This window comes from Saccharibacillus kuerlensis DSM 22868 (genome assembly GCF_000378145.1).
Classification (GTDB): domain Bacteria; phylum Bacillota; class Bacilli; order Paenibacillales; family Paenibacillaceae; genus Saccharibacillus; species Saccharibacillus kuerlensis.
In genome coordinates, this window is sequence record NZ_KB899280.1 from 1 (window position 1) to 115,343 (window position 115,343).

Annotated in this window: 105 protein-coding genes, 2 pseudogenes and 1 riboswitch (1 of these 108 running past the window's edge); of the genes and pseudogenes, 93 read left to right on the forward strand and 14 right to left on the reverse strand. The window is 49.5% G+C overall.

Going from position 1 to position 115,343, the window contains the following annotated elements; genetic code table 11:
* Positions 1–484 precede the first annotated feature (484 nt).
* The 9 genes and pseudogenes from F456_RS25070 to F456_RS0106125 all read left to right on the forward strand — a co-directional run.
* A pseudogene (locus F456_RS25070) lies at positions 485–727 on the forward strand (hypothetical protein); the annotation flags it as partial.
* Positions 728–835: 108 nt separating this feature from the next.
* The gene (locus tag F456_RS24730) at positions 836–1,003 is read left to right on the forward strand and encodes a hypothetical protein (protein ID WP_018976117.1); all 168 of its coding nucleotides are present in this window, start codon (positions 836–838) and stop codon (positions 1,001–1,003) included.
* A gap of 126 nt (positions 1,004–1,129) precedes the next feature.
* A complete protein-coding gene (locus F456_RS0106095) occupies positions 1,130–1,630 on the forward strand; it encodes a GNAT family N-acetyltransferase (protein ID WP_018976118.1) in 501 nt (166 codons plus the stop codon).
* A 29-nt stretch (positions 1,631–1,659) separates the two neighbouring features.
* A complete protein-coding gene (locus F456_RS0106100) occupies positions 1,660–2,286 on the forward strand; it encodes a Type 1 glutamine amidotransferase-like domain-containing protein (protein WP_018976119.1) in 627 nt (208 codons plus the stop codon).
* Positions 2,287–2,516: 230 nt separating this feature from the next.
* On the forward strand, positions 2,517–3,287 hold the full coding sequence (locus F456_RS0106105; protein ID WP_018976120.1) for a hypothetical protein: 771 nt from the start codon (positions 2,517–2,519) through the stop codon (positions 3,285–3,287).
* A 189-nt stretch (positions 3,288–3,476) separates the two neighbouring features.
* Positions 3,477–3,851 carry a hypothetical protein gene (locus F456_RS0106110; protein WP_018976121.1) on the forward strand — a complete coding sequence of 125 codons (375 nt, stop codon included), beginning with the start codon at positions 3,477–3,479 and terminating at the stop codon, positions 3,849–3,851.
* Between the two features lie 228 nt (positions 3,852–4,079).
* Positions 4,080–5,030 carry an ABC transporter ATP-binding protein gene (locus F456_RS0106115; protein ID WP_018976122.1) on the forward strand — a complete coding sequence of 317 codons (951 nt, stop codon included), beginning with the start codon at positions 4,080–4,082 and terminating at the stop codon, positions 5,028–5,030.
* 1 nt (position 5,031) lies between these two features.
* On the forward strand, positions 5,032–5,769 hold the full coding sequence (locus F456_RS0106120) for an ABC transporter permease (RefSeq protein WP_018976123.1): 738 nt from the start codon (positions 5,032–5,034) through the stop codon (positions 5,767–5,769).
* A gap of 165 nt (positions 5,770–5,934) precedes the next feature.
* Positions 5,935–6,285: a VOC family protein gene (locus F456_RS0106125; RefSeq protein WP_018976124.1), complete on the forward strand. Its 351-nt coding sequence runs from the start codon at positions 5,935–5,937 to the stop codon at positions 6,283–6,285.
* Positions 6,286–6,373: 88 nt separating this feature from the next.
* Here the strand turns inward: F456_RS0106125 and F456_RS0106130 are convergent, their stop codons facing one another.
* Positions 6,374–6,604 (reverse strand): hypothetical protein, encoded by a 231-nt coding sequence (locus F456_RS0106130; RefSeq protein ID WP_018976125.1) that lies wholly within the window; start codon positions 6,602–6,604, stop codon positions 6,374–6,376.
* A gap of 151 nt (positions 6,605–6,755) precedes the next feature.
* Between F456_RS0106130 and F456_RS21890 the strand changes: the two genes are divergently transcribed.
* The 4 genes from F456_RS21890 to F456_RS0106150 all read left to right on the forward strand — a co-directional run bounded on the left by F456_RS21890 (position 6,756) and on the right by F456_RS0106150 (position 9,349).
* Positions 6,756–7,160, forward strand: a complete 405-nt coding sequence (locus F456_RS21890) for a YxiJ family protein (RefSeq protein WP_018976126.1) — start codon at positions 6,756–6,758, stop codon at positions 7,158–7,160.
* Positions 7,161–7,229: 69 nt separating this feature from the next.
* Positions 7,230–7,394 (forward strand): hypothetical protein, encoded by a 165-nt coding sequence (locus tag F456_RS24250; protein WP_018976127.1) that lies wholly within the window; start codon positions 7,230–7,232, stop codon positions 7,392–7,394.
* 230 nt (positions 7,395–7,624) lie between these two features.
* Complete coding sequence (locus F456_RS0106145) at positions 7,625–8,407, forward strand: class I SAM-dependent methyltransferase (RefSeq protein ID WP_018976128.1); 783 nt, start codon at positions 7,625–7,627, stop codon at positions 8,405–8,407.
* 315 nt (positions 8,408–8,722) lie between these two features.
* Positions 8,723–9,349 (forward strand): GyrI-like domain-containing protein, encoded by a 627-nt coding sequence (locus tag F456_RS0106150; protein WP_018976129.1) that lies wholly within the window; start codon positions 8,723–8,725, stop codon positions 9,347–9,349.
* A gap of 180 nt (positions 9,350–9,529) precedes the next feature.
* Here F456_RS0106150 and F456_RS0106155 read toward each other — a convergent pair whose 3' ends face one another.
* Positions 9,530–9,964 carry an SET domain-containing protein gene (locus F456_RS0106155; RefSeq protein WP_018976130.1) on the reverse strand — a complete coding sequence of 145 codons (435 nt, stop codon included), beginning with the start codon at positions 9,962–9,964 and terminating at the stop codon, positions 9,530–9,532.
* A 180-nt stretch (positions 9,965–10,144) separates the two neighbouring features.
* Between F456_RS0106155 and F456_RS21895 the strand changes: the two genes are divergently transcribed.
* From F456_RS21895 to F456_RS0106255, 19 genes are all read left to right on the forward strand, one after another.
* Positions 10,145–10,675 (forward strand): AAA family ATPase, encoded by a 531-nt coding sequence (locus tag F456_RS21895; protein ID WP_018976131.1) that lies wholly within the window; start codon positions 10,145–10,147, stop codon positions 10,673–10,675.
* 722 nt (positions 10,676–11,397) lie between these two features.
* Positions 11,398–11,892 carry a GNAT family N-acetyltransferase gene (locus F456_RS0106170; protein WP_018976133.1) on the forward strand — a complete coding sequence of 165 codons (495 nt, stop codon included), beginning with the start codon at positions 11,398–11,400 and terminating at the stop codon, positions 11,890–11,892.
* A 376-nt stretch (positions 11,893–12,268) separates the two neighbouring features.
* Positions 12,269–12,856: an HD domain-containing protein gene (locus F456_RS24525; RefSeq protein ID WP_169577832.1), complete on the forward strand. Its 588-nt coding sequence runs from the start codon at positions 12,269–12,271 to the stop codon at positions 12,854–12,856.
* A gap of 66 nt (positions 12,857–12,922) precedes the next feature.
* Complete coding sequence (locus F456_RS0106180; RefSeq protein WP_018976135.1) at positions 12,923–13,408, forward strand: P-loop NTPase family protein; 486 nt, start codon at positions 12,923–12,925, stop codon at positions 13,406–13,408.
* Between the two features lie 207 nt (positions 13,409–13,615).
* Positions 13,616–14,503 carry a class I SAM-dependent methyltransferase gene (locus F456_RS0106185; RefSeq protein ID WP_018976136.1) on the forward strand — a complete coding sequence of 296 codons (888 nt, stop codon included), beginning with the start codon at positions 13,616–13,618 and terminating at the stop codon, positions 14,501–14,503.
* Between the two features lie 274 nt (positions 14,504–14,777).
* Positions 14,778–15,332 carry a GrpB family protein gene (locus F456_RS0106190; protein WP_018976137.1) on the forward strand — a complete coding sequence of 185 codons (555 nt, stop codon included), beginning with the start codon at positions 14,778–14,780 and terminating at the stop codon, positions 15,330–15,332.
* Positions 15,333–15,347: 15 nt separating this feature from the next.
* Positions 15,348–16,190 carry a GNAT family N-acetyltransferase gene (locus F456_RS0106195; protein WP_018976138.1) on the forward strand — a complete coding sequence of 281 codons (843 nt, stop codon included), beginning with the start codon at positions 15,348–15,350 and terminating at the stop codon, positions 16,188–16,190.
* Between the two features lie 47 nt (positions 16,191–16,237).
* On the forward strand, positions 16,238–16,636 hold the full coding sequence (locus tag F456_RS0106200; protein ID WP_018976139.1) for a GNAT family N-acetyltransferase: 399 nt from the start codon (positions 16,238–16,240) through the stop codon (positions 16,634–16,636).
* A gap of 1 nt (position 16,637) precedes the next feature.
* Positions 16,638–16,886: a hypothetical protein gene (locus F456_RS21900; RefSeq protein WP_157060011.1), complete on the forward strand. Its 249-nt coding sequence runs from the start codon at positions 16,638–16,640 to the stop codon at positions 16,884–16,886.
* 50 nt (positions 16,887–16,936) lie between these two features.
* Entirely contained in the window at positions 16,937–17,329 is a 393-nt protein-coding gene (locus tag F456_RS0106210; RefSeq protein ID WP_018976141.1) for a hypothetical protein, read from the forward strand.
* Between the two features lie 199 nt (positions 17,330–17,528).
* Positions 17,529–17,882 (forward strand): VOC family protein, encoded by a 354-nt coding sequence (locus F456_RS0106215; protein ID WP_018976142.1) that lies wholly within the window; start codon positions 17,529–17,531, stop codon positions 17,880–17,882.
* A gap of 38 nt (positions 17,883–17,920) precedes the next feature.
* Positions 17,921–18,274, forward strand: a complete 354-nt coding sequence (locus F456_RS0106220) for a hypothetical protein (protein ID WP_018976143.1) — start codon at positions 17,921–17,923, stop codon at positions 18,272–18,274.
* 152 nt (positions 18,275–18,426) lie between these two features.
* A complete protein-coding gene (locus F456_RS0106225) occupies positions 18,427–18,933 on the forward strand; it encodes a GNAT family N-acetyltransferase (RefSeq protein ID WP_018976144.1) in 507 nt (168 codons plus the stop codon).
* Positions 18,934–19,014: 81 nt separating this feature from the next.
* Positions 19,015–19,494 (forward strand): DUF6882 domain-containing protein, encoded by a 480-nt coding sequence (locus F456_RS0106230; protein WP_018976145.1) that lies wholly within the window; start codon positions 19,015–19,017, stop codon positions 19,492–19,494.
* Positions 19,494–20,411 (forward strand): phosphotransferase family protein, encoded by a 918-nt coding sequence (locus F456_RS21905; RefSeq protein ID WP_018976146.1) that lies wholly within the window; start codon positions 19,494–19,496, stop codon positions 20,409–20,411. Before F456_RS0106230 ends, F456_RS21905 begins: the two co-directional genes overlap by 1 nt.
* A gap of 386 nt (positions 20,412–20,797) precedes the next feature.
* Positions 20,798–22,660, forward strand: coding sequence for a heparinase II/III domain-containing protein (locus F456_RS0106240; protein ID WP_018976147.1), 1,863 nt, complete (start codon positions 20,798–20,800; stop codon positions 22,658–22,660).
* Positions 22,661–22,683: 23 nt separating this feature from the next.
* Positions 22,684–23,670 (forward strand): aldo/keto reductase, encoded by a 987-nt coding sequence (locus F456_RS0106245; protein WP_018976148.1) that lies wholly within the window; start codon positions 22,684–22,686, stop codon positions 23,668–23,670.
* Between the two features lie 104 nt (positions 23,671–23,774).
* Positions 23,775–24,008: an RNA chaperone Hfq gene (gene hfq / locus F456_RS0106250; protein WP_018976149.1), complete on the forward strand. Its 234-nt coding sequence runs from the start codon at positions 23,775–23,777 to the stop codon at positions 24,006–24,008.
* 217 nt (positions 24,009–24,225) lie between these two features.
* Positions 24,226–25,593: a dihydrolipoyl dehydrogenase family protein gene (locus F456_RS0106255; protein ID WP_018976150.1), complete on the forward strand. Its 1,368-nt coding sequence runs from the start codon at positions 24,226–24,228 to the stop codon at positions 25,591–25,593.
* A gap of 85 nt (positions 25,594–25,678) precedes the next feature.
* Here F456_RS0106255 and F456_RS0106260 read toward each other — a convergent pair whose 3' ends face one another.
* Positions 25,679–26,269, reverse strand: a complete 591-nt coding sequence (locus F456_RS0106260; protein WP_018976151.1) for a YdhK family protein — start codon at positions 26,267–26,269, stop codon at positions 25,679–25,681.
* An 805-nt stretch (positions 26,270–27,074) separates the two neighbouring features.
* On the opposite strand from F456_RS0106260, the gene F456_RS0106270 reads away from it, so the two are divergent.
* Positions 27,075–28,670 carry an acetate--CoA ligase gene (locus F456_RS0106270; protein WP_018976153.1) on the forward strand — a complete coding sequence of 532 codons (1,596 nt, stop codon included), beginning with the start codon at positions 27,075–27,077 and terminating at the stop codon, positions 28,668–28,670.
* A 130-nt stretch (positions 28,671–28,800) separates the two neighbouring features.
* Here F456_RS0106270 and F456_RS0106275 read toward each other — a convergent pair whose 3' ends face one another.
* The gene (locus F456_RS0106275) at positions 28,801–29,487 is read right to left on the reverse strand and encodes a Na-translocating system protein MpsC family protein (protein ID WP_018976154.1); all 687 of its coding nucleotides are present in this window, start codon (positions 29,485–29,487) and stop codon (positions 28,801–28,803) included.
* A 246-nt stretch (positions 29,488–29,733) separates the two neighbouring features.
* Here F456_RS0106275 and F456_RS21910 point away from each other — a divergent pair, with 246 nt between their 5' ends.
* The gene (locus F456_RS21910) at positions 29,734–30,651 is read left to right on the forward strand and encodes a DMT family transporter (RefSeq protein ID WP_018976155.1); all 918 of its coding nucleotides are present in this window, start codon (positions 29,734–29,736) and stop codon (positions 30,649–30,651) included.
* Here F456_RS21910 and F456_RS23940 read toward each other — a convergent pair.
* Positions 30,572–31,162: a GNAT family N-acetyltransferase gene (locus F456_RS23940; RefSeq protein WP_169577833.1), complete on the reverse strand. Its 591-nt coding sequence runs from the start codon at positions 31,160–31,162 to the stop codon at positions 30,572–30,574. The two genes, F456_RS21910 and F456_RS23940, sit on opposite strands and share 80 nt — an antisense overlap.
* Positions 31,163–31,282: 120 nt before the next feature.
* Here F456_RS23940 and F456_RS0106290 point away from each other — a divergent pair, with 120 nt between their 5' ends.
* The 6 genes from F456_RS0106290 (at position 31,283) to F456_RS0106315 (ending at position 36,330) form a co-directional block, all read left to right on the forward strand.
* Entirely contained in the window at positions 31,283–31,624 is a 342-nt protein-coding gene (locus F456_RS0106290; RefSeq protein WP_018976157.1) for a DUF3219 family protein, read from the forward strand.
* A 2-nt stretch (positions 31,625–31,626) separates the two neighbouring features.
* Entirely contained in the window at positions 31,627–32,097 is a 471-nt protein-coding gene (locus F456_RS0106295; RefSeq protein ID WP_018976158.1) for a DinB family protein, read from the forward strand.
* Between the two features lie 16 nt (positions 32,098–32,113).
* A complete protein-coding gene (locus tag F456_RS0106300; RefSeq protein ID WP_018976159.1) occupies positions 32,114–33,046 on the forward strand; it encodes a LysR family transcriptional regulator in 933 nt (310 codons plus the stop codon).
* 80 nt (positions 33,047–33,126) lie between these two features.
* Positions 33,127–34,239, forward strand: coding sequence for a 5-methyltetrahydropteroyltriglutamate--homocysteine S-methyltransferase (locus F456_RS0106305; protein ID WP_018976160.1), 1,113 nt, complete (start codon positions 33,127–33,129; stop codon positions 34,237–34,239).
* Between the two features lie 267 nt (positions 34,240–34,506).
* Positions 34,507–35,649, forward strand: coding sequence for a 5-methyltetrahydropteroyltriglutamate--homocysteine S-methyltransferase (locus F456_RS0106310; RefSeq protein ID WP_018976161.1), 1,143 nt, complete (start codon positions 34,507–34,509; stop codon positions 35,647–35,649).
* 273 nt (positions 35,650–35,922) lie between these two features.
* Entirely contained in the window at positions 35,923–36,330 is a 408-nt protein-coding gene (locus tag F456_RS0106315; protein WP_018976162.1) for a hypothetical protein, read from the forward strand.
* 129 nt (positions 36,331–36,459) lie between these two features.
* Here the strand turns inward: F456_RS0106315 and F456_RS0106320 are convergent, their stop codons facing one another.
* On the reverse strand, positions 36,460–38,100 hold the full coding sequence (locus F456_RS0106320) for a diguanylate cyclase domain-containing protein (RefSeq protein ID WP_018976163.1): 1,641 nt from the start codon (positions 38,098–38,100) through the stop codon (positions 36,460–36,462).
* A gap of 398 nt (positions 38,101–38,498) precedes the next feature.
* Between F456_RS0106320 and F456_RS0106325 the strand changes: the two genes are divergently transcribed.
* The 5 genes from F456_RS0106325 (at position 38,499) to treR (ending at position 47,204) form a co-directional block, all read left to right on the forward strand.
* A complete protein-coding gene (locus F456_RS0106325; RefSeq protein WP_026293690.1) occupies positions 38,499–40,340 on the forward strand; it encodes an assimilatory sulfite reductase (NADPH) flavoprotein subunit in 1,842 nt (613 codons plus the stop codon).
* A 62-nt stretch (positions 40,341–40,402) separates the two neighbouring features.
* Positions 40,403–42,136 (forward strand): assimilatory sulfite reductase (NADPH) hemoprotein subunit, encoded by a 1,734-nt coding sequence (cysI, locus tag F456_RS0106330; RefSeq protein ID WP_018976165.1) that lies wholly within the window; start codon positions 40,403–40,405, stop codon positions 42,134–42,136.
* A gap of 387 nt (positions 42,137–42,523) precedes the next feature.
* A complete protein-coding gene (gene treC / locus F456_RS0106340) occupies positions 42,524–44,230 on the forward strand; it encodes an alpha,alpha-phosphotrehalase (RefSeq protein ID WP_018976167.1) in 1,707 nt (568 codons plus the stop codon).
* Positions 44,231–44,269: 39 nt separating this feature from the next.
* Positions 44,270–46,324, forward strand: a complete 2,055-nt coding sequence (gene treP / locus F456_RS0106345; RefSeq protein ID WP_018976168.1) for a PTS system trehalose-specific EIIBC component — start codon at positions 44,270–44,272, stop codon at positions 46,322–46,324.
* Positions 46,325–46,478: 154 nt separating this feature from the next.
* Entirely contained in the window at positions 46,479–47,204 is a 726-nt protein-coding gene (gene treR, locus F456_RS0106350) for a trehalose operon repressor (protein WP_018976169.1), read from the forward strand.
* Between the two features lie 288 nt (positions 47,205–47,492).
* Here the strand turns inward: treR and F456_RS0106355 are convergent, their stop codons facing one another.
* Positions 47,493–48,380 (reverse strand): amidohydrolase family protein, encoded by an 888-nt coding sequence (locus F456_RS0106355; RefSeq protein ID WP_018976170.1) that lies wholly within the window; start codon positions 48,378–48,380, stop codon positions 47,493–47,495.
* Complete coding sequence (locus F456_RS0106360) at positions 48,377–51,574, reverse strand: GNAT family N-acetyltransferase (RefSeq protein WP_018976171.1); 3,198 nt, start codon at positions 51,572–51,574, stop codon at positions 48,377–48,379. The genes F456_RS0106355 and F456_RS0106360 overlap by 4 nt, the downstream gene beginning before the upstream one ends.
* 202 nt (positions 51,575–51,776) lie before the next feature.
* On the opposite strand from F456_RS0106360, the gene F456_RS0106365 reads away from it, so the two are divergent.
* The 4 genes from F456_RS0106365 to F456_RS0106380 all read left to right on the forward strand — a co-directional run bounded on the left by F456_RS0106365 (position 51,777) and on the right by F456_RS0106380 (position 55,835).
* Positions 51,777–53,048: a S1C family serine protease gene (locus F456_RS0106365; RefSeq protein WP_018976172.1), complete on the forward strand. Its 1,272-nt coding sequence runs from the start codon at positions 51,777–51,779 to the stop codon at positions 53,046–53,048.
* Positions 53,049–53,195: 147 nt separating this feature from the next.
* Entirely contained in the window at positions 53,196–53,675 is a 480-nt protein-coding gene (locus tag F456_RS0106370) for a CBS domain-containing protein (RefSeq protein WP_018976173.1), read from the forward strand.
* Positions 53,676–53,986: 311 nt separating this feature from the next.
* A complete protein-coding gene (locus tag F456_RS0106375; protein WP_229675696.1) occupies positions 53,987–54,841 on the forward strand; it encodes an EAL domain-containing protein in 855 nt (284 codons plus the stop codon).
* Between the two features lie 28 nt (positions 54,842–54,869).
* Positions 54,870–55,835 carry a GGDEF domain-containing protein gene (locus F456_RS0106380; RefSeq protein ID WP_018976175.1) on the forward strand — a complete coding sequence of 322 codons (966 nt, stop codon included), beginning with the start codon at positions 54,870–54,872 and terminating at the stop codon, positions 55,833–55,835.
* A gap of 329 nt (positions 55,836–56,164) precedes the next feature.
* On the opposite strand, the gene F456_RS0106385 is transcribed toward F456_RS0106380, so the two are convergent.
* Positions 56,165–57,097 carry a LysR family transcriptional regulator gene (locus F456_RS0106385; RefSeq protein ID WP_018976176.1) on the reverse strand — a complete coding sequence of 311 codons (933 nt, stop codon included), beginning with the start codon at positions 57,095–57,097 and terminating at the stop codon, positions 56,165–56,167.
* Positions 57,098–57,275: 178 nt separating this feature from the next.
* Between F456_RS0106385 and dapA the strand changes: the two genes are divergently transcribed.
* Positions 57,276–58,175, forward strand: coding sequence for a 4-hydroxy-tetrahydrodipicolinate synthase (gene dapA / locus F456_RS0106390; protein ID WP_018976177.1), 900 nt, complete (start codon positions 57,276–57,278; stop codon positions 58,173–58,175).
* 131 nt (positions 58,176–58,306) lie between these two features.
* Here dapA and F456_RS0106395 read toward each other — a convergent pair whose 3' ends face one another.
* Positions 58,307–59,530: an acyltransferase gene (locus tag F456_RS0106395; protein WP_018976178.1), complete on the reverse strand. Its 1,224-nt coding sequence runs from the start codon at positions 59,528–59,530 to the stop codon at positions 58,307–58,309.
* A 143-nt stretch (positions 59,531–59,673) separates the two neighbouring features.
* On the opposite strand from F456_RS0106395, the gene F456_RS0106400 reads away from it, so the two are divergent.
* Positions 59,674–60,273: a GNAT family N-acetyltransferase gene (locus F456_RS0106400; RefSeq protein WP_026293691.1), complete on the forward strand. Its 600-nt coding sequence runs from the start codon at positions 59,674–59,676 to the stop codon at positions 60,271–60,273.
* 132 nt (positions 60,274–60,405) lie between these two features.
* Here the strand turns inward: F456_RS0106400 and F456_RS0106405 are convergent, their stop codons facing one another.
* Complete coding sequence (locus F456_RS0106405; protein WP_018976180.1) at positions 60,406–61,365, reverse strand: DMT family transporter; 960 nt, start codon at positions 61,363–61,365, stop codon at positions 60,406–60,408.
* Between the two features lie 160 nt (positions 61,366–61,525).
* Between F456_RS0106405 and F456_RS0106410 the strand changes: the two genes are divergently transcribed.
* From F456_RS0106410 to F456_RS24530, 14 genes and pseudogenes are all read left to right on the forward strand, one after another.
* Complete coding sequence (locus F456_RS0106410) at positions 61,526–62,431, forward strand: LysR family transcriptional regulator (RefSeq protein ID WP_018976181.1); 906 nt, start codon at positions 61,526–61,528, stop codon at positions 62,429–62,431.
* 138 nt (positions 62,432–62,569) lie between these two features.
* A pseudogene (locus F456_RS23945) lies at positions 62,570–63,261 on the forward strand (beta-galactosidase); the annotation flags it as partial.
* Positions 63,262–63,471: 210 nt separating this feature from the next.
* A complete protein-coding gene (locus F456_RS23485; RefSeq protein WP_018976182.1) occupies positions 63,472–64,839 on the forward strand; it encodes an AraC family transcriptional regulator in 1,368 nt (455 codons plus the stop codon).
* A gap of 167 nt (positions 64,840–65,006) precedes the next feature.
* On the forward strand, positions 65,007–65,999 hold the full coding sequence (locus F456_RS0106435) for a glycoside hydrolase family 43 protein (RefSeq protein ID WP_018976183.1): 993 nt from the start codon (positions 65,007–65,009) through the stop codon (positions 65,997–65,999).
* Positions 66,000–66,030: 31 nt separating this feature from the next.
* Positions 66,031–66,174 (forward strand): hypothetical protein, encoded by a 144-nt coding sequence (locus tag F456_RS24650; protein WP_018976184.1) that lies wholly within the window; start codon positions 66,031–66,033, stop codon positions 66,172–66,174.
* 171 nt (positions 66,175–66,345) lie between these two features.
* Positions 66,346–67,299: a phosphate ABC transporter substrate-binding protein gene (locus tag F456_RS0106445; RefSeq protein ID WP_018976185.1), complete on the forward strand. Its 954-nt coding sequence runs from the start codon at positions 66,346–66,348 to the stop codon at positions 67,297–67,299.
* A gap of 83 nt (positions 67,300–67,382) precedes the next feature.
* Entirely contained in the window at positions 67,383–68,306 is a 924-nt protein-coding gene (gene pstC / locus F456_RS0106450) for a phosphate ABC transporter permease subunit PstC (protein ID WP_018976186.1), read from the forward strand.
* The gene (pstA, locus tag F456_RS0106455; protein WP_018976187.1) at positions 68,303–69,199 is read left to right on the forward strand and encodes a phosphate ABC transporter permease PstA; all 897 of its coding nucleotides are present in this window, start codon (positions 68,303–68,305) and stop codon (positions 69,197–69,199) included. Before pstC ends, pstA begins: the two co-directional genes overlap by 4 nt.
* Positions 69,200–69,211: 12 nt before the next feature.
* The gene (gene pstB, locus F456_RS0106460; RefSeq protein ID WP_018976188.1) at positions 69,212–69,979 is read left to right on the forward strand and encodes a phosphate ABC transporter ATP-binding protein PstB; all 768 of its coding nucleotides are present in this window, start codon (positions 69,212–69,214) and stop codon (positions 69,977–69,979) included.
* Positions 69,980–70,242: 263 nt separating this feature from the next.
* Complete coding sequence (locus F456_RS0106465) at positions 70,243–71,139, forward strand: (2Fe-2S)-binding protein (protein WP_018976189.1); 897 nt, start codon at positions 70,243–70,245, stop codon at positions 71,137–71,139.
* Positions 71,136–71,753: a metallophosphoesterase family protein gene (locus tag F456_RS0106470; RefSeq protein ID WP_018976190.1), complete on the forward strand. Its 618-nt coding sequence runs from the start codon at positions 71,136–71,138 to the stop codon at positions 71,751–71,753. The genes F456_RS0106465 and F456_RS0106470 overlap by 4 nt, the downstream gene beginning before the upstream one ends.
* A 95-nt stretch (positions 71,754–71,848) precedes the next feature.
* Positions 71,849–73,816 carry an LTA synthase family protein gene (locus F456_RS0106475; RefSeq protein ID WP_018976191.1) on the forward strand — a complete coding sequence of 656 codons (1,968 nt, stop codon included), beginning with the start codon at positions 71,849–71,851 and terminating at the stop codon, positions 73,814–73,816.
* 37 nt (positions 73,817–73,853) lie between these two features.
* On the forward strand, positions 73,854–74,432 hold the full coding sequence (locus F456_RS0106480) for a DNA-3-methyladenine glycosylase I (protein ID WP_018976192.1): 579 nt from the start codon (positions 73,854–73,856) through the stop codon (positions 74,430–74,432).
* A gap of 107 nt (positions 74,433–74,539) precedes the next feature.
* Positions 74,540–74,695, forward strand: a complete 156-nt coding sequence (locus tag F456_RS24530) for a hypothetical protein (RefSeq protein ID WP_018976193.1) — start codon at positions 74,540–74,542, stop codon at positions 74,693–74,695.
* A 145-nt stretch (positions 74,696–74,840) separates the two neighbouring features.
* Here F456_RS24530 and F456_RS0106490 read toward each other — a convergent pair whose 3' ends face one another.
* Positions 74,841–76,493: a putative bifunctional diguanylate cyclase/phosphodiesterase gene (locus tag F456_RS0106490; protein ID WP_018976194.1), complete on the reverse strand. Its 1,653-nt coding sequence runs from the start codon at positions 76,491–76,493 to the stop codon at positions 74,841–74,843.
* A gap of 203 nt (positions 76,494–76,696) precedes the next feature.
* On the opposite strand from F456_RS0106490, the gene F456_RS21925 reads away from it, so the two are divergent.
* Positions 76,697–77,419 (forward strand): general stress protein, encoded by a 723-nt coding sequence (locus tag F456_RS21925; RefSeq protein ID WP_018976195.1) that lies wholly within the window; start codon positions 76,697–76,699, stop codon positions 77,417–77,419.
* A gap of 198 nt (positions 77,420–77,617) precedes the next feature.
* Here the strand turns inward: F456_RS21925 and F456_RS0106500 are convergent, their stop codons facing one another.
* Positions 77,618–78,841, reverse strand: a complete 1,224-nt coding sequence (locus F456_RS0106500; protein WP_018976196.1) for an MFS transporter — start codon at positions 78,839–78,841, stop codon at positions 77,618–77,620.
* Between the two features lie 116 nt (positions 78,842–78,957).
* Complete coding sequence (locus tag F456_RS0106505) at positions 78,958–81,210, reverse strand: helix-turn-helix domain-containing protein (RefSeq protein WP_018976197.1); 2,253 nt, start codon at positions 81,208–81,210, stop codon at positions 78,958–78,960.
* A gap of 289 nt (positions 81,211–81,499) precedes the next feature.
* On the opposite strand from F456_RS0106505, the gene F456_RS0106510 reads away from it, so the two are divergent.
* The 27 genes from F456_RS0106510 to F456_RS0106645 all read left to right on the forward strand — a co-directional run.
* Positions 81,500–82,465 carry an ABC transporter permease gene (locus F456_RS0106510; RefSeq protein ID WP_157060013.1) on the forward strand — a complete coding sequence of 322 codons (966 nt, stop codon included), beginning with the start codon at positions 81,500–81,502 and terminating at the stop codon, positions 82,463–82,465.
* 16 nt (positions 82,466–82,481) lie between these two features.
* On the forward strand, positions 82,482–83,363 hold the full coding sequence (locus F456_RS0106515) for a carbohydrate ABC transporter permease (RefSeq protein WP_018976199.1): 882 nt from the start codon (positions 82,482–82,484) through the stop codon (positions 83,361–83,363).
* Between the two features lie 48 nt (positions 83,364–83,411).
* On the forward strand, positions 83,412–85,034 hold the full coding sequence (locus tag F456_RS0106520) for an extracellular solute-binding protein (RefSeq protein WP_018976200.1): 1,623 nt from the start codon (positions 83,412–83,414) through the stop codon (positions 85,032–85,034).
* Between the two features lie 47 nt (positions 85,035–85,081).
* Entirely contained in the window at positions 85,082–86,218 is a 1,137-nt protein-coding gene (locus F456_RS0106525; RefSeq protein ID WP_018976201.1) for a Gfo/Idh/MocA family protein, read from the forward strand.
* Positions 86,206–87,189 carry a Gfo/Idh/MocA family protein gene (locus F456_RS0106530; protein WP_018976202.1) on the forward strand — a complete coding sequence of 328 codons (984 nt, stop codon included), beginning with the start codon at positions 86,206–86,208 and terminating at the stop codon, positions 87,187–87,189. Before F456_RS0106525 ends, F456_RS0106530 begins: the two co-directional genes overlap by 13 nt.
* Positions 87,190–87,352: 163 nt before the next feature.
* Positions 87,353–87,775 carry a hypothetical protein gene (locus F456_RS0106535; RefSeq protein WP_018976203.1) on the forward strand — a complete coding sequence of 141 codons (423 nt, stop codon included), beginning with the start codon at positions 87,353–87,355 and terminating at the stop codon, positions 87,773–87,775.
* A 157-nt stretch (positions 87,776–87,932) separates the two neighbouring features.
* Positions 87,933–88,652 (forward strand): YebC/PmpR family DNA-binding transcriptional regulator, encoded by a 720-nt coding sequence (locus F456_RS0106540; RefSeq protein ID WP_018976204.1) that lies wholly within the window; start codon positions 87,933–87,935, stop codon positions 88,650–88,652.
* Positions 88,653–88,836: 184 nt separating this feature from the next.
* The gene (locus tag F456_RS21930; protein WP_018976205.1) at positions 88,837–89,688 is read left to right on the forward strand and encodes an alpha/beta fold hydrolase; all 852 of its coding nucleotides are present in this window, start codon (positions 88,837–88,839) and stop codon (positions 89,686–89,688) included.
* Entirely contained in the window at positions 89,681–90,190 is a 510-nt protein-coding gene (locus tag F456_RS0106550) for a PAS domain S-box protein (RefSeq protein ID WP_018976206.1), read from the forward strand. Before F456_RS21930 ends, F456_RS0106550 begins: the two co-directional genes overlap by 8 nt.
* A gap of 156 nt (positions 90,191–90,346) precedes the next feature.
* Positions 90,347–91,480, forward strand: a complete 1,134-nt coding sequence (locus F456_RS0106555) for a PP2C family protein-serine/threonine phosphatase (protein ID WP_018976207.1) — start codon at positions 90,347–90,349, stop codon at positions 91,478–91,480.
* A gap of 77 nt (positions 91,481–91,557) precedes the next feature.
* Positions 91,558–91,639: riboswitch (cyclic di-GMP riboswitch) on the forward strand.
* A gap of 79 nt (positions 91,640–91,718) precedes the next feature.
* Entirely contained in the window at positions 91,719–93,788 is a 2,070-nt protein-coding gene (locus F456_RS0106560; protein WP_018976208.1) for a FapA family protein, read from the forward strand.
* A gap of 28 nt (positions 93,789–93,816) precedes the next feature.
* Positions 93,817–94,128 (forward strand): STAS domain-containing protein, encoded by a 312-nt coding sequence (locus F456_RS0106565; RefSeq protein ID WP_018976209.1) that lies wholly within the window; start codon positions 93,817–93,819, stop codon positions 94,126–94,128.
* 267 nt (positions 94,129–94,395) lie between these two features.
* Complete coding sequence (locus F456_RS0106575) at positions 94,396–94,929, forward strand: DUF5317 domain-containing protein (RefSeq protein WP_018976211.1); 534 nt, start codon at positions 94,396–94,398, stop codon at positions 94,927–94,929.
* Positions 94,926–97,025: an HD domain-containing phosphohydrolase gene (locus F456_RS21935; protein WP_018976212.1), complete on the forward strand. Its 2,100-nt coding sequence runs from the start codon at positions 94,926–94,928 to the stop codon at positions 97,023–97,025. The genes F456_RS0106575 and F456_RS21935 overlap by 4 nt, the downstream gene beginning before the upstream one ends.
* 111 nt (positions 97,026–97,136) lie before the next feature.
* Complete coding sequence (locus tag F456_RS21940) at positions 97,137–98,429, forward strand: SDR family oxidoreductase (RefSeq protein WP_018976213.1); 1,293 nt, start codon at positions 97,137–97,139, stop codon at positions 98,427–98,429.
* A gap of 239 nt (positions 98,430–98,668) precedes the next feature.
* Positions 98,669–100,147, forward strand: coding sequence for a rhamnulokinase (gene rhaB, locus F456_RS0106590; RefSeq protein WP_018976214.1), 1,479 nt, complete (start codon positions 98,669–98,671; stop codon positions 100,145–100,147).
* Positions 100,144–101,424, forward strand: coding sequence for an L-rhamnose isomerase (gene rhaA / locus F456_RS0106595; RefSeq protein WP_018976215.1), 1,281 nt, complete (start codon positions 100,144–100,146; stop codon positions 101,422–101,424). Before rhaB ends, rhaA begins: the two co-directional genes overlap by 4 nt.
* Before the next feature lie 243 nt (positions 101,425–101,667).
* The gene (gene rhaD, locus F456_RS0106600; RefSeq protein ID WP_018976216.1) at positions 101,668–102,507 is read left to right on the forward strand and encodes a rhamnulose-1-phosphate aldolase; all 840 of its coding nucleotides are present in this window, start codon (positions 101,668–101,670) and stop codon (positions 102,505–102,507) included.
* A 225-nt stretch (positions 102,508–102,732) separates the two neighbouring features.
* Positions 102,733–103,095, forward strand: coding sequence for a response regulator (locus tag F456_RS0106605; RefSeq protein ID WP_018976217.1), 363 nt, complete (start codon positions 102,733–102,735; stop codon positions 103,093–103,095).
* Positions 103,096–103,192: 97 nt separating this feature from the next.
* A complete protein-coding gene (locus F456_RS0106610) occupies positions 103,193–104,119 on the forward strand; it encodes a sensor domain-containing diguanylate cyclase (protein ID WP_018976218.1) in 927 nt (308 codons plus the stop codon).
* A 41-nt stretch (positions 104,120–104,160) separates the two neighbouring features.
* Positions 104,161–106,173, forward strand: a complete 2,013-nt coding sequence (locus F456_RS23490) for a PAS domain-containing sensor histidine kinase (protein ID WP_018976219.1) — start codon at positions 104,161–104,163, stop codon at positions 106,171–106,173.
* Positions 106,174–106,221: 48 nt separating this feature from the next.
* Complete coding sequence (locus F456_RS0106620) at positions 106,222–106,872, forward strand: response regulator transcription factor (protein WP_018976220.1); 651 nt, start codon at positions 106,222–106,224, stop codon at positions 106,870–106,872.
* Between the two features lie 261 nt (positions 106,873–107,133).
* Positions 107,134–107,553, forward strand: coding sequence for a chemotaxis protein CheW (locus F456_RS0106625; RefSeq protein ID WP_018976221.1), 420 nt, complete (start codon positions 107,134–107,136; stop codon positions 107,551–107,553).
* A gap of 15 nt (positions 107,554–107,568) precedes the next feature.
* Positions 107,569–109,695 (forward strand): chemotaxis protein CheA, encoded by a 2,127-nt coding sequence (locus F456_RS21950; protein WP_018976222.1) that lies wholly within the window; start codon positions 107,569–107,571, stop codon positions 109,693–109,695.
* Positions 109,696–109,782: 87 nt separating this feature from the next.
* On the forward strand, positions 109,783–113,871 hold the full coding sequence (locus tag F456_RS21955) for a methyl-accepting chemotaxis protein (RefSeq protein ID WP_018976223.1): 4,089 nt from the start codon (positions 109,783–109,785) through the stop codon (positions 113,869–113,871).
* A gap of 85 nt (positions 113,872–113,956) precedes the next feature.
* Positions 113,957–114,781 carry a CheR family methyltransferase gene (locus F456_RS0106640; RefSeq protein ID WP_018976224.1) on the forward strand — a complete coding sequence of 275 codons (825 nt, stop codon included), beginning with the start codon at positions 113,957–113,959 and terminating at the stop codon, positions 114,779–114,781.
* Positions 114,782–114,786: 5 nt separating this feature from the next.
* A protein-coding gene (locus F456_RS0106645) for a protein-glutamate methylesterase/protein-glutamine glutaminase (RefSeq protein WP_018976225.1) crosses the window boundary here: on the forward strand, positions 114,787–115,343 show its 5' portion. The gene runs 496 nt beyond the window's last position; 557 of the gene's 1,053 nt are visible here — the first part of the coding sequence; the start codon lies at positions 114,787–114,789; the stop codon falls past the right edge of the window.

Sequence of the window (115,343 nt, forward strand, 5' to 3'; positions counted from 1 at the left end):
ACGGTTTATACATACAATCGTGGTAGGAAAGAAAAGCAGCAGCCACACTTTTACCTTTAGCCACGTCAATACTGAGTACCGGTTGATTCATGAGGACCTCCTTAATTTCACTGGAGCCAGCACTTTCGTTCTCCACAGGTTGGCACGGTGATGCGGGCTCTAGGCCCAACCAGCTAAATCGGGGTATGAACAAAAGGCAAGGGCTTATAACACTTTACAAGACGGGATCGGTGTCCCAACAAAATATGCGTTATTCCACCCAGTGTTTTCTCCAGTATAAAGAAAAAGTTCATCCCCAAACTAGCCGGGATGAACTGAGAATACCAACAATATATTCACGCGGCGGGCCATACGGCCCTGGGTCCGACATCCGTCGGACACCCGGCATACGCCGAGTCGTGAATACAGGAACGTTCTGTGAAATCAGTGCAAAGATAATATTGAAAACCTCATAAAGGAGGAATAGCTTATAAAGATCCGCATTATAGGAGCATGTGGAAGTGGGAAATCTTATATCGCTAGAGAACTATCGAAGAAATATGGAATCGAATATTATGAACTTGATAATTTAGTGTGGGATAGAAGTCATCCCAATCGTAGATACCCTACAAAAATCAGAGATTCCAAACTAAACGAAATTTTACATAGGGAATCTTGGATTATAGAAGGAGTACACCATAAGTGGGGACATGAGAGCTTCAAGAGGGCAGATTTAATTTATATAATAAAACCAAATAAAATTCAAAGGGACTATAGAGTAATAAGAAGATTTATTCGAACACGATTAGGTTTAGAGCAGAGTAATTATAGACAAACTTATAAGGATCTATATCAAATGTTATTTGTATGGAATAGGGAATTTGACAAAGACAGTATAAAAGAAATTATAGAGATGACAGGAGTATATTCAGAGAAAAGAATAATAGTAAGAACCAACAAACAATTATTAAAACAAACCGAACAATTTTGGGAAGTAACGCAAGAAAGCAATGATTTTATATAACATAGTATTCACGCTACGAGCATTCGCTCTTAATTCGGCCTATGCCGGACACCTAGCACGTAAATAGAGAAACGTTAGACAAAATACTTGAATCATTAGTAATTCTATTGGATTGGAGATGGTGAAGTGCTAGAGACTGAAAGACTGATTTTTCGAAGTTATTCGAGTGATGATCTCCATTTACTATTAGAGATGACAAGTAATCCGGATATTATGAAATTTATTCGGCATGGAAATCCATGGACAAAAGAAGAAGCGATAGAGAGCCTTAACCGGTATATCGGTTGGAATAATGAAGGAATTGGTTTATATCTAGCTTTTAATAAGCAAAATAGTAAATTGGTTGGTCACTCTGGGTTGATCCCACAAATCATTGAGGACATTAATGAGCTTGAGGTTGGATATTGGGTGGTCAAAGATGAATGGGGTAAGGGCTATGGCCTTGAGCAAGCCAAAGCCTGGAAAGAGTACGGATTAATGGATCTTGAGCATCCCCGATTAATTTCCTTAATTCAAAACGGCAATATTGGTTCAATAAAAGTTGCGGAGAAGAACGGAATGAAACACGAGAAAGATATTGAACTACTTGGAAAAAGAGTGGCTGTCTATTCAATCTGCATTACCTAAATAAACTATTATTTAAAGGCGGGATTTCAATGGGCAGCTTGTTATTAACCTGTTGCGGTTTTTACACTGAAGATATCAAGAATCAATTCCTGAATTTTATTGATAGAGATATTTCTCAATTAAAAGTCTCTATTATCACAACAGCATCCCCTATGAAAGAAAATAATAGATATGCACAAAAGGCAATGCAAGATTTCAAGGACATGGGGTTTCAGCATATTAAGTTTGTAGATATAGAATTTGATGACCCACAAGTTCTTGTACATAGAGATGTTATATATATCAATGGTGGAAATCCATTTACATTATTGTATTACGCTAAGAAAAGCGGTGCTGATGAAATGATAAAATCACTGGCCGCCCAGAATGTAATTATAGTCGGAGTAAGTGCGGGAACGTTATTACTGGGGCCGAATATTAACATTGTCGATTTTTTTACTCCACAGATGAACACAATAGGGTTAACGGATTTTAAGGCATTGGGTGTAACCGACAAGCTTATTTTTCCTCACTATGATAGAGAGGACGTATTTAAAGATTGTACTAATAAAACAATTGAAGAGAGAATAGTAGAATTTGAATCTAATGAGAACTGTATGGTGACAAGGCTTAAAGATGAAGAATATATCTCAATCTCAATGAACCAAGCACATTGAAAGTCGTGAATTCATTAAAAGCAGCTCAAAGAATCCCCTAAAATCTGCTAACACCGTATTCACGCTGCAGGACTACGCCCCTTGGTCTGCCAGCGGAATTTCGAGGAAATAGTATCCAGTAGACAACTCCTGCGAGGCTAAGTCTTCGACCCGCTCACTCCTTTAAGCTTCTCGGGTTCGTGAATACAACAACGTTAACCAAAAGAAGTCTTAGTTTAGGAGGAGTCTATATGATATTGGAAAAAGTTATAGATAGAGTTGTCATACAAAGTGAATATAAGGATTTTGTTGATAAGTATATCGATCAAATACTCACTGAATTTAAAGGTAAGATTCATAGCATTTATATGTGTGGCTCGATTCCAAAAGGAGCGGCTAGACCTTTTGAGTCAGACGCAGACTTTACTGTTTTATGTGTAAATCCCAATGATATTGATTATGAAAGATTGTCAGTTATTAAAGACAGGCTTCTGGAAGAATATCCGGTAGTAACTAAGATTGATACGATCATTTGCTCGATTGACGATGTGTTAAGTAAACCGAGTGAGTGGGGTTTTTGGGTTAAGATCATTTGCGTTTGCATGTATGGTCAAGACATTGGTGAAAAAGTGCCATCGATAATTATTTCTCCAGCATTCATTTTGGATTTAAATACAGAAACCAAGAATGAAGTAGATCATAGACGGCGTTTACTTTCTAATGCTAATGATCACACAATGAAAACTAGATTAATTAAAGGTTACTCTAAGCGATTAATTCGTGCCTTATACTCGTTGGTTTTAGAAGATACAGGTGTATGGGAAGATGACATGTTTAAGATGAAGAATGCCATATTAAATTATTGTGAGATTGACTCTGCTTTAGTTAATTATCTGTATGCTTGTTACTTGGATAGTAATCATGTACTTGTTGAAGAGTTTCTGAGAATTGCGGATGAAGTATATAGCTATTTTGAAAAGGCCTTGAATACAATGGCTGCTTCTAAAACTTCCTTCGACTAACACCCTGTTGACGCTCCGGGTCCCTCTAAGAAATGAGAGATATGGTCGTGGATTCAGAATCTTATGCATTGTGGGACTACATTTTTGAATAATGATTTTTGGAACTTTTAATAGGGCATTGCTTGAAGTGCTTCAAAAGATGAGTTTAGTTCGAAAGCTATAAGTTCAAGTTCTTTAAGGAGTGATTGGATGAGAATCTTTAATTTTGATAAGGATAGCGGTAGAGAAATCACTAATTTTGATAGTAAAGATGCCATTTTCTCAAGAATCATTCAACATAACAAACCGATACATATAGGATGTTTTCATATAGGGTCTGAAGGAGTTGTAGGATCACATCCAGCAGCGGTGCATCAATTATTTTTAGTGTTGAATGGTCAAGGTTGGGTAGTCGGTAAAGAGGGGATTCAATATCGTATTCAATCGGGGAGAGCCGCCTATTGGGAACCCGAAGAAATACATGAATCGGGATCGGAAGAAGGAATGACAGTGATTGTAATTATTGTAATTGAAGGCGAAGATTTAGAACCTATGATGACAGAAATTGAATGGCTTGAAGGTTGATTTGGAGAAGAAGCAACATCCTATAACACAGCATTCATGCTGCGGGCATACGTCCTAGCTCTTGAAAACAAGAACATGGAATGAAACTTATAGTAATTTAAGTGTTGATCTAACGTAATAAACAAACAGGGAGTTTATGAAAAAGAATATAACTACATGACAGGTTTGAGAGTTTTATAGATAAGAATAAAGAGTAGAAGAATCTTTTCCAGCCCAAGGAGGGAGAATTTGAATACGATACTTTCGGTGCGGCATTTGTCAAAGGAGATTAAAGGCAGATCGATTGTAAAAGATATATCGTTTGACGTTTTAGAAGGAGAAATAGTCGGGCTGCTTGGTGCCAATGGAGCAGGCAAGACAACGATTATGAAAATGATTGTCGGATTGAGCAAAATAAGTGCAGGAGATGTCTGGATTGCGGGAAACAGCATGAAGACCCAATTCTCCAAAGCTCTTGATAACCTTGGGGCAGTAATTGAAGCTCCCGCCTTTTATCCTTATCTGAGAGGATACGAAAATTTGCGTCAATACCAGCGTCTGCATAAAAACACGTCTAAAGACTGGCTGTTGGAAGTTGCAAATCTCGTCGGAATTGACCATGCGCTGAAGCAGCGGGTAGGTACTTATTCTCTGGGGATGAAACAGCGTCTGGGCATTGCGCAGGCCTTGTTGAAGAAGCCGAAGTTACTTGTGCTGGATGAACCGTTGAACGGTCTCGATCCCGCCGGCGTGCGAGAAACGCGGAACTATTTAAGCAAGATTGCTTCAGAGTTAGGCGTATCGGCTCTGATCTCCAGTCATCAACTGTCCGAAATCGAGCAGATGGCCAGTCGTGTGATCGTCATTCAAGAGGGAAGCCTGATGATCGAACAACAAATTGGGTATGAGGCAGGTGACGGCGGACTTCAACTCACGCTGCATGTCAATGACCTTGAAAAAACAAGCAAAGTCTTAGCTGAATTTTTAGGAGAACATTATCACTCCCTCACAAACCAACAAGCAGAAGAGCTGCCCGGCGGACTGTACGCGGTTTTCCTTACACTTGAGGAGGAACAGGTTCCAAGGCTGATTCGAACCCTATGCAGCGAAGGAGTAGACGTTCATCGGGTACAACCGGTGAATTCGAGCCTGGAGGAGAAGTTCTTGCAGTGGACAACCAAACGCGGCGAGGTGAGTTGAATTGGTTCGGAATGAATGTCTGAAGATTGTAAACAAAAAAATCTTTATCCTGTCGTTGATTGGACTTGTGGGAGCAGCGATCCTATTATCCAGTACATATTCTCAGGATCTTATGTCTGAAGTCAATATGCCTCAAATAATGGATGGAGTAGTTGGAGCGTTAGGCATGCTGGTGGTTGTCCCTTGGGCAATTCTCGTATCTCCTTCCATTTGGACGGATGAATATCAATACAGTACCTTAAAACAGCTGTTTTTACATAGCTCTTCGCGTTCAAAACTGTATGCAGGAAAAGTGACTGCGATGATGCTGCAGATTGTCACAGGCGTTTGCTGTGTAGGTCTTGCAGCCTTTTTATCGCTTTTTCTTACGGGTGCGTCCAGTATGCAGTGGGAACACTCCATAATAGCCGTTTATTCGTGTGCAGCACTTATATGGCAGTGCTTTCTATATGCAGGCTTGGCCTCTTTGATTGGGATCTGGACGAGATCGGCAGCGATCGGAGTTGGCGGGGGATTAGTTTTGTATTTTATGCAGCTGCTCTTTGGCGGCGGCCTCATTTCAGCTTCATGGACTCATCTTCTATTTATTCATCACGATGATTTAAGTCTTTACTGGCGTGATCCGCAGTATAAAGAGCAATTGCCAGGCATAACGGGATCCCTTGTTGTCGATGCCCTTTACATGCTGCTTTTCTTTGGAATTGGGTTATGGTTATTTGTTAAAGAAAGATCGGAGTAAATAAGGTTCAATGTTTCAAGCAGAGACTATGAATTCGGCAAAGTGAAATACGTGCACGCTGGGAAAATCAGCAGAAGAGAAAAATAAAAAAAGCATTTACATGAGAACATACATTCGGTAAGATGTTAATATATGGATAGGTATAATACGATTGGAGGATGGACTATGGGACGGGTTGTATTATTTGAAATGAGCAGTCAGGACCCTGACAAGTCAGCAAAATTTTATTCATCGGTGTTTGGATGGAAAGTTGGAGAATCTAACTGGGGTTACTGCCCTGTAGAAACAGGAACAAACGATAAACCAGGAATTGACGGAGGAATAGCTCAAGGTCCTAATGATTTTCCTCATGGTACTAGGGTTCAAATTAAAGTCGAAAATATCGAAGATTCGATCAACCAAGCGAAAAGAATGGGGGGCGAAGTTGTTAGAGATAAGATGGAGTTTGATAACTATTATTTAGCGTATCTCGTAGATCCGGTTGGTATCGGGTTTGGGCTTATCCAATATAAATGATAAATTAGGTAAGAGTCTGCTTCATTGGCAGACTCTTTATTGTCCATACTAATGAAAAATACTTAAATACATATGTGAGTCGCTAACTTTAATATTCGGATTTCTTCCCACTAGACTTAAACCTATACAGAATACGCAAAAGGCAGGAAAGCATCATCATTCCAAAAGCAATACGACTCAATGCGGCTTGCGGCTGCTGCATATCAATGCTTAGTGTGTACATGAGCAAAGCAGCAGCAGTTAAAAACAAAATAACATCTAACGCTGTCCAAAATTTTTTTGAGAAAGATGATTTTCTTGTGGTGGAAAGGTTGTTCATGAGCGCTCCTCCTTTTAAATGTAAGCCTTCTCTTTCTTGAACGATTCGGTAACCAAAAAAGTTTGCACCATAGTTTAACATATACAAATTAAATGCAGCATCGAAACGTCCATAGATATAGTAGGGTTCAAATTGAAGAGGAGGCGAATATTTGGAGAGTAAGATTGAAGAGGTGTTGGAACTTTATCGTTCTGAAGGAGCAAAACGTCAATTCCCTCATGAAGATTTTGACCATTTGGAAGATGACTTTGCAGAGGAGTTCAAAAGGTATGTTCCTGGAGAAATCATACGTGCGGATTTCATTACGTTCCTGTCTTTTACTTGCGGGCTGTCTGCCGGAGGAATTATTCAGAGACTTGAAGATCCATTAGAACGATATCGAACAAGGGAATGGTTGAGCAAATCTTTTTTTGAATGGTTTCCCAAGTACCGCTTTCTCGAAAGATACGATTTAAGTGAATATGAGACGCTGCACCAAGAATGGAGCATGGTGAATGCGTTAAGAAAGAAACTGATCGAGTTGATTGATTTGAAAGACAAAAAAACTTGCGAATAAGTCTACGAGGAGGTCTACGGTGTGGAATGCAGTCAGTACGACATTTAGCTTGATAGGGGAGAACAGCCAATGAAAAAGATTACGTTAAGCGTCTTCTATGTTCTTATTTTTATAATTGGCTTGATGATTATAGGAATAGGAACCTTACCAACTGCGTTTGCTTTTCCTTATAATGTCGGACCTAATTCCGGACCCTTCAAGCTTATGGGAATTAATTCTGACGATGGCTTATGATGATTGGGCATTTCTGCTAATTGTTGGGCTAATAATGTGTCTGATCTCCGTATTCTCTCTGCTGAAGCTGCGAAGGCGTCGATCCTTATTGTAATCGCCTCGCTGTTTTCCAGCATTGCCCCAGCCTGCTTATTCCCTGTCGCTATAGCTTCAGTTGGAAAAACCTATTTCCTATTCCTGTCGAACGAACGGATAATAGGAACAAGTTCAAGCAGAGAGGATGAGCGGCAATGGGAAAAGTGGGCGTGGGACAAAAGTGGGATGCCAAGCATTACGACGAACAGATCGGCTATGTATCCAAGCATGGAATGGGACTGGTGGAGCTGCTGCAGCCGCAGGCAGGCGAACGAATCATTGATCTGGGCTGCGGTACAGGCGATTTGTCCGAACAAATTCGGCAGGTTGGCGCTTATTGCGCAGGGATGGACTATTCGCCGGAGATGATCGAGGCTGCCCGGGAAAAGTATCCGCATGGTTACTTCCGGGTGGCAAATGCAGAGGAATTCCGCTTGGATCCGGGCGAGCAGCTGTATGATGCCGTATTCTCCAACGCGGCGCTGCACTGGATGAAGCGGCCCGAGGCCGTGATCGAGTCCATCGAAAAAGCGCTGCGGCCCGGCGGCCGTTTCGTCGCAGAGTTTGGCGGCAGCGGCAATGTTGGCGCGATCGTACAGGCGCTGACGAACGAGCTGGACCGACTCGGAACCGATTGGGAAGCGCGTTTCCCGTGGTATTTTCCGTCGGTGGGACAATACACGCCCCTGTTGGAAAAACACGGCTTCGAAGTGCGCTACGCCGAGCTGTACGATCGTCCAACCCCGCTGGGAAGCGGAGGAGACGGCTTGAACAATTGGCTCCAGGCTTTTGCCGGATCGCTGCTGGCAGGCATCGACCCGCAGCAGCAGGCAGAGATTGTGGCTAACTGTGCAAGTGCGCTGGAACCAAGTCTGTATCAAAACGGAGAATGGATTGCGGATTACCGGAGACTCCGAATTGTGGCAGTGAAGAAATAAGCAGATTGCCTATGGGACAATGGAAGCCCGAGTGCCTGTAGGAAGTAGGAAAGGCTGCTTCGAAAAAACATAATCAATTAAAAAGCCCGCACTTTTGTGCAGGCTTTTTTACTACCTCAAAGCGATCGGCAGTTGTATAATCATGGAAGAATAAGGCCTCTCCTATAGTTCTTGCATAAATCAGCTTACTGATGATCAGAGTCCAAAACATGCCAATGCTTCGCGTATTTTATCAAAGTTTGAAATAGGAGGAAAATAAATCAGTTTGGACAAAGTAATCTACAGGAAATTGACTAGACAGGAGCTGAAAAGGTTATGAATAACAAAATCCATTACAAAAAAGATTACAAGTCATTCTATCAGCCCAAGGCAGTCCCGGAAGTTCTACATATTCCTGCTATGCCGTTTCTGACGATAGAAGGCAGCGGAGATCCCAATGAGGAACCGTTTGCTCAAGATACGGCGGCTTTGTACAGCTTGAGCTACGCGGTAAAAATGTCTTACAAAAGCGACAACGTGCCGACCGGGTACTACGAATATACGGTGTTTCCGCTTGAGGGAATTTGGGACCTGGTCGATCGTACCAAAACGGCAGTGGATAAAAGCAACCTGAAGTATAAAATCATGATCCGCCAGCCGGACTTTTTGACCCAAGAAGGATTTATACATTTTCTCGAACAAACCCGGAGAAAAAAGCCCAACCCGGCGCTGGATCGCGTCTGTTTTGAAGAGATTGAAGACGGAACCAGCTGTCAGATGCTTCATGCAGGCAGTTTTGAACATGAACCGGCCAGTTTTGCCCAAATGGAGGCTTTCTGCGCAGATAACGGCTGGACGCGTACAAGCAAGCTTCATCGGGAGATTTATTTGTCGGATCCGAGAAAAACAATACCGGAGAAAAGAAAGACTGTGCTGCGGTTTAAAGTAGAAGAAAATAAATAAAAACGATGAGTAAAAACAATTATTCATACTCTCAAGAACAGGTGGTCAGCAGAAGCTCAACTTAAAAAGAAAAGCTGGTCCGCAAAGCAATTTCGCTTTGACGGCCGGCTTTTCTTATCTCTATTTACAGGTAGTGAAATTTGCTTTCAGGCAGTAAAGTGTGTTCATTAAAATGAAGCTTTATGCTTTGTTTTTATCTTTACCTTCATTTTCGTCTTTCTCTTCGCCTGATTCGGCCTGTTCTTCCATAAACCACAGCGGATCGTCGCAGTCTTCTTCGCCGTTGTAGTTGATCAGAATCTCTTCTCCGGCTTTGATGTCGGTATACGCATAGAAATCGAACGTATGCTTCTCGAAGCTGATTTCGTACGTCGCGTTCGGCGTGTACGAATGGTTGAGCAGGCTGCCATAACCAAGTAGAATAGCCGTGTGATTGGCACCGTATTCGAATACATAATCAGCCAGAATTGTTTTCTCAATATGTTCGTGATCGTCGTTGTCGTAAGCCACGACAGGGGCTTCGTGAATCAGCTCGCCTTTGGCAATATCGCGCGTCGCGAAAACGCCGCGTGTAAATTCGCCTCCGCTGAGTTGGGAATGTCTGATCTCAATCATGGGGTCACCTTCGCAATTCCTGGAATGGATAAATCCGCCCGTTTGGGCATATCGATAATTGTAGCCCAACCAGTGCAGAACGGCAAGGAATCAAGAAATCGAATAAACAATGAATTTACTAAAAATAAAAATCATAAAAATAGGACTTATATGAATTTAGCGTGTGAAGGAGAGACAGTAATGATCATATGGATTAATGGTGCATTTGGTTCCGGCAAGACGACAACGGCCGAAAAACTTCATCAACGTATTCCAGGTTCTTTTTTCTATGATCCGGAGCAGGCGGGTTATTTCATACGGGACAATATTCCTGCAAGCCTGCACAAAAGTGATTTTCAGGATCATGCACTGTGGCGGAAAATTAATCTTTCTATGCTGAGTACCTTTGCCCGCGAGTACAAGGGAACCATTATCGTGCCTATGACGCTCGTAAGTCCCCAGTATTTTGACGAACTGATTGGGGGACTACGTGCGCAGGGGATCGAAGTCCGGCATTTTGCACTGCTCGCCCGCAAGGAAACGCTGCTTCAGCGTCTGCTGGGCCGAGGCGAAGATCCTGATGCGTGGTGTATAGCCCAGATTGATCGCTGTTTATCTGCGCTGTCGCAGGAGGAATTCAGCATTCCTATTTTTACCGATGAGCTAACGCCTGGGGAAGTGGCCAACACAATTGCAGCTGCATGCGGCATAGAATTAACGGAAGTTGGATAAAAAGCATAGGACGAATAGTGCTCTTCCCGGGGACTAATCGTTCAAATTATGAGAGTAAACGTTCACTGTCTGGGAATGAACAATCAGATTCTTTCACCAACTAGTAATCAACTGCTCGAATAAGAATAGGAAGGCTGGCGATAATAGATTGTGTTGATGAATATTCCTACTCGTATGCAAAAATATATCGATGACATGGCTGCTGGTGGAAAAACAACGTTTGCTCAGGGTTTGTCTGCTCGTCATGTAACGCAAGAGCAAGCTGGTGCGTTTATATAGGATGAACAAAGAAACAGAGAGGAGCATTAGTCATGCGAAAAGGCTTCTTTTTCTTATTGGTCTTCCTATTCCTACTCGGCGGCTGCTCCAAAGCAGAGTCGGTAGAATCGGTGAAGCTGGAGTGCTTGAATCGGAATAATGACTTCGCTTGTACAGATTTTGAATCGCAAGATTAAGAAGTTACAAGTGCATTCGAAAAAGCGATTAAACATGCCAAAAAATTCCCGGGTATATTGGATTATTCCGCGGAATATGAAATGACTCTGATCTCTTCAGAAAATGAGCAGGGTTATGCTTTGTCGCTTGGGTCAGATCCAAAAATGAATGGTCTTTTAGTCAAGGACTCCAATTCGTATCAAGGCTATTCAATTCCGTTGAAAGATGCGGAAAAGCTGAGAGATATTTTGGGGAAATAAAGGAAAGCGATAAGGAGCATACAGACGATGCATCAATCTTCAACCATTCAACTCAGACCCATAACCATAGATGATTTCGATACTATTCTATGCTGGAGCCGCGATGATTCATTTTGCCTGGCTAATGGATGGGAAACAAACCGAGACGAAGAAGAACTTCGGAGATGGTGGTCCTACTGCGTGCATATGAAAAAAGAAACTTTTACAAGAATCGGTATACAATGGGAAAGTAGGCTGATTGGTTATGGTGACTTGGCCGGGATCGGAAATGGCTGTGCCGAATTGGGGATCGCGATTGGTGAAAGTAATTTATGGGGAAAAGGAATTGGGCACCAAGCTGCACTAAGCATAGTCGAATATGGAAGAGAGACGTACGCGCTTACTACTTTTACAGCGGAAACCCATGAGTCGAATAAGCGGTCGCGGCGAATGTTGGAGAAAATCGGATTTGAAGAAATAAGCCGGAACGGATTTGAAGAATATGCCGGGAAAATCGAACAGCTGATCCAATATCGGCTGTAAGGAAACTAATCTGCATGAATAAGGAGTTCTGAATGTTATGTACGCATCACGATTAATCTACAGGGAATCCCAGAAAAAACTGGCTGAAATGACAGACGGATTGGAATCGGAAGTTTCGGAGAAACTGTCCTTCCTTTTCGGAGAAGTCATTAAAAATCACGAAGCCTTCTTGAAGAGAGAAATTCTGAACCTGAAAAATGCCAAAAAGCAAGTGACCGAAGATTGCGAAAAACTATCTAAAAAAGAAAACACTAAAAAAGAAATCAAAAGCCTCAAAAAATATCGATCCAAAACAGACCGGAAAATAAAACGGTTGGAAAACTTTTTGGGAACGACAGATTTTAAAAAAAAGTTAGAGAAAAAAAGCGAAAAAATTATGCTGCATTCCAAATGTGTATATGTCATCGCCAAAGAAATCAACAGCCGAATTGAAGAACAAACGGACGAGAAAATGATCGAATACGCCACCATGATGCACGATGCAATTAAGTTAATCGATTCTTCGTACAAACATTCGATCAAGTCAAGCCGGCTGCTTAAAGATTTGACCGGAGAACGTTTCTTTGAAGAGGCCTTAACAGAGATTGAACTACACAAGATTGCGAGAGCCATTACGCTGCATAATAAAAGAGAAAAAATCTATAAAGGTACCCGGTATACCGAGGAAGAACGGCTGGCCTGCATTTTGCATGATGCGGATAAGATATCGAAAATATTCAAAAAAAGCTCGTGGAAGAAAAAAGGGAAGTACCTTAAAGTAAAAAAATACGAGAAAGTGCAGAAAAAGATTCGCAAAACGCTGCTTTTTATCGAATCCGAGAAGCTGCTCGAAGAGTATCGGAGACAGATCATATCGAGAGAGCGCGATTCGTTAAGACTCTACAAATTTATTACGCTCAAAAAAGACTTCCAACCAGCCAACCAACCGCAGGTCGTCAAAGCATCTGCTCGAATACAGGCGTGAGAGAACTGCTCTGCGATGAATGTCTGCCGAAGCTTCACCGCTGGACTTTGATTAAAAAGACATGTCATGATCGAGCTGCTGAAAAATGGGGTTTTGGAGCATATGGAGCTGCCGGTGATCCATCTGGACAGTCATTACTGGCAGGCCGGCTGGACGCCGACTCCTAACGATGAGTGGGATAAGTTTCTTAAGGAAACGGTAAGCGGAGAGGAATGGATCGTGGACGGCAATTATACCCGAACACTGGATATCCGGCTGCAAGCGTCGGACACGATTGTTTTTCTGGATATGCGGAGGCTGCTGTGCATGTACCGGATTATCAAGAGACGGCTGATGTACCATGGCAAATCTCGTCCCGACCTGAATGAAGCCTGCGAAGAGAAGCTGGACGCCGAATTTTTTGTCTGGGTCTGGAACTATAGAAAAAAAGTCCGTCCTAAAGTGTTGGAAGCGATCCGTCAGCACGGGGAGGGCAAGCAGACGGTCATTTTGACATCCAGGAAAGAAGTTGAGGTTTTTTTTGAACAGTATTTAAGAATGATAGGAAGTTAGGAAGAGAAGTCCTATCCTGTCTGTACATATCTTTCAGATTACTTTTGGTTTTAAGCCCTCTGCCTTCGGCAGAGGCTTTTTGCATAGGGAGCCAAACCTTCTCATCTCCACACAAAAAGGTTGCCAGACTGTATAAACTCATCTATTATAGATATATTATATCTATAATAGATTTGATCAAACCGTGAAAGGTCAAGGTGAATTGACATGAAAGCATTTTTCAATCCAACAGTATGGGAGCAGGAATGGAAAGAGTATCGTGACGGCGCAGCAGCTCGGATGCGGAGATCGGGAATCGATCCGGCGACCGCCTTTAACGCCAAAGCCCAGAAGTTCAACGAGCAGTCGTTTAATGAAGAAGGAAGAAAACGCAGCACAAGAATTGTGAATTGGCTTGAAAGCCGCGGCGTAAACTTCAAAGGAGCGTCGGTGCTGGATGTCGGTGCGGCTTCGGGCGTGTTCACAGTGCCTTTTGCCGAACGGGGAGCCAACGTCACCGCATTCGAATCTTCGCCGCCTCAGGTCGAACTGTTGAAGCGGAACACTGCCCGTTTTACGGAAAATAAAGTGGAGATCGTTTCGGGACAGTTTGAAGAAATCAATATTCGGCAAAAAGGCTGGGATCGGGCATTTGACCTGGTCTTCGTCTCCATGTGCCCGGTCGTTCATGATTGGGACAGTGTAGAACACATTTTAAGCTGCGCCCGCAAGTTCGCTTATATCAGTATGCCGGTCAGCTCGTCGGAGAACAGCTTGGTTAATGAAGTAACACCGCTGATTACGGGCAGGCCATTTGAGGCAAAAGTGACGGAAATGGGTTATCTGCTGCATCTGCTCTGCCTCAAAGGCTGCGCTTACGAGACGCTGGTCACACGCGAGCTGAAAACGACCGAGCACACGCATAAGGAAGCTCTAGAGGAGGCCATGATGTGGCTGCGCCATCATGATCTGCCTGCGGATGAGCGGAGCCGGAGCATCGTCGAAGAACATCTGAAGCGAAATTATCCGGAAGACAAGGTTCAGGTCCATCAAGGAGGGCGCTTTGGTAAAGTATTGATTCGGCTGGAGGATCAGAGCATGTACGTGGGCGAATAAATACGCAGTAAAATCGTACAGCAGCCAGAAAGGTGCTGAGCGACTCGGCAATTAATAAGGATGGGAATAAAGAGGCTCAATAAAAACGGTACATTCACCCTTTTGGGATAATGTACCGTTTTTCCGTTTACTTGGTGACAAGCTGGTAATGGAGTACACTGAAGAGGACTAAAGATGCTTTCGCTTTCTGCCTGCTTATCCCGATCATACAGCAGCGGAATAGAACGAGGCGGCAAGCTGGATGCTAAATACTGAATACGAAAGGAGCATTACAATGACCAACGAGCAGCCCAATGATTGGCCGGTCTGGGCGACGGAATCGGTAGAGATCAAGTCTGCCGATCCAGCGTGGGTGGAAAAAGGAAAAGCGGAAGCTGCACGTCTGCGCGAACTTCTGGCTTCTTACGGCGTGAGCGAAGTTGAGCATATCGGAAGCACCTCCATTCCCGGTCTGCCGGCCAAACCAATTCTCGATCTGATGGCGCAAATTCCGTCTTATGCACAACTGGAGGTCGTCATTCAACATTTAAGTGAGGAGGATTGGCATTACGTCCCAGCCGAGTTGGACGGACACGAATGGCGCCGTTTTTTCGTCAAAGTGGAGAATGATCGGCGCAAATGCCATCTTCATCTGATCCAGGAGCATGAAGAACGCTGGCACGTCCAACTTCGTTTTCGAGACGTCTTGCGGCAGCGGCCGGATCTTGTTGGAGAGTACGCGCAGCTGAAAATGGAATTGGCAGAACGCTACCGGGACGACCGGGAAGCTTATACACAGGCGAAAAGCGTGTTTATCGGACGCGTACTGGCAGATGGGGAAGTCATGTGAGAAAGGGAGTAGACGATGCAGAACATTAACTTTCCGCTGTTACCTTCTTCCGAACAAGTTGAAGCGATCGAAAAGTCCGAGATCGACTATATGACCGACCGAATGCTGGCGATTCAGGGCAGACCCGGCAATCCCGAAGGCGTGGAGATCCGGAACTTCGGCAGCGCCGCCGCCTTTACGAGCAGGACGATGCCCTGGCCTTCTTTTAATACAGTCAAAGGTCTGACAGACGCACATATGGATGATCTGGAATCCATTCTGGAATTCTACCAAAGCCGAGGCCGTAAAGCCCAATTGGAAATCGTGCCTTCGCGAGTAGGAACAGACTTCCTAAAACGAATGGTCGAACTGGGATTGTACGAATCAGGCTTCCATTGTTCGTTAATTACCGCACCGTCGGAATTTCTTCAAAGTGTTGGCAGGAGAACGGAGACCGATAAGAACAACATTGTTGTCCGAGAAATCGGTCCGGATGAATTCGAACTGTACGCGATGCTGCACTGTCGGGGCACAGGACTGCCGGATAACGGCATTCCCCACGTCAAACGCAACAATGAAGTGCTGTATAGTCGGAAAGGCTGGACGTTTTATATAGCCGAGTTGGACGGAACCCCTGCCGCAGCGGCTGTACTGTTCGAACGCGAGCGCACGGCTTCTCTGACATTTGCCGCGACGCTGCCGGAATTTCGGGGATATGGCCTGCATAGCAAACTGCTGGAGCATCGAATATCGGAAGCGTTTACCCGGAACTGCGAATGGGTGGTGGGACAATGCGCGTTTCTGTCGCAGAGCCACCGCAATATGGAACGCGCCGGCATGAAGTTGGGATACATACGCACAGCCTGGACTCAGCTTTAAGCTAAGGGTAGCAAGAGGATATTAAATAAAACAGGAGGCGAACAGCAGTGGATTTTGTTTATCGGGAAGATCGGGAGATTTCTCCGGAAGAAGTATCCGCCGTATTTCAGAAGTCGGGCATTAAGCGTCCGTACGAGGATTTGCAGCGGATCGGGCGCATGATCGCGGCAGCGGATATCGTCATTACAGCTTGGGATAACGGGAAGATGATCGGAATTGCACGGGCTCTGACGGATTATGCTTACTGCTGCTACTTGTCCGATCTGGCAGTGGATTTGGCTTACCAGGGAAGCGGAATCGGCCGCCGTCTGATTGAAGAAGTTCGGACGAGGATTGGAGAGGAATGCTCGCTGGTCCTGCTGTCCGCTCCCGGTGCAGTAGACTATTATCCTAAAGTGGGATTCGAACGTACGGATAAAGCTTTTATTATTGCGAGGCAGAAGTAGGTTGTTTCTGCCAGACGGGGAGGGGATGGCTGCCTGTGAGCGATCATCGGTGGTAGGAATAGGAGTAGGACTTTTCGCCGATTACGGAGCCGCGCAGGTCCTGTACGCCCGGCGCGGCTATATTCCTGACGGAAAAGGCGTTTATACTGGAGACCGTTATGCGCACTACGGCGACACCGTTACGATAGACGACAATTTGGTCTTGTATTTGACTAAAAAGCTGGATGCTCATAATGAGGAAGAAGGGTAAAGACTAAACGGTGCAGGATAGAAGTATGAATCGTTAAGGGAGGTAGAGCCATGCTGCGACAAATCCTATTTGCGGCAGGAATCGGATGCACGGTGCTGATGAGCGGCTGTACCGGACAAGATACGGCCAGTACCCAAATGAGCGTATCCAGTATGCCGACCGCTTCTGAAGTTCTTCTGATAAATCCGAAAGCTAATCTTTTTCAATACGAAAGCACTGTATACGAAGCCGGTGTACCGTGGGTAGACAAACTTGAACTAACTCGCGGCGAACGTTTGACCAAAGTGCTTCGTCAGAACAAAAACGGCGATTCGTTCAGAGACGGCGACGCTACCAAGTTGAAGAAAGGCACAGCGATTTATCGTGCCAAAGAACATGTAGACGTGCTAATCGCAGACACATCTGACGAAGAGATTCGGTTTTTACTGCTTGCGGAAGGCTAATCCTTATGTCATTTGCACCTTCCTTCAACTCCCGGTAAAGTAGGAGGGAGAAGATTGGGACTGAAATCGTCCGTCGATCCAAGAAGGCGCGAAGGACCGAAATCAGCCTCCGATTCGACTCGGCAGCACGTTGTTCGTTTGCTTTAAGAAGCGTCCTAAAAACGTCTAAAAAACCACACGACCGAAAGGTGGAAATCGAATGAGTACAGCTGTTTCCAATCACGTAAGAGGGCTTTTTATTCCGGTTAGCGACATCGAGCGGGCAAGAGATTGGTACTGCAGGCTGCTGGGACTGCCGACAGATGGTGAGATTCTGTTCGGACACATCTACGTGCTGCCGATGGAAAATGGGATCAATCTTGTGCTGGACAGCAAAATTTATGCGCCGGAGCATATTCATAAGGTCCCTGCCGTGCAGTTGGCTTCCAGCAATATTCAGGAGTCCGTGGAGACTGTACGTTCGTTGGGCGTCGAGCCGGTTACCGAAGTGGAAAACGGTCACTGGTTCAATATCAAAGATCCGGATGGAAATGTGCTGATGATCTGTCAGTAATCCAGCATGAATCGGTATCCGAACAGAGGAGTAATAGAATGAAAGATTATATTGTGTCTTACAGCCGGAATGAACGGTATGCGGAAATCGAATATGAATCCTCACCGGAATTCGATTATTATTTTCGAGGCAAAATACTTGGGGATACTTTTCCTCCAAGGCTTCGTTGGCTGCTGCAGGAGCATGGCGAACTGGTTCGCGAAGTGGTATTGACCCTGTTGGACGACGTAGAAGAAGAGATTTCGAAGTACGACTTAAGACTGGAAATATCCGGCGAACGAATCTTCGACTTGGAGCTAAAAGGGGGAGAGCTTACCTTTTTCACCCGATACGGAGTCAGTGGCGGCTATCTGGAACAGTATCCGTGGGGAGAAGCGGGAGGCAGCGCCTAGAAGTAAACCGAAAATCAGAGCGTACATACAAAAAGGTGAGCAGCAAGATATGGATTGAATAAAAGGGATCGAAGCAGATAGAACGGAATAATAGGACTAATAGCTTGTCTCACTTAAATAGCAGGCCGATCTTTTCGGAGGAGGAGCACATCATGTCTAAGGAATGGGCAGTTCCTATTCATCTGAGACTTGCGAGCGAGGAAGATGCGCCGTTGATCCATGAGATGCAGGTCCGGGCTTTTACGCCTCTAATGGAAACATACCAGGATCATGAGACCAGTCCTGCCAGTCAATCGATCGAGCGGGTATTGGACAGAATCTTGCAGAGAGAAACGGACTACTATGTGATCAAAAGTGTAGGCCGCGCTGTCGGTGCAATTCGGGTGGTCGCTGTTGACAGTAGGAACGGGAGCTATCGAATCAGTCCTATCTTTGTGCTGCCGGAGCATCAAGGGAAAGGGATTGCCCGACAGGCTTTTGCCTGGGTCGAACAGAAGTATTACCATGCCGAACGATGGGAACTGGAGGCAATATTGGAGGAGGATCGCAGCTGCCGACTTTATGAGCAGCTCGGTTATCGTCAGACAGGCGAGCGGAAAATCTTGAATGAACGTATGACGCTCGTTTTTTATGAGAAGAAAGTGTCGGTTGTTGAATGATATTCCGCAGCTGCTTGGCTGTATCGATAAGACCAAAAATTGCAGACTATATGCTGTAGGACCAGAAAAGGGGCGCTATCCATGGCGATGACCAAAAACGAATTCGAGAACTTTCTGAAAAAAGCCTACGAAGAGCTGAATGCCAAGCAGGATCGCTTTATTGAGACGTACGAGGTAAGCCGCTACAGCGAATATTGGATCGATGTTGAAAAGAGTATGCTGGACTTTATCGAAGAAGGGGAAGGGGAAGGGAAATCGGATAAGATCTCGTTTGAGGTCATCTGTATCGGGACTTGGTCGCCCGCCAACGAAAGCTGGATGTGGGCTTGGGCGCACGAAATTTTCTCCGAAGAGGTTAGGCAGCAGGCAGCTCGTCTAAAAGAACTGCATGATATAACGGGCAGTCCGGTGTTTGTGGAGAATGTGTTCGACTGCAACGAGGGTGGAGCCATGGAGCTGACAGCCATGTCCGTTCAGCATTTGAATGCGATTGGCATGTACCGGATTCCGGGGGATCAGGCGCATCTGTATGTGGCTGTGATGAAGAGGAACGAAGACTGATGCAGCCGATCACGGAGGATCAGATCCGCCATCTCGCCGCCAAAACGCTTGGTTCCGAACCTGAAGAGCTGCAGCAGATGACCTTCGGTCATCGCAACACGGTATACCGCGCAGTTTCCCCGGAACGTTCGATCATTCTGCGCACCAATACGGATCGGACCGTGATGCGCCATACGGCGGATAATATGGCGGATCTGCGTGAACTGGGCGTTCCGGTTCCTCGTATTCTCGCTTATGACGTCGAAGCTGCAAATCGCCCGTTTGCCTATATGATTCTGGAAGAGATTCCGGGACGCGATCTGCGGGACGAATTAGAAGATATGACGGAACAGCAGATGACGGCTGTGGCGGAGAGCATTGTTTCTTTCCAGCGGATGGTACGTCGGCTGCCTCGGGTTGAAGGCTGCGGCTGGACGCCTATTGGGGAAAAGGCTCCGTTCACTTCCTGGCAGGAACTGATTCGCAGCGAGCGCTCGAAAAACTTCCGCGAAAGCAGCGAGATCGTTGGCAGCGCCATGCTGAAGCAGTTGGACCGGAAGCTTGAGCAGCTGCATACGTATTTTGCCGAAATCGACCCTGTCTGCTTCCTCGACGATCTGACGATCAAAAACGTGATTGTGGAACATGGCGAGCTGCGCGGCGTGATCGATTTCGATGTGGTCTGTTATGGCGATCCCCTATACTTTATCGCGCTGACACAAACGGCGATCTTGTGCGATGTCGGCGAACACCGGTTGTTTTATGCCAAAGAGCTATGCCGGGCGATGGGACTGGATGATGAGCAGCGGCGGATTGTCGATATCTACTCCGCGCTGTTAGCCGGATCGTTTCTCGCTTACTCCAGACAGAACGGCGACGCGGAAGCGGAACAGAGACTTTTGAAAAATATGGAAAAATGGCTGACCGAACAGAGTTGACCGAGTCTTACTTAGGGACTGGAACTTAGGGACCGGAACTTAGACTAGACAGACTATAACCAGACCAGACCGAGCTTCTTTGGGTATTTCCCGAGAGGCTTTTTTTCTTTCTTTCGATTGATCTAACCTTTATCCCGGCTCTGCGTTTATTTATTGAAGAAGCAGATTTTTAAGGGCAGCGATGGGAAAAGATATCAAAATACGGTAAAGTCTTGGTCTCGGTGGACTGCATATTGGGTCTCGATGAGTACGAAATAAAAGAATGTACCTGTACCTTTTATTTTAAGCAGGATGAACAAAATCAATGGCGAATTGTTTTTATTGATTACGTTTTGTGTGGGGTAGGCGCCGTGACTTCGAAAAAGGTATTCATAAGGAGGAGAATCATGCTCGCTTATCATCGATTGAGGGAAGCGATCCTGCAGGTGGAGCAGCGTCCGGAAGGCTTGGCCGGAGCTGTGATTACGCCGGAGAAGTTGGCCGAAATTTGCTCTTCAGAGCGCTTTGCCGGACTGCTGGGAGAGATCCGCCGTGAAGCTGAAGCCGGTCTGGATGACCCTCTGCCGGAGCTGGATTTTGCTCTTTTCCAGACCTTCCACGAGCAGGGCACCCGTCTGGAATACGAACGCCCGTACTTCAATAGGCGTGCCCGCTTATTGGCGCTGACGCTGGCTCTTCTGATCGACGAAGATGAGAAGTACATTGTCCCGCTGGAGAGAACAGTCTGGGACATCTGCGCCGAATTCAGTTGGGCGATCCCGGCACACCTGCCGTATGCAGATGCTCATGCCGACACCGAAGAGATGCTGCCGCCCGATCGAATCGTCGATCTGTTTGCTGCCGAAACGGCACATGCACTGGCCGAAATGCTGCTGCTGGTAGGAGATCGTCTCCATCCGTGGATCTCGCAGCGGATATACAGCGAAGTTGAACGCCGGATTTTCGAACCGGTTTTCCGCAGCGAACGCCCATTTTTTTGGTTCTCTGCGGATCACAACTGGTCTGCTGTCTGCGCCGGTGCGGTCGGCATGGCGGCTCTGCTGTTGGTCGAAGATCGGGAACGCCTATCCTGGATGCAGGCCAGAATTGTAGATGCGATGGAGAGCTTCCTGTCGGGCTATGGCGACGACGGCTGCTGCATGGAAGGGGCCGGATACTGGACGTACGGCTTTGGTTATTACGTGTATTGGGCTGAAATGCTGCATGCTTACACCGGCGGAGAGCTCGACCTGCTGCAGAATGCCAAAGTTCGGCGTATTGCCGATTATGCCGGTGTCGTTTCCCTAACAGAACCCGCCTGCATCAACTTTTCGGACTGCTCGCCGACGAATTTGCTGCATTCCGGCTTGTTAAGCAGACTACGTAATCGAATCGGCGCTTCCGCGCCTTCTGTGCCGTTCCCGCCGTCTTTTCACGATGATAAGTGTTACCGCTGGCCGCATCAGGTGCGGAACCTGCTGTGGACCGATGAAACTTCTGCGGAAGGAGAAAATCCCGCCGGTACCGTTCGTTTTCCGGATGCAGGATGGGTGATCGACAAATGCCATACTTCAGCGGGCTTGTTTGCTTTCTCAGCCAAGGGAGGCAGTAACGACGAGCCGCACAATCATAATGACTTGGGGCACTTTATTCTCCATGCCGCAGGAGAGACGCTGCTGTCCGATCTTGGGCCGGGTGTGTATACGCAGGACTATTTCGGTCCCAATCGTTATCAGCACCTTCATACCTCTTCGCTCGGTCATTCGGTGCCGGTCATTAACGGCCATGCCCAAGAAGGCGGACCTCAATATCGAGCCGTGATTCTGCGCAGCGAAAACGATGGGGATCAAGTGTATTTCGATTTGGATCTTACACAAGCTTATGGAGAAACGGCGGGACTGGATTCTTTTAAACGACACTTTATTTGGACCTGTCATGAGGAAGAAGCTTCGGCTTCATTGGAAGTGAAAGACGTATTCGAATTCCGGGATGGTGATGAACAGGGCATGCCCAACCGTATCACCGAGCATCTGATCAGCCTGCATCGTCCCGACACAACAGACGGAACGGTAATCTGGCGGGGAGAAAAAGGCAGAGTGGAGCTGCTGTTCGATTCATCCGTATTTGAAGTGGAAATCGAGGAATTGGACAGTCATGCTCATCTGGGCGAAGATTTGAAAGTGTACCGAACGGCGTTGGTCGCAGTGGAGCTGCCGCAGACATTTGTCGGAGAATGGACGCTGCGCTGTTCGGCAGGGCAGGAAGGATAACGATACAAACGGAGGCACTTACTATGGAACATGTATATCTCGGCAGAAGCGGGCTTGAAGTGTCCCGACTCTGCCTCGGCACGATGACTTACGGAGATTGGGATATGGATGAGCGCAGCTCACTGGATATTCTGGCACGTATTTTGGACGCGGGAATCACGTTTCTCGATACGGCGGATACTTACGGCAAAGGCACCAGCGAGGAGATCATCGGCAAAGCGGTCAAGGGAAAACGGGATGATGTCATTCTGGCGACCAAGTTCAAAGTCCGTACAGCCGAAGGACCAAATGGAGAAGGCGCGAGCCGGCACCGGATTATGCGTCAGGTCGAAGCAAGCCTCAAGCGTCTGGGCACGGATTATATCGATCTGTACCAGGTACACCGTCCCGACCCGAATACACCGATCGACGAGACGCTGCGGGCGCTCGACGACTTAGTGCGGCAGGGTAAGGTTCGCTACATCGGCTGTTCCAACTTCGAAGCATGGCGCATGATCGAATCGCTCTGGACGAGTGAGAAGATGAACCTGGAACGTTTTGTCACGAATCAGTTGAACTATAGTCTGCTTGAACGCTACAGCGAACAGGAAATTCTTCCGGCGGCCGAGCGTCACGGAATTGCGACGCTGGCCTATTCGCCGCTTGCGGGAGGCTGGCTGTCCGGCAAGTACCGAGAGGGACAGCCGCTGCCGCAGAATTCCCGTGGAGAAGCGCTGAATCTGGATCATCCGGCAAACAAGGCCAAGCTGAATACCGTCGAACGTCTGGCACAGCTGGCCGAAGCCAAAGGCGTTACTCTGAGTCAATTTTCGTTGGCTTGGCTGATGCGCCGGACAGACGTCATTCCGATCGTTGGCATCCGCAATGAACGTCAGCTTGAAGATAATTTGCAGGCCCTCGAAGTCAGGTTGACGGAGGACGAACTTCGTGCGGTCGACGAGATTGTAGCGAGTCCGTACCGCGATTATTCGAAAGACGGCAGCTTTACACTGACCAAAATTTCGCTGTAGGCATTTTTGAGACTAAGGGTGCTGAGATGGTATAATGACGAAGAAACGTTTTGATTCGATCAAAACGTAGTTTTAATCCCATTAACATAGAGAGAGGGATCATCATGGCTAACGGACAACCGGAAGAACAGAAAATGGGCTTTCAGCAGGACGGACGACTGCAGCAGCTGCGCGAGAACGGCATCGACTGCACGGTCATTACGGTAAACGGAGCGAGAATCCAGGGCAAAGTCGAAGCGTTTGATCGTTTTGTCATTATCGTTCGTACACCTGCGAATAAGCAGAGTCTCATTTACAAACACGCGGTTTCGACAATCGTCGAAGGAGCGGGCAAATAACGAAGCAGAACATAAACGGCCTCCGGGCGGCGAGAAATCGCCGATTCGAAAGGCCGTTTTTCATGCGGATATCATTTGGATGATGGATGGACGTTTGCTTCAAACACAAGAAAATCCGCAGAGCGGAAGCGCAAGTCGGCGATTCGGGTAATGATGCTTCAAGGAACAAGCCAATCTATTGCATACCGATTGCATACAGAGAGCGGGGAACTTCACAATGAATCAAGCATCCGATCATACATTCGACCTGATTGTCCTAGGTACGGGAAGCGCCGGGCAGAGCGTCGCAACTTCATGCCGGGAGAAAGGCTGGAGCGTCGCCATTATCGATCCGCGTCCATTTGGAGGAACCTGCTCACAGCACGGCTGCGATCCGAAGCGTGTGCTGGCCGGGGCGGCCGAAATTATCGCGCGTAGTCGCAGCTTGAAAGGCAGGGGGATCGAGAGCGAGAATGCGATAAACTGGTCAGAGCTGATGGCTTTCAAGAAGACATTTGTCGAAGGAATTCCGGAATCGACCGAAGAAAAGTTTGAGCAAGCCGGCATTCACTATTTTTACGGTACGGCTTCTTTTGCAGATAAAAACAGCATTCGGGTTGGCGAGAATACACTGACCGGGGGCAAAATTCTGATCGCAACCGGAGCGCAGCCCGCCAAGCTGTCGATCCAAGGCGAAGAACTGCTGGGCAACAGCGAAGGTTTTCTTGATCTTGAGGAACTGCCGAAAACGATTGCTTTTATCGGAGGGGGTTACATTTCTTTCGAATTCGCGCATATTGCAGCCGAAGCCGGAGCCAATGTGCATATTATCCACCACAATGATAAGCCGCTCCATAATTTTGATCCTGATCTGGTGAAAGCGCTGGTCGCACAAATGGAGCATCTCGGTATCACTTTTCATTTTAATGCGACAACGGAAAAGATCCTGCGCAGCGGAGAAGGTTACGTGCTGGAAGGGAAGAAGAACGGCGAACCATTCCGATTAGAATGCGGGCTGGCTGTACACGGCGCCGGCCGGGTTCCGAACGTGGACGATCTGGATCTGGAGAAGGGTGGAGTGGCGGCCGACAAAAAAGGCGTTACCGTCGATGAGTATCTGCGCAGCGTAAGCAATCCCGACGTCTATGCGGCAGGCGATGTCTCCGGTTCACCGGGGCTGCCGCTGACTCCGATCGCTGGACTAGAGGCGCGGGCTGTAACGGCAAATCTGCTTGAAGAAAACAGCGTGCGGCCCAACTATACGGCGACTCCTTCGATCGTGTTCACTTATCCGATGCTCGCTTCCGTCGGCATGACAGAGGAGCAGGCGAGAGAAAGCGGGAAAGAGATCAAAGTCAATACGGTGGATATGTCCGGTTGGTACACGTACAAACGTATCGGCGACAGTCCAAGCATGGCGAAGATCATTCTGGACAAGTCGGACGGCAGCATTCTCGGCGCTCATGTGCTGAATGGGGAAGCGGATCATCTGATCAACTATTTTACGATTGCGATGCGGCACGGACTGACAGCGGAACAGATGAGCGATACGCTGTTCGGGTACCCGACAGAGGGCAGCGATATGAAGTATTTATTGGAGATGTGAAAAGAAGGACCAGTCTATTGGCTGGTCCTTCTTTTTGATTCCAAGCAAGTAATTGTTATTTGTTTTTATCGGAGTTTGATCAAATTTATTGAGCTGCAGACGACAATTCCTCTGCGGTCAGCCATCTATGATTTCGCACCGGATCTCCTCCGGTTGTCGGCGTATAGTCCACCATATAGACTGTCGTCTGTTCGGCTGAATCAATGGTGGCTGATGCGCCTTTCATCCCTGACATATGATCTGTGTTCAAAACCACTGTATCGCCTGGTTGATGCGGTTCGGATTCCGGGTTTTCGAGATCTTCTTGAATAACCCATTTATGATTTCTTACCGGCTCTCCGCCTGTCATGGGAGTATACGAGACTGCATATACGGTTGTGTCATAGGCCCCTACGATAGTCGCTTCCGCTCCTTTCATGCCGGGCATATGATCAACCTCCATGATCGCTTGAGAGCCAACAGGAAACTCAGGATCTGAAGCTTCCGTTAACCCTTCAGGAATTTCCGCCGAATTCGAGTGTTCCATAGTATGCATGTCCCCATGATCCGTTACTTCACTGCTGTGCTCGACAGGCGTATTAGTGCTGCTCGAAGATTCATTAATTTCGCTATTGCCACAGGCGCTGAGAGTAAGGGCTATCATAATTGTCGGTAAAGCTAATCTTTTTTTCATCATGAAATTGTCCTCCTTTGACTATGAGTTACAGTGATTAAATTTGTATAAGCGGCACAGTATTTCTTATTGGATTATACCCTGCGGGGGTATATTGTAACCATAGTATATGATTTATTGTAGAATTGCAAAATTAAACATCACCACCTGAATAATTCACAATAGAAAATCAAAAAAACGAAAATCTCGAAAAAAAGCCAGAAAAGAAAAGCACTCCGGCAATCACCGCAGTGCAAATCCCCTTTCAGGAACAGAAGTATAGGTCTGCCACGGAATAAAGGAAGGATCGAGATTGGAGAGACAATCCGTACACTCGCTGTCACCGCAATATTTCAGCATGCCTTGGACATCCTGCGACATCAGAACAATAGGAAGATTGGGGAAGGGAGGAGCCTATTTGGCTTCGGCTTCTTCGCAGGCGCCGGAGTAACTTAACATATGGGGTTTTACCGCAATCACGATAAATTTACGGCCGTTTCGTTCTATTACTGCACCGTCAAAACTCATGTTGTTCGCCTCCGCTAAAATTGATCTACCTACTCATTAAAACAGATTCCAGATTTAATGTTGTGAAGGACGTCACAATATAGCCGAAAGTTATAAAAGGTTATATTAATATTCAATAATTAACGTTCATGAAGAATACATGAGGACGCTTAACACCTGGTCCTAATACATGATATAATAAAACCCGTTAACTCCTAGTATGGTACTCGGCATTTAACGATGATGCTGCTGTGCAAGCGGAGAAAGATTCACTTTTAAGATTCGTTTCACGACTATGTTTTCAATAAAGGAGAAGAATCAAATGAAATACAGCGAATGGGTAGCTCCCGAACAATATAACTTAACTTCCGAGATGGAGCATTATGCCTCGGACAAAATTGCACTTAAATGGCTTGGGGAAGCAGGCGAGCAGGCAGAGATTACATATGGTGAACTGCTGAAGCAGGCGAATAGATTGGCAGGCGGTCTATCGAAGCTTGGACTTCAAAAAGGCGACAAAGTGCTTGTGACGGTTCCTCGGCGCATCGTGGCTTACGTGATCTATATGGCCTGCCTGAAGCTTGGGCTGGTCATTATCCCGTCGTCCGAAATGCTGCGTGCCAAAGACTTGTCGTATCGCCTGCTGCACTCGGAAGCGCGCGCCGTGATCTCCTGGCCATCTGTTACGGGCGAAGTCGATCGGATCGAAGAGGAGCTGCCTGCGCTCGACCATCGCATTCTCGTGACCGAGGAAGGCGATTCGACCAAGGTCGAAGGTTGGGTGAACCTGAATGATCTGATGCAAGGACAACCGGACACGTTCGAGACAGTTAGCACGCTGCGCGACGATATGGCGATTCTGGCTTACACTTCAGGCACGACCGGCAATCCGAAAGGCGTTGTGCATACGCACGGTTGGGCTTATGCGCATCTGCGCATTACGGCTTCCTGGTTGGATATCCGCGAGAGCGATACGGTTTGGGCGACGGCGGCTCCGGGTTGGCAGAAATGGATTTGGAGTCCGTTCCTGTCGGTGCTGGGCAATGGCGCTACCGGATTCGTATACAGCGGGACGTTCGAACCGAAACGCTATCTGCATCTGCTGCAGGATTACAAGATCGGCGTGCTGTGCTGTACACCGACCGAATACCGGCTGATGGTTAAGGTACATGGGCTGGAAGAATACGACCTGAGCAATCTGCGCAGCGCCGTTTCCGCAGGCGAGCCGCTGAATCAGGAAGTGATCAACGAGTTCCAGAAGCATCATAACCTGACGATTCGTGACGGTTACGGACAGACGGAGAGCACACTGCTGATCGGCAACCTTATCGATTCTCCGATCCGTCTCGGCGCGATGGGCAAGTCGATGGCTGACGGTCTGGCGCTTGTTGTCGACGACGAAGGCGTACCGGTGCCTCCGGGCACGGTTGGCAATATTGCCGTACATGGAGAGCTGCCGGCGCTGTTCCGCGAATACTTCAAAGACCCGGATCGCAAAGGTCAGTCCATGCGCGGCGAGTTCTTTATTACTGGAGACCGTGCGAGTCTGGATGAAGAAGGTTACTTCTGGTTCGAAGGCCGCGGCGACGATATCATCATCAGCTCGGGATACACGATCGGACCGTTTGAGGTTGAAGAAGCACTGATGAAGCATCCTTCTGTCAAAGAGTGCGCAGCTGTTGCAAGTCCGGACGAGATCCGCGGCAGCGTCGTCAAAGCATTCATCGTGCTGCGCGATGGTGTCGAAGGTTCGCAAGAGCTGGTCAAAGAACTGCAGACACGCGTCAAAGAATGGACGGCTCCTTATAAATATCCGCGCAAGATCGAGTTCGTAACCGATCTTCCGAAGACCGCTTCGGGCAAGATCCGCCGAATTGAGCTGCGAGAGCAGGAGAAGCGGAACGTTTTGAATACGTAATGTGAGGGAGTACACTTCTATATCGTTGATCCATGAGTTTGTGTATGGGCTGAATTAGTATATGCTCAGCAAAAATCCGGTCCCCTTGTCGCAAGACAAAAGGAACCGGATTTTTTATTGGCTTCGTTTTCTATTTCTCAAAAACATGAACGAGCAGACTTTTGTTTTCACCGAATGACCAATCGAGATAAACATCTTGAACCTTTCGATTCAGCACTTCTCCGATATTGCCTTCCCTGATAATCACTGTTTTTTCCAGATTCCGTTTGACTTTTCTCAAAATTTCGGTAGCTCCTTGATCGATGAACGCCTTCTCAATTTTGATCAGAATTCCTTCGCGCACAATGACCAGAATGTGTTCGGCAGCCCAATATGAATAAGTGGCATCCGGTACTTTTTCAATTTCATAGGTGACTTTTCCAATCTGTTGATGAACCGCATCTTTGCCGGGATAATAGTCTTCCTGTGTGCGGTAAAGAGGTTCTTCAGGAAGTCCGACCAGCATACAGGAGAGGTCCCGATCAGACCAGTCATAATAGAAATTACCGATGTTCAAGCCGGTCGTTTCCTTGATCTGCTGCGCCAGCTTAGGAAGAAGGTATTCAATCATCAATTCTTGAACAGAGCGCAAAGCATCGGGATCCTGCTGCCTAATCAGCCGCTGCATTTCCGCTCCCATAAAATCTTCCAGATGAATAATCAAAGACCGTTCATCCCAATAAATCGCTGTTTTTCCCGGAGCTTGATTGAAACTGAATGTGAAAATTTCTTCGAGTAAAGCTTCGATCTGCGACTTGGCCGCTTTAATTTCAAGCATGTCGTCACTCCCGAATGGTTCAAAATAAAAAAATAAGCAAATCTTGTTAGACAAAATTCGTCAAATAGGTATAAAGTGACTTAACCCTTCTGTTTGCGTTTGACTCAGACGGCAAATGCAGCCAAGAAAGCGGCCATATGCGCCTTGCCAAGTGTTCTTTTTCGTCGTTATTGCTGATATGATAGATCCGGTCGATTGGTATCGGCAGGTCTATAGACAAGAACGATTGGGGAGACAGAGAGAACCATGAAAAAATCTATTGCAATTCCGCTGACCATCTCGATTATCGCCGTTTCGTTCTCGGCAATCTTCGTCAAATGGTCGGACGCGCCGTCTACGATTTTGAGTATGTACCGGATGTGGTTCGCCTGCATTCTCATGCTGCCGGTCGTCTGGATCAAGCGGAGCGAATTCAAGCGAATCGGGGGGAAAGAAGCACGACTGCTGATCTTATCCGGACTGTTCTTGGCGATGCACTTCGCACTGTGGTTTGAATCGCTGAAGTTGACCACAGTAGCCAGCTCAACCATCATTTTGGCACTGCAGCCTTTTGTGTCGCTGATCGTCGGATTTATTCTGTTTCGGGAACGGACGACGCGAGGAGCGATTTTTGCGCTGATCGTCGCTACGTTTGGTGTAATGATCATTGGTTGGGGAGATTTCGGACTGAGTGCGCAGGCGATTCAGGGAGATGTTCTGTCGTTCCTGTGCGTAATCGCGGTCGTCGGGTATCTGTTTATCGGGCAGAATGCGGTTAAGAAAGTGTCGCACTGGATCTACAGCTTCTGCGTGTTCCTCTCCGCTGCGGTGTTCCTGACCCTCTACAATTTGGCGACGGTTCAGGTGTTTTTCGATTATCCGGCAAAAGACTGGGGTGTATTCGCTCTATTGGCCATTGTGCCGACGATTGCTCATCTGATCAACAATTGGCTGCTGAATTACGTCAACGCCACGACCATTTCCATGAGCATTCTTGGCGAACCGGTCGGCGCTTCGCTGCTTGCAGTCTGGCTGCTCGGCGAGCATATGACTTGGATTCAGATCGGCGGAGGGCTGCTTGTGTTGGTCGGGATGTTCATGTTCCTCATTCGTCAGTCTTCAGGGGCACGTCCGGCTTTGAAAAAATCTTCAGACGTCCCAGCACCGACAGCGGGAAACCCATAAACCGTCTGTGCAGGCGCAAAAATTGCTGGGGTTCCACCGGTCCGCCGTGTACGAGTGCCTCGTAAAGGACGCCGAATTCTTGAACATGAAAGCCTGATCCGGTATAACCGCTGCGTACATAGAATTCTCTTCTGCGCAGGCGTTCCGCATGATTGGGAGCGTTGGGATCAGCGGCTTCGATATTCAGTATGATGCGGCTGTCCGGATACGACCGGCGAAGCTGTTCCAAGATCTCGCTGCCGTATCCTTTCGAGCGAAGGCTCGGATCAACAGCCAGATACATGACAAATACCAGATTTTCATGATACGCCAGATAGGTGAATCCGATGAAGGTTCGGTTGGCGGATTCTTCAGCGTAATAGGCAGTAAAATCGACAAAGGGCTTTCGCGCTTTCCTAAGAAGGATTGACAGCGGAGCCTTTTCTTTTGGCGGGAACGCTTCATTGTAAAGGTTTTTGATCTGAGGAAAATTGGGTGAATGTTTCGTTACAGGTTCGGTTTTTAAGCGCATAAGAAGTCTCCTTTTTAAGGATCGGATCTCTACTTGCAGTGTAAGGCTCTGGAATCCTGTTCGCAAATCCGATATAGTAAAACTGCTTTCTATAGTGATACATAAAAAGGAGGCGAACCCATGAACATCGAAGATATAAACGACGAAAGCACAAGTACCGAACTCTGGATCGACGGACATGAATTTGAGGCAACCGGATTTCGCGAGTTTGAAGTTGAGACAGTCGAAGGCTGTAAGCGGCGGGTGTTCGCCTTCGACTTCAAAGTAACGCATCAACAATATCACGACGTAGCCACTCTGTTGTACAAGGGAACATTCCGTTTGCGGGTACCGGCAGCCGGAGTTGATCTTGAGACGGACATCCATAATTATTCGACATCGCTGGACAATCTGTATGAAGAAGGAGCGGTCGGCGACTATCATCTGGAACTTGCCGAGCGACAAATGAATACGGGAGGGTAATGATGACGAACAAAGAAATCCTGCTGAAACAGCTTCGGGCCTGCCGCAATGAAAGTGGTTGGTTTACGTCTATGAAAGCTTCTGTCAAAGGGCTGACCCAAAAGCAGGCGGATTGGAAAAGCAATGAAGAGATGAACAGCGTGCACGAAATTGTGCGGCATCTGAATTTCTATAACGATCGTTATCTGAAAAGATTCCAGGACACCAAAGTTTCGATTCCTGAGGTTAGCAGCAACGACGATACGTTCGAGCCTCAAGACGGTGAAGACCGTGCATGGGGAGCCGCGCTGAAAGTTTATGACAATACGATGGCCGCTTGGATCAATGCCGTCGAGCAGGCCGAAGACGAGCAGTTGGACAAGTGGATGGATGATCTTACGCACCTGACCATCCACAACGCTTATCATATCGGACAGATCGTATTGATTCGCAAACAGCAGGGCTCATGGGAAAAAAAGTACGGTGTAAGCTGAAAGCGGGGGAAAGCACTTGACCTTACAGCAGCTCAGATATGCGATTGAGGTAGCGGGCTGCGGATCGATCAATGAGGCAGCCAAACGTCTGTTTATTTCGCAGCCGAGCCTCTCCAACGCGATCAAAGATCTGGAGCAGGAACTGGGCATTACTATTTTCGATCGAACCAATCGGGGAATTACCTTATCTGCTGACGGCGTAGAGTTTATGGCTCACGCCCGGCAAATTGTCGAACAAGCGGAACTGCTGGAAGGGCGTTACAAAAACAAGCGTCGCAGCACCCTGCACTTTTCCGTGTCGACTCAGCATTACTCATTTGCTTCCGAAGCATTTGCCGCTTTGGTCGAAGGCAGCAATGAGGAAGAATATACGTTCACGCTGAGAGAAACGCAGACTTACGATATTATCGAAGATGTTCGAACACTTCGCAGTGACTTAGGCATTCTGTATCTGTGTGACCGAAACGCCAGAGTCATGAATAAGCTCTTCAGCGATGGCAGTCTAAAGTTCACGCCGCTGTTCAATACGCAGCCGCATATTTTAATCGGCGTTTCGCATCCGCTCGCGCGCCGGGATGCGGTGAAAGTGGACGATCTCCAGGCGTATCCGTACATTATGTTCGATCAGGGGGAGAACAGCTCGCTGCACTTCTCGGAAGAACTGATGAACTTGCCCGAGACGGCCCGCAATATTAAGGTCAATGACCGTGCAACGCTGTCCAGTCTGCTGGCAGGTACCGAAAGTTATACAATCGGTACTGGCATCCTGGCGGCTGAACTTGACGGATCCGTGTTGAAGTCGGTACCGGTTGAGACGGCCGAATTGTTCACAATCGGATGGATTACGCACAAAGACCGGCGTCCGAGCAGAGTTGCGGCTTCCTACATTGACCTACTGAACGACTTGGTGGCAAGACGTTACTTTGCGGCGAATCAATTCCTGTTCTAGTATGGAACATCTTGTCTGTTATCCGTATAAGCGAACCTTAATTTTTGATCTTATTTTTATCTATAACTCGGGGGGAACGTATGCAAAGTCCAGTGATTGGCACGACCCGAACTAAACCGCCTTTTCGCTGCGATCTCGTAGGCAGCTTTCTGCGTCCGCCGGAGCTGATCGAAGCCCGTAAGCTGCACCGTGAAGGAAAACTTACAAGCGAAGGATTATACGAGCTTGAAACGGCGGAGATTGCCAAACTCGTAGAGCGGCAGCAGGAACTTGGCCTCCAAGTGGTGACCGATGGCGAATTCCGGCGCTCTTGGTGGCATCTCGATTTCTTTTTCGGTATTGAGGGGACGGAGAAAATTGACCTGAATGCCGGCAGAACCGATGCCAAGCAGCGCGCGGAAACATTCCGTGTGTCGAAAAAAATCTCTTTTGGCGACCATCCTATGCTGCGGCATTTCAAGTCACTGCGAGATCTGGCCGGGGAGTCGGCAGCGAAAATAACTCTTCCTTCGCCGGCGCTGTTCCATTTTGTACAGCGCTATAACGGCGGAAGCGCCTACAGCAATGACGAGGAGCTGTATGCGGATATTGTCAAAGTGTACCGGGATGCAATCCGTGCTTTCTACGATGCCGGCTGCCGGTACTTGCAGTTCGATGATACATCTTGGGGGACGCTGTGCAGCCTGCTGCACCGTACTCAGCTGCGCAGTCAGGGAACAGACCCCGACCAGCTTGCGAACGATTATGTCAGGCTGATCAACGAGTCGATCGCCGATCGCCCTGAAGATATGACGATCGGTCTGCATGTCTGCCGCGGCAATTTTCATTCCACATGGTTCGCTTCAGGGGGCTATGAGCCTGTAGCCGAAGCCTTGTTCGGCGGCTGCCGCGTCGATGCCTTCTTCCTCGAGTACGATAATGAACGTGCCGGCGGTTTCGAACCGCTGCGATATATACGCGATCAGTTCGTCGTACTGGGGCTTGTGACAACCAAGCACGGCAGTCTGGAAAGCAAAGAAGTACTGAAGACTCGCATTGCGGAAGCGGCATCTTTCGTTCCGCTTGATCAGCTGTGCCTGAGCACCCAATGCGGGTTTGCTTCTACGGAAGAAGGGAATCTGCTGACCGAGGAGGAACAGTGGGACAAGATCCGTCTGGTGATTGATACGGCTGCGGAAGTGTGGGCAGGATAACAGCTGCATTTTCCGATAGAACTGTTAATCAAAAGGATTTAATTAAAAACTTTTAATTCCGACTGCTATACCCCATTATAACAATTCGTGATAGCAGGGTATAGCTTTTAAGCGTTATGCCGGCGTAATTCGGACATGGTATAGTAAATCCTAATCCAATCGTGCAAGTTAGCAATCGGGCTAACGATAGATGAGGAACGGTTCACTGGCATCAACACTTGACGAAACATGAAATTCAATTCCGCATTCCCGAGGAGGATATTATTTATGAGTACCATTTTCGAACAAGCGGTTCAGCGCGATACGGTTCCATTCCGTCACGATATTGTAGGCAGCTTCCTGCGTCCGCAGGCGATCAAGGATGCTCGTACGAAGTTTGCGGCAGGCGAGATTAGCGCTGATGATCTTCGCAAAGTGGAAGACGAAGAGATCATCAAGCTGGTGCAGAAGCAGAAGGAAGTTGGACTCAAAGGCGTAACGGACGGTGAATTCCGCCGTTCTTGGTGGCATCTCGACTTCTTCTGGGGACTGGGCGGCGTCGACAAGAAGTCTTCGGAGAGCGGCTATCTATTCCATGGTGTAGAATCCCGGGCCGAGACGGCTCTCTTAACCGGAAAAGTCGGCGAAGGTTCGCAGCATCCGATGGTCGAAGACTTCAAATTCCTGAAAAGTGTGGCCGGCGATGATGTCGTCGCTCGCCAGACGATCCCTGCTCCGGCTCAGCTGTTGTTCGAATTGTTCCGCGGCGACAATCGCAAGACGGTCGACGAGTTCTATCCGAATCTGCAGGACTTGTACACGGACGTGGGCGCAGCCTACCGTGATGCGATTTTGGCTTTCTACGAGGCGGGCTGCCGGAATATCCAGCTCGATGACTGCACTTGGGGTGCGCTTAGCGACCGCCAATTCCGTGCGATGCAGGAAGAAGCGGGCGTTGACATCAATGAGATGGCCAAAGGCTTCCTCTATGTCAACAACCTGGCGATCGAGAATCTGCCGGCCGATCTTGTCGTAACGACGCACGTCTGCCGCGGCAACTTCAAGTCGACGTATGCTGGCGAGGGTGGAGGTTACGATCCGATTGCGGAAATTCTGTTCGGCGGTGCCAACGTATCGGCTTTCTATCTGGAATATGACAGCGAGCGCGCAGGCGGATTCGAACCGCTGAAGCATGTCAAAAACCAGCAGGTTGTACTCGGTCTGTTCAGTTCGAAATTCGGTGAGCTGGAAGATAAAGCGCAAATTTTGGCCCGGATTGAAGAGGCGGCGAAGTATGTCGATATCAATCAGCTATGCGTCAGCCCGCAGTGCGGCTTCGCTTCTACAGAAGAAGGCAACGTGCTGACCGAAGAACAGCAGTGGGCGAAGCTTCGCTTTGTGAAGGAAGTCGCCGACGAAGTCTGGGGATAATTTTCACTAATCTGCGGATCTTTGGCTTTGAATATGGTTTTCTCCTACTGCTATTGTCCTGATGCTTCCAACCGATTTTTCCATTTGGCGGTTTTCCGTTTTCTTGAATAATCACTCTGACAACTCTGGCCCTGTTTTTGAACAGGGCTTTTTTTATTGGTACAATAAGAGTAGAATAGGAAACCAAAGAAAACGACACGCCGCAGCGTTGGTCAAGTGTGAAATAAGGTCAATGTATGGGGTGCTGCAAATAAAAGGAGCGAAGAGATTCCCATGAATGTTCATGTTCCCGATAATGCCCGGCGCGATCTTGCGCTGGTCGGCTGTCCCGAGTGCGCGTTTCGCTTTGAAACGCCGAATTATCGACTGGGGATGCAGCACAGATGTCCTGAATGCGAAGCTGCAATCAAGCCTAAATACGTGCGCAGAGCTCCGGATTCCGGGTGCTCGCTCAGTTACCATACCTTTCTTCAATTGTTGACGATGCGTCCATATCGCGATGAAGTCGTGCCTCTGATCTCGGCTTGGTTTGGTTACCAGGTCGAGTATCAAGGGCGTACGTTAATTATGCATAATGCGGCAGGCCGCCGCGTCGATACGGAAACGATGCATGAGATGATTCAAAACAGTCCGCGCTGGCAGGAACAGCTTTACCGCAAAGCTGGGACATTTTTTAGATAATTGGCAGCCGATGATTACTAGTGATTTATTTCCAGTGATAAAATAAAACCCGCAAGGTCCCAGTGTGGAAGGGAACTTACGGGTTTTTTTGTACAACACTTGCCTGTCAGAGTACAGTTTCTTAGGCTCTCAATCTCCGGCAATATCTTGATCATGGAAAGTAACGCGGTTTTTGCCGGCCATCTTCGATAGGTAAAGGCATTTATCCGCTGTCTGGATCACTTCTGTAATGCTGTCTTCGTTTCGAGGGTAGAAGGCGACTCCAATGCTGCAGCCGATCGAGAGTTGATTCAAGCCGACAACAAACGGATTGTTCAGCAGTTTAAGCACTTCTGCAGATTGCTTTTCGGCTTCTTCTTGAGCACTGGAGAGCGGACTGCGTGCAATCAACAGAAACTCGTCACCACCGAGTCGTACTGTGATGCCTCCGGGAGGCGTTGTCTTTTGCAGGCGTCTCGCGACTTTTTTAAGCAGAATATCGCCTATCTGATGACCTAGTGTATCATTTATTTTTTTGAATCCGTCTAAGTCCAAATACATAAAGGACAGCGTCTCAGCATCCGGATCGAAACTTTCGACCGTTTCTTCCAAATAGCGTTCCAGAGCAAGCCTGTTTGGCAGTTCCGTCAGTTGGTCGCGTAAGGCTACGGTTTGCATCTGGCCAAGAGCGTTTTCCGTGCGCAGCAGGGAATCGAGCAGGCTGCGCAGCGAGAGCGATAGACTGTGAATGTCTTTGAATCCTTTGGTTTCGGGGATATTGGGTTCTCCGCCTTGACGAATACGATCGGCGGCCAAAGTCAGTTTGCGGATCGGTCGCGAGATGAATTCTGCAATGGCGAGACCGATTCCGGCGAAGAGCACGGCGGCGAGAAGTCCGGCCAGAATAAGATCGCGTTGAATTTGATCGACTGGAGCGTAAGCAACAGATTCGGGCTGTCGAACAAGTACCGTCCAGCCGAGTCCCGGATAATCAAGGTAGCCGTCGCCGTATGCATAACCGGTCAAGTAATTTTCTCCGTCTGGCCATTCTTCAAGTTCCCAGGAAGTTTTTCCAGTTCGAGCATGATCAATAATGTGAAGATCAAGACGCTTGCCTGTCCAGCCGTCTGGACCGAGAAGTACCGTATTGTCCTGCTTGCTGATGATGAACAAATCAAACTCGCTGCTCTGGTCCTCTTGAGGATACAGCAGAGTACGTTCTACTTCCTTGGCCCATTCCCAGCTGAGATGCGCCGCAAGTACGCCTACCGTTTCATCCGCATCGTTTTTGACCGCATAACTGATATCGACAAACTGGAGCGGTTCATTGCTGGGATTCGGCAGCAGTTTGGCAAGCAGCACCGCTTCGTGAACGTCTCCAATAAAGGTACCGTTAATGCCTTCCATAAACACAGGTCTTTCGGCAATGTTTTTTCCGACCAGAATCCCGTTTGTGCCAGCCAATACATCACCTTTGCTGTTCGTGAAGCCCAGCCAAGAAAACGATGGGAAATTGGATTGCAGTTGATTAAGCAAATTCTGAACAGCCCGTGCATCTGAGGCTTGTTTGAGCGGTTCAAGTTCTGTCAGCAGCTTGAGTTCGCCCGAACGCGACCACATGAAGTTGTCCAGTTTGTCTGACATCTGATGAGCGGTTCCGGCCAGCGAAGTTCCGATTTCTTCCTGAATCGCTTCGGTGGAGCGGGCGCTCATGAGAGAGCCGAGTGTTGCGGTAAGCAGGACAACAAAAGCAATGAAGATCAAAGCAAGAAAAGTTCGTATCTTAATCATTTAAAAACCTCCGTACAAAATCGTTCTATTTCCCATTCTTCTTATATCGCGCAAAATCTATACATAATGAATAGGTTTCGACTTTTTGTTATATTTTTCGACATTATTCGTTGAATATCTCACGGATGAATATCTTATAAAGAAAGGTAATGAGAAGTACAAACTTAATCAAAATCGGGTCATTTAGCGTTTGTTTCAAAGATTTGAAAGTCGTACATCTTTGTAAAAGAAGCTTTTGTTAACCAATTATCAGAAAATCTGATAAGTCTCATAAAAGGAAACGAATTGACCGCTTTTTGTGCATATGATAGGGTCAAGAGAGCAAAAATAAATCCTGATCGAATAAGTAGGAATTGAATTGGATCATTAACGAAATGATGCCGTGCGAGGTGGATATTTTGGAATTGAACGTAACGAACAGCCCATTTAATGAACAACAGGCGGAACTGCTGAATCGTCTGCTTCCTGCCTTGAACGAACATCAGCGAATTTGGTTGACCGGCTATCTGGCTGCTCAGTCTTCGGCTGCGGGTCTTACAGCAGCACCGGCTGCGCAAGCCGTGTCCGCCGAAAGTGTGGCAGCAGCGCCTCACGCGGTTCCTGCTGTGGCACCGCGTGAAACGACTATTTTGTTCGGCTCGCAGACGGGTAACGGAAGCGGACTGGCCAAGAAGCTTGCGAAACGTCTTCAAGAACAGCAGGTTAAGGTAGAAGTCATGTCCATGGCAGACTTCAAGCCTAACAATCTGAAGAAGCTCGAAGATCTGCTGATTATTGTCAGCACTCACGGAGAAGGCGAACCGCCGGATAATGCGATTGCCTTCCATGAATTTTTGCACAGCAAACGTGCGCCGAAGCTGGATCAGCTCCGCTACTCGGTATTGGCGCTCGGAGATACGTCTTACGAATTTTTCTGTCAGACAGGCAAAGATATGGATGCTCGCCTGCAAGAGCTGGGCGCTTCGCGTCTGGCCGATCGGGTCGACTGCGATGTCGACTTCGACGAACCAGCTGGCGAATGGATGAAGGCCGTTTCGGAAGCGCTCAGCGCTACTCCGGCTGCGGCAGCTTCGGCAGCCGATGCTGCGGCACCGCTTAGCGCGGATCCGGATTCCGAGTATTCGCGCACTAATCCTTTTCAAGCGGAAGTATTGGAGAACATCAATCTGAATGGACGAGGCTCCGCCCGAGAAACACGTCATCTGGAATTGTCACTCGAAGATTCCGGCCTTGTGTATGAACCGGGCGATAGTCTTGGTGTCTATCCGGAAAACCACCCGCGTCTCGTAGACGAAATCATTGAGGAGATGGGCTGGAATCCGGAAGAGATCGTACCGACAGGCAAGAATGCTTCTGCTTCACTGCGCGAAGCGCTGCATCGGTATTACGAGATTACGGTGCTGACCAAGCCGCTGCTGGAACAGGTGGCGAAGCTGAGCGGTAACGAAAAGCTGATCAAACTGACGGATCCCGCTGCTGCCAATGAACTTCGTGCTTATCTTGGCGAGAACGACCTTCTTGATCTGGTACGCGATTTCGAACTTAAAGGAATAGCTGCTGCCGAATTGACGGGTGTTCTGCGCAAGATTCCGGCAAGACTTTACTCGATCGCCAGCAGTCCGAAGGCGACGCCGGACGAAGTGCATTTGACGGTTCGTACTGTACGCTATGCCTGCGGAGGACGCGATCGTTACGGCGTCTGCTCCGTGCAGATGGCGGAGCGTTTGGAACCGGGTGACCGTGTTCCAGTATTCGTTCAGCACAATCCGAATTTTAAGCTGCCGGTCAATCCGGATACGCCGATCATTATGATCGGTCCAGGTACGGGTGTTGCACCATTCCGGTCGTTCATCGCGGAGCGCGAAGAGACGGATGCTCGCGGCAAGAGCTGGTTGTTCTTCGGTGATCAGCATTTCTCGACCGATTTCCTCTATCAGACGGAATGGCAGCGTTGGCTCAAAGATGGCGTACTGACGAAGATGGACGTTGCCTTCTCCCGCGATTCTGACGAGAAAGTATATGTCCAGCATCGTATGTTGGAGAACAGCAAAGAACTCTACGAATGGATCGATGGCGGCGCTGCGGTATATGTCTGCGGCGACGAGAAAAATATGGCGCATGATGTGCACACAACGCTGGAAACGATCATTGCACAGGGCGGAGGCTTAAGCCCCGAGCAGGCTTCCGAGTATCTGCTGCGGATGCAGCAGGAGAAGCGTTATCAGCGCGACGTGTACTAACACTTATTACAGACACCGAGATATTGAGACGGGCCGTTTGAACGGAAAGGAGAAGCTTGAACATGACGCAGGAAACAGAGTGGAAAAAGTATCCGCCGCACGACCGGCCGCATAGCGACGTGGAAGACATTAAACGAAACAGCAACTATCTCCGGGGAAGCCTGGTAGAGACGTTGAAAGACCCGCTGACCGGTTCGATCCCGGAAGACGACAATCGTCTGATGAAGCACCACGGCAGCTATATGCAGGATGATCGTGATCTTCGCAACGAACGCAGCAAGTCGAAGCTTGAGCCGGCTTACCAGTTCATGCTTCGTGTGCGCGCTTCAGGCGGCGTGGTAACGCCGGAGCAGTGGTTGATGATGGACCGCATTTCTCATAAATACGGTAACGATACAATCAGGCTGACAACGCGGCAGTCGTTCCAATTGCATGGCGTACTCAAATGGAATCTCAAAAATACGATCCGTGAAGTTAACGAAGCGCTGCTGAGCACGCTGGCAGCCTGCGGAGACGTCAACCGGAACGTAATGTGCAATCCGAATCCGTATCAGTCCGAAGTTCATACGGAAGTGTACGAATGGGCGGACAAGATCAGTCGGCATCTCGATCCGCATACGCGGGCTTACCATGAGATCTGGCTTGACGAGGAGAAAGTGGTGGACAGCCGGGACTTCGACACCCCGCAGGAGCCGATCTACGGACCGGTATATCTGCCGCGCAAATTCAAGATTGGTATCGCCGTTCCTCCGTCCAATGACGTCGACGTTTATTCCCAGGATCTAGGCTTTATTGCGATCGTCGAAAACGGAAAACTGGCCGGCTTCAACGTAACGGTCGGCGGAGGCATGGGAATGTCGCACGGCGATAACAAGACGTATCCGCAGCTCGGCAAATTGATCGGTTTCATCACACCCGAGCAGTCGATCGACCTGGCGGAGAAGATTGTGACGATTCAGCGCGATTACGGCGACCGTGCCGTGCGCAAGCATGCCCGCTTCAAGTACACGATCGATGACCGGGGCCTTGACTGGCTCGTGAATGAGCTGCACAGCCGTCTGGGTTGGGAACTGCAGCCGGCCCGCGAATACGGATTCGATCATAACGGCGACCGTTACGGTTGGATTAAGGGCAGCAACGGCAAATGGCACTATACGCTGTTTATCGAAAACGGACGGATCGCAGACTTTGACGGATATTCGCTGATGACGGGATTGCGTGAGATTGCCAAGGAACACGACGGCGATTTCCGTTTGACCGCCAACCAGAACCTGATTATCGGTAATGTTAGTCAGCAGAAGAAGCGTAAGATCGATCGACTGATCCAGCAGTACAATCTGACGGACGGTGCCCACTATTCGGCGCTGCGCCGCAGCTCGATGGCATGTGTAGCCCTGCCGACCTGCGGTCTGGCAATGGCTGAATCGGAACGCTATCTGCCAAGTCTTCTGGATAAGCTTGATCCGATGTTTGACGAAGCGGGTCTGCGTGAGAAGGAAATTGTAATTCGCATGACAGGCTGCCCTAACGGTTGCGCTCGTCCGATGTTGGCCGAAATTGCCTTTATCGGCAAAGGACCGGGCAAGTACAATATGTACCTGGGCGGCGCTCACGATGGTGCCAGACTCAACAAGCTGTACAAGGAAAATATCGGTGAAGAAGAAATTTTGGCTTCGCTTCGTCCGATTATCGACCGCTACGCGAAAGAACGTCTGGACGGCGAACATTTCGGCGACTTCACTGTACGTGCCGGGTATGTGGATGCTGTACACGACGGCCGTCAGTTCCACGCTTAAGTAAACGCAGGGCGGAACGGAGATTAACAAGCAATCACAGAGTGATTCTCGATAAAAGAGCAGGAGACGGTAATAACCGTTTCCTGTTCTTTTTTGTTTTTCCGACTTTTGGGTAACAAAGAAATAAAGGAGTCATTCAGCTCTGCTGCCGTTTTTAATGTTTTGACATCATACTTTTTGTAAGAATGTTTGAACATTTATTTTTGGCTGCCTGTTTGACTGCTGGGTTGTTTGGGGTATTAAAAAGAAGAGTTGACCGCATGTATATACAAGTATAGAATGGCGATGGAGACATACTTGTATATACAGAAAGGGTCGGTTAAACGATATTCCCGGAGCGCCGCGGTGCAGCCGGGAAAGCCGTTGAGCGCCCGCAGGAGGTTACCGATGACAAAGACAATTGCACAGATGACGGAATGGTGGCGGCGATCGGTCGTTTACCAGGTATATCCGCGCAGCTTCAATGATACGACAGGCAACGGAGTCGGCGATATTCGTGGCTTGACCGAAAAGCTCGATTATCTCAAGGATCTTGGCGTCGATATTGTCTGGCTGCAGCCCGTTTACAATTCCCCTCAAAATGACAATGGCTATGATGTATCCGATTACTGCTCAATTGATCCCATGTACGGAACGATGGACGATTTCGACGAACTAATGGATGAACTGCGGAAGCGGGATATGCATTTGATGCTCGATATCGTAGTCAACCATTCTTCCACGGAACATAAGTGGTTCAAGGAATCCCGCAAGTCGAAAGACAATCCGTATCGCGATTATTATATCTGGCGTGATCCGGCGCCGGATGGCGGTGTTCCGAACAACTGGCAGTCCAAGTTCGGCGGTTCCGCTTGGCAGTATGACGAGCTGACCGGTCAGTACTATCTGGCACTGTACGATAAGACACAGGCCGATCTGAATTGGGAAAATGAGAAGGTACGTCAGGAAGCAGCGGATCTGATGCGCTTTTGGGCAGACAAAGGCGTCGACGGATTTCGAATGGACGTAATCAATCTGATCTCCAAAGATCAGAATTTCCCGAATGATGACGGTACCATCATGACTGGCGACGGTCGCAGGTATTACACCGACGGCCCCCGTGTTCATGAGTACATCAAGGAGCTGTACGAGCGGGTATACGGTCCGTACGATCTGGTCACTGTCGGAGAGATGTCATCGACCACCTTACAGCATTGCATCCGGTATTCTAATCCTGAAGAGCGGGAGTTCTCCATGACATTCAACTTCCACCATCTCAAGGTTGACTATCCGCAGGGCAAAAAGTGGGAATTGATGCCGTACGACTTCGAAGCGCTGAAAGGGCTGCTGTCTTCCTGGCAGATCGGAATGCATGAGGGGGGCGGTTGGAACGCGCTGTTCTGGAACAATCATGACCAACCTCGCGCACTTTCCCGTTTTGCCGACGACGGACGCTGTAGAGTGGCAAGCGCCAAGATGCTGGCAACAACACTGCATGGGCTTCAGGGAACGCCATACGTCTTCCAGGGCGAGGAGATCGGCATGCCGAACCCGAAATGGCACAATATTTCCGAGTTCCGCGATATCGAATCCAAGAACATGTACCGAATTATGATCGAAATGGGCAAGGAACCGGAAGAAGCATTCGCGATTATCGCCAGTCGTTCGCGCGATAATGCCCGCACGCCGATGCAGTGGAATTACGGTCCGCAGGCCGGATTTACAGATGGGACGCCTTGGATCAAGGTGGACGAACGGTACCCCGAGATCAACGTTAAAATGCAGCGGACAGATCCCAATTCCGTGTTCAGTCATTACAAACGTCTGATTGCGCTGCGTAAGAGTGAGGACGTTCTTACCGACGGGCGTTATGTTCGTTTGGACGAGGAACATCCGCAGATCTACGCTTATGCGCGAATAAACGACCGCGATACGCTGATCGTTGTATCAAATTTCAGCAGCGAAGAAACGGAATTTTCATTACCGGAAGCTTATCGGCATCTAGGCTCTTCGCAAGCTGAACTGCTGGTCGGCAATATGAAATTTGTTCCGGAGTGGAGCTCGAATCTCAAGTTGGAGCCTTATGCATCATTCATGTGGATTATCCGGGGGTAATTCCCTCGGCATTTTATAAGAGTGAATGGAGATGAGAAGATGTCGGTAAGAAGAGAGGATGTCGAGAAGATTGTCGAAGCCATAGGCGGCAAAGACAATATCGAAGTCGCAACGCACTGTGTTACGCGTCTTCGCTTCTCACTTGTGGATGAGAGCAAGGTCGATAAGCAGGCGCTTGACGATAATGAATTGGCCAAAGGATACTTCTCCACTCAGGGTCAATTTCAAGTCATTATCGGACCAGGTATTGTCGATAAGGCTTATGAAGAATTGATAGCGATTACCGGCGGCCAGCGTGCTACAAAAGAAGACGTTAAATCGGCGGCGATCAAGCACAAGAGTCCCGTTCAGCAGGTCATCAAAACGTTGTCCGACATCTTTATTCCACTGCTCCCGGCGCTCGTTACGGCCGGTCTGCTGCTCGGGATCAACAACCTGCTGACGGGCAATGATATCTTCTTCGCAGGGCAATCACTGATTCAAGTGTATCCGCAGTGGGCGGATTTTGCAGCGATCGTCAATACGATTGCCAGTACCGCGTTCACATTCCTGCCGGCGCTGGTCGGCTGGTCAGCAGCCACTCGATTCGGCGGGAGTCCGCTGCTTGGCGTTATCTTGGGTCTGATTCTGGTTAACCCGGGACTGCTGAGCGCCTACGACTATGCAAACGCCGTTAACGAAGGTACAGTTCCAACTTGGAACTTGTTCGGTCTGCAGATCAATGCGGTCGGCTATCAAGGGCAGGTCCTTCCAATGCTGGCTGCAGCTTATGTATTGGTAATGATTGAAAAGTGGCTGAACCGTAAAGTGCCCGATTCGCTTAAGCTGCTGGTTGTTGCACCGGTAGCGCTTCTCGTCACCGGGTTCCTCGCTTTTGTCGTTATTGGTCCGGTCACCTTCGCTCTTGGCAACTGGCTTACAGCAGGTGTAGTATGGTTGTTCGCTACAGTGCCGTGGCTCGGTGGTTTGCTATACGGGGGACTGTATGCGCCGCTCGTTATTACAGGCATGCACCATACATTCTTGGCGGTCGACCTGCAGTTGATCAACTCGACAGGCGGCACTTTCCTTTGGCCGATGCTGGCACTCTCGAATATTGCGCAGGGCGCCGCGGCGCTGGCCATGATGTTCGTCATTCGTACCCAGAAGATGAAGAGCTTGTCGGGTACAACTTCCCTGACAGCATTCCTGGGTGTTACTGAACCGGCCGTATTTGGAGTTAATGTGCGTTACAAATATCCTCTGTTTATGGGGATGCTTGGTTCCGCGACTGCCGGCGTTCTGCTGACGATGAACAATGTACGTGCTTTTGCGGTCGGTGTCGGAGGTCTGCCAGGTTTCTTGGCGATCAATGTTGAAAAATGGACAATCTTCTTCATCGGTATGGGCATCTGTCTGGTTGTCCCATTTGTCGGTACGCTTCTCTACGGCAAGGTTGTGACCCGCAAACAGTCGGATTCTGGCGAAGCGGCCGAAGAAGATTTGGCGGAGCGCGATGTGAAAACGGTAGAAAACGCGAAAAGCCCAATCCCGAATACCGGAAATGCAGTAGTCTCGCATGCTTCCCGCAGCGGTTCGTCGGCTGGCGGAACAGCTGGCAGGGATGCTGTCAACGTTCTGGACGTTCTGGCTCCGATCCGCGGCAATGTAGTTCTTCTGGATAATGTGCCCGACCCGGCATTTGCAGAAAAGCAGATGGGCGAAGGTATCGCAATTGAGCCTTCGGAAGGCAAACTATTTGCACCGTTCGATGCAACGGTTGCCCATGTAATCGATAAGAGTAAGCACGCCGTTATTCTGGAACATTCCATGACAGGCGTTCAAATACTGGTGCACGTCGGGATCGATACCGTAGGCTTGAAGGGAGAAGGCTTCAAAGTCCATGTCGCAACCGGCGACCAAGTCAAGGAAGGGCAGCTGCTGTTGGAATTCGATATGGAGAAGATCAAAGCAGGCGGTTATCCGACCATCTCTCCAGTCATTATTCCGGCCGGACAGGATATTGTCGAGAGAGTGGAAGAAGTTCTAGGCAGCGCGGAAGCCGGAAAAACTCCGGTTCTGCGGGTGCATCTGAGCAGCGAGGGCGTAACATAAGACAACTCTAATTATGTTTTCGAATCTTTATCTACAGTTTGGCCTGACGGTCCGCTGTCCGGTTGTTTTCCGGAAGCGGGCCGCTGTTTTTTTACAGAATTGACCTTTTTGCATTTTGACAAAATACTCCGTAAAATGGGTCACGGTGATACGAATGAATAAAAACATTTTTTCGCAAATCTATAGTGATTATACGCAGCGTATCGAAACGGGACTGCTCAAGACGGGCATTAAGCTGCCTTCCGAAAATGAGATTGCGGAAGAGTACGCGACGTCGAGAGAGACGGTTCGCAAAGCGCTCCATTTGCTGTCGCAAAACGGATACATTCATAAGATCAGAGGCAAAGGCTCTTTCGTGCTCGACATGAACCGAATGGAATTCCCGTTATCCGGCCTCGTCAGCTTCAAAGAGCTGTCGGAACGTCTCGGCCGCACGGTTCAAACACTGGTTCACGAGACGGCTCTTGTGCCCAGTACGCAAAGTATAGCGCGTCAGCTTAAGATTGCCGAAGGGGAGCCGGTATGGAAAGTTGTCCGTGCACGTGAGATTGAAGGAGAAAAAGTCATCTTGGACAAGGACTACTTTCTGGCTTCCGTAATTCCTGTGCTGAATGAGGACACTGCCCGCGATTCGATTTATGCTTATCTGGAAGGCGAGCTTTCGCTGAAGATTGCGTATGCTAAAAAAGAAATTTCGGTAGAAAAAGTATCCGAGGAAGACCGGCGCCTGCTCGATTTGGCACGTGATACGCATATCGTAATTGTGCGTAATTATGTCTATTTGGAAGACACAACGCTGTTCCAATATACGGAATCACGCCATCGGCTGGACAAGTTTCAATTCGTGGACTTTGCGCGGAGAAATCCGGGTGAAGAATGAATTTATTACCGCTTGAATCGTGCTTGCCAAGTCACACAATGGATTCATTCGTGAGAAACTAAAGAATTAAATACGGCTTGCGAACTGAAGAGTGACAATAAAGTGCTACGGAAAAGTCTAGATCACCCGCTCGTTAGTCCTTTGTACGGCTGTATAGCACAGAGCCGGAGCTGGCAAAGAAAATGGAGAATAAAAAGACGTATACAAAAGATCCCGCTTAAAGCGGGATCTTTTGCATTCAACTACTTAAAATTCATTTATACGGGCAGCTCAAAGACGCTTGACTGTTCAGTTCGTTTCCAAAGCTCCAATCGCGTCTTTCAGCTTTGGAAACACATCCAGCGCGTTCTGATAGAACACATGATGCCAATAGTTTTCCGGAATCAGATGCTTAACGAAGCGGATATAGGAATCAATCGGAATCAGCGGCCAGTCAGTACCGAAAACGAGTCGGTCGTAGCGTTCGGAGAACACGATCGCGCGTTTGAAGTGGTCGACGTAAGTTTGTTCTTTCAACACACGGGTAATCTTGTCATCGTCTCCGACAAACCAGCCAGAGAGGTCGGCATACAGATTCGGGTTTTTCTCCAGCATAGCGGATGTATCCATGACCCACGGATCACCGAGATGGCAGATCATGAAGGTAATGTCGCGGTGGGCGAGCAGCGCTTCTTCCATCGACAGCGGATGTGAGTACTTCAACAGTCCCCGATCGGAATAAGTGAGTCCTCCGTGAACGACGATTGTCAGCTTGTACTTGGCGGCCAGCTCGTACACCGGATTGTAGATCGGATCATTAATCGCAAAATGATAATAGCCCGCATACAGCTTGATCCCGACCGTTTTCGGATGCTGGAGCGACCGCTCCAGCGCTTCGAGCTGTCCCGGCTCCTGCAGCGTATGCGGATTGATGCCTGCGCACTCGAAAACGTTGGCGGGCAGTGTATCCAGCGTACCTCCTCCAAGGTCGAGACCCATGGGATTGGCTGCGGCATTGTCAGGGAAACCGTCCGGCACTGTCTCGGTCACTCCCATACCGACTGCGGCGATTACACCGGCACGGCGAAACTCATCCGCCAGCCCTTCCGGTGTGTAGCTCAGGCGAGAGACTTCCTCGGCTGTCTGGTGGAAACTTTGAATTTCGGAATAGTGGATATGGGCATCGATAATTTTCATGACGGAAAATCCTCCTGTTCGAAACGGATGTGCTGCAGCGCAGTAAGTTCTTCGTCCTGCGGATCCAGGTCGGTCCATACATAGAAGTAAGGCCGGGTAAAGCTGCGCGAACCGTTCCTTCCGTCGAAGCGGTCGCTATAGAGAATACCGGCCAGCTCGTTGACGAGAACGCCGTACTGCTGCAGAGCGCTGTCGACTCCCGGAACGACCAGCATTTTTGGCTTGCGTTCGTCGGAACTTACACGCAGCACGCCCTCGAATTCAAGATCAATATCGTAGCGTGCAGTTTTGTAAACGACCGGATTTCCGCGTGAATCGCGAACTTCAAATCGTCCGTCGTGGAGGTCGGCCGAGCTGGAATAAAAAGCATGTTTCTGCATGACGGAATCCGCGATCGGAATACCTGAATGCTGTTCAATCATTGTCGTGTAAGCCATAACCGGAGAGCCTGCTCGGAGCAGGAAGTATTGGTGATAGCGTAGTCCTTTGAACATTTCGCTGCGGGTGATTTCGACGGTCAGACGAATACCCGACCATACTTTCCCGAAATTGTCTTTCAATTCGGCGAAATCGGCGGAGATTTCTTCTTCCATCAATGATCGCAGCGTCAATCCTGCCGGCGTACTTGTAATTCCGCCGAACCAAGGGTTCCAGAATGATTTTGGACCCGCTTGCGGGAACGAGCTGTGCAGCCATTCAAGGTCTTGATACCGAAGCGAGTACAGTGCGGGAGCAAATGCCGGTGCGACGCGCAGGGTCAGCTGATCGCTGGCGACCTGCCAGACATCAAGTCCTTCTACTGTCAGTTTTTCACTTTTGACGGCATCTGCTGCGTTTACATCTGCCGGAAATACCAGCTGACGACGTCTAAAAGCGAAAGCATCCATATCAAAATCAAAGGTGACGAGGTCGCTTTCCGGGCGGGACGCAAGTTTAATTGGGTTCGTCAGATGCCGAAGTTCCTGAGAGACATCGGCATGCAGCTCCGTCTGTGGAATCAAGCCGTATTCGCTGTGCAGACGAAGGGTTCCGTTTAAATTGACGTTTTTACGTTCGAGGAGTTTGACTTCGAAAGTATCCGGCAAAAACGGATTTCCATCGTTCAATACAGCGGATAAATGATCGGACAGCAGTGGCAGCCCATATTCCGCTTGCTCCGCTTCAGCCGGCGGCCATACAAGATGCGGCTCAAGCGATCCTTTTTTCAGTGCATAAGCTCGCAGACGACGCCAATCCTCGAATGTACCGACGAAGACGCTCAGTGGAACGGTGGATACCGATTCGCCGGCTTGAAGGGACCCGATCGATTGATCAAACGCATAGCGCCATCGATCGCGCTGCGGCTTCAGCTCCTGCGGCCAGACGATTCCGCATGCGGCAGACGGCCAGCGGAAAAACATCCAGTTTTCGGTGAACTTCTCGGGTTTCCAATAATCCCTATTGAGTGCATCGGCTCCCGAACCAAGGTCGACGAACGTGCCGTCGTAAGGCAGTACCGCATCACGAAGCGAAATCGGCAGCGACAGTTTGAGTTTGAGTTCTTCTGTCAGCGGATCACCTTCAGTGCGAAGTACCCGGTGGCTTAACCGAAGTCTGCCGTTTGATGCAAGTTCCGCAACCAGCGTCAGGCGGATACCGGAAGGTTCCTGCCAATCATAATCGGCTTCAAGCAGCAGGAAATCGCCAATCTGTTTGAACCGAACGTCAGAAGGTTTCTGTTCCACAAAGCGATCGCTGTAAGGCGGGCCGAGCTTCGGCAGACCAAATGAGAAAGGTGGATTTGATTGCCCGGCGATGCGTATACTCAGCTGATTGTCGGATTTCTTCAGCGAGACGATCGCCGGACCGCTGCCTATGATCCATTTGTGCGGCGTTTCTCCCCAGAATGTCCCGGAAGCGGAAGGGAAGAGAGCTTCCAGTTCGCCGGTAACGGAAAAGGATTCACCGCCGCATGTTACGGCTATATCTACGTTGGAAGCTGCAATTCCCGGCTGCTGCACGATAGCCTGAAGCGAAGCCGATACTTTCCCTCCGGCAGGCAGACTCAGGTGCAGCTTGGATGGTCTGAAAGAGACATTATCCGATTGAGGCAGTGTAACCTCAATTTCGCCATCTTCCGCAAAACGGCTTTCGAAACCGATCTGAATTTCGTTTTCCCGGCCTGTATACGATAAGCCTGCCGCGACGACAGAAGTCAGTTTGATTGGGAAGACAGGAGCGACCCCGGTCTTGAAAGAAGCGTGAAGCCCGTTGATCCGCAGCTCGGCTTCGACACCCGGGTGAGTACGCCACACGCTCGGTTCTTCGGCCGCTTGCGGCAGTTCGAACAACCCCTGTACTTCGCGCATGCTTCCGGCTTCGTTCAGATTCACAATTTCGTTCAGACCGAAATTGACGCCCCTGCCGTTCTTGCCCGTGATGCGGACTTCCAGCGGCGTACCGCTTTTGTTCACAATTCGATACGTAACCGGATAACTCCGTCCGAAAGGAAGTCGGTGTCCGGAGATTACACACTCGACCGAGTAATCTTCTGTTTCAATCTTGCGCAGACCACGTCCCGTACGTTCGAACTGCATAAGCAGCGATCGACCGTCTTTTTCCCAGCGGTAAGTATAGAAGTTGAATCCGTTCTCCTTCTCATCATCGGGACGCACCGACAGATCACGTCTGCCGTCTTCGTACCAGTCCGCCGTTTCAAAAAAAGGAGCGGCCGCTTCGGTATTCAGAACAGTTGGAATAAAGTTCATAAGATGTGTAGCGTCATCGCGTTTTTCCCAGAAAAAGCCGCATTTCTTATAAGCGGGGACGGCTTTGGTATTGCCTGCCCAGGTGTAGAGGTCCAGTCTTGGCCAGCCCATTTCGATCGTACGCTGTACAGCATGGAGCACGAGAGCTTTACCGACTTTGCGTCCATGGTAATCGGGACGTACATTCAGCAGCGGAATATAAAGGGCGCCTTCGTCTTCCTGATAGTAGGAAAAGCTGCAGAACCCGACGACCGTCTCGCCGTCCAGCGCGAGAAAGGTCTGGAGATCAGTACTTCGTTCTTGTCTTTTTAACGTGTCTTCTTCGGTATGTACATAAGCGTCGCCGCCCCAACTGTCTGCGCTTAGGTTCCACATCTCGGCAAGTGAAGCCGCGTAAGCGGGTTCGTATTCCACAATGCGGATGTCTGTCGTCTTGATTGCGTTCATGTTCTGCCTCCCTGTCTGGAAAAGCTTAATTTCAATTACATAATAAATATTATATAAGGAAACTGGATCAGATTCCATAAAAGACCGTTTTGGCCGCCAGGCAAAACTGTTGAAGCGTTTACCAGGCGGGAGTGCCGGGTATGAGAGAGTACGGAAGCTTAACTCCGAAACATCAAGAATCTCATAAGAGAGGGTGTGGCGAATGGAATACCGAAACGAAGGTCCTCCAAGCGGAGGCCCGCGGCGAAGAAGGGGCAGCACGGCAGGATATTTCCTGTCGAGTCTGATCGGGCTGCTGGTCGGAGCGCTGCTGGTGGCGCTGATTCTGCCGAGAATAGGATTGATGGAAAGCAGATTGGCCGCAGGAACGGAAAATGCACCGACTGCTCAAGAACAGTCTACGGCCCAGCCTGTTTTGAACACTGTGGATGAAGAACCGGATGCGGAGAACACCTCCTTGACACTTGCTGAAGGACTTGACGTTCCATCGGTGGTTGAACAGGTAGGAGGAGCCGCAGTCGGTATCACGAATATTCAGACCCGCCAGGGAAACGGTATGTTTGGTACGCCGCAAAATGAGGACGGTGTTCCCGTCGGAACCGGATCAGGGGTCATTTACAAAAAAGAAGGCGATCTTGCCTACATCGTAACAAACAATCACGTAGTGACAGGTTCCAATCAGCTTGAAATCACACTAGCTGATGGTACCGACGTAGAAGGGACGCTGGTCGGAACCGACATTTGGACCGATCTTGCGGTTGTCACGATGGATGCTTCCGAAGCGGATACCATTATCGAATTCGGCGATTCTTCGTCGCTTCGGTTGGGGCAGCCAGTTATCGCGATTGGTAACCCATTGGGCCTGGAATTTGCGGGTTCGGTTACAACCGGAGTCGTATCGGGTCTGGAACGTGTCGTTCCTGTCGACGTAAATGGAGATGCCACACCGGATTTCCAATCCGAAGCGATCCAGACGGATGCGGCTATTAATCCGGGCAACAGCGGCGGCGCGCTGCTCGACGCTTCGGGCAAATTGATCGGCATTAACTCCATGAAGATCAGTACGGAGACTGTCGAAGGCATCGGACTTGCGATTCCAATTGATACGGCTATTCCCATTATTGAGCAGCTTGAAGTTAATGGAGAAGTGCACCGGCCAACGCTGGGCGTGACGCTGGTGGATCTCAGCGCGATCCCTTCAGCCTATCATCAGTCCGAATTGGGACTGCCGGCGAGCGTAACCGCCGGAGCGATTGTCCAGCGTGTGCTTCCGAATTCGGCTGCCTCACAGGCGGGACTGCGCTCGCGGGACGTTATTACGGCAGTCGACGGACAACCTATCAATGGATCAAGTGAACTTCGACAGTATTTGTTTACGGAGAAAAAGGTTGGCGAGGAGCTGCAGCTGACCGTGTATCGTGGCAGTCAAGAGCGGCAAATCACGCTTTCGCTGACAGACAATCTGCAGGTTTGATGAAAAGCATCCGGGAAGAGAAATTTCTTTTCGGATGCTTTTTGTTGAAGGAAAGAAAGCGTTTACTATGATGAGCAGCAGGCGTAAAATGGAAGTATACCCGAAAGGGCTGTAATTTCATTCTATGAACAGGAAGAGGGGATAAGGATGAAGGTACGGGATTTTATGATTAAAGATGTACACACAGTGAGTCAGGATGCCCCCTTGTCCGAAGTGCTGGAACTTTTTGTGTCGAAGCGGATCAATGGAGCTCCGGTCGTCGATGCAAGCGGGAAACTTACGGGAATGATAAGCGACGGAGACATTCTGCGTTATATTAATCCACAGCGACAGACGGTTTACGACATGTTCAGTTATGTATTTATCAGCCAGCCCGAAGAGCTTGAGGAAGCCTTATCTTACAAAGTAGGTACGCCGGCCAAGAAGATTATGAAGAAAAACGTACAGTCTGCTTCCCCAAATCAGGATTTGGAAGAGGCGCTGAGAATGCTTGCCAAGCATCATTTCAAGAAGCTTCCCGTTGTCAATAATGAAAGGGAAGTGGTAGGTGTAATCAGCCGGGGCGATCTGCTTAAACAAATTGCGGGGCGCTTGAACAAACTGAATAATGAAACGGTCGGTATCTGATTTTGACTGATCCTCATACAACGAAGTCTGCTTGGTTTACAAGCAGGCTTTTTTTGTAGGTATATTATAGGTCCAAGTGCCTTAATTAATAATTAATTAGGATGTAAAATAATGATTTATACGAATTTTACATTAAATTGATGATTGGCTAGTTTAAGAGTGGTACTCTTGACGCATAGAGATGCTCGAAACCTACTTCCGGCCTCGATTCCAAAGACATAAGGTGAACAAATATGAAAATTCCGTTGTATGAACCCGGAAGAATGACGATCTGCACTGACCTTTTTGAGTCTATTCGAACCTCAGTGCGGATGTACGAAAAATCCAGAGAGCTGCATCGAATTATTTACAAGCGTGAACTCTCTACATTCTTTCAACCCATTCTAAATCTTCAGGACAAAACCTGTCTTGGATATGAGGTTTTGAATCGTCCTCCTTTATCGAATCGCTTTCCAAGTACCGAAGATTTTTATGATTATCTTGGGCGCAGCAACCAGATATTCGCTTTTGAACGATACTGCCGTGAGAGTTCGATTGAGCGGTTTGAAGCGGCGCTTAAGCGTTCCGAGGATTTGCCGAGCAAAAGTACAGACTATATCGTTTTTATCAATGTTCATCCGTTGGTGCTGACAGACTCTGCTTATCAGAGTGGAGAAACCCTTCGATTGCTGGACCGATTTGGTCTTCCCCCTGAGCGTGTCATATTTGAACTAACGGAAAAACAGGCTGTAACCGACTATGCGGAGTTCGAGCGGGTATTGTCCCATTATCGTGCACAAGGCTTCCGGATTGCGGTAGACGATGCCGGATCGGGCTACAGCAGCTTGAAGACGATTGTCAGTCTGCAGCCGGAATTCATTAAGCTGGACAAATCACTCATCCGCAATCTGTATAAGCACGCAGATCAGCAGCGAATGGTCAGACTGCTGCAGGAATTTGCGCAAGGGTCGGGAACATCGATCATAGCGGAAGGAATCGAGTGCTGGGAGGAAGCCGAATTTTTAAGAAATGAAGGCATCGCATTTGGCCAAGGTTATGCTCTCGGACGTCCTTGCCCGGAGCTTAAGCCAGCCTGTTTTCCTTGTAAAGATCATGAGTTTCTTGCAGATGCGGACTTACCGCTTGTGTCTGCAGTCAGCGGGAGGATCGAGCCGGTTTGGAAATAGAAAAGGACCAGCAAAGGAGGGCACAGCGATGCTTACAAAAATCGGAGAGATTGCGGAGGAGGTTCCAATCGTCGACGCATGTACAAAATGCGAAGCCGTGGACGACCTTTTCAAACAGAATCCAAAACTTGAAGGATTGGCGATCATTTGCGAAGATGGAAGCGATGCGCTGATGATGCGGGTCCAATTCTATCAGCAGATCGGAACAAGATACGGTTACACGCTGTTCATGAATCGTCCGGTGGGCGTCATGTCCAATTCCCGTCCGCTGCTTGTAGACGAGGGAGAGCTGATTGTCGATGTCAGTATTTTGGCGATGAACAGACCTGTCCAGGAGCTGTACGATCTGGTATTGGTCAGTGGAAACGGCAAGCTTCGCGGGGCTGTCAGCGTGCGGAATTTGCTGTTATCCGTTGCCGACATCCGCACACAGGTCGCAACTTTCATGAATCCGTTGACCGGGCTTCCCGGCAACCGGATTATCCAGGATCGGCTGCAGCAGACATTGGGGTTGGAGCGATTCAGTGTGCTTTATATCGATCTAGACCAGTTCAAATCTTATAATGACGGTTATGGATTCAAGCAGGGTGATCTGCTTCTTCAGTCGACGGCCAATCTGCTAAGCGGCATCTTTGCACAGCCGGATGCGTTTTTCGGTCATATCGGCGGTGACGATTATGTAGCCATCCTGCATCATCATAATTATGAAGAGCTGTGCAGCCGGGCAATTCTCGAATTTGAGATGATGAAGCGAAGTTTTTACCGGAATGAAGATCTGGTTCGTGGTGCAATACCGGGTGAGAACCGTTCCGGGAGACGGGGGATGATTCCGCTCGTTTCGTTATCGATTGCCGTTGTAACCAATCGGAGCCGCCATTATGAGACGATCGATGCCATCGTGGAAGAGTCTGCCCGGATCAAAAAACGCTGTAAAGCCGTACAGGGCAGTATTGTTTTCGCAGACGGGCAAATATCGGCCTGCTCCGGTTCTTGAAGTCGCTGCTGTGCACAACGGATGAATCCTGCTTCATGAACCGATGAAGGAGCTGCAGGGGCGAGGAGGCTGGCTTACCGGAGAAAGCGATGAGGGCGATCAGACGGATGCGGGTCAGTAAATTCTGGATACACAATCGATAGGTTCCGTGAAAAAAGTGCTGTTGGACGTTCCTTTTGACCGAGAATGGAAAGAAAAAGCGCAAAGGGCAGGAAGCATCGTATATAAACCATATAAACGACAAAGAGAGCGCCTCCTGAAGGGGCGCTCAACGTGTTAATGGAAAAGCTAATCGGCTCCATTGAAACATTAATCGTTCATCCGACGTTTCAAGAAGCATGATCATCCATTCTGTTCAGCCTCGTCTGCACCTGTTCCGCGTCTTCTCCGGTTAACAACCCTATCAAGGTAAGCAGCATTTGAGACATCCACTTTTTCGGATGAAGCAGCAGCTGAAGATGAAAGCGCAGATCGGGATGAACGAACGGAATGCTGGAAAGTGTACCACGTTTCAGTTCCTCTTCAACAGCAATTTGCGGCAGTAGGGCAATTCCCAATCCATTCATGACACAGTGCTTGATCGCTTCGAGACTGCCCAACTCAAATCCGATCCGATAAGAAACGTCATGTTCACGAAGCACCTTCTCGAATGTGCTTCGGTACAGACAGCTGCCTTCGGAAACAATTAACTCACATCCGCCCAAGTCGTTCAACCGGACGCTTTCTGTGCTAATTCCTCCGGTTAACGGATGACCCGGCGGTGCAACAAGCATTAATGGCTCTTCACGTATCGTGATACAGCGCAGCGACGGATCGGCAGGCTTGCGGTCGAGCAGCAGAGCCAGGTCGTATTCGCCTTCTTTGAGCTTATTGACCAGATTGTTTTCACTGTCCGGAAGCATTTGAATCCCAATCCCGGGATGCTTGAGACGAAGCTGTTGGAGATAGGGAGGAAGATAATAAGCAGCCAGCGAATCGATAGTGCCGATTGTCACTGCGCCGTCCAGCTGGTTGCCGATCGCTTCCTTGGATTCGTCGTACAGTTCAAGCATCTGCACGGCGAGTTTGAGCAGCGCTTCCCCGGGAGGAGTCAGCCGCAGCTGCCGGCCGTAGCGTTCGAACAGCGCTACGCCGTATTCCCGTTCAAGCTTCTGCATCTGCATCGTAACACTGGATTGTGCGTAGCCAAGCTCTTCGGCCGCTTTGGTAAAGCTTTGGCGGCGTGCCACTTCACGGAATGTGCGAAGGTAAGTCAGTTCCAATGGGGCTCTCTCCCGTCTAATGGTATGAATAACTTATAGGAATAAGCAGAGATTTTATATAATACATATATTCCATACATCAATATTTTTGATGATGTATATCATTTATTATAGCTAACACCGATGAAACTTTCCATGCTAAAGTGAAGTTAACAAAAGTCTGCTGGGAGGAAACCCAATGTTAACCGAACAACAGCTGCACGGTATCTATATGCCGATTATCACGCCTTTTTTGCCTAATGGAGAACTTGATCTTGAATCTTTTCATAAATTATCCTCGTCTCTTGTTACTCAAGGAATACACGGCCTGGTTGTGAACGGTACGACTGGCGAATCGCCGACCGTGAGTCATGAAGAGATGAGCTTGTTGGCCGCTGCCGCTAAATCCGCAATTGGAGCCGCCGACGTACCGCTTGTACTTGGAACGGGAACGAACGACACTCGAGCCTCGGTTAAGAAGACTGAACTTGCCGGCAAGTTGGGAGCTGACGCTGTGCTGGCTGTTGTTCCTTACTATAACAAGCCTTCACAGCGGGGAATTATCGAACACTTCCGCAAGATTGCAGAAGTCGGTGTACCGGTCATGGTATACGAAATTCCGTCCCGGACCGGTATTCGTATGGAGATTGACACGGTGCGGACGATCCTTGACATGGACGGCATTGTTGGCATGAAGGACTGCTCCGGCAGTACGGAACTGCTTCGTGCACTGCAGAGTTTCGGTTCTGTAAAGCCTGTTTTGAGCGGTGATGATACTCGGCTGCTGGACTTTCTTGAAGCGGGGGCGGCAGGCGGAATGCTTGCGTCGGCTCATGTGCGTACAGGGGATTTCTTGAACATCTATCGCAGCTTCCGTGAAGGACATATTGAAGAAGCGCAGACATTGTTCGATGAACTGACGCCTTTGATGCATCTGCTCTTCGAAGAACCGAATCCGGCACCGGTCAAGTGGCTGCTGGCGGAGCTGGGACAGATCTCGCACGGTACGCTTCGGCTGCCTATGGTAGAGATTGGCGAAGAACTTCAAGCCAAGCTGCTTCAAACGGGAGTATTTCCCGGAGATGCGCTTGCGTTGTAATAGAAAGATCCATGTAAAAAGATCGATATAAAAAGATCAAGGCAGAAAGTTCAATAAAGTAAAAGCGGCGGAACCCATTGAGGTTCCGCCGCTTTTTTCGCAGCTGCAGCATCATTCATCAAATGTCTTATTCAGTTTGATGAATTCGCTCGCCGGGCGACGGATCGGGCCTTCTTGCCTGCACCGCCGGTCAACCAGCGGCCGCCGGGCAGTCGTGAAAGTCCTGCGCATAGCAGCAAAGCGAGAGTAGCAACGATCAATGCGGTCAATACGGAAGCAATTAAGTGACCGCCTGTCAGCGCCCAATTTCGGGTGATCAACGAGACTCCCATCAGAATCATGGCATGGCTCAAATAAGCGCCGAACGAATATTTGCCGCAGAGCAGCAGGAGCTTTTTCAGCGCCCCTCCATTTTTCTGCAGCAAGAGCACCCAGCCGTAAAGCATCAGGATCTGAACCGTTACTGCAATGAAACTGCTTGGTTTCAGGTAAGTGGAAACATTAAGGTTGATCGTTTCTTCGAAGTTTTGCAAAAGATCGTAATTCAGCCATAGATAGACCCCGATGAAAGCGAGTGTGCTCCACGGCAGCAGCTTCAACGTGATAGCGCGAAAGCGATCAAGATGTAGTCCGCAGACGCCCCCCAGCACAAAATAGAACAGGTAATAAGGAAATTCATAGGAACGGTAAGCCAGTAAAGTCTGCCATAAACCACTGGTCTGCCAGCCGGGCATGCGATAGTAAGATAGATACATCAGCCAGCCGTATGCGAGGGCAAGCAGCAGCATGAGCAGCAAAACACGCCGCAGCCGTGAAGGTTCTGTGCCTACAGCTCCTGTCCAGCGTCCGATCTTTTTGGCGGCTGCCCGAAAGAGTGGAAACAGCAGATAAAACTGAAAAATCATGACGACGAACCATAAATGATAACCGTGCGTAGGCGCAATAAACTGCTGAAGCAGCAGAGGAAGTTCACCATACGACAGCAGCGGCTTATTGGACAAATACTGAACGACTATCCAGTAGAGCAGTGTCCAGCACGCAAACGGCACATAGATATCTCCGATCCGTTTAAGCAGTACCGGGCCATACTTTTTTTCCGAACGCCCGTATTGGTAGAACAGAATGGCACCGGCCAAAAACACGAAAGTCAGCGTGCCGTAGCGTATAAAATGATACAGCATGCCGAGCACTGCCGCGTCCGCGTACAGGATGTTGTCTCGGTATATGTATTCTCCCAAACTGTGCTGCATGACAATGGCGAAAAAAGATAATCCGCGCAGCAGCCCCCATTCATCGACTCTCTTGCCTGAAGAATAGGGTTCGCCGGGAGGAAGAGGGGAAGCAGAAGAAGACATGGATGGTTCCTCCTTATAAGTACTTGGCAATCGACCAACTTTATTATTATACTCATTATAAAGAACTTTTGAATCGGTATGATCCAAATCCGGAAATCACGGAACTGGAACCAAGGTCGCGATATACTGGAGGAATAACTGGTATGGCAGCTGAAAAATTTGCGAAAAAGCCTATATTGGTGGGAGAGAAGGTTCTTCTAAGGCCATTTGAGGAGGGGGACGGGGAAAAAATGTTGGCGATCCTGTCCGAATCCGAGGTTCAGCGGTTGACCGGCTCGGCATCAGATGATCAAGAAGCCGGTACAGCGATGGGAAGCGAAGAGATTGAACGGACTAGAGACTGGTATGCCAGCCGGAACGCGCAGAACGACCGTATGGATCTGGCGATTGTGAATCGTGAGAGCAGGGAGTTGGTCGGGGAAGCGGTTTTCAACGAATATGACGATTATACGAACAACGTGAACTTTCGCATTTTGATCGGTTCAGCGGGCCAAGGGAAAGGTTTGGGGACAGAAGCGGTTCGCTTATTTTTACAGTACGGCTTCGAACAGCTTGGTCTGCATCGTGTCGGACTTGAAGTATTCAGCTTTAATCCCAGAGCGGAACGGGTGTATGTAAAAAGCGGATTTGTACTCGAAGGCGTTAAACGGGAAGATTTTCGCTACAACGGAGAGTATGTCGATACAAAAGTATATGGCATACTGCGTTCGGACTATGAGCGGACTGAACAATTGAAGTCGTGAGTAAACCAGCATTTGCATATATACATATTGCTGCACTGAAAAGCCGCTGTTCCGTATTTATACGGAACAGCGGCTTTTTTGATGATTCGGTTTGTATTATGGATTAACTCGTTTTTATGAATGGTCTTGTTTTTATGCGCCTGTGCCCGTCTCTGTTTCCACGGCACGCAGACGTTTTGCAGAACGCCGTGAGCGCCCGGGAAGGCGCGGGGGCCGGGGAATCGAAGAAGCCGCAGCCGACTTCAATCCCGAGACCAGTACACCGCTGAAAATCAGCAGGGCACCTATATACCCCTGCATGCCGAGTACTTCACCCAAAAACATAAAGCCAAACAGTGCGGCAAATACGGGTTCGAGCGAGAACAGCATTCCGATGCGTTCGGGTGTCGTATGCTTTTGCGCGACGGTCTGCATAATGAAGCCGAAAGCACTGCAGACAACGGCAAGACCGATAATCGCCGTCCAGCCGGAAGCTCCCTGCGGAATCGACGGTGTCTCGAACAGGAAACCAAAGATTAGGCCGAACAACCCAATGAACCCGATTTGCAAGATGCCAAGCGTAAACCCTTCGGAGCTGCGTGCAAATCGGTTCGTAAGAATAATGTGCACCGCGTATACGAAAGCGCCGAGCAGGCACAGTACCGATCCGCCTTCGAATGTCAGCGAACTCCGAAGCGTCAGCAGCGCGATTCCGCCCATCGTAAGGATAATTCCTCCGGTCGTTGCCAGGCTCGGCCTGCGGCGGGTGATCGCGAACTGCAGCATCGGCACGAATACGACCATCGCACTGGTCAGGAACCCGGCTGAAGACGCAGTTGTCGTTTCAAGCCCTGTAATCAATAGTGACAGCATGACGAACATTACAAAACCCAGCAGGGCACTCTGTCTGACTGCGGCCAGGTCGGCCACACGCAGTCGGCGCCAGAAGAGCGGCGCTGTCAAAGCAAAGGCCAGCAGAAAACGCCAGGCGAGCAGTGTAAAAGGTTCCATTCCGTCCAGTCCCATCTTCATTAATAAATAGGAGGAACCCCAACCGATCGAGACCAGGGCAATTGCCAGATCGGCCGTTTTTTTCGTCATGCTCAATTTCATTGTTTTCGTCATCCTCTTTCGGTCGTGTAGTAATGGACAAGGCAGTGTGAATATCCGTTGATTTTTCGCCTCACTCAGTATAAGTTGAAGAAAAGCATGAGAAAAGCGAATATTTTTCATGATTAACATGAATAATTTTAATGATGGAAAGAGGCACGCAATGACCACCCACAGATATGAAGCTTTTCTCAAAACGCTTGAGACAGGCAGTCTTACTAAAGCCGCGGCGGCGCTAGGTTACACTCAGTCGAGCATTAGTCACATGCTGAACGCGATGGAGAAAGAATGGAGACTCACACTGCTCATTCGCGACCGTTCCGGCATCAGGTTGACTTCCGACGGGCAGCGGCTGCTGCCGTATATTCGGAATGTCGTGCAGGCGCACCGCGAGCTGATCGACGAGACGGCCAATTTGCAGGGACTTCGATCCGGACTTATTCGGCTCGCGACATTTACCAGTGCCGCAGTCAACTGGCTTCCGGGTTTGATTCAGACGTTTCAGCAGGAGCACCCGGGCGTCGATTTCGAACTGCTGCATGGTCACTATACGGATATCGAGAACTGGCTTGACACCGGCCAGGCCGACTGCGGTTTCCAGCGCCTGCCTGTCCGAGCGGATTTTGAAAGCCGCTTTCTGGCGCAGGATCGGCTGCTGGTCATCCTACCGGAACATCACCCACTCGCAGGGGAGGAATGCTTTCCGGTGGAGGCGCTGGGGGAAGAACCTTTTTTGCTGCTGGAGGAAGGGACGGTCAATGAAATTCGGGGAATTTTCGAGCTGCACGGTATTCATCCGAAAGTGCGGTTTACCGCACGCGACGATTACACGATCATTTCCATGGTCGAGAGCGGTCTGGGCATCAGCATTTTGCCTGAGCTGGTGCTGAACCGGACGCCATACCGGGTGGTGCAAAAGGAATTGAGCGTGCCTGCCTACCGCAGGCTCGGGATCTGCCTTAGGAGCCGCGAGGATGCTTCGCCGGCGCTGCAAAAATTTCTCGAGCACGTCGAGGCGTATCCGGGTTTCCGGACGGAAGCTTCCCCAGACGAGAAGAAGCCGGTCTGACAGCTGTTTCGATAAAAGCCGTTTCTTGAGCCAAGGAAGCGGCCTTTTTGCGGCAGCGTGCAGGAACGGGAAGCAGCAGGGGCGAAGGAAGGAGAGCAAGTATTGTAAAATACAATCCGTACAGACGGGAGATCAGCCATGCCGACATTTGAAGCGAAAGAAAACCGTTTTTATTATAACGATGAACCGGTGCAGCTGATAGCGGGAGCGATTCACTATTTTCGGGTCGTTCCGGAATACTGGGAGGATCGGCTGCGCAGGCTGATCGCGTGCGGCTTCAATACCGTGGAAACGTATGTGCCTTAGAACGTACACGAGCCGTAAGAAGGAAGATTCGCGTTCGATGGCATGGCCGACCTGGAGGCGTTCGTAGGCTTGGCGGGTTCGCTCGGCCTGCATGCTATCGTGCGTCCGAGTCCGTACATCTGCACGGAATGGGAATTCGGCGGGCTGCCGGCCTGGCTGCTGAAGGCGGAGAGATGAGGCTGAGATGCGCCGATCCATCCTTTTTGGCCAAGCTAGACGCCTACTTCGACGAGCTGCTGCCTAGGCTGCGTCCGCTGCTGTGCACGAACGGCGGTCCGCTTGTTGCGCTGCAGATCGAAAATGAATATGGCAGCTACGGATCGGATTCGGATTATTTGAAATATTTGCGGGACGGCATGATTCGGCGCGGCATGGATGTGCTGCTGTTTACTTTCTACGGTCCGGAGACGTTCATGCTGCGCGCCGGCTCGGTTGAAGGCGCGCTGGCTACCGTCAACTTCGGCTGGGATACGCGCGGCGCGTTCGATACGCTGCGTCGCCATCAGCTGGAAGGGCCGCTGCTGCGTCAAGGGGAGAACGAACTGATCGTGCTGGAAATGCATGGATTTTTTGCGAGCGGAGCAGAGGAGCAGGCTGCCGTACCGTTTATCGAACTGACGGACCGCGCAGACTTGGGCTAACACGCGCGGAATTTTGCCTGCCAGGCAGGTTCGCCTTTGGTGGGAGCCCGGGCCTGTTTGCGCCGCTTCTATGATTAGAAAAGGAGGGAAGGAATGTCCTGGACTTCTGAGGCTGGCGGAGGAAGAGAATTCAATATCGGACAGTACGCGCTGCCGGATTTGCGTTTTTCGTTTCAGATGTGCGGAGCCCATTGGCGTCAGGTCACGACCGGCTGGACGTATCCGCCGCATAATCACGCGCTGTTTGAGCTGAATTACGTAATGGAAGGGGAGCAGATGACGCGGGTCGAGGGCGAACGCTATGTCCAGCAGCCGGGGGAACTGCTGCTGCTCTCTCCAGGCTGTACGCACGAGAGTCGGATCGGCGGCACGGACTCGATGACTTATTTTTGCATTCATTTCGATATCGACGACGATTTTATGTATGCGCGGATCGCCTCGTTGGAGAGCGCGCTTTTTGCGGCGGATTCGGAGCTGGCCGCGAAGCTTAAGCCCGATTTGGAGCGGCTGTTCCGCTTGTGCGGCGAAGAGACGGATGACGCTGCGGCAGCGCTTGCGGTCCGAACGCCGCTGCTTCGAATTCTGCTTGAATTGTGTCAATACGCGTTTGATCTGCCCGAACCGGAGACGAGAGCGAACGCGGCGATCATGGGTCAGCGGGGAGCGGCCCGACTGCTGCGCGAACGTTATGCACTGGAAAAGAAAATACAGGATTTTCTCGCCGATCCGAGCGCCGGAGAAAGGTCGGACGACAGATCGTGGTTTCCGCCGTTCAACTGGGTCGGTTTATTCTCTGTCATGGTTCCGGATCGGGAATTTTGGGGAAAACCGGACCGATTTCTGGCCAAAATGCTGCTTGAAGACGCTCTGTCCGGCTTGGGGATTGCTGCAGTGGCAGCCGACAAACGGGTGCTGACCGCCGTTTTGTTCACGGACGGATTCAGCGTTCCGCCTTTGGAAAAGCATGCAGCCGAGTGCATTCGCCTGCTGGAGCGGCGGCTGAACGAGCCGGTCCGGTTGGGCTTGGGCGGCGTCGCGGCTTCTTCGGCCGAACTTAAAGCGCTATACCGGCAGAGCTTGAGTCAGCTCGGACTTCGCGAGTCTGACGGGACGCTGCCGAACTTCGATTTTATCAACCGTACAATAAGGCTGGCGCTGTTGGCGGTCGAATCCGAATATGCCGATCCCGACCTGACTTTAGGGAGGCTGGCAGCCAGGCTGGAACTGACGCCGAATTACCTGAGCGGACTGTTTACCGCCGAAACGGGACACCCGTTCACCTGGCATCTGACCCGGATTCGTATCGAACGGGCGCGTAAGCTGCTCGAAGAAACGCGATTGAAAGTTCACCAGATCGCCAATCAAACCGGATATACGGATCAGGCTTATTTTAGCCGCTGTTTCAAGTCGGTGGTTGGCGTGAGCCCGGCCGCTTATCGGGCGGGCGCTCAGATAAACTGAAGAATTCGCTTACAATTAATCGTAGATTTGTCCAATTGAGCGTAGATATTTACATTGTTTGCTCCGATCACGGATGACATACTGAAATGGGAGCGAAAAGAACGGAGACCCGCTTTTCCGCGCACCGTCCGTTTCGATTTAAATTCGTTTTGCAAAGGAGCGTAACAATGAAATCATCATTTAATCAGCCTATCGTCACCCATATCTACACGGCCGATCCTTCTGCTCACGTATTCGAGGGCAAGTTGTACATCTACCCTTCGCATGATCTCGACCATGACGGTCCCAGCAACGATAACGGCGACCAATACCGGATGGAGGATTACCACGTGCTGTCCATGGAAGGCATCGGAGCAAAAGCAATCGATGAGGGCGAAGCCCTTCATCTTCGCGACGTACCGTGGGCTTCGTCACAGCTCTGGGCGCCGGATGCCGCATTTAAAAACGGAAAGTACTATCTGTTCTTCCCCGCTCGCGATCACGACGGCATCTTCCGGATCGGCGCGGCAGCGTCCGATTCTCCGGCGGGACCATTCAAAGCGGAGCCGAATTACATACCGGGGAGCTTCAGCATCGACCCGGCCGTGCTGGTCGACGACGATGGTAAGGCTTACATGTATTTCGGCGGATTATGGGGCGGGCAGTTGGAAAAATGGCAGAGCGGCGCCTACGAGCCTCAACGGGAAGGTCCGGCTTCCTGTGAACCCGCGCTGGGTCCACGCGTGGCGAAGCTGAGCGAAGACATGCTGTCATTCGAGGCTGAGCCGAGCGAAATTTCCATCGTCGACGAAAGCGGAAATCCGATTCTTGCCGGTGACGAAGATCGCCGTTACTTCGAAGGTCCGTGGGTACATCGATACAATGGGCTTTACTATTTGTCGTATTCGACCGGAACGACGCACAAGCTGGTCTATGCGACGAGTGGCAGCCCGACGGGCCCATTCGTTTACAGGGGCGTTATACTGCCGCCGGTAGTCGGTTGGACGACGCATCATTCCATCGTCGAATTCGATGGGAAATGGTATTTGTTCTATCATGACAGTTCCTTGTCGGGAGGCGTCAATCATAAACGGTGCGTCAAATATACGGAACTGCATTATAACGATGACGGAACGATCCGAATGATAGAACCTTATGCGAATGCGGAGACCGGGGCCTGAGAAAGCGCTCAGCGCGGCGGAGCTTCGATGTTTGCCGAGTACCGCTTCGGGGCTTCTCGAATCGGATAATCCTTCTGCCGGTGAGCGGGAAGGGTTCGAATTGAATAAAAGCCGTTTGCTTTACAGCGCCCGCGCCGATGCCGGGCGTTTTTTTGACGACGGTAAGGCGTTATGAAAGAAAGCATCTTTCCGGTTCGGTTCGAATATTTTACACTGCTTTTACAAAACGAGTGCTTTGCGTTAATTTTCGGACCTTACAATGGGAACTGTAAAGCGGCACGGACAACTCGGACAGAGAGAAGACGACCGCAATCGTATGAATATACTTAGGAGGGTCTAATCAGACATGAAATCGAAAAAAACGTTATTCGGCACTTTGACACTTACCGCTATGCTCGCGCTTACCGCTTGTGGTGGTAACTCCGGCGGCACAACGACTACAGAACCTACTACGGGAACAGGCGGCACAACAACTCCTCCGACAACATCGGAGCAGCCAGCCGACACAGCTATCTCGGGATCGATTCTGGCAGTCGGATCTACAGCGCTTCAGCCGCTGGTTGATCAGGTAGGTCAAAAGTTCATGGAAGAAAATGCCGAAGTTACGGTTCAAGTACAGGGCGGAGGCAGCGGTACGGGCCTGACTCAGGTATCCGAAGGCGCTGCAGACATCGGCAACTCCGACGTATTTGCAGAAGAGAAGCTGGATGCCGACAAAGCGGCTGAGCTGGTCGATCACCAAGTAGCGGTTGTCGCTATGGCAACTGTAGTAAACAAAGACGCAGGCGTAGACAACCTGACGAAGCAGCAGCTGCTGGATGTATTCAGCGGTAAAGTAACAAACTGGAGTGAAGTTGGCGGCGCTGATAAGAAGATCACGATCGTAAACCGTCCAAGCAGCTCGGGTACGCGTGCAACGTTCGAGAAATATGCTCTGGGTGAAAAAGTTGAGAACGTTGAAGGTTCGATCGAGCAGGATTCGTCGGGTACTGTTAAGCAGATCATTGCTGACACATCTGGCGCAGTAGGCTACCTGGCCTTCTCCTACCTGGACGACACAGTTACCGCTCTGAGCTACGACGGCGTAGAGCCGACGGATGAAAACGTACAAAGCGGCGAGTACCCAGTATGGGCTTACGAGCACATGTACACGAAGGGCGAGCCTGAAGGCGCAACAAAAGCTTTCCTGGATTACTTCATGACTGAAGAAGTTCAAAACTCGGACGTAACTGAACTGGGTTACATTCCAGTATCCAGCATGGAAGTAAAACGCGATGCAGAAGGCAAAGTCGTTCAATAATTGACTCGACGCACCGGCAAAAAAGAGGCGGTCTAACCGCCTCTATTTGCGCGTTTATCAACGAATGGAGAGGGTAACCACTTATGGAAAATAATAAGGCTGCCGCAAACAATAAGAGGCGCGGCTTTGCCAGACACCAACGCGAAGACATGATCGGCAAGATTTATACGTATCTCTGCGTACTTATGCTGATTGTCGTTATTGTGTCAATCGTGTACTTTGTTGCGTCGAAAGGGTTAGCTACCTTTATAACGGACGGTGTTAGTCCGTTCGAGTTCCTGTTTGGAACGCACTGGAGTCCTGATGGAACTAATCCGTCCTTCGGCGCTCTGCCGTTCATCGCAGGTTCATTTGTCGTGTCGATGCTTGCTGCGCTGATTGCCGGACCTCTGAGCATTTGCGCAGCACTGTTTATGACCGAGATTGTACCAGGCAAGGGCAAGCGTATTCTGCAGCCGGTTATCGAGCTGCTGTCGGGCATTCCGTCCGTTGTATACGGCTTTATCGGTTTGACGGTTCTCGTGCCGTTCATTTCGACAGTGAGCGGCGGAAACACGCTTGGTTACGGTGTAGCTGCAGGCGCATTGGTATTGTCGGTTATGATTCTGCCAACAATTACAAGTATTGCGGCAGATGCACTGGCTTCGCTCCCGCGCGGTATGCGCGAAGCGTCCTACGCACTCGGCGCAACACGCTGGCAGACGATCTACCGGGTCATTCTGCCGACATTGGCTCCTTCGCTGTGGACGGGTATCATTCTTGGTATTGCTCGCGCATTTGGCGAAGCACTGGCCGTTCAGATGGTTATCGGTAACGCACCATTCTTACCTAAATCACTGCTCACGTCGGCTTCGACATTGACCAGTGTTATCACACTGAACATGACGAATACTTCGACCGGATCGGTTCAGAACAACGTCCTTTGGAGCATGGCTTTGATGCTGCTCTTCATGACCTTCGTGTTCATCATCATTGTACGGTTGCTTCAAAGGAGGAATAAGCTGTGAACGCAAAAACTGCGGACAAAATCGCGACTGGCGTCATTATTTTCTTCGCCATAGTGATCGTCGCCATTCTGGGCGGATTGCTTGGCTTTATCCTGGTGCGCGGTCTATCGCACATCAGTTGGGACTTCTTGACTTCCCCTTCGCAGAACTTCAAAGCGGGCGGCGGTATTGGTCCACAATTATTTAACTCGCTTTTCCTGCTTGTATTGACTATGATTATCACGGTTCCGCTCGGTTTGGGTGGCGGTATCTATATGGCCGAGTATGCAAAGGAAAACAAGATAACAGGATTTATCCGCCTCGTCGTCGAAGTGCTGTCTTCTTTCCCTTCGATCGTTGTCGGTTTGTTCGGCCTCTTGCTCTTCGTTAACACATTTAAGCTTGGTTACTCGCTGCTGGCGGGTGCGATTGCGCTGGCAATCTTCAATCTGCCGCTGATGGTTCGGATTACAGAACAATCGTTCCGCGCGGTTCCGAGAGAACAGAAAGAAGCCGGCTTGGCACTCGGCCTGTCCAAGTGGAAGATCATTACTTCCATTCTGCTGCCGGTTGCTCTTCCAAGCTTGATTACAGGTACAATTCTTGCAGCTGGCCGCGTATTCGGTGAAGCTGCAGCGCTGCTCTTTACATCGGGCATGACGACACCTCCACTGGACTTCACGGACTGGAATCCACTGAATCCACGTTCGCCGATCAATCCACTGCGCTCGGCAGAGACGCTCGCCGTGCATATTTGGAAAGTCAACAGTGAAGGACGTATTCCGGATGCTAAAGATGTATCGGCCGGAGCTTCGGCTGTACTCGTTATTATGGTTCTGATCTTCAACCTGATAGCGCGCTGGTTCGGCCGCTTCGTATATCGTAAAATTACCGCTTCCAAGCAAGTAAACTAGGAGGACTTCGTTATGCAGACTAGTACGCAACCCCGTTTCGGTACGGAAGAACTGAGCGTATTCTACGGCACGAACGAGGCCGTCAAAAAGATTAATATGGAGTTTCCCGACAAGAGTGTAACCGCACTGATCGGACCATCGGGCTGCGGGAAGTCGACTTTCCTGCGTTCCTTGAACCGAATGAACGACGAGATCGCTTCTGCTCGAGTCACCGGCCGCATCTGGATGGACGGAGAAGACTTGAACGATAAAAATACAGATGCAGTCACACTTCGTCAGAAGATCGGTATGGTGTGGCAGCGTCCGAACCCGTTCTACAAGTCGATCTATGAAAACATCGCGTTTGGACCTAGATATCATGGAACGCGCAGCAAAAAACAGCTTGATGAAATCGTTGAGCAAAGTCTGCGCCGTGCAGCCCTGTGGGATGAAGTTAAAGACCGTCTGAAAGAATCGGCTCTGTCACTCTCCGGTGGACAGCAGCAGCGTCTGTGCATTGCACGTGCTCTCTCTGTAAGCCCCCAGATTTTGCTGCTCGATGAACCGGCTTCCGCACTGGACCCGGTATCGACAGGCAAGGTTGAAGAACTTATCATCGAACTGAAGAAAGAGCTTCGCATTGTTATCGTGACGCACAACATGCAGCAGGCTGCCCGTGTCTCCGATTTCACCGCCTATTTCTATCTGGGCAATCTGATCGAGCACGACAACACAACCAAGCTGTTCTCCAACCCTTCCAACCAGATGACCCAGGAATATATCATGGGCCGGTTTGGCTGAACAAGCGATTTGGGAGCGGCCGACCACGGTAGAGCTTCCCATCGCTTTTCGAATACTTTCATACGATTTGTTCTGGACCGTTTCCTTTATAACAAAGGATACGGTCTTTTTTTGTCCCGCTGGATGTTAATCGGTTAACAACGGCTTGAAGGCCTTTCTTCAATCCAGTACGATAGATGAATGAGAAACAAGAAGAACAAGAAAGAAGATGAAGCAGAAAATACGAAGCAGAAAATTTCGGTCCAAGAAAGGGTGAACCTGTCATGTCCGATATTCACAATCAGACAAGCGCTGAACACGAATCAAGTAAGCTTGAGGCACTGAAGCTTGAGAAACTGCTTGCGACCGAGTTCAATCCTTCGCAGCTGCAGCCGCAATTTTATATGACGGCCGAACTAAAACCTGGTGCAGAGCTCACTATGGTGCTTGAAGAACTGTCCACACCCGAAGGTGCCAGCCAATTTCTTCGAGCTTTTGCCGATGTACTGCAGGCACCGGATTTGCAGGCAGCCGTCACCTATTTCTGCAGCTGGTACAGCGGAGTTGCTGTCGCTTCCTTGTATTTCCTAGGCGGAGAACAATTGCGACCCGATTTTTCCGCAGCAAATATCAAAGTCCAGTTGTTCCGGTTGGAGAACGGACATTCACTTAATTTTGTAATTGGCAGTCGAATCGTCAGTCGGGCACCGTTGGATGTGAAGGAGCAAGAAGAATGGGTTCGAGAAGGGTTGACAGCGTTTTACGGAGAAACCTGTCGCAAAATTTTCGAGAATTTTGCGGAGCTGTCAGGACTGCCTATCGGTATGATCTGGGCACAACTGCCGGGCAGATTGGACTATTTTGTAGGAACGTGGAAGAACTCCATGGAGAACGTTTCTACGACTGAGAAGGAGAGGGGATTTGAAGAGCGAAGAGAGCGTCTTGAACAGGCTTACCACATATTGAAGAATCTTGATTCGGACATATTTGGTCGCAAAAAGAACCCATTCGATATTCGCTTTCGTTATGTCGAGCACCCGACAGATCCTTCCCAGCAGATGCAAATGCGTCCAAGCTGCTGCCTGTATCATATGCTTCCTCGAGCGGAATATTGTTATAACTGTCCCAAACTCAATGAAAAGGATCGGGCAGAACGTCGAGCTCGGGTACAAGCCCAATGAACCAACTCAATTCCCTCATGGGGCCGATCCGCGGCCGCACAAACAAGACGGAAGTCGAACTCACTACGGAGAAACTTGAGTCAAGTGAACCTGTCAAAATTGTTGTCGTAGCCGATACTCATATGCCGCGTATGGCAAAAGCACTTCCGCCTACACTTACAGAAGAGCTGAAGGATGCCGACCTGATCCTGCATGCCGGTGACTGGACTTCGCCGGACATATACGACCTGTTCGCCGTTTATGCGCCTATATACGGGGTGGCCGGCAATAACGATGGAGCGGCAATAGCAGAACACTGGGGATACCGACGTATTGTCGAGATTGCTGGTTGGCAAATCGGTCTGACACACGGACATCTGGGCAGAGGTGGCGGTACTCAAGCTAACGCAGCAGCTGCATTTGAAGGAGAGGAAGTGGACATGATAGTTTTCGGTCATTCTCATATCCCTTTTCTGTCTCACGATACTATGATAAGCGAAGATAGAAAGGTCTCGCTTTTTAACCCTGGTTCACCAACGGATAAGCGATGGCAGAAACGTTATTCATTCGGAATTATTACCTTAAACGGAATGCTTGTAAGCTTCGAGCATCGCTATTATGATTCGAAAATCTAAGAGTTTTGTTAACGCTGTGTTTTGACCATGTAAAGAGAGTGTTTTATAATGAGACTTGGACTCAACATTCTCTTACTAAAGAAGGTAATGAAACAATGAAACTGATTTCGGCTCATTCCAAGACGAGCCATAGACCTGACCGCATATTTCTGGTCTCGGTCTGTCTGTTATTTGTCAAGCTGCTGCTGCTGCGCTGGTTCTTTTTTGCGGAATATGAACTGGGCGGAATATTTATCGATCTGCTAACGGCAATTGGGTTAACCTGTTTGCTGGAATTACTGGTACCGCGGCGTTGGAGAACAGCCGTCGCCTGGCCGGTTAATCTTTTATTATCCGTCATGTTTTTCTCGGCTGCCGTCTACCAATCGTATTTCGGCTCCGTGCCGACGTACATCGTCTTAGGTTCGCTTGGTCAGGTTCCTGAAGTCGGCAATGTACTCGGAGGTTTGATCAAACCTGCGTATTTCATTTTTTTTGCTGACCTTCTAATCAAAGGCGGGCGGCTGGCTCTAGTAGCAGTACGGAAGCGCCGATCACGCGGAAACTTGTCGTTCAATAAAGAAAGCGGTTTGATCTTTTGGAACGAAGCCGCTACCCGAATGAGCCGCATCGTAGTGGCATTAATGCTGGTGGTCTGTCTGCTGCTGTCCGGGGTATGGATCAATCGGGGTTCTGCAATCAGCAATGAAATTATTCGGGCTGAAAATATCGGTTTTCTAAACTATCAGGTCAGCACGGCGATTGAAAAACGCAAAGAGCGCGATTTGATTGCTGCGACATCGCCCCAAGAGATTGCTGAGCAGGTGAAGGAACTGCAGGCTTCTTTTCCTTATAACGATCAGGGGAAAAAGTCCTCTCCAGCCGGAGACTCACCCGCTTACTTTGGTTCAGCCAAAGGAATGAATATTGTAGTCGTACAGATGGAATCGTTTCAGACCTTCCCGATTGGCTACAATCTGGACGGAACTGAAGTAACGCCGAATCTGAACGCATTGATCGAACAAAGTTTTTACTTCCGGCATATTTTTCAGCAGATCGGGCAGGGCAATACGTCGGATTCCGAATTTATTTCGAACACGTCGATCTATCCGACAGCGCAGATTGCCATGTCGACCGGTTACGGCGATCGGGTTATTCCGAGTTCGCCGCGCTTATTAGGAGATAAAGGATACAAGACAGCCACCTTCCAGATCAATAACGCCTCGTTTTGGAATCGAAACCAGCTGTACCCGGCACTCGGTTTTCAGAGCTATTACGATAAACCCAGCTACAAGAACGATCATTTCAACAACTTCGGCGCTTCAGATGAGGAGATGTATCGTGTCGGCCTGGAAAAAATCGACGAAATGAGTGCCGACGGTTCACCCTTTTACGTGCAGTTCGTTACGACATCCAGTCATGCGCCGTTTGATGTGCCAAAAGAGTTTGCACAAATTCATATTCCCGAACGGCTGCAGGGAACTCAGCTGGGTAGGTATATGAACGCCCAACATTACACGGATTATGCGCTCGGCAAGCTGATCGACGGTCTGAAGCAGAAGGGACTATGGGATAATACGATGCTGGTCGTATACGGGGATCATGGCGGATTGTCTACAACCGAGAACGATCCCGATTGGGTATCCTCGATGCTGGACATTTCGTATGAAGCCAATATAAGCCGTCTTAACGTCCCGCTGATCGTTCGCGTTCCCGGTTTCAATGACGGAAAAGTAGTGGAGCTGGCAGGCGGTCAAATGGATATTGTGCCTACGCTAATGAACCTACTTGGCATATCGCTGGAAAAGGAAGGCTATCTGGCATTCGGACGGGATCTTCTAAATACGGATCGGAATGTGATTGGAATTCGTTATTATCTGCCGACCGGATCATTTGTCGGAGACGGCATTTTATTCATTCCGGGAAAAGGCTTTGAAGATGGCAAAGCTGTTTCTCTGAAAACGCACGAGCCGATTGCCGATCTTGAACCGTATCGGGATGATTATGAATACATTTTGAAGCTGATGAAATCATCGGACGATTATGTGAATTTATTGCCAAAACGCGGACCTGGACTGCAATAGTTTCAAACAATCCGTTGAAAGCAGAGAGGATGGTCGTATGATACAGCAGCCTGTCAGATGCCGATGGGTTAACGACGATCCGTTGTATATCCGTTATCATGACGAGGAATGGGGCGTACCGGTACACGACGACCGGCAGTGGTTTGAGCTGCTGACACTGGAAGGTGCACAGGCAGGACTAAGCTGGTATACGGTATTGAAAAAGAGAGAGCATTATCGTCTGGTGATGGATCAATTCGATCCGGAAATTGCTGCACAGTATGGACCGGACAAAATAGAGGAATGGATGCAGGACGCCGGAATTATTCGCAATCGCTTGAAGCTAAAGTCCGTTATTCAGAACGCAAATGCTTTTCTGCGCGTGCAGAAGGAATTCGGCAGTTTTGACAATTATATTTGGGAATTCGTAAACGATCGTCCAATTGCCGGACATCGCGTCAAGCCGGAGGATGTCCCTGCCAGAACGGAAATTTCAGACCGGCTGAGTAAAGACTTGAAGAAACGAGGCTTCAGTTTTGTCGGCAGTACGATTTGCTACGCGCTGATGCAGGCCGGGGGCATGGTCAATGACCACCTGAAAGATTGTTTCCGTCATCCTTCGCATTCGAAACAATAAGGAGGGACCAATCAAATTGCATTTCTTCGCGTCGCACCGCAATCCAGGCGGGTAAAGCTATAGTAAAGGCAGTATAGGCTGCACCGAAGGAAAGGAGCAATTGAACAATGAAGGTTATGATTACCCAACAGGAAGCGATGCAGCGGAAGATTTGGGACAAAATCATCGATATGTTCGGCCTGGACAAGGATCAAGATTACTGGGAGAAAGAGCAGTTCATTTTGACTGAAGAACAGGCACGTGAGGTAGGCTTGATTCGCTGATAAGCCGAGAATCCGAGTGTTTCAAGCGATGAAGCATTTTCTGAAATATGAAGTAAAAAAAGCTGTTTCGATTCCGCAGTTGCGGAGCGAAACAGCTTTTTTTGTCCGTATAATTATCCGAATCGCAAGCGTAGAACTCAGCAGCCTAGCCAATCCGACTGTGACGATTCGCAAACCAGATTCCAGGCAGGTCATCTATGCTCATTGGCCTGCAGATTAAGTAACCTTGGATATTGGGACAGCCCATATCCATCAACTGGATGAGCTGATCGCCATCTTCTACGCCTTCCGCAACGACATCAAGATCCATAGCCCGTGCCATAACAAGCAGCGCGGAAATAACAGCCGGATTCATCTGCACAATAAACGATCGATCCAGCTTGAATTTGTCGATCGGAATTTGTGCCAGAATTCCTAGGGAAGAATAGCCGGTTCCAAAATCATCGAGTGAAATCATATAACCTTGTTCTCTCAGCTGCTTCAGAATAACGCAGATCTGTTCAAGATTACGCATAACGAGCGTTTCGGTTACCTCCAAATCAAACTGCCGAGGAGTCAGTCCTTCCTCTGCAATAATCGCGTTCAGTCGGTCAATAAATTGCTCTTCTTCAAACTGAGCCCGTGAAATATTGACGGCAATACGCACATCCGGACCGAATTTTTCGCGAATCCGTGGAAAGTCTTTGCAGGCTTGTCGGATCACCCATTCGCCAATCGGAACGATCAATCCGGTTTCTTCCGCAACGGGAATAAAATCTGCGGGAGATACAAGTCCCGAGTGTCCGAGATTCCAGCGCAGCAGAGCCTCTACTTCGACAACTTTATTGTGCAGCGGATCGAAAATCGGCTGATAATGCAGCAGCAGCTCCTCGCGCTCAATGCATTGATTAAGTGCAATCTCATAATCGAATTTGACAAGCTGATCGTAATGAAAGGCTTCGTTAAAGACATGATATCGGCTTCGGCCTTTGCTTTTGGCATAATAAAGCGCGATATCGGCCTGACGAAGCAGAGTAGACAAATCTGTCCGCTCAGCGGCCGAAGAAATGCCGAGACTCGCACTGACACGAACCATTTGTTGCCCTAGTTGAAACGGCTTGTCCAGCACTTCCAGAATCCGTTTCGCTATCTCTTCGGGTCGGGAAATCGGTGTCTCGCATACAATGATAAACTCGTCGGCTCCTTGACGAGCAATCACATAAGGGGCGCCGAACGAATTCCTGAAGCGCTGGGCAACTTCAATCAGCAGCGTGTCGCCGACTTCATGTCCGAGCGCATCGTTAATATTTTTGAAATTATCGAGATCAATTAGAAACAAGCAGAATGGCTTATGGGTAAATTCGTATAAGAAGCGTCGGTTGAAAAGTTGGGTCAGCTCATCATGATACGCGTAGTGGTGCAGTCTCTGTTCTGATTCCTCACTCGTTACCATATCGCGCGTCATACAAGCGACAGCTTGAACTTCTCCTTGGTCGTTAAAAATTGGTGAGAGAATGCTTTCTCCGCTGAGGGCTCCGCTCGGAAGCAGAATTCCGTCTTCAAAACGGACGCTTCGACGTTCATCGACGACTTTCAAGTATTTTTGATGTAAGTATCTGCCCATTTCCGGTTCATGTTCAAACACTTCAAAAAAAGTTCGCCCTTCATGTTCAGGTCCAATGCCGCTGAGTTTAGCCGCTGCACGATTAACATAGCGGTAGCGAAATTGCTCGCCATCCCAGTTCATCAAATAAATGCAATCTTCGATCGCATGAAGGAGCTGACTCAGATAGGCTTCCGGACGTTCTGGTTTTCTCATTTTGCAGATTTCCTCCTTGTTGACGCTGATCCGAGATACCATAATCGCATAGTCCTATAATACTATGTGCAGTTTCAAGCGCCAAGGGAAGAAAGGGGGATAGGACTTTTAAAGACGGGTTTGAGCTTTCCCATTTTGCGAAAGTTTGACCCCAATTGTCGAAGGGTACAAATGTTTATAGCAAATAGCGGGGAGGAATTAAAATGAATAAGAAAATTTCGGCGACATTCGAACGTCAAGAAATGGCAGTAAAGGCTATTCGAGATCTTCAGGATGCAGGATATAATCGGGATGATATTTCCGTCGTTGCTAAAGAAACACAGGAATCAGAAGAAATTCGCAATGAAACAGGGACTAAAGCACCGGAAGGTATGACAACTGGAGCTTTGACAGGCGGTGCACTCGGCGGTGCGGCTGGAGTTATTGCAAGTCTCGGCGCTCTGGCTATTCCAGGAATCGGACCGCTGCTTGCAGCCGGACCGATTGCTGCAGGACTTGCGGGAGCTACAGTAGGAGCAGGTGTTGGAGGACTTACCGGAGGATTGATCGGCCTAGGTATTCCAGAGAAAGAAGCAAAATACTATGATGAACGGGTTCAGAACGGCGATGTTCTGGTTATGGTTGATGCGGATGAAGCGATGCGAAGTCAAATCTATGAAATCTTTGAACGAAATGGAGCAAATAATACTTCGTACTTCGATCCGAATGGGACAAGTCGCACTCCTGGAATGGCTCCGGTAGACGAAAGTGTGCCGCCAGCGGGTGTTCAACAGAACGAACTCAAGGATACGCCGGACCATTCCGTTGGACACTCGGTTCACGATCGTGAAGACGACATTGATATGCGCGACACAACAGATCCGACGCGGCAGTCTGCGAATCTGATTATCGGTCGAAGCGACCGACCTTATACGGATCGGAAATAGAATACCGGCTTGTGAACTAAAAGATAAAAAAAGCGGGACATATCTATACAAGAAAGGACCGGGAGCACATGCTCTCGGTCCTTTTTTTGCTGCTGCCTGTCCAACTGCGCGTACAATTATCTATAGATCCACCTATACACTTGAACGGCAACCAATAGGTGCGGTCGCTTCAAATCATTATCTATCGAGCGTACGGCTTTATACCGAAGCTTCCCGGGATTCAGTGTTCCCAGCGAGTCCGACTCGGCGCTGTTCTCCGCGATGATACAGACCGAAATATGCAGCCAAAGCGAGCAGAGCACAGATACCGCCGGTCAGATACATCGCCGAGTAGCTGAAGGATGCGGCGACCAAGCCGAGCAAATAGGATCCGAGTCCGTAGCCGAGATCGAAGAAGACGAAATAGGTACCGGTCGCAAGTCCGCTGCGGTGCGGAGGAGACGACTGGATCGCGAGTGTCTGGAAGCTCGGGATAATGGCGCCGTATCCCAGTCCGATTACGGCTGCCGTCAGCAGGAAAAACAGGGCGGTATCGGCCTGGCTAAGTGCGATCATGCCGACAGCGAACAGCGCGATGCCCGGATAGACAAGCACGTGCGCGCCGCGGCGATCGAACAGCCTTCCCGTGAACGGACGAGACAGCAGCACCATCGCGGCGAAGACGATAAAGAAGTAACTGGCGACGCTTTTCAAGCCGAGCGAGTCGGCATATACGGAGATAAACGTCGAGATCGCCCCGTAAGCGAAAGCGACGAGGAAACCCGCCATGGCCACCGGAATAGCGCGGAATTCGATAAAGCGCCGGATGTTCCAGGCACTCAAATCGCTGGGCTGACGTTCATGCTGCGGAATTGGCGTAATAACGCCGCAGACACAGGCAAGAACCGCGAAGACGACGATCAATCCGAACATGACCGGGTAGCCCGCTCCCGACGAAACGGACAAGCCGACGAACGGACCGAATACCATGGCCAAACTCATAAACAGGGTGAAGTAGCCGATGCCTTCGCCTTTGCGTTTCCGGGGAATCACATCCAGTACGACAGTCGATGTCGTCGTGGCCGCGATACCAAAAGAGATGCCGTGCACGAAGCGCAGAGCAAGCAGCAGCGGATAACTATCTACCCAGAGATAGAAAAAGCTGCAGACCGCGAACATAACGACGGAGAAGACGAGCAGTTTTTTGCGGTTGATCTCATCCAGCCATTTTCCTGTCAGCGGACGGAAAATAACCGCCGCGATCACGAATATCGTCGTAACCAGTCCGATGCTGCCATTGTTGCCGTCCAGATGCTCAAGTGCATAGGCCGGAAGCGTCACGGCAAGAATATAAAAATTGATAAAAATAAAAAAGCTGCTGAAGCTTATTGTTAAAAAATTGCGCGTCCATAATCGTTCCTTAACCGAGTGGTTCTGTTCCAAAAAGTATCCTCCTGATCGCTTTCGAAAATATAATTGTCTAAACAACTATATAAGATAAATAGTTGTCCTGTCAACAAATTGGGGATACAACTTTTCCAACAAACAAAAAGCTCCGGTTATCCGGAGCTTAAACGATACATCTGCTGTTTGCGATATTCGCCGGGCGAGAGTCCGGTGCTTTTCTTGAAGCTGCGATTGAACGAGGTGATATGCGAATAGCCGACCGAGCGGCTGATTTCGCTTACGTTGAGCCGGGTGGAAAGCAGCAGCTCCTTGGCCTTTTGCATACGTACGCTCGTTAAGTGATCGCTGAAGTTAAGACCGGTCTTCTCCTTGATATAAGCGGAAAGGTAAGTACCCGACAAATTAAGTCGTTCCGACAAATAATCGAGCGAGAGATCTTCGGCATACTGTTTGCGGAGAATTTCAAAAAACAGCGCAATCACCGGTTCTTCGTCCGTACTGCGGCTCTGGCGGATCAGCGCGCAGGCCGATTCGGTCAGCAGCTTTAGCGACTCTCCGTATTCGTCGAATGTGCGGCATTCGGGAAGTTCGGCCGCCCATTTCTTCAGCGCGCGGAATGACGGAAGGTCGCTGTGCGCTGCTTCGGCGGTGTGCAGAATTTTCTGGGCGATACCATTGGCGAAAAAGCGAACCTGATCTGCGCCGGCACCATTTCGCCGCAGCGAATCCAGCGCCTGCTCGATTAACTGCAGACAGCGCGCGGAAGCACCTTCCTGAATCGCCGAACGAAGCTCTTTTTCCTGCGCATCGCTCAGGCTGACCGAGGAAGGAAGAAGGCGGGACTCCGTCAAAATCTGCATATGTTCTTCAAGCGGCGCCTGATCGACCAGCCTTCGAACGAAAGCGTAAGCATCGCCGAACTGACTTACGCTTCGGGAAGCCGGCGCAATGGCGGAGACGATCAGGAAGCGTTCGCTTTCGCCGCCGATTACTTCTTCGATATGCCGCAGCAGCTGCATAACCCTTTCGGCATCGACTTCCTTGAGTACGGATACGATCTCGTCTTTTTCAATCTGGAAAGTATGCGCATATTCGAAGCGTTCACTCGTCAGAAGATGAATCAATTCTTTGAGACGGCGAATTTCTTCTTCGCGCTCGGCCGGAGGGACGGCGCTGCGTCTGAAGTTGATCCGATGCAGCGCCACCGTATAATTCGAAGCATCCGAACGGAAATCTTCCCACTCTCCAATGTCCGTATTGATTCGCTTCAATTCATTGATATAACCGAAGCTTGCAAGCAGCGAACGATGGCGGTTCAGCTTGTCGCGCACTTCGCTTTTTTCCCGCATCAGCTCGGAAAGCTTGCTGCCGATCAAATCGTATTCGGCGATCCCTTCGTCGGGATAAGGGATGTCCGGTTTGCGGTCGAGCAGCCGGCCGAGAAGCCGCTGCACCGGACGATTCAAACGGCGGCTGAGCAGATAAGCGGCGCCGAGAGCGGCCGCGATCGAACCGGCCATTGCCGCGGTCATCAGTTCCGTCATTTGACGCAATTGACGTCCGATATGGTCGGCGGGGACGGAAGCGATATAGGAAAGACCGTCCTCGCCTTCCCGCTTCAGATAATAAGTATCGCTGCGAAGCGCAACCGTTTCTCCTTCGGCGAACGTCGGAAGGTTGGGTGCGGCGCCGTCTCCTCCGGAAGTGTACAGCAGCTGTCCGCTGCGATCCAAAATGGACAACGAACGTCCGCCTTCCTGTTCGTAAAAAGCTTCGGCCGCACTGGCGATATCGATCAGCGCGATCGTCTGGCGACTGCCTTCTCCGTGCGAGAATCGGTAGGGGAGCAGCCATTTGGAATCGCCGATGCCTTCGATCGTCTCGATCTGCATAGCGGGATATAGCGTGTAACCGGGAGGTTCCTCCATTTGCCGCTTCCAGAATTCCGAGGTGTAAGTGTCCGAACGGTATTTGCGGTCGAAGAAGTATGCGGAAGAAGCGCTGCCCGATTTGTACAAAACAAGGTCGGAAGCGTCGAACTGAACCGCGGCGTCCTCCAAGTAGAAGAAAGAATTATACGCATTCCAGCGCAGCTTTTCGATCGCTTTTCGTGCTTGAAGATAGTCGGTCGTGTCCGGATTTTGCACGCGCAGCTGTCTGCCGAAGCCGACTACGTCGGGATCTTCGTTCAAGGTAAACAGCATCATGCCCACCTGGTCGAAGTAACCGCCGAATCGTTCGGCGGCACTGTCCGCTTCAAGACGGCTGGCATCGATAATTTCGCTTTGCAGGCCGTTTTTGAAAAGCTGGTATACCAGTCCGAGGCAGAGCGTGAACATAAGAATAAGTACGGCGAAGCTGAGCAGCAGCCGTCCGAACAGCGTCCGTCTTTTTCCGTGAATCATGACGATCTTCCTCCCTTGCCGTGCGGATTTTTTGCTCCGATCCTATGAAAGCCTCAGGCCATTGTACGGGAAGAGCGTCAATGAAATTAACGTTCTCGATTAAGCCGATGTAAAAAAACCTTGTCTTTTTTTGCGATAAAGAGCGTGAATTACGGTGTTTCTCCTTTTCGAGCCTTATCGGAACGGGGGAACAGCTTCGCAAAAATGGTCAATACCGCAAATTTTCGGACGGCGCTACGATAAGGCTGCGAAAGCCATTCACGCAATCGAAAAAGGAGGAGGTCTTCATGTGGAAAACACGGGTACGCTGAGCGGACGCCAAACGCGCAAACAAAAAAGAGCGAAGCGGCTCGCACGTACTAAAAGAAGTTGGTCGAAAAATTGGGAGCTGTATCTGCTGTTCGCTCCGGTGGCGCTGTACTTTATCGTTTTTCATTATATTCCGATGTACGGCGTGCAGATCGCTTTCAAAGACTTTATCGCCAATCAGGGAATCTGGGGCAGCCCCTGGGCCGGCTTCAAGCATTTCGAACGATTCTTCGACAGCTTCTACTTCTGGCGGATTCTGTCCAATACGCTCGGCATCGGAGTGTACGAGCTGATTGCGGGTTTCCCGATTCCGATTCTGCTTGCGCTCATGCTGAACGAAGTCCGTTCGGGACGCTTCCGGCGATTTGTTCAGACGGTAACGTATGCGCCCCACTTTTTCTCCACAGTGGTGCTGGTCGGTCTGCTGTCGCTGTTTTTGTCTCCGTCTAGCGGGCTGCTTAACCTAATGATTGTGGCATTTGGGGGAGAAGCCAGACCTTTTCTGACCGAGCCGGGCTGGTTCAAAAGCCTGTATGTCTGGTCGGGCGTCTGGCAGGGCATGGGCTGGGGATCGATCATTTATTTGGCGGCGCTGGCCGGTATCGACCCGCAGCTGCACGAAGCGGCGAAAATGGACGGTGCGAGCCGACTGCGGCGAATCTGGCATATCAATCTGCCGGGAATCGCACCGACAATCGTGATCATGCTGGTCCTGAACGTCGGCACCGTGCTTGGCGTCGGCTTCGAAAAAGTGTTTCTGATGCAAAACTCGCTCAATATGGAAACGTCGGACGTGATCGCCACGCATGTGTATCGAAGCGGCATCCTCGGCGCGCAGTACAGCTTCTCTGCGGCTGTGGGGCTGTTCAGTGCCGTTATCAATTTCATTATGCTGGTGTCCGTCAACCGGATTGCACGCCGGATCAGCGGAAACAGTCTGTGGTAAAAAGGAGGGATGTCCCATGCCGGAAACCCGAAGCGACCGGATCGCGTCGGGCGTCATTTATGTGCTGCTTGGCGTTGTGACGCTGATCGTACTCTATCCGCTTTATTTTGTGGCCATTGCTTCTTTCAGCGCTCCGGAAGCCGTGCTGCGCGGTGAAGTGTGGCTGTGGCCCCGGGATATTACGTTTGCCGGTTACGAGAGGCTGTTCGCCAATCGTGAGCTGGTGCGCGGATTTCTGAACACACTGCTCTATACGGGAGCCGGAACGGCTCTTAATCTGATTCTGACGATCGCTGCGGCTTATCCGCTGTCGAGGCGCGATTTTAAAGGGAGAAACATTTTCAGTTTTATGCTGGTGTTCACGCTTTTTTTCAGCGGTGGTCTGATTCCGACCTATCTGCTGATCAAAGATCTAAACCTGCTCAATACGTTCTGGGTTATGGTGCTGCCGACGGCGGTCTCCGTATGGAACGTACTGATTCTCCGCACTTTTTTTCAAACGTCGATTCCATACGAGCTTCAGGAAGCTTCGTTTATCGACGGATGCTCCAATACGAGAACGCTGCTGCGTATCGTCCTGCCGCTGTCTCTGCCGGTACTGGCTGTTATGGTGCTGTTTTATGCGGTGGGCCATTGGAATTCGTACTTCAATGCCTTAATCTATTTGTCGGACCGCGAACAATATCCGATGCAGCTGTTTTTGCGCGAGATTCTGATCCAGGGTCAGATGCAAGAGATGGTTGATATTACCGACGATTCGCTCGCCCGCAGTCTGATGGAAGCGGAATCGATCAAATACGCCGCTGTTATCGTTGCCAATCTGCCGATGCTGATGCTGTATCCTTTTCTGCAAAAGTACTTTACGAAAGGCGTTATGATCGGCGCCGTCAAAGGCTGAGCCGATCCGCGCCAACATTTGACACTACATATCCGGGAGGAACTTCCAATGAAAAAAATCGCTGTCCGCAAAAAAATGATCCAGCTGTCTACGCTGCTAATCGCCGCCGTCGCCGTATCCGGCTGCACGGGCGGAGGTGCCGCTCCGCAGGCGGAAGCGCAGACGAAAGCTGCCGTCAACGAAAGCGGCATGCCGATCGTAACCGAGCCGCTCGATCTGAACTTTTTCACCGGCAAATCGCCCAGCAACGGCAGCAAGTTCGAAGACACTTTAATCTGGAAAACGTACAAGGACATGTCCGGCATGAATATCAATTTTGATCTCATTCCGTTCGAGACGCTGACCGAAAAGCGTAATCTGGCGTTGGCCGGCGGGGAGTACCCCGACGTATTCTACTCCGCGCGTCTGTCATCGGACGAGCTGACGAGATACGGCCAGCAGGGCGTGTTTATCCCGCTGAACGATCTGATCGATCAATACGCGCCCAATTTCAAAAAGCTGATGGAACAGTACCCGGATATTCGCAAAGGATTGACGATGCCGGACGGCAACATTTATTCGATGCCTTCGTTCTACGATCCGTCGCTGCTGTCTATGCTCGTCGGCACGCCGCTGTGGATCAACGAAGATTGGCTGGAGCAGTTGAACATGGAAGAGCCGACTACGACCGAAGAATTCCGGGCATATCTGGAAGGAGTCAAAAATACCGATCTCAACGGCAACGGACAGGCGGACGAAGTGCCATTCAGCGCAGCCGGCGTAGGCGGTCTGATCGATCAGGTCAAAGGCGCCTGGGGACTCGGAACGCGCGGGCTCGGGCATAAGTTCGTCGATGTGGACGAAGAGACCGGCGAACTGCGCTTCACGAAGGCTCGACCGGAATACAAGGAAGTGCTGCAGTATATCAACGGACTGCACAAAGACGGTCTGCTGGACAAAGAGATCTTTACGATCGACGGCGGAGCGGTAAACGCAAAAGGACAGTCGGGAGTCGTCGGCGCAACGATCGTTCCGAATCCCGAGACAGTGATGGGCCGCAAAGACTTTATCGGACTCGGTGCGCTGGAAGGCCCGCATGGAGATCAACTGTACTCGCACATCAAAGTGCCGATGGTTCACGTAGGCGCATTCGCCATTACCGACAAAAATCCGAATCCGGCCGCGACCGTTCGCTGGATGGATTACTTCTACGGAGACGAAGGCGCGCAGCTGTACTTCATGGGCAAAGAAGGCGAGACATTTGAGAAAGCGGCGGACGGCAGTCTGCAGTATGTCAAAGACATCACGAACAATCCGGACGGATTAACCCAGGATCAGGCGTTGGCCAAGTCGTTCACCTGGCTGGGCGGAAGCTATCCGGGTCTGGTCAAGGAAGCGTACTTCAAAGGTTCCGAGACGCTGCCAAGCTCGCTCGCCGCAGCGGACAAAGCGAAACCTCACGCCATTGAAGACATCTGGTACAATTTCAACTTCACGCCGGAAGAAAGCGAGTTCATGACTTCGACGGGGCAGGATATTCAGGATTACGTGACAGAAATGGAAGCGAAGTTTATTAACGGCACCGCGTCGTTCGACGAATGGGACAGCTATGTGTCCACGCTTGAGAAAATGGGATTGAGCCGCTATATGGAAACTTACAAAGCCGCATACGAGCGCTATTCGTCGCAGTAATCGGCAGTCTTAAACGTTGTGAATAGGCAGTTAAGGGAGGATGGAACATGAACGGCAGCAAGATCGAGAAAAAAGATGAAGAGTCCGAGCTTAAAGCCGCCATTGTCGGCTGCGGAACGATGGGCCGCATGCATGCGCAGGCTTATGTCCGTCTGAAAGGCGTACGGCTGGCCGCGGTCTGCGACGTTTCGCAGGAAGCATCTTCCGCGTTTGCGGAGCAATTTCGCTGCAGCCGCTACGGCAGTCTGAGGGAAATGCTGCTGGCGGAAAAGCCCGATGTGCTCAGCGTCTGCCTGCCGACGCCGCTGCATTCGCCGGCGGTGCGAACCGCAGCGGAACTCGGCGTGCATGTGATCTGCGAAAAGCCGCTTGCGGGAAATCTGCAGGAGGCGGAAGAGATGATCGCTTTCTGTAGGAAGCGGGACGTACGGTTGTTCGTCGGCCAGGTGGTGCGCTTTTTCCCGAGTTACCGCAATCTCACAGAAACGGTCCGTTCAGGAGCGATCGGCGCTGTCGGCGTGGCGCATACGAAGCGGATCGGTCCCCATCCGGCTGCGGCCAAGCCGTGGTACGGTCAGGACGAGCTCAGCGGAGGCGTCATTTTGGATCTGCTTGTGCACGATATCGACTATATGCGCGGACTGCTCGGCGATCCGCATACCGTATTTGCCATGCGGCGTGTCAACAAAGGAATCGATTATGCGCTTGTGACGCTGACTTTTGAAAACGGAAGTATGGCGAATCTGGAAGGCATGTGGGGCTATCCGGGACCTTTCTCCACTTCGGTTGAACTGGGCGGCTCCGGCGGAGTGGCGCTGCTGGACTCTTCCGCTTCGCGCTCTGTCGAGATCCGGCGAATGCCCGGGACGATGAATGTGGATAAAAGCGACATTGCGGCAAAAGAAGCGGCAGCGAAAAATCAGGCAGCGAAAGAACATGCGGCAAACGCTGTCGCTCTGCCGGAGCTTCCCGCCTATGACGATCCGTACGGACTGGAGTTGGAGCATTTCCTCTCTTGTATACGTTCCGGCGAAACACCGCTTGTGACCGCTGAAGATGCAGCGGCGGCGGTGAAAATCGCCGAAGCGGCGCTTCATTCGGCGCGCAGCGGCAGACCTATCGATCTGAGGCGGTGGCAGGCGCAAGCGCCGGCGAAGAAGGAGGGATTAGAATGCGAAAGCTGAAAATCGGCATGCTGAATTTCGCGCATAGTCACGCGTTCAGCTATTATCGGGAACTGCGCTCGATGGAAGGGGTCGAGATTGCGGGCATCTGCCATCCCGACCGGCAGCGCGTGCAGAAGCTGATCAACGAAGACGGCATTTTCTATACGCCGAATTCCGCAGAGCTGCTGTCGAAAGAGGTCGATGCGGTGATTGTATGCAGCGAGAACGTTTTGCACAAGCGGCATGTTCTTGAAGCGGCGGCTGCCGGTAAACATGTGCTGTGCGAAAAGCCGCTCGGTGTAACCGAAGAAGAAATGGAAGAGATGATCGCAGCGTGCGGAGCGGCAGGAGTTTCGCTGATGACGGCTTTTCTGTGCCGCTATCTGCCCGGAGCAGTTAGAGCAAAGCGGGCGGTCGAGCGGGGAGAAGTCGGCGAAGTGCTGGCGATCAAAGGATATAACAGAGGCACGATGCCCGGCGGATGGTTCGTCGATCATGCGAAATCGGGCGGCGGCGCTATCCTCGACCATACCGTGCACGTCATGGATCTGATGCGATGGATGACGGGACGGGAGCCGGCATGTGTGTATGCCGAAGGAGGAACGCTGTTCCATCCGATCGACGTCGAAGATGCCGGTTTGGTGCACGTAACACTCGAAGGCGGCATTATCGGCATGATCGACACAAGCTGGTCGCGCAGCCGTTCTTATCCCTATTGGGGCGATGTCAAAATGGATATTGTCGGAACGAAAGGTGTGCTCCACTTCGACGCCTTCGCGGAAGTGAACGAAGTGTACAGCGATGCTTCGGATCGCGCCCGTTGGAGTTACTGGGGAGGCAGCATGAATCGGCTGATGCTGGAAGACTTTGTGAGACACCTGATGGAGGGGCGTTCTGCACCGATCTCCGGCGAAGACGGACTTCAGGCGGCCAAAGTGGCGCTGGCCGCTTACGCTTCCTTACGTGCGCGCGACACGATTGTACTCTGAAATTTTATGTTCATACGGACCAAAACATTGAAAAGGGAATGCCGTATAATGAAAAGCCCGGCGGAAAACGATTTTCCGTCGGGCTTTTTCTCCTTTGCCGCCGTATTGTGATATGCTTGTATCATACAGCCTGCAAGGGCCGAGCGAAAGCGGAGGGATCGCCATGTCGGACGAAGTCAATCGGGTACACCGGATTCCGTTCAGCCGAATCTGCGGAGTATTGGGGATACGGCAGAAAATCATCAACGTGTATCCGGATTACGTCAGCAAAGAGGTCGTGGTGGAGACGGACAAAAATGTACGCAACCCCAGCACCATCATCGAAGTGAAAAATACGTATCTGGACGTGCGGACGATCAGTGCGGAAGAGTATAATCGGATGCCCTATACGCCGAATGTCACGGATAAGCTCAAGGCGCTGCTGGACGACGCCGAACGGGAAGCGCTCAGGGAAAGTCTGCATTTGGCAATCGGCGAAGCCGAACATCTTCTGGCCGGCGAATTGTCCGAGGAGGAGCGCAGCCAACGCCGTCTCTTTTTACAAAGCGCGCGCCGGGTGTTCAACAAGCTGAGCGGAGACACATAAGGAACACGCATGGAAATATCCAAAAACGCGCGAATTCGCTTGTGACTGGGGTCGTTCAAAAAGAGATCGAGACTTGTTCCGGCACCTTTTTCACGCTACAATAAACGGGTATGCAGTTGAAGACAGAACCAAACAACGGAAAGCGAGCGGGATAGATATGGGTCGTAAATGGAATAATATTAAGGAAAAGAAAGCTTCCAAAGACGCCAATACCAGTCGGGTTTATGCCAAATTCGGCGTTGAAATTTATGTAGCGGCCAAGAAAGGGGAGGCGGATCCGGAATCGAACCGTGCCCTGAAAGTTGTTCTTGAACGCGCCAAGACATACAACGTGCCGAAAGCAATTATCGATCGCGCACTCGACAAGGCGAAAGGCAGCGGCGACGAAACGTACACGGAGCTTCGCTATGAAGGTTTTGGACCTAACGGGGCAATGGTTATCGTAGATGCGCTGACGAACAACGTCAATCGCACGGCTTCGGATGTACGTGCTGCATTCAGCAAAAACGGCGGGAATCTAGGAGTGAGTGGATCGGTCGCTTACATGTTTGATGAGACAGCCGTTATCGGTATTGAAGGCAAGAGCGAAGAAGAAGTGCTGGAACTGCTGATGGAAGCTGACGTGGATGCACGCGATATCGCTGCTGAAGACGAGTCGGTCATCATCTATGCGGAGCCAGATCAATTCCATGCTGTGCAGGAGGCGCTGCGCGCAGCGGGAATCGAGGACTTTACGGTTGCCGAGATTACCATGCTGCCTCAGACTTTCGTATCGCTTTCCGAAGATGCGGAAAAACAATTCGAAAAAATGATCGATGCGCTTGAAGATCTTGAAGATGTGCAGCAGGTATACCATAACGTTGACTCGGAAGAGTAAAGATACACATAAAAAGTCTTCAGAACATTGTTCTGAAGCTTTTTTTATGTGTTTTATTTTAAATTTCTGTTTTTTAGCTGGAACGGTATGTTTATTAAAGGTAGAATGGTTAAGAATGATTTCTTTATGATCATCATTTTACTGAAAGATCATCCCTGAATTACCGATTGGAGGTCCGAACGCTATGAGTTCTTCCGTTCTGATGCGTAATAATGTTAAGATTTTGGGCGAAGGAACCCAATATATGATTTTCGCACCGGGTTTCGGGTGCGACCAAAATATGTTTCGTTTTATCACCGGACATTTTGCAAAAGACTATCGAATTGTCCTGTTTGATTATGTAGGGATCGGCGGGTCCGATTCTAGCGCTTATATGCCTGAGCGATACAGCAGCCTATCTGGTTATGTAGAAGACGTCCTTGATGTATGCAGCGCGATCGGCGCCCGCAATGCCATCTTTGTCGGTCATTCTGTCGGTGCCATGGTCGGATTGTTGGCTTCCATCAAGGAACCTGATTACTTCGAGCGTATGATATTGATCGGTCCATCTCCATGTTACTTGAACGATCCGTCCAACGATTATTATGGAGGATTCGACCAAGAGCAGCTGGAAGGGCTGATTCAACTGCTCGAACAGAATTTTATGGGGTGGGGCAGCAGCCTGGCTGTCACAGTTATGCAAAATCCGGACCGGCCGGAACTTGCTTCCGAGTTGGAAGCCAGCTTTTGTTCGATCGATCCCGATGTTGCGCTTCGTTTTTCCATGGCAACGTTCTTCTCCGATAACCGGAAAGATTTATCGCTTGTTTCCGTCCCGTCATTGATCCTTCAATGCCGCGAAGATGTTATTGCACCGGTTGCGGTCGGGGAATATATGAATCGGAACCTAAAAGAAAGTGAATACCGATTGATGCAGGCCACAGGTCATTGTCCGCATCTAAGTCATCCGCAGGAGACTATTGATCTGATTAGCGAATATCTGTCCCACCCGGCTGGCAGCAATCGTCGGACGGAGGAGAGAGGAAACCATGGATAATCGATTGCAGGAAGCGCCTTGCGGTTATCTTGCTTTGTCAGAAGATAACCGCATAATTGAAGTTAATCAAACTCTTGCTTCATTACTCGGATATGAAGCGGAAACGTTAAAAGGCATGAAAATTGAATATATTCTTGCCAAATCCAGTCGACTGCTGTTTCAAATCTACTTTACTACCTTGATCACTTTAAACGGTAAATTGGATGAAATGTTTTTGTCGCTGTATTCGTTAACGGAAGTGGAGACGCCTGTGCTGCTGAGTGCAGCTCGGCGTGAACGTGCAGAAGGCATCCACTATGAATGCATACTTTTTCCGCTTACACGAAGAATCGAATACGAAAAGCAGCTCAATAAAGTCGAAAGTAAAGTTCATAATGCTTATCATCGCCTTCAAAGCGTAGAGCAGCAGCTGCAGCAAAAGGAAGCTCGGCTGGCAGAATTGAATGATCGTCTGGCTGCCATGGAAGCAAATGTTGAGCATAGTAATGAAGATTCCGTTTAAAGCAGCACTTTAGTAATAAAGAAAGACGAATATCTTCTAAAAGACAGCCTATATAGGCTGTCTTTTTTTACGGTTGGCCAAGTTATTTGAAATCGCTATACATAAGTATTCTTCTTTTGACGAATATATAGATAACCTACTTGAAGGAGCAGCGCCATGAGTATATTAATTGTCGATGACTCCAAGTTAAATATTTCTTATCTGCAAGGTATTCTTGAACGAGCCGGCTACTCCGAAATATTGACGGCGGATTCCGCACTTGCAGCCCTTCAAATCCTCGGTATTCAAGATCATACTGCTCCACGTAGGCCTGCCGATATTGACTTGATCCTGCTCGATATTGTTATGCCCGGCATGGATGGGATTGCCGCCTGCCGCGAGATCAAAGAGCACGATGTATATTCAGATCTGCCGATTATTTTTTTGACTGGCAACCGGACGATGTTTAGGGAAGCTTTCAACGCGGGAGGTATGGACTTTATCGAGAAAGGCAGTCCGGAATTTGAACTGCTTGCCCGTGTTCAGTCCGCTTTGAAGCTGAAGAAAGAAATGGATATTCGCAAAAATCGTGAAATTAAAATGGGCAGAGAACTTCAGCTAGCCAAGCATCTTCAAAATAGTGTGCTCAGCCCATCCATTACGGAGAATTCAATTGGCATTCACGGCAAGTACATCCAGTCGGATGAAGTATCGGGCGATATGTTCTATTGGGCGAAGGTTGGTCGAAACAGGTATGCTGTTCTGCTTCTTGATGTATCTGGGCACGGACTTTCCGCCGCTCTAATCAGTATGTCAATCCGATCTCTTCTGGATGGGCTTGTAGGCAGACTTATTGAACCGCAATTGGTCTGTGAAGAATTAAATACAAAAGTGCTAAATTTATTTAAAAATAGCAAGCAAACGGTTTACTTTACCGCTATTTATCTTCTAATAGATCTTGAATCCCGTTTGATTCAATATTTTAATGCAGGTCATCCGCCTGCCCTTGCGCTATCGGAAGCGGGAGAAATTCGACAGCTTGGAGGAACAACGATTCCGATTGGGATTAAGAAAGAAATCAAGGGAAACGTTCAGAGTTGGAAGATTGACTCCCCAACCAAAATTCTTCTCTACACCGATGGGCTTATTGAGCGTCCAGGTTTGTCTATTAGAGAAGCTGTTGCTAATCTGGGAAGTTATTCGCAGGAGCTTCGTCATCTGCCGAATGAAGAATTTGTTGAACAGATCGCTAGATTGGCTATTCATAAGACCGATGATGTATGTGTGATTTCTATCGACTTAGCAGAATAACTAGGAATAAAGTGTGATTGAATGTCTGAATATTTTAGGTATAATGGATTAATATAAAGGTACAAAGAACTAGAGATCTGATGAAACGGCAAACTTTACCGAAAGGGAAGGACGCAAAGCTACGGGCCTAAGTGTACATAAGGCAGCCGAGCCACCGAAAGGTCTCTTAGTATATATATGACCATGAAACCGCTTTCTGCCCGAAGGCCAAAACTTACAGCGAGAGAGGGTGAAAAAGATGGAACGAAATATCGTGTCGAAGGGGAAGACCGTAGCGGAAGCGGTTAATCTGGCTTTAGATCTTCTGGGAGCTTCTAAAGAAAATGTGAACATCGAGATATTGGACAACGGTTCAAAAGGGGTGTTCGGACTGGCTGCCAAACCGGCTGTCGTTCGGGTCACGATGGCGGCAGCGGCAGTTCCGGTTCGCGAAGTTGCTGCTCCCCTAGACCTTGACCAGTTGGTTGCCCTTACGCTTGATTCGGAGCCCGGGATTACCGATCAAGTTCCCCGTGTGCCGGATCGAGAAGAATCGGTCAGCCGTTCAAACGAGGAACATAAAGCCGGAAAACTGTGGGTGGAAGGAGGCGTAGTATACGTAAAATCGACTCCAGAACGCCGCCCGCTAATTGGCCCGGTCAAACACGCCAAAATATTCAAAAATGGTGTTCCGGTTGAAACGATGGAACCTTTAACCGATCAAGATCGGGTAACCGTCGAGGTGCAAATGGAACATAAAGAACCGGAATGGGAATTGATTGCGTCAGAAAACTTGATGAGCGTTACGCTGCATGTTAAGCCAGGTTACCGTCTGCATCGCTCTCTGCGGGATATGGAGCCTCGTCATCAAGCTGAATTCGAATTTGAAGAAGTAAAGCTGCCGATCGAAATTCAGTCCGCTGAGGTGCTTAACGCTTTGAAGGAAAAAGAAATAACTTTCGGAATTAAGCATGACGTCATCAAAGAAGCCTGTCGATCAACGATACCGGGAAGTTTTCTGATTTCGGAAGGCATGCCGGCAGCTCCAGGTTCACATGGCCACTTTCAAACTCCAATCGAGACAGGAAAGCAGCATACTTTTCCGAGAAAGCGTGAAGATGGGACTGTAGATTACAGAGAAATCCGCGAATTCCCAACAGCAAGCGAAGGCGAAATACTTGGAACGATCATTCCGCCTGTTCCGGGAGTGCCCGGTATTAACGTTAAAGGCGAAACCGTCGAAGCACCACCGGTCTACCCGGTTGTGTCGATAGAAGGAATCGGTGTAGCATGGACCGACAACGGCAGCCGGGCAATCGCAATGAAAGCGGGAATGCCGCAAATTCGCCAGCAGGGCTATCGGATTAAAGTCTCCATTGTTCCTAAACTGATTCATGCAGGGGATGTGGATCTAACAAGCGGGAATATTCATTTTCAAGGTGACGTGGAAATCACCGGATCCGTTCAAGACGGAATGAAAGTCGATACGAGCGGAAGCATTCTCATTTTCGGAAATGTCAATATGTCGAGCATTTCGGCTTCTCAATCGCTGATTGTACGGAATAATATCATTTCAAGCAAAATCACGGTAGGAAAAAGCAACATGCTGTATGCCGAGATGGAGCCTCTGTTGAAGGAGATCTCCGAAAGGCTGATTGTACTCAAAGCGGCTATTCACCAGATCAGCCATGCTGCTGCCTTTAAAGTGACAGATTTCCAATCTTCAGGTCTTCGTCCGCTGCTGAATGTTTTGTTGAAAGGGAAATTCAAACATTTGAATGAAACTTTCGTCAATTTGTTCGAAAAGATTGAAGGCAGTCGGTCTTACTTGGATGAAGAATGGATCAAATACGCGGGAGAACTGCACGGCAAATTTTTGAATCCGATGAACAGCAAACTGCTGGAATTGAATGATCTGGACCAATTCCAGCAGCAAACCGATTATTTGCACGCTATTGTCGAGCCGCCGCTGGAAAACCACGTATTTGCGAAGTTTGACTATGCTCATAACAGTCATATTTATTCAGGAGGTGATGTCGTCGCCAGCAAAGGCTTTTATGGAAGCATGGTGTACTGCCAAGGAGAGCTGGAAACACGCGGGTTTTTGAGAGGCGGGGTCTATTATGGGGGCAAAGGCATACGAGTAGGAGAAGCCGGCTCCGGCGGTAAACCGACCAAGCTGCATGTTCCTGAACATTCTGAAATCAGAGTGATGAAAGCTCTTGAAGGCACAGTTCTTCAGATTGGCAAGAGATCGATGCAGCTGTCTGCGGAAGAACACAATATCCATGCAAGACTCAATGCCAATGGCGAACTTATTCTCCACTAAATCTTTTACCTATCAGGGGTGACGCAAATTGTTTACGTATCAGCTAAGTGAAAAAGAAGATGAAATTGTCGTTTTGTGCGAAGGAGATATCGATATTGACGCCGGCGACATGATCGAAGAAGACATTCAGCCAGCTGTTTCTCTTCGGGATCGAATTGTATTGGATTTCGAACAGGTTTATTTCGTCGATTCCTCGGGAATCGGACTTATTATCAGCCTGGTTTCTGATCTGCAGGAAGCAGGAAAAACTGTCCGTATCGAAAAAGTGCGTCCAGAAGTGATGGAAGTGTTCGAACTTCTGCAAATTGACGAAATACTGGGCAAGCAGGTATTCGAATAATCGATTGACGTATCACTGGGTATTGAAGCTGGTTCTTTCGTTTATACGAAAGATAATCATATAAGGCATGCGCAAGCTGCCCATCTCAGCTTAGGAAGGAGAAGGAGACCATGAAGAACCGCATCCTCTGGATTGCTTACAACGCTACGATTCTTGCAGCACTGGCTCTTGCAACTGTCGTTCAAAGACCGTGGAACTAATTTCCTTCTTCTGTGCGGGGTCGGTCGATCCGATCCCGCCTTACTTTTATAATCCCAGGGTGAGAATATGATCTATTTTCTGCTTATCGGATTCATCTGGATTCTTCTGCTTGGAAGAAACCCGTTATCTATGCTTGTTCATCTTAGATTTAAAGCCTCCTATTTGCTTATCGGCAGCCTGGCTGTCCAAATCTACCTGGCGTTTTATACTTTGAATACAGGGGAAACCATCCCTTTCCTGCTTGAAGGGGCTTTTGCAACTCTGGTGGTCTGTCTAATCCTCAATCGCGAGAAAGCGGGCGTTCCGCTGATCGGCATGGGGTGTTTCTTGAACCTTCTGGCAATCTTGGCCAACGGAGGGAAGATGCCCGTTTCTTCGACCGCTCTGAAAATGGCCGGTCTCGAGCATCTGGACGATTACAGCCTGGCTTCCCGTCACAGCAGCATGCAGGATAATCCGTTATCGTGGTTAGGGGACTGGATCCCGTTTCTTACACCTGTTGGTACTAATTATGTGCTCAGCCCGGGCGACCTGGTCGTCGGAATCGGTCTAATCATGTTTATGTTGGGCATATCGAAGCGGAGGACTGCGATCAAATGAAGGAGCAGAACAGCTATACATTGTCGCTTTGTTCCCTGGGATTGCTCTCTTTGATGTTCTTGTTCTGGAACGCAGGATCTATTCCTTATGTAGAAGTTCTGTTCGTTCTGGTTTTAATTATTATGCTGGATTTGTTCCCTGTTCGTCTCCCCAGCGGTGACCAATACAGCGGAGGGATCATTGGCGTATTCATTCTGCTGCTGGCATACGGCATCGAGACAGCTCTGATGGCTTTGTATGTCAGTACTTTTTTATACTATCTAAAAACTTCAAATTGGAATATTCGCAAGCTTGCCCGCTTTCGTTTGCTGACAACATGGGGGATGTATTCAATCTGCCTATTGCTTTGTCATATCCTTTTAATGCAGCTGGGTACCGCTTCCTTATATATTAAAACAGCATTAGGGATCGTTTTGTTTGAGATGTTAAATATCTTTCTGATTGCGGGAATTCGTACGACGGTAGGCGGAAGTCCCTTTTTTGAAAATATCCATTTTAAATTTAAAGAAATTTTGATCCCGGCGCTGCTCGGCATTGCGGTGATCCCGCATTTTGTTCATCATCTGGGAACGGAAGGCCTGTTCTCCGAAACCATATATACATCCGTATTTTTATTCTTTATCCTATTTTTCTCGCGCGAGTTTTTGAAGCAGTATACAGCCCGAAAAAAGGCGTCCGAAGAGTTTGTCCGGTTAGCGGAGGTCAAGCAGGAAAAAGATTCGCAGGGGCACGGGAACCGAATTGGAGTCATTATGGAAAGTTTTCTGGATGAGATTTCCTATTCGAAATCGAATCGAAGCGAATTGGTGATGTCGGCCATTCTGCATGACATCGGCAAAACGCTTATTCCGGCACATGTCTTTCGCAAGCGAGGTGCTTTATCTCTGACCGAGGAAGCGGAATATCGCTCGCACACCGAGTTTGGAGCGCAAATTCTGTTCAATATTACGGGAGAGGCCAAGATTGCGGATTGGATTCGTTACCATCACGAAAGATTCGATGGAAAAGGATATCCGAAAGGCCTGAAAGGCAAAGAAATTCCTTATGAAGCAAGAATCATTACGCTCTGCAATGAATTGGATCATCTGATGATGCGTTATGAAGATGACGGTTATGTAGCATCGCTGCTTCAAGAGATGGCCGGAAAAGTGTTGGACCCTGCTTTGGCAGCCGGAGTTGAGGTTTCATTTGTAACATCCATTCGTCAAGCGCTTGTGTTCAATCGGGAAGAACCGGAAGAGCAGCCGCAAGGAGAGGAATTCCAGGAAGACGGGTTGTTTATCGGAGGCACAAGTTTGATCAAATATACACCCGGAATTTCGATCGAACATGCGCTTTCCCGTTCGTTGGCTGACCAGATTGCCGCATTGGCTGACCGCTCGCTCAACGAACAGCAGACCTTTTACGAAATTTTCAAAGAATCCGGTAAGACATATGAAGTCCATTTCTACCCGGAATCTGAAAATGTTTCGATCGTGCTAACGGACATTACGCCTGCCGTTCGTTACCGGGAGAAGATGCATGAAGACATTTTGCACTCTTACAAGGGCGTAATCGAAACTTTGTCTCACAGCAAAGTGGATCTCTGTCTGAATCGAGAAGAAATCGAAGACCATTTGGGTCGTTTTGTAGGAGCTATCGAAGTTAAAGAAAAATCAGATGTTGCGGCAAGCCGAAATTTCGTAGCGGAGCACTGTGCGGAGCGTTATGATGCGAAAAGGATCATGCACATTAAATTGGCCGTATCGGAAGGTGTAACTAACCTGATCAAGCATGCGGTTGGAGGAAGAGTATCGATCTATGAAAAGCAGGGAATGGTGCAAATCTTCATTACGGATCGAGGCTCGGGTATTCCTCTGCACGAACTGCCCAAAACAATTCTTGTTTCCGGCTACAGCAGCAAACGTTCATTGGGAAAAGGATTTGCGCTGATGCATGCTTCGGCCGATCGTTTGCTTCTGCATACGTATGGTAAAGGCACTTCGCTTCTGTTGGAGTTTGAAGCGGCTCCTTCAAGCGAGCAGGCCGATGCTCAATCGGCAGAGAAGAAAGAGTCTCAAACTGCTGTTTCCAATCCACCTGCCACACAGCCTTAAGCGAAGCTGAACACTCGCTGGGCTGTGCGGCTTTTTGTGTCCTGCGGTTAGTTTTTCCTTGTCTCGGGTAAAAGTGGAGAGATCAAACTTACAGACAGGGAGGAATTGAACATGAGTAATGACAACCAAACGACACCCAAAGATCCGGATATGAACGTTGTAAATCCGGATGAGAATTCTGCGGACGTAAATGTGAATCAGACCGAGGCCGTTACGGAAACCAAGTCAGATGATTCCGATTCGGAAGACTCGGAAGAACCTGATCGAGATTCGAAAGAGTCCGCTCCGGATAAATCCAATACTCTTTCAACTTCCTCAACGACTTCAACTTCATCGGACGGAGTCCAGAAAGCGAAATCGGGTGAAGACACCAAGCAAAAGTCTTCTAAATTCAAGCTGGCATTGAAGCCTCTGTCCGAGCAGGTCATCGTCATCACCGGGGCGTCCAGCGGAATCGGTCTGGTTACCGCTCGAATGGCTGCTGCACAAGGAGCTAAAGTTGTGGCGGTAGCCCGTAACGAAGATGCGCTTCAACAACTTGTTACCGAACTGCAAGGGAAGGGACAGACTGCGGTTTACGTTGCTGCGGATGTGGGGAGAGAAGAAGAGATCGAGCGGGTGGCTGAAACGGCAATCCGGGAGTTCGACACATTCGATACTTGGGTAAATAACGCCGGCGTCTCTATTTTCGGCAAAGCGATGGACGTTACGACGGAAGATATGAAGCGTATGTTCGACACGGTATATTGGAGCGTCGTATACGGTTCAAAAGCGGCGGTACGTCACTTCAAAGAACGCGGTGTACCCGGAGCTTTGATTAATGTAGGCAGTATTTTCGGCGATCGGGGCGTTGTTATCCAATCTACGTACTCATCGGCAAAGTTTGCTGTACATGGCTGGACAGAAAATTTGCGTATGGAATTGGAAAAGGAAAAGGCCCCGGTGTCCGTTACCCTGATTCACCCGGGCCGGATCGATACGCCTTACAATGAACATGCGCAGAGCTATCTCGATAAGCAGCCGGTACACCGAGGAATGATCTATCCGCCGGAATCTGTTGCCGAAGCCATTCTGTATACGGCAGCCCATCCGAAACGCGATATGTTTGTCGGATCGCAGGCCAGGCTGGGTGCCTTGTTCGGCAATCTTGTCCCGCGGCTTACCGATAAAGCGTTCGAGCTGATTATGTTCCGTGGTCAACAATCCCATGATCGCCCTTCACAGCCGCGTCAAGCCGGTGCCCTACATGAGCCAGGTTACGGTATGCATGAGCGTGGTACGAATGAAGGATTCGTTCGCGGCGGCAGTCTGTATGTGAAAGCGACAAAGCATCCAGTTGTATCCACTGCGGCAGTTGCCGGACTGGGAGCGCTTGTGTGGGCGATCGCCAAACGTAAACGCTGAGAAAGAACACCATATCTATATTTATATCTAGGCGTTTAAATATTTCTAATTTTCCAAGCGATTGAATGAATATAATCAATAAAAAAAGCGGGTTCCCAACATGGAACTCGCTTTTTTGTGTATTAAGCAGAAGAAAACAAAGAAAAAACAACACGAAAATAATGTATAGTTGTTGACTTAGAAGAAAAACACAGGTACGATGAGTGTATAAAAAGATTGGCAGCAGCGGAGGAATGAATATGACCTATGCAATTTCTGTCGATATTGGCGCGTCCAGCGGCCGTCTAGTAGTGGCATCCCTTGTAGAAAACAAGCTGGTGATAAATGAAATTCATCGTTTTGGTAACGCTTTTTTAAGGAAGAACAGACATGACTATTGGGACATGGATGCGCTGCTTGCAGAAATTATGACCGGTTTAAAAAAGGCAAAAGCTGCCGGAATCGATCAGTGTACGCTAGGAATCGATACTTGGGGCGTAGATTATGTCTTGTTAGACCAAAATGGAAAGCGATTGCATGATGTATACGCTTATCGGGATGGTCGTACAACAGGCGCCTCAGAACTTTTTCATCAAAAAGAGCTGGATCGCGAAGTTGTCTATGAGAAGACCGGCATTCAGGAATTGAGATTCAATACGCTGTATCAGCTGTATGTTCACGAACAGAGTCAATTGGATCAGGCAGCTCATATTCTGCTTGTTCCGGATTATTTGTATTACTGTTTGACCGGCAGGTTAATCAATGAAACGACCAATGCTTCCACAACCCAGCTGTTGAATCTGCAAACGCGGTCGTTCGACGAAGAGCTGCTGCAAACGCTCGGACTGCGTAGGAATCAATTTGCGGAACTGACCTCTCCGGGAACCATTTTGGGAGGGTTGAAGTCGGAGTTTGCCGATACCGGCGAGTATCCGATGTGCCAAGTTGTTGTTGCGCCTACTCATGATACCGCCTCAGCTGTTGTCGGAGTGCCGGCCTGCAGGGACCGGACCTGGGCATATATCAGCAGCGGAACTTGGTCACTGCTTGGAACCGAGCGAAAGGAACCCCTAAACGGAGAAGCCCCGATGAAAGCTAACTATACGAATGAATGGGGGGCTTACGATACCTTCCGTTTTCTCAAAAACATTATGGGATTATGGATGATCCAAGAAGTTCGGCGCGAAGACGGAGCGCGTTACAGTTTTGCGCAGCTGGCGGAGCAAGCGGAAAGGGAACCCGCTTTTCGCAGTCTCGTTCCCTGTAACGACGAGCGTTTCCTGAATCCGGACAGTATGACGGACACGATACGGGCTTTCTGTCTGGACAGTGGACAGCCTCTTCCCGACACGCCGGCAAGGCTGGCAAGATGTATCTTTGACAGTCTTGCGCTGACTTATTTCTGTGCCATGGAAGAGCTGGAGCAGCTTACGGGCATACGCTATGAAGTGCTGCATATTGTCGGCGGAGGAGCGAACAATAGACTGCTTTCCCAGCTGACTGCCGACCTGCTTGGTATCGAAGTGCATACAGGTCCTTCGGAAGCGACTGCAATCGGCAATATTGCGGTACAGTTAATCGCTTCCAGAGAACTTGCCGATTTGAAAGCGGCAAGGCAGCTAATATCCGATTCTTTCCCGCCGGCCGTCCATTATCCACAGCCCTTGCCCGGTCGTGAAGAGCTGATTAACCGCTGGCATCATATTAATCAAATGACAGTGAAGGAGACTTTGCAATGAACAAAGCGATCGAAGATGCTTATATACAGGCCCGGGAATTATATGCCAAGCACGGTGTAGATGTAGATGCGGCACTGGAAAAACTGATTGACATCAAAATTTCTCTCCACTGCTGGCAGGGTGATGATGTAAAGGGATTTCTGTTTAACGATAAAACGTTGAGCGGCGGCATCGCAGTTACGGGCAGCTATCCTGGCCGCGCTTCGACACCCGATGAGCTGCGCGCCGATCTGGATGAAGCGCTGTCGCTGATTCCCGGCAAGCATAAAGTCAATCTGCATGCGATCTATGCGGATACCGAGGAGCAGGTGGATCTAGACAGTCTGGAACCCCGCCATTTTCAAAGGTGGATCGATTGGGCCAAAGAGCGCGGATTGGGTCTCGACTTCAACCCGACTTTGTTCTCTCATCCCAAAGCCGAAGACGGATTTACGCTGAGTCATACCGATCCGGAGATTCGCAAATTTTGGATCGATCACTGTAAAGCCTCCCGCCGCATCGCCGAGACATTCGGACGCGAATTGGGACAACCCTGCGTAACCAACCATTGGATGCCGGACGGATTCAAGGATACGCCGGTTGACCGCTGGTCTCCCCGTGCCCGCCTGCGCGATTCGCTCGACGAAATTTTCGCCGAAGAGATTGACGAACGGTACAATATCGATGCTGTCGAGAGCAAGCTGTTCGGAATCGGATCGGAAAGCTACGTAGTTGGTTCGCATGAATTTTATATGGGTTATGCGATGAGCCGGGGTAAGACCGTCTGCCTCGATGCGGGTCATTTCCATCCGACGGAAGTGATCTCGAACAAACTGTCTTCGATTCTTATGTTTACGGATCAGCTGCTGCTGCACGTCAGCCGTCCGGTACGCTGGGATAGTGACCATGTCGTGACCATGGACGATGAACTTCTGGAAATTGCACGTGAGCTTGTACGCGGGAACCTGCTGCCTCGTACTCATATCGGCCTTGATTTCTTTGACGGCAGTATCAACCATATCGCTGCTTGGGTGATTGGAGTACGCAATACTCAGAAAGCACTGCTTCGCGCTCTGCTGGAGCCGATCGAACAACTTAAAAAGATCGAAGCTGACAGAGACTATACCTCCCGTCTGGCTCTCGTTGAAGAGTTCAAATCCTATCCGTTCGGTGCCATCTGGGATTACTTCTGTGAGAGATCCGGTGTTCCGGTTCGCGAAGATTGGCTGTCCAAAGTCAAGACTTATGAAAAAGAAGTCCTGCATAAACGCGGTCAGAAGAGCGGCGTATTGCAATAAAAATCTCAAACCTAATTACGCCTTTTAAATGGGGAAGAAATGCCGAAAATTTCTTTCGCTTTTTTTAAAAAAATTATACGTGCGAGCCGAGCGGAGGAAGAGAAGAAGCCGAAGAAACGAAGTGTTCGCATTTGGAATTTCGATTTCAACTTATTATGAGTTAATTGAAGAAATCGAAATCCAACGGTGATCGCAGGCTCTTCTCTTCCGCAGCGTCTCCCAAGCGCACAAAAGGAGACATATATGAGCACAGTCAACGCCGATCAAACAGCCAAAGCCCTTGAAATTCCCTTTATCAAAGAAATGTCCGAAATCACCCAGCATATGTGGCGCAATGGATGGGATGAACGCAACGGAGGCAATGTCAGTTACATCTTGGATGAAGCCGAAGTTGCCCGATATCTCGACATCAATCATGTCATTCGGGTAATCGAGCCGGCATTTCCGGTGAATGAGCTGGCTGGCAAGTACTTTATCGTAACAGGCTCCGGAAAATATTTTAAAAATGTGATCCATGATCCGTCCGGGAATCTGGGTATACTGCGCGTGTCGAATGATGGAACGAAGCTTGAGCTGCTCTGGGGATTGGACAACGACGCCAAGCCGACCAGCGAACTGGCGTCACACTTTATGAGTCATATCGAGCGCCTGAAAGCCGATCCCAATCATCGCGTCGTCATTCACAATCATGCTACGAATGTGCTGGCCATGACTTTTATCCATGATCTTGATGAAGCCAAGTTCACCAAGACACTGTGGGAAATGTGTACGGAATGCATCGTTGTATTCCCTGACGGCATTGGTATTATCCCTTGGATGGTACCAGGGTCAAGCGAAATCGGTCGTGCGACAGCGGAAAAAATGAAGGAGTACCATTCCGTAATCTGGCCGCAGCATGGGATCTTTGGAACGGGCACGTCGATCGATGAAGCCTTTGGCTTAATTGAGACGATCGAGAAGGCGGCACAGATCTATATGCTAATTGCTCATCATGAGATCAAGCAGCGCATTACCGAGCGGGAACTATCCGATCTGGCAGCTGCATTTGGCGTAATCCCTCGTCCCGGAATCCTGAGCGTATGACCTCGATTTCAACACGCGAGCGGAACGAATTTCCTTCGCAGCCTTTGAGCTTCCATAACGAATAGGACTTTCTTGACAGCCAGAGCTGCCTCCGGGCGGCTTTTTTGTCGTTTTATGCGGAACCGCGCAAAAAAGTTTGCGGACCTCCTCGTGCATTTTTCGTTTCTGCAAGCAGGCGACACCCCTATAATGAGAGCAGATACACAGACTATAGGGGGATTAAAAATGACAACGGTATTGATTGTAGACGACGCGACTTTTATGCGAATGGTATTGAAAGAAATGCTGGTCAAACTGGGATATGAAGTAATCGGGGAAGCGGGTAATGGTGCCGAAGCGGTGCAGGAATACGAAAAATTGAAGCCGGATTTTGTCACAATGGATATTACAATGCCGGAAATGGACGGAATTGCTGCGGTGCGGAAGATCAAAGAAAATGATCCGAATGCCCGGATTATCATGTGTTCGGCAATGGGACAGCAGGGAATGATTGTCGAAGCTATTCAAGCAGGCGCGCGGGACTTTATCGTCAAGCCTTTTCAACCTGATCGAGTCGAGCAGGCTTTCCGAAAGCTGGAAGGAGTCTGATGATGTTTTCATTTGAAACTAGTCAATCTTTCTCATTTCACGTTTGATATCTAAAAAGACCCTGGCTGATTCCGATATGAAAATTGAGGAGGAGAAAATGATTATACAGGAGATTGTCTCGCGCGAGCCGTTCAAGGCTGCCTCTCGTAATGTAATGGAGGTTCTTCGTCGTTCCGTTGATGTTGATGCTCTCTTTATTGCAGTCAATGACAAGGTGAACAATTTTATTTTGACTGCAGTTAACAAGCATGAACAGCTGATCGAAGCGGACACTTCTCTCCCTTTTGAACAGTCTTACTGCAAACTGGTGTGCGGCGGAGGAAAGATAGCGACTGTCATTCCGAACACAGAGAGCGATCGACTGACAGCTGCCCTGGACGTTACTCGAAAAATGGGGAGAAGTTCTTTTGTGGGGGTACCGCTGTGTTTGGAAAACGGTGAAGCATTCGGTACCATTTGTGCCATCGATAAGCAGGTGAGAGATTTTACGAATGAGGAACTGGAGCTGTTTTATTCCATGGCGAATCTGTTGTCGCATGTTCTGACCGTGGAGTATGAAGGTTACAAAGATTCGGTTACAGACGCTTTCAATCGCAGATATCTGGAAGTCCTACAGCGTTCGTACGATATGACCCGCGATCCGCTCAGTGCTTTGTATATTGATCTCAATGGATTTAAGTCTATCAATATGACGTATGGACATGCTTATGGAGATAAGCTGCTTGATAAATGTGTGCGTATGGTCATGAAGCTGTGCGGCGATAAAGCGGCAATCGTGCGTCTCCACAGCGATCAATTTATAGTATTCATTCATGAATCTCACCCAATTAGGCTGACTGAACAAGCTCAGACTATTCTGGCAGGATTAGAGAAAATTCAGCTGCCTTCCGGGGAACAGATCACAGCCAGCATTGGAGCGGCGCTCTCCGATCCCTGGACAGCCAGTTTGAATGATCTGATTCATCGCGCCGATACCAAAATGCTTTCCGTCAAGTCGCGGTCCGGACACGGCATCGCCTACTGAATGATTGTCGGCCTGCGGAAATCTGGGAGTGATTATCGATTTTGCTCGTACAAACTCATCTGGAATTAACGCTGCTGTCGGGTTTTATCTTGTTAACTTTGTTTTCCGGCGGTCTGCTGTTTTATATTAAAAGAACCAGCGTCTGGTTGAAGAAATCCGAAAGCCAGCGCGGCTATTACCGATCGCTGTTTGAACAGCAGCGAAACGTCATCATTGAGGTAGGGCTTGACGGTATTATTACAGGGCTTAACCCTTATGCGCAACGCTTGGTCAGAGACGCATATACTGCCTGTATTGGAGAACCGCTGCTGAAATTCGCTTTTCCGGAGCATAGAGACCAAATATCAGATGCATTCAATCGGGCCGCCTGCGGAGAAACAAGTATCATCGATCAAATTTCGGTATTTTTGTCCCCGGAGCATATGCATTGGCACGTCACCTATAGCCCGGCTTACCGTGAGGGCAGGATCAGCGGCGTGTTCATTACTGCGGTCAACTGCACGGATACACATAATCTGCAGCTCGAATTGGAGCAGAAACAGACCAGCTACGAACAGGTCGCGGACAGCATTACGGACATTATTATCGTTCTCGATGAAGATCTGGTTCCCATGTACGTATCGCCATCCTTTGAAAAGAAGCTTGGCTATGAAAGAGGGCCCTACCTGTTCTCCCATCCCGTTACCGAATACGTTCCGGAAGAAGTGGCAGCGAGCATCCGCAGAAAACGAGATGAACTTCAAAACGGCGAATTCATATCCAATTTCGAATTGAAATTTCCTCAAAACGACGGAAACATTATTGATTTGGAATGCAGCGCTTCGCCAATGCTTAACGATCAAGGCAAAGTTAACAGATTGATTGTCGTACTGCGAGATATTACCTTGCGAAAAAGTGCCGAACAGGCGTTGATAGACGGCGAATCCCTGTATTTAAAGCTTCAGAACAGTCTGGATCATTTCTCGGAAGACGGTTCCCGGATGATGAAAGCGGCCGAGCTGGAGCAGCGGTTGGTGGGGGAACTGAAAGGGATTTTAAATACGAATCAAGTGTCCATTTTGGAAACGGCTGGCTTCCAACACTTTGCCTGCCGTCAGGGGAATTTGCCTTCGGAAAAGAAGCTGAGCAAGCTCCAAAGTTATCGTGAAATTCGTCTTCCAGTCGGCCACATTTTTAAATTGGACTCTGCTGCCTTTTTCGTGATCGGGAATCGACGGGGTATGGTTCAGCTTGTATGGTTGGAAGTCTATCCGCCGGAATTGGAAAAAGCTCCTGTTCGGATCTGGCTTCAGACGCTCGCCCGTTATATCGATTCTTTTTATGAAAATATACTCAAAATCAAAGACCTTACAGATGAATTGGAATCTTTAACGCAGAAACAACGCACACCGGCCTGGCTGCTTCGACTGATGTATGCCGTATCTGAAAAGGAGCGTCGAGGGGTATCCCAGGATCTTCATGATGCCGCTCTGCAGGAACAGATTATTTGGTACCGTAAACTGGAAGTGCTTCAATATTCGGAAGATATGAGTGAGCCGGCAAAAGAAGAAATACGCCGTGTCTGCGATGGACTGCTGGATGTTATTCATCAGATTCGGACTACCTGTCATGAACTGAGACCACCGTTCTTAAAAGAGTGGGGAATTGGTCAAGCTCTCGAAGCTCTGCATGATCAAGTGCAGCTGCGTGCCGATTATCGGATCGATTTTGACCAGAAGGGATTTACCGCCAAGCTTGAAGATGAGCAGATGATTGCCTTATACCGAATTAATCAGGAACTGCTGAACAATGCGATCAAACATTCGGAAGCGACGGAAGTACGGTTGTCACTAACCGATCATAAAGACGGGGTGCTGATGACTTATCAGGATAACGGCATCGGTATTCCGGAAACCAAGCTGCAAAATCTGTTATCTACCATGGGACTGTATGGCATGCAGGAGAGGGTAAGAAGTCTGGAAGGGGATATGCAGATCGACTCCTCGCCGGGCCGCGGTCTTACAATTCATGTTCATCTTCCGCGAATCCACGCTGCGGCGATTGCTGCTGTATAGGCCGCACCTAGTGTTACCGTTTATTTTACTGCCGAATACGGAGGATTTATGCTGAATATACTTTTACTTGACGACCACCCTGCCGTTACGGAAGGAACCAAACTGATTTTGGAAAAGGATCAGGAATTTCGGGTAACGGCTTTTGATAAATTTGATGGACTGATCGAAATTGTCCAGCAGCAGCATTTCGACGTCATGTTGTTTGATTTATTCATGCCTCCTTTTAACGGGATCGATCTCGCATCTGAAGTGATTAAACATGTACCGGATGCCTGCATTTTGATTTACACGGGCTTTGATATTGGTCCGCATTTAAATCGTCTGATTGATGCCGGACTGTCCGGTTATGTACCGAAAACGTCTACTCGCGAGCAGTTGGTCGGAGCGATCCGGTGCGCCATGCGCCGGGAAGTCGTACTGCCGCTTGATGTATTCCGCGATATGCGCAAAAATCAGCAGGAAGCTGTGGCGGAGCGCCCGGCTTCGAGCAGACCTTCGCTGCTTGAGCGCGACATCGAAATTTTGCAGCAGATATCTCAAGGCAAAGGAAATCGTCTGATTGCGGAACAAATGTGTATGAGCCAGCGTTCCCTGGAATACCAGCTGACTCATCTCTTTCAAAAACTTGGCGTCAAATCGAGAATCGAAGCGGTTGGCAAAGCCAAAGATATCGGAATTCTCGATCAGATTGTGATATAGATACAGTATTCATATATCAAATTGAATGTAATTAAAGCCCGGATTCCTTAGTGGAGTCCGGGCTTTTGTCGTTAGCATGCTATGGGTTTTACGAGAAACATTCCGCGCATATTCGGTTTGCGGAGCTGCGCAAAAAGGTTTGCGCGGTCCCGAATGCTTTTTTACGGTTACCAAAGTGTGTTGCGCGACTATGATAGAAGTACGAGAAATAGAAAACAAAATTAACTATGGGTTTTAGTCCCAATGAAAGGCGAGATTTACATGGAGGAATCCGGTCAACAATTTATCGCGATCGAACTTGGCAGTGAGCGATATGCGCTCCCCATTTCTCATATTCATGAAATCATCAAGATGCAGAAAATTACGGTTGTGCCAAACAGTCGTTTCTTTATGGAGGGTGTGACAAATCTCAGAGGTAAAATTGTGCCGATCATCAATCTGCGCAAACGCTTCAGCATGGAAGAAGTGTCCGCCACTCGCACGACCCGAATTGTCGTAGTCAATCATCAAGATGAGATTGTAGGCATGGTAGTCGATCGGGTACGCCAGGTCATTCAGTTCAATTCTATCGAAGATGCGGGAGACAGCACATCAGGGATCGACAGCCATTATTTTTCGGGAATCGGTTACTTGGACGACGATTTTATAACCATTTTGAATATTGGAAGTACGCTGCGATGAAGGGAGGCAAGCAATGTGAATCGTGATGAATTAATGAGGTTTTTTCTCGAAGAAGCCGACGAACAGCTGCAGCTGCTTGAACAAGAAGTATTAAGGCTGGAACAGGATGGAGGAGCGGAAGCGACGATCCAATGCATTTTCCGTGCCGCTCATACCTTGAAAGGTTCCTCTGCAGCAATGGGATTTGAAACGATGAAAAATTTGACGCACGAAATGGAAAATGTGCTGGATCAGATTCGCGGCGGAAAGCTTGGAGTCGACAAATCGATTATCAATGTGCTGTTCCTCTGTCTCGATCAGCTGAACGATTTTAAGAAGCAGATTGAAGATCGGGGAGATTGCGAAGGTGACACCGGCCCGCTCGTTGAGCAGTTGAAGAAACTGATTGGCGGGGATAAGCAGACGCAAGCCCCGCAGTCCGTGCAGACGTCCGCTCAAGACCTTTTTGGACAAAAAGAGAGGGACCTGCTGGAAGAAGCAAAAGCGGAAGGATTCCGAGGCTGGACAGTTCGTCTGCTGATTTCCGAAAGCTGTGAGATGAAGATGGCCAGGGCATTTATTTTGAGAAATCGAATGGAAGAATGTGTGAAAGTGGTGGCCATGCATCCGGGGTTGGAAGAGATCGATGAAGAGGCAATGGGGCCGCTGGAGGTAACTTACCTGATCGCCTGCCTCAAAGAAAGAGTCGATATTGAGGATCATCTGGCATTGGTTATGAAAGATGAACCGGTAGAAGGGTTTGAGCTGCTGGATGAGCATTTGAAACAGCCAGGAAGAACGGAGACTTCCGCATCGAGCGAAGAGCTTAAATTCGCGGGAAATCAAGCTTCTCCAGAAGAAGAGAGCCTTTCTGTATCAACGGCTCCAGCGATATCCGGCTCCGCTAAGAGTGAAGGAGACGAGCCTCGCAGAGTAACCGGGCAAAGTGTCCGTGTCGATGTTGATCGGCTGGAAAATCTGATGAATCTTGTCGGCGAACTGGTTATCGATCAGACGAGGATCGCCCAGGTGGGGGGGCTGCTGAGAGATCTGGTGAGCAGCGACGCCGACGATACCATGGACGAATTCGACAGTATCGCCAACCATATTTCCAGAGTAGTCGGAGAGCTGCAGGAAAGCGTAATGAAGACGCGTATGCTGCCGATCGAACAGCTTTTCAATCGCTTCCCGCGAATGATTCGGGATTTGGCGCAGAAGATTGACAAGCCGATCAATCTGCTGCTGGAAGGCAAAGAAACCGAATTGGATCGGACAGTAATCGAAGAGATCGGCGATCCGCTGATTCACCTCCTGCGCAATAGTGCGGATCACGGCATTGAAGGTCGGGGAAAGCGTCTGGCATCCGGTAAGCCGGAGGTAGGAATGATCCGACTGAAAGCCGCTCATCAAGAAAATCAAGTTGTGCTCACCATCGAAGACGACGGTGGGGGGATCGATGCGGAGAAAATCAAACAGTCGGCGCTGAGCAAGAAGCTGATTACCGAGACCCAGGCTGCCCAAATGTCTGAGCAGGAGCTGATCCACTTGATTTTCGCGCCGGGTTTCTCGACTGCCAAGGAAATCAGCGATGTTTCGGGACGCGGAGTCGGGATGGATATCGTTCGCAGTCATATCGAGAAGCTTAATGGCATTATCGACGTGGAAACAAAGCTGGGCGAAGGGACCAAGTTCACAATTAAACTTCCGCTCACACTGGCCATCATGCGCGGTCTGCTGATCCGGATCCATCATTCGACTTATGCGCTTCCGATCAGCAGCGTTGCCGAAATTATGCGGCTGCCGCGCAAGGAAATTCATTCAATCAAAGGCCAAATGGCCGTTCGAATACGGGAGCAGGTGCTTCCTCTAGTATGGATACACGATCATTTCAATGTACCGAGACCTGCAGTGCGCAGCGACGATAATGTCTTCATTGTGATTGTGGGCGCAGCGGAAAAGCGAATTGCGCTTGTTGTTGACGAGTTGGTGGGCAACCAGGAAATCGTTGTAAAGTCGATGGGTTCTTATGTAGGCAAGGTAGACGGGGTATCGGGGGCCACGATACTGGGAGACGGCGGAGTGGCACTGATTCTCGATATTACTGGTATTTTCAGTCTGTTGAGCAGGGACAAAGGGCTCCCTCATGACAGCTTGGCCGTATAAAAAGGTCTGATCAGACAGCAAGATTGCCCGGATCGTCTAACTTACAAAGCGTCTATTGACATTGAGTATATTTCAGGGGGAATTAAGATGGGATTCACATCGAAGATCGCAGCCAAACGAATTAACGAACTGGGCATCGAACGTCATGTTGTTCAAGCCTCGCAGGAAGCGCACACACTGGATCGCAGTTTAACCGATATTTCAGGTCGGGCAGGACAGTTGGCGGAAGGTACGCATGTTCAGGCAGGTACGGCGGAAAGCCACGCACGCGGTGCCAAAGAACTGGCTGAATCGCTTGAGGAACTGGCGGGACATTCGGATAAAACGAAACGTACGCTTCAAGATACGACAGAAACATCAGGTAAGCTTTATCGCTCGTTGGAGCAGCAGGCGGAAGCGGAACGCAGGGCGGATCGGTTGATCGACGAGGCATCCGAAAGTATTCGTTTCGCCGGTATCGGAGCTTCCTCGCTGGTGAAGCAGGCGGATGAGGCGGTAGAGGCTTCTTCTCAAACGGCATCATCGGTTCGTAATCTGAACTTGTCATACGAAGAGGATCTGCGTACGGCCAAACAGGCTGCAGCCGCTGCGAGCATAGCAGCCGGAGTTTCGATGTCGCTGAAACCGAATGCGGAATCTGTTCAAGAAGAAATCTCTCTAGCAGGGAAAGCCGCTGCTTCGGCGCTCGCCAAATTCCGTGAGATCGGCAGCGAAACGGCTTCGCTGCGGCATCATACAGAAAGTACAGCGGATTCTGTCGAGGGTATTTCCGAACAGATCGAAACGATGGATGCTTCCATCAAGAGCACAGCCGACAGTGCCGAGAGTCTGACGGCTTCTGCGGAAGAAACGGCTGCTGCGATTCAAGAAATGGCGGCTTCCATTCAGCAGGTCGCGGGCAACGCGGAAAGCACAGCGGGATCGGTAGAGCAGATCTCCGCTTCCATCGAAGAGATGGGAAGTTCGATCAAAGGAGTAGCCGTCAACGGTGAAAGCCTGACGGCTTCCGCTCAGGAAACGACCGCAGCTGTTCAGGAAATGATCGTTTCCATTCAGCAGGTTGCAGGCAACGCGGAAAATACAGTCGGATCGGTAGAACAGATCTCCGCTTCTATCGAAGAAATGGGTGCATCCATTAAAGGTGTTGCGATCAATGCCGAAAGTCTGACCGGCTCTGCAGAAGAAACGGCTGCTGCGATTCAAGAAATGGCCGCTTCCATTCAGCAGGTCGCGGGCAACGCGGAAAGCACGGCGGGATCGGTAGAGCAGATCTCCGCTTCCATCGAAGAAATGAGCGGTTCAGTTAAGGGAGTCGCAACTAACGCGGAAAGCCTGACAGCTTCCGCAGAGGAAATGACGGGCGGCGTCCAAGAGATGGTCGTTTCGATCGAGCAGGTTGCAGGTAATGCGGTCAGCACTACAGCTTCCGTAGAAGAAATTTCCGCATCGATCGAGGAGATGGGCAGTTCTATTCAGGGAGTAGCAGTGAATGCCGAAAGTCTGACGGCTTCCGCAGAAGAAACGGCTGCCGCAATTCAAGAAATGGCGGCTTCCATTCAGCAGGTTGCAGGCAACAGTGAAAGCACAGCCAGCTCGGTGGAACAAATTTCGGCATCGATCGAGGAAATGAGTCATTCTATTCAAGGCGTGGCCAACAACGCCGAAAGTCTAAGTGCTTCCGCCAAGGAAACAACGGATGCTGTTCAAGAAATGGTTGCTTCCATTCAACAGGTAGCCGGCAACAGCGAAAGCACAGCCAGCTCGGTGGAGCAGATTTCCGCTTCGATTGAACAGATGAGCAGTTCGGTAAAAAGCGTGGCTCGCAATGCGGAAGATCTTCAGCGATACACGGGAGATACCTCCGCTTCCGTCGAACAAATGGCCGCTTCGATTGAGCAGGTGGCTCGTAATGCCCAAACGGTCAACGGCTTGGCCGAAGAGGTGAGAACGGATGCGAGAGACGGAGAAAAGTCTATCGTACAATCCGTACAAGGAATGAAAGAAATTGCCGAGGTCGTTACCCAGGCTTCCAGCGTAATGCTCAATCTGGGCAAAAGCTCGGAGGAGATCGGCAGCATTATTGAAGTCATTGATGATATCGCGGAGCAGACGAACCTGCTGGCGCTGAATGCGGCTATCGAAGCGGCGCGTGCGGGAGAACATGGAAAAGGTTTCGCAGTTGTGGCAGATGAGGTTCGTAAGCTGGCCGAGCGCAGTGCAAAGGCAACCAAGGAAATTGCACAGCTGATCAAAGGTATCCAGTCCGAAACATCGGATGCAATTAAAGCGATCGACCTGGGTACAGAGAAAGTCGAACAGGGAACGGTGCTGGCCGACGAAGCCGGCGTTGCGATCCGTAAAATTGTAGACGGAATCGACCGAATTACAGGCGAGGTGTCCCAAATCACAACAGCCACTGTTGAACAGGCAAAAGGAGCCGAGACTGTCGTTGAATCGATCTCAAGGCTTGTTGAGCAGTCAGAGATGGTAACGCTGGCGACGAAGGAGCAGGCGTCGGGGGTTGAAGAAATCGTCAAAGGCATCTCCAACGCCCGTGAACAGGTTCGTCAGGTAACAGTGGCTACGCGCGAGCAAGCCAAGCAGGGGGAAAGTATTGCACAGGCTGTTGAAAATGTAACGAAGCAGGCCCAGATGGTATCGGCTGCAGTCAAGGAACAGTCGATGGGTGTCGGCGAAATTATCCAAGGGATTGTCAATGCTCGCGATCAGGTTGGTCAAATCAGCAGTGCAACGGTTGAGCAGGCCAAGCAGAGCCGGGAATTGGTCACTGCCGTTGAAAATGTAACGAGACAGGCAGAAATGGTAACGATGGCCGTAAGCGAACAGGCTAACGGTGTAAAAGATATTATTCTCGGCATTACCAATGCCCGTGAGCAGGTTCGTCAAGTATCGACTGCAACAGTTGAGCAGGCTAAGCAGGGCAGAATGTTGACCGAAGCTGCAAGCAGCATGACGAAGCAGGCAGAAATGGTGACAGCTTCGATCAAAGAACAAGCTCAGTCGGTTGATGAGATTGTCAAAGGCATTATCAACGCCCGTGATCAGGTTGGCCAAGTGACTTATGCTGCGGTCGAAATGGCCAAGCAGAGCCGCGAAATTGTTTCCGCAGTCGAGAATGTGACCAAGCAGTCGGAAATGGTCTCAAGCGCTATGATCGAGCAGGCGGAATCCGCTCAGGAAGTTGCAAAAGGAATTGCCGAGGCCCGTGAGCAGGTCAGACAGATTACATCCGCTATGAGAGAGCAGGCTGAGCAGGGCCGTAACATCGCATCTGCAGTCTCCAGTGTATCCGAGCAGGCGGAAATGGTTGCTTCAGCCGTGAAAGAACAGGCGGCGAGCGTAGAAGAAATTGTACAGGGAATTGTCAGTGCCCGTGAACAGGTCGGACAGATTACTTCGGCTGCCGTTGAACAAGCCCAGCAGAGCCGTGAAATCGTCAAAGCGGTCGAAAATGTGACAAAACAGTCGGAGAATGTGGCTGCATCGGCTCGTGAACAAGTTGCGGTTTCGGAAACGGTCGTTACCGGCATTCGAAATGCGAGAGAAAAGCTGGTTCTGATCCGCACGACTCTCTCCGGACAGCTTGACAGCGGAACGGATGTAATCGAACGCTTTGAAGAGGCGACTGCCAACAGTGCACAAGCTTCGGATGCTGCAGGACGTCTGGTCCAAGAAGCTGGTACGGCTTGGGAGCGTTCCGAAGAAGCGTTCCAAGCGGCGGAAGAACTCGTGAAATCGATCGCCAACCGTGAAGCGAATCTTCGCAAACTGGAAGAGCAGAGCCTTACGGCTGCCGAATCCGCACTTGTCATTCAAGGCGGAACCAATGAACGAATCAAGCAAATTCAAGTGTTGGAGCAGACATTTGCGGACATTCGTGCTGCGCGCAAACAATCGGAGTTCGAAGCACAGCTTCAGCTAAGCCGAGCACTTGGTGAACGTGCGGACGATGCATTCCGTTCGGTTAGCGGTTCCTCCGATATGCTTCGTCTTGCCGGCGACCAAGGAAGGAAATTGGCTCGCGAAGCGAAGGAAGCGGGAGAGTTCACGCTGCGGTTCGCAGACGAACTGCGTCGTATGAGCCAGAGCTTTGCAGAAGCGACAGAACGCGCCCAGACAGTTAGACACTCTCTGAACAGCGTAAGATTTAACTAATTGAAATAGAAAGAAGATCCGTAAGCTGGCACAGAAAGTCCTTATGGACGGTCTGTGCCATATTTTAAGGAAAGGAACAATAAATATGATGTCTGAAAAGTTAAATGCCGCGACCGCTCAAGAGAATACGCCGCTGGTCCGACTGGCCAATCTGATCTATCTGCACAGCGGCTTGAATTATCAGAACAATTTATTTACGCTGGAGCCTAAGGCTGCCAAGCGATTCAAGGAACTTGGACTGGATTGCGCCGCTTACCTTGAATTTTTGGAACGCAGCCCGCTTGAATGGGAAGTGCTGATGCAGCATGTCACGATTAACGAAACGTACTTTTTCCGCGAAGAAGCCCAATTGAACGAGTTGGTTAAGATTGCACAGCGAACTGCACCTGGAAGCGAGATCCGTATTTGGAGCTCGGCCTGTTCGACGGGAGAAGAACCTTATAGTCTCGGAATGATGTTGGAGAAGCATGGAATCACCCGCCGTAATCCGGTCAGCATCATCGGTTCGGATATCAACCTGCGTGTAATCAAAACAGCTTCAGAAGCTTTTTATTCTGCATCGTCACTATGTTTTCGAAGAACGGGCGATGAGCAGAAGAAAGCTTATTTTACAGAAGAAACAGGTGGTTATCGGGTAAACCCTTCGATTCGTGAGCTGGTTGAATTTCGCAGAGTCAATTTGCTTAATGATGACCAGGTAGAGTCGATCGGTCCGGTAGACGTCATTTTTTGCCGAAATGTCATGATCTATTTCGACATGGAGACCATCCGTACGCTTGTCGATCGTTTCCATCGTCTGCTTAAGCCGGGCGGCTATTTGTTTCTTGGACATGCGGAAACACTTCGAGGGCTGGACTGCGGTTTCGAAACGGTTAAAGAGAACGATACTTTCTTCTATAGAAAAGGGTGAGCAGTATGGGCAAGTATGGAGTTCTGATCGTCGACGATTCCGCATTTATGCGTCGTGCGATTACACTGCTGTTTGAAGCGGACCCTGACTTCTTCATCGCCGGTATCGCACGAAACGGCCGGGAGGCAATCGATAAAATCCAGAGACTGAAACCCGATCTCGTTACAATGGATGTCGAAATGCCGGAGATGGACGGTATTACCGCATTGGCGAACATTATGGAACATCATCCTGTACCGGTTGTCATGCTGAGCGTACAGACCGACGACGGAACGGAAGCGACGATTCGGGCCCTTCAATTGGGGGCGGTTGACTTCTTTTTGAAAGACCGACTGGTTCATGAACCGGACCGTTCGGCTGTCGTATTGGATTTTCTGGAACGGGTCAAGTCAGCGGCAGGCGCTAAAATTTCTCGTCCTGGTTCAGCTATGCCTGTCGTTTCCGAGCCAAAAAAAAAGCCGGAAGCCGTCCGCGCTCGTACCGCCGATCTGCTGGTTATCGGCTGCTCGACGGGAGGACCTTCCGCGCTGCAGTCGATCCTGCCTCGTTTCCCAAAAGATTT

Coding starts and splice junctions, on each gene's coding strand:
- F456_RS24730 (WP_018976117.1), top strand. CDS start 836: ATGTTATTTGTATGGAATAGGGAATTTGACAAAGACAGTATAAAAGAA.
- F456_RS0106100 (WP_018976119.1), top strand. CDS start 1,660: ATGGGCAGCTTGTTATTAACCTGTTGCGGTTTTTACACTGAAGATATC.
- F456_RS0106105 (WP_018976120.1), top strand. CDS start 2,517: ATGATATTGGAAAAAGTTATAGATAGAGTTGTCATACAAAGTGAATAT.
- F456_RS0106110 (WP_018976121.1), top strand. CDS start 3,477: ATGAGAATCTTTAATTTTGATAAGGATAGCGGTAGAGAAATCACTAAT.
- F456_RS0106125 (WP_018976124.1), top strand. CDS start 5,935: ATGGGACGGGTTGTATTATTTGAAATGAGCAGTCAGGACCCTGACAAG.
- F456_RS0106130 (WP_018976125.1), bottom strand. CDS start 6,604: ATGAACAACCTTTCCACCACAAGAAAATCATCTTTCTCAAAAAAATTT.
- F456_RS24250 (WP_018976127.1), top strand. CDS start 7,230: ATGAAAAAGATTACGTTAAGCGTCTTCTATGTTCTTATTTTTATAATT.
- F456_RS0106145 (WP_018976128.1), top strand. CDS start 7,625: ATGGGAAAAGTGGGCGTGGGACAAAAGTGGGATGCCAAGCATTACGAC.
- F456_RS0106150 (WP_018976129.1), top strand. CDS start 8,723: ATGAATAACAAAATCCATTACAAAAAAGATTACAAGTCATTCTATCAG.
- F456_RS0106155 (WP_018976130.1), bottom strand. CDS start 9,964: ATGATTGAGATCAGACATTCCCAACTCAGCGGAGGCGAATTTACACGC.
- F456_RS21895 (WP_018976131.1), top strand. CDS start 10,145: ATGATCATATGGATTAATGGTGCATTTGGTTCCGGCAAGACGACAACG.
- F456_RS0106170 (WP_018976133.1), top strand. CDS start 11,398: ATGCATCAATCTTCAACCATTCAACTCAGACCCATAACCATAGATGAT.
- F456_RS24525 (WP_169577832.1), top strand. CDS start 12,269: ATGCTGCATTCCAAATGTGTATATGTCATCGCCAAAGAAATCAACAGC.
- F456_RS0106180 (WP_018976135.1), top strand. CDS start 12,923: ATGATCGAGCTGCTGAAAAATGGGGTTTTGGAGCATATGGAGCTGCCG.
- F456_RS0106185 (WP_018976136.1), top strand. CDS start 13,616: ATGAAAGCATTTTTCAATCCAACAGTATGGGAGCAGGAATGGAAAGAG.
- F456_RS0106190 (WP_018976137.1), top strand. CDS start 14,778: ATGACCAACGAGCAGCCCAATGATTGGCCGGTCTGGGCGACGGAATCG.
- F456_RS0106195 (WP_018976138.1), top strand. CDS start 15,348: ATGCAGAACATTAACTTTCCGCTGTTACCTTCTTCCGAACAAGTTGAA.
- F456_RS0106210 (WP_018976141.1), top strand. CDS start 16,937: ATGCTGCGACAAATCCTATTTGCGGCAGGAATCGGATGCACGGTGCTG.
- F456_RS0106215 (WP_018976142.1), top strand. CDS start 17,529: ATGAGTACAGCTGTTTCCAATCACGTAAGAGGGCTTTTTATTCCGGTT.
- F456_RS0106220 (WP_018976143.1), top strand. CDS start 17,921: ATGAAAGATTATATTGTGTCTTACAGCCGGAATGAACGGTATGCGGAA.
- F456_RS0106225 (WP_018976144.1), top strand. CDS start 18,427: ATGTCTAAGGAATGGGCAGTTCCTATTCATCTGAGACTTGCGAGCGAG.
- F456_RS0106230 (WP_018976145.1), top strand. CDS start 19,015: ATGGCGATGACCAAAAACGAATTCGAGAACTTTCTGAAAAAAGCCTAC.
- F456_RS21905 (WP_018976146.1), top strand. CDS start 19,494: ATGCAGCCGATCACGGAGGATCAGATCCGCCATCTCGCCGCCAAAACG.
- F456_RS0106240 (WP_018976147.1), top strand. CDS start 20,798: ATGCTCGCTTATCATCGATTGAGGGAAGCGATCCTGCAGGTGGAGCAG.
- F456_RS0106245 (WP_018976148.1), top strand. CDS start 22,684: ATGGAACATGTATATCTCGGCAGAAGCGGGCTTGAAGTGTCCCGACTC.
- hfq (WP_018976149.1), top strand. CDS start 23,775: ATGGCTAACGGACAACCGGAAGAACAGAAAATGGGCTTTCAGCAGGAC.
- F456_RS0106255 (WP_018976150.1), top strand. CDS start 24,226: ATGAATCAAGCATCCGATCATACATTCGACCTGATTGTCCTAGGTACG.
- F456_RS0106260 (WP_018976151.1), bottom strand. CDS start 26,269: ATGATGAAAAAAAGATTAGCTTTACCGACAATTATGATAGCCCTTACT.
- F456_RS0106270 (WP_018976153.1), top strand. CDS start 27,075: ATGAAATACAGCGAATGGGTAGCTCCCGAACAATATAACTTAACTTCC.
- F456_RS0106275 (WP_018976154.1), bottom strand. CDS start 29,487: ATGCTTGAAATTAAAGCGGCCAAGTCGCAGATCGAAGCTTTACTCGAA.
- F456_RS21910 (WP_018976155.1), top strand. CDS start 29,734: ATGAAAAAATCTATTGCAATTCCGCTGACCATCTCGATTATCGCCGTT.
- F456_RS23940 (WP_169577833.1), bottom strand. CDS start 31,162: ATGCGCTTAAAAACCGAACCTGTAACGAAACATTCACCCAATTTTCCT.
- F456_RS0106290 (WP_018976157.1), top strand. CDS start 31,283: ATGAACATCGAAGATATAAACGACGAAAGCACAAGTACCGAACTCTGG.
- F456_RS0106295 (WP_018976158.1), top strand. CDS start 31,627: ATGACGAACAAAGAAATCCTGCTGAAACAGCTTCGGGCCTGCCGCAAT.
- F456_RS0106305 (WP_018976160.1), top strand. CDS start 33,127: ATGCAAAGTCCAGTGATTGGCACGACCCGAACTAAACCGCCTTTTCGC.
- F456_RS0106310 (WP_018976161.1), top strand. CDS start 34,507: ATGAGTACCATTTTCGAACAAGCGGTTCAGCGCGATACGGTTCCATTC.
- F456_RS0106315 (WP_018976162.1), top strand. CDS start 35,923: ATGAATGTTCATGTTCCCGATAATGCCCGGCGCGATCTTGCGCTGGTC.
- F456_RS0106320 (WP_018976163.1), bottom strand. CDS start 38,100: ATGATTAAGATACGAACTTTTCTTGCTTTGATCTTCATTGCTTTTGTT.
- cysI (WP_018976165.1), top strand. CDS start 40,403: ATGACGCAGGAAACAGAGTGGAAAAAGTATCCGCCGCACGACCGGCCG.
- treC (WP_018976167.1), top strand. CDS start 42,524: ATGACAAAGACAATTGCACAGATGACGGAATGGTGGCGGCGATCGGTC.
- treP (WP_018976168.1), top strand. CDS start 44,270: ATGTCGGTAAGAAGAGAGGATGTCGAGAAGATTGTCGAAGCCATAGGC.
- treR (WP_018976169.1), top strand. CDS start 46,479: ATGAATAAAAACATTTTTTCGCAAATCTATAGTGATTATACGCAGCGT.
- F456_RS0106355 (WP_018976170.1), bottom strand. CDS start 48,380: ATGAAAATTATCGATGCCCATATCCACTATTCCGAAATTCAAAGTTTC.
- F456_RS0106360 (WP_018976171.1), bottom strand. CDS start 51,574: ATGAACGCAATCAAGACGACAGACATCCGCATTGTGGAATACGAACCC.
- F456_RS0106365 (WP_018976172.1), top strand. CDS start 51,777: ATGGAATACCGAAACGAAGGTCCTCCAAGCGGAGGCCCGCGGCGAAGA.
- F456_RS0106370 (WP_018976173.1), top strand. CDS start 53,196: ATGAAGGTACGGGATTTTATGATTAAAGATGTACACACAGTGAGTCAG.
- F456_RS0106375 (WP_229675696.1), top strand. CDS start 53,987: ATGTACGAAAAATCCAGAGAGCTGCATCGAATTATTTACAAGCGTGAA.
- F456_RS0106380 (WP_018976175.1), top strand. CDS start 54,870: ATGCTTACAAAAATCGGAGAGATTGCGGAGGAGGTTCCAATCGTCGAC.
- dapA (WP_018976177.1), top strand. CDS start 57,276: ATGTTAACCGAACAACAGCTGCACGGTATCTATATGCCGATTATCACG.
- F456_RS0106395 (WP_018976178.1), bottom strand. CDS start 59,530: ATGTCTTCTTCTGCTTCCCCTCTTCCTCCCGGCGAACCCTATTCTTCA.
- F456_RS0106400 (WP_026293691.1), top strand. CDS start 59,674: ATGGCAGCTGAAAAATTTGCGAAAAAGCCTATATTGGTGGGAGAGAAG.
- F456_RS0106405 (WP_018976180.1), bottom strand. CDS start 61,365: ATGAAATTGAGCATGACGAAAAAAACGGCCGATCTGGCAATTGCCCTG.
- F456_RS0106410 (WP_018976181.1), top strand. CDS start 61,526: ATGACCACCCACAGATATGAAGCTTTTCTCAAAACGCTTGAGACAGGC.
- F456_RS23485 (WP_018976182.1), top strand. CDS start 63,472: ATGTCCTGGACTTCTGAGGCTGGCGGAGGAAGAGAATTCAATATCGGA.
- F456_RS0106435 (WP_018976183.1), top strand. CDS start 65,007: ATGAAATCATCATTTAATCAGCCTATCGTCACCCATATCTACACGGCC.
- F456_RS0106445 (WP_018976185.1), top strand. CDS start 66,346: ATGAAATCGAAAAAAACGTTATTCGGCACTTTGACACTTACCGCTATG.
- pstC (WP_018976186.1), top strand. CDS start 67,383: ATGGAAAATAATAAGGCTGCCGCAAACAATAAGAGGCGCGGCTTTGCC.
- pstB (WP_018976188.1), top strand. CDS start 69,212: ATGCAGACTAGTACGCAACCCCGTTTCGGTACGGAAGAACTGAGCGTA.
- F456_RS0106465 (WP_018976189.1), top strand. CDS start 70,243: ATGTCCGATATTCACAATCAGACAAGCGCTGAACACGAATCAAGTAAG.
- F456_RS0106470 (WP_018976190.1), top strand. CDS start 71,136: ATGAACCAACTCAATTCCCTCATGGGGCCGATCCGCGGCCGCACAAAC.
- F456_RS0106475 (WP_018976191.1), top strand. CDS start 71,849: ATGAAACTGATTTCGGCTCATTCCAAGACGAGCCATAGACCTGACCGC.
- F456_RS0106480 (WP_018976192.1), top strand. CDS start 73,854: ATGATACAGCAGCCTGTCAGATGCCGATGGGTTAACGACGATCCGTTG.
- F456_RS24530 (WP_018976193.1), top strand. CDS start 74,540: ATGAAGGTTATGATTACCCAACAGGAAGCGATGCAGCGGAAGATTTGG.
- F456_RS0106490 (WP_018976194.1), bottom strand. CDS start 76,493: ATGAGAAAACCAGAACGTCCGGAAGCCTATCTGAGTCAGCTCCTTCAT.
- F456_RS21925 (WP_018976195.1), top strand. CDS start 76,697: ATGAATAAGAAAATTTCGGCGACATTCGAACGTCAAGAAATGGCAGTA.
- F456_RS0106505 (WP_018976197.1), bottom strand. CDS start 81,210: ATGATTCACGGAAAAAGACGGACGCTGTTCGGACGGCTGCTGCTCAGC.
- F456_RS0106515 (WP_018976199.1), top strand. CDS start 82,482: ATGCCGGAAACCCGAAGCGACCGGATCGCGTCGGGCGTCATTTATGTG.
- F456_RS0106520 (WP_018976200.1), top strand. CDS start 83,412: ATGAAAAAAATCGCTGTCCGCAAAAAAATGATCCAGCTGTCTACGCTG.
- F456_RS0106525 (WP_018976201.1), top strand. CDS start 85,082: ATGAACGGCAGCAAGATCGAGAAAAAAGATGAAGAGTCCGAGCTTAAA.
- F456_RS0106530 (WP_018976202.1), top strand. CDS start 86,206: ATGCGAAAGCTGAAAATCGGCATGCTGAATTTCGCGCATAGTCACGCG.
- F456_RS0106535 (WP_018976203.1), top strand. CDS start 87,353: ATGTCGGACGAAGTCAATCGGGTACACCGGATTCCGTTCAGCCGAATC.
- F456_RS0106540 (WP_018976204.1), top strand. CDS start 87,933: ATGGGTCGTAAATGGAATAATATTAAGGAAAAGAAAGCTTCCAAAGAC.
- F456_RS21930 (WP_018976205.1), top strand. CDS start 88,837: ATGAGTTCTTCCGTTCTGATGCGTAATAATGTTAAGATTTTGGGCGAA.
- F456_RS0106550 (WP_018976206.1), top strand. CDS start 89,681: ATGGATAATCGATTGCAGGAAGCGCCTTGCGGTTATCTTGCTTTGTCA.
- F456_RS0106555 (WP_018976207.1), top strand. CDS start 90,347: ATGAGTATATTAATTGTCGATGACTCCAAGTTAAATATTTCTTATCTG.
- F456_RS0106560 (WP_018976208.1), top strand. CDS start 91,719: ATGGAACGAAATATCGTGTCGAAGGGGAAGACCGTAGCGGAAGCGGTT.
- F456_RS0106575 (WP_018976211.1), top strand. CDS start 94,396: ATGATCTATTTTCTGCTTATCGGATTCATCTGGATTCTTCTGCTTGGA.
- F456_RS21935 (WP_018976212.1), top strand. CDS start 94,926: ATGAAGGAGCAGAACAGCTATACATTGTCGCTTTGTTCCCTGGGATTG.
- F456_RS21940 (WP_018976213.1), top strand. CDS start 97,137: ATGAGTAATGACAACCAAACGACACCCAAAGATCCGGATATGAACGTT.
- rhaB (WP_018976214.1), top strand. CDS start 98,669: ATGACCTATGCAATTTCTGTCGATATTGGCGCGTCCAGCGGCCGTCTA.
- rhaA (WP_018976215.1), top strand. CDS start 100,144: ATGAACAAAGCGATCGAAGATGCTTATATACAGGCCCGGGAATTATAT.
- rhaD (WP_018976216.1), top strand. CDS start 101,668: ATGAGCACAGTCAACGCCGATCAAACAGCCAAAGCCCTTGAAATTCCC.
- F456_RS0106605 (WP_018976217.1), top strand. CDS start 102,733: ATGACAACGGTATTGATTGTAGACGACGCGACTTTTATGCGAATGGTA.
- F456_RS0106610 (WP_018976218.1), top strand. CDS start 103,193: ATGATTATACAGGAGATTGTCTCGCGCGAGCCGTTCAAGGCTGCCTCT.
- F456_RS0106620 (WP_018976220.1), top strand. CDS start 106,222: ATGCTGAATATACTTTTACTTGACGACCACCCTGCCGTTACGGAAGGA.
- F456_RS0106625 (WP_018976221.1), top strand. CDS start 107,134: ATGGAGGAATCCGGTCAACAATTTATCGCGATCGAACTTGGCAGTGAG.
- F456_RS21955 (WP_018976223.1), top strand. CDS start 109,783: ATGGGATTCACATCGAAGATCGCAGCCAAACGAATTAACGAACTGGGC.
- F456_RS0106640 (WP_018976224.1), top strand. CDS start 113,957: ATGATGTCTGAAAAGTTAAATGCCGCGACCGCTCAAGAGAATACGCCG.